This window comes from Nonomuraea sp. JJY05 (genome assembly GCF_043496855.1).
In the GTDB taxonomy this organism is placed as follows: Bacteria; Actinomycetota; Actinomycetes; order Streptosporangiales; family Streptosporangiaceae; genus Nonomuraea.
The window spans coordinates 1-114,190 of sequence record NZ_JBIEIS010000035.1 but is presented as its reverse complement, the minus strand read 5'-3'; the positions used below and the strand labels follow the sequence as shown (position 1 = coordinate 114,190).

Here is a 114,190-nt window from a genome sequence, read left to right as displayed (position 1 = left end):
CCGCCCGATCGTCGAGATCATGTGGGCCGACTTCTCCCTGGTGGCGCTGGACCAGATCGTCAACCAGGCGGCCAACGTCCGCTACGTGTCGGGCGGGCGGCTGCGGGCCCCGCTGACGATCCGCACCCAGCAGGGCAACGCGCCCGGCGCGTGCGCGCAGCACTCGCAGTGCCTGGAGGCGCTGTTCCTGCACGTGCCCGGGCTGCGGGTGTGCATGCCGAGCACGCCGCAGGACGCCCACGACCTGCTGGTGACGGCCGTGCACGGCGACGACCCGGTCCTGGTGATCGAGAACCGCACGCTGTACTTCGGCCCGAAGGAGCCGGTCAGGACGGACGGGCCGGTCCAGCCGATGGGCGGGGCGCGCACCCGCCGCGCGGGCTCCGACGTCACGCTCGTCACCTGGGGCGCGATGACGCACCGGGTGCTGGAGGCGGCCGAGGCCCTGGCCCGCGAGGGGGTCGAGGCAGAGGTGCTGGAGACGCCGTGGCTCAACCCGTTCGACACCGGGGCCGTGGTCGAGAGCGCGCGCCGCACCCGCCGGCTGGCGGTCGTCCACGAGGCGAACGTCACCGGCGGTTTCGGCACCGAGGTCGTCGCCCGCGTCGCGGGCGCCGGGGTGGCGCTGGCCGCGCCGCCGATCCGGATCGGCGCGCCCGACGTGCGGATGCCCGCCGCGCCGGTCCTCGCGCAGGCGCTGGTCCCCGACGCCGCGCGGATCACGCGCGAAGTCAGGCGTTTGGCCGCAGGCGGGGAGGCGCCATGATGAGAGGCGTCTGGCACTTCTCCTTCACGGTCTCCGACCTCGACAGGTCCGTGGAGTTCTACCGCGACCTGCTCGGGTTCGCGCTGGTGCACCGGCAGCAGCAGGACAACGACTACACCCGCAGGCTCGTCGGCTACCCCGACGCCGTACTGCGCGTGGCCCAGCTCGCCGTGCCCGGCCAGCCGCGCGGCGTCTCCACGCACGATCTGGAGCTGGTGGAGTACGTACGGCCGAAGGGCGCCCCGCGCGACCCGGCCCGCCACCTGCCGGGCGCCGCGCACCTGGCGCTCACCGTCGAGGACGCCCCGGCCGAGCACGCCCGGCTGGCGGCGGCCGGCGTGCGCTTCGTCAACCCGCCCGAGGCGATCACCGCGGGGGTGAACCGGGGCGGTTACGCCTGCTACTTCCTCGACCCCGACGACATCACCTTGGAGCTCGTGCAACCGCCGGACAACCCCTAATATGTGCACGCTCAAACGATTGATCACGTGAGGAGGCTGGATGACCGTCGTCGACGCCCACCAGCACTTCTGGAACCTGGAGACGGGCTCGTACCCGTGGCTGACGCCGGAGCACGGGCCGATCCACCGCACGTTCGAGCCGGCGGAGCTCATCCCCCAGCTCGCGGCGGCGGGGGTCGGCCGCACGGTGCTGGTGCAGTCGATGGACTCCTACGCCGACACCGACGCCATGCTCGCGCAGGCCGACGCGCACGACTTCATCGGCGCGGTGGTGGGGTGGGTGCCGCTGCACCGGCCCGATGAGGCGGCCGGGGCGCTGGAGCGGTACCGGCGGCATCCCAGGTTCGCCGGGGTGCGGCACCTCATCCACGACGAACCCGACCCCGACTGGGTGCTCCGGGACCCGGTGATCGAGGGGCTGGGGCTGCTGGCCGCGGCCGGGCTGCCGTTCGACGTGGTGGCGGTGCTGCCGCGGCACCTGGAGCACGTGCCCGTGCTGGCCGAGCGGGTGCCCGGGCTGCGGATGGTGATCGACCACCTGGCCAAGCCGCCGATCGAGAAGAAGGGCTGGGAGCCGTGGGCGTCCCTGCTCGCCCGCGCGGCCGAGTGCCCGGACGTGTACGCCAAGGTCTCCGGCCTCAACACGGCGGCCGACGCCGCGACGTGGACGGCCGCGGACCTGCGCCCCTACGTGGAGCACGCGCTGGATGTGTTCGGCCCCGAACGGCTGATGTTCGGCAGCGACTGGCCGGTGGCGCTGCTCGCCGGCGACTACGCGAAGGTGTGGCGCGAGACGAACGCCCTGCTGTCGGGCATGCCGGGACTGTCGGCCGCCGATCGCGCGGCCGTCCTCGGCGGCACCGCGACCCGGTTCTACGGCCTCCAGGAGGCGCCATGACCCGCACCCGCCACGCCCGGGAGGCCGCCGCGTGATCGACGTGTTCGCGCCCATCGCCGCCGCGGCCGACCTGTCCGTCCCGGCCGCGCACCGGCTGCCCGTCGCCGTCGTCGGCGCCGGGGCCATCGTGGACGTGGCCCACCTGCCCGCCTACCGGCAGGCCGGGCTGGAGGTGACCGGCCTGTACGACCTCGACGCCGATCGCGCCGCCGAGGTGGCCCGGCGCCACGGGATCCCCAGGACGTACGGCTCGCTCGACGAGCTGCTGGCCGACGAGCGCGTGGCCGTGGTGGACATCGCCGTCGCGCCCGCGGCTCAGCCCGGCATCGCGCGGGCGGCGCTGGCGGCGGGCAAGCACCTGCTGTGCCAGAAGCCGTTCGCGCCCGACGTGGCGACCGGCCGGGGCATCGTCGACCTGGCGGCGGCCAGCGGCCTGAAGGTCGCGGTCAACCAGCAGCTCCGCTTCGACGAGGGCATCGCCGCCGCCCGGGCCATGGTGCGCGCGGGCTGGATCGGCGAGCCGACGGCGATGACGTTCACCGTGAACATCCTCACCGACTGGAGCGCCTGGGACTGGCTCGTCACCACCGACCGGCTGGAGATCGTCTACCACTCCATCCACTATCTGGACGCCATCCGCTCGATCCTGGGCGATCCCGAGCTGGTCTTCTGCACCGGCAGCCGGACGCCGGGCCAGCTCGCCCGGGGCGAGACGCGCACGATGAGCACGCTGGTCTACCCGGGCGACCTGCGGGCGCTCGTGCACGTCACGCACGAGAACCGGACGGGCGACCAGGAGGCGTCCTTCCGCGTCGACGGCACGGAGGGCGCGATCAAGGGCACCCTCGGCCTGCTGTACAACTATCCGCACGGCCGCCCCGACACCCTGGCGGTCAACAGCCGGGCGCTGCCGACGGACGGCTGGCTGCCGTACCCGGTGACCAGGCGGTGGCTGCCGGACGCGGTGGCCGGGCCGATGGGCTCGCTGCTGCGGGCCGTCGCGGAGGGCGGCGAGCCTGAGACGTCCGGCGCGGACAACCTCGGCACGCTGCGCCTGCTCGACGCGCTCTACCGCTCGATGGACACCGGCGAGAGCGTGCGCTGCCGCCCGGCGGACAGGGGAGGATCGTCGTCATGAAGCGTTCCCGGGTCACGCTGGCCGACGTCGCCGCCGTCGCCAAGGTCGACCGGGCGGTCGTCTCCCGCGTCGTCAACAAGGACCCCACGCTCAACATCCGGCCGGAGACGCGCGAGCGGGTGCTGGCGGCGGTCGAGGAGCTCGGCTACCGGCCCAACGTGGCCGCGCGGAGCCTGCGCACGTCACGGGCGCACATGTTCGGGCTGTTCATCCCCGACTTCGCCAACCCGGTCTACGCGGAGATCATCAAGGGCGCGGAGGCGGAGGCGGCCTCGCAGGGTTACGTGCTGGTCACCGGCAGCGCGTCCGGCGCGGCGCTGGGCGACTACATGGACCGGATCGGGCAGGGCCGCATCGACGGCCTGCTGCTGGCCGGCACCGGCGACGAGTCGGGGCTCATCGCGCAGCTCGACCGGGCCGCCATCCCGTGGCTCATGCTCAACAACCGCAGCAGGAGCGTCAAGCGCTACGTCATCCTCGACGACGCGCGGGCCGCCGCGCTGGCGGTGGAGCACCTCGTACGCCTGGGCCACCGCCGCATCGCGCACCTCGCGGGCCCGTCGCGCTCCGACACGGCCACACGCAGGTCGGCGGGGTACTCGGCGGCGATGCGCGAGGCCGGGCTGCCGGAGGGGCCGATCGTGGCCGCCGGCTACACGCCGGCGGGCGGGGCGGCGGCGATGGCCCGGCTGCTGACGGCCCCCGAGCGGCCGACGGCGGTGTTCGTCGCCAACGTGGCCTCGGCCATCGGGGCGATGGAGGGCGTGCGCGCGGCCGGGCTGGAGATCCCGCGGGACGTCTCGATCGTCGCCGTGCACGACCTGGAGCTGGCCGGTTACCTCAATCCGGCGCTCACGACGGTGCGCATGCCGCTGGGCGAGCTGGGCCGGCGCGGCGTGAGCCTGCTGGCCGGGCTGGAGCCGGACGCCACGGTGGCGGAAGTGCTGGCCGGGCCGATCGAGCTGATCCAGCGCCGGTCCACCGCTCCCCCGCCGTGATCCGCCAGGCGTGAGCCGTCAGGCGTCAGGCGACACGAGGGTCCGGCCGGTCGTGCTGCGTGAGGTGCTCGGCCGGGAGGTAGGTCGCCAGGCCGAGCAGGCGCAGGCCACGCGACAGATACCGCAGGATCGCCACTTCAAGCCCCATACCGGCCGACGGTAGGGCGGCGCGCTCGAGTCCGGCTATAGTCGCAGCCCCTGGGTTCGCAGTCGTGGAGATCATCGAGATCGTTTCCCCCGAGGCGCTCGTCGCGCCGCGGCGGCTGCGTCCGTCCGCGAGCAAGCTGGAGCCGCCGGCTCCCGGACAGGTCCGGATCGGCGTGGAGGCCGCCAGGGTGTCGTTCGACGACATGCTCATGCGCCGCGGCGCCTTCCCCGGGCAGCCCCTTTTCCCCTTCGTGCCAGGGCGCGACGTCGCCGGGACCGTCGTCAGGCAGGGCCCGGGCGTGACGGGCTGGGCCGGCCGGCGCGTGGCGGCGATCGTCGGACAGGGGGGCTGGGCCACGGGCGTGAACGTGCCCGCCGCCGCCGTGCCCGTCCCTGGACCGAGGACGTGCTCTCCAGGGTGGCCGCGTACGCGCCGGAACTCGACGTGTCGATCCAGGCGCGGGTGCTCGACCTGCTGCTGAGGCTGCGGGACGAGCTCGGCCTGGCGATGCTGTGCATCTCCCACGACCTGGCCGTCATCCGGCAGGTCAGCGATCGGGTCGCGGTCATGCGCGCGGGCCGGGTGGTGGAGAGCGGCCACGCGGCCGACGTCTTCGCCGCGCCCCGGCACGCGTACACGCGCGAGCTGCTCCGCGCGGTCCCCGCCGTGACGTCCACCGCCCCGGGCGGCGGCGATGCCCTCCGCGCGGGCACGTGATTTAGGACGCCCGATTCCACCCCATTGACAGCCCCGCAAACCGCGTCCTACGTTGTGCGAAACGTTTCGACCCGAGCGGATCGGCAGGGGATGTCTTCGATACGTGACGTGGCCGAGCGGGCGCGGGTCGCGGTGAGCACCGTGTCCGCCGCGCTCAACGGCACCCGCCCGGTGGCGGCGGCCACCCGGCAGCGGATCGAGCAGGCGGCGGCCGAGCTGGGATACCGCCCGAGCCTGCTGGCCCGGGGCCTGCAGAGCAAGCGCACCCGCATCCTGGCGCTGCTGTATCCCACCCCGAGCAGCGGTTTCGGGCTGACCGAGATGCAGTTCGCCACCGGCGCCGCCGAGGCTGCCCGCGAGCTGGGCTACCACCTGCTGCTCTCCCCCGAGCACGCCGACCCGGTCGAGGAGCTGCGCCACATCACCGGGCTGGGGCTGGTGGACGGCGTGCTGCTGATGGAGGTCGGGCTGGACGACGAGCGCACGGAGTTCCTCCTGGAGGCGGGCGTCCCGTTCAGCATGATCGGGCGGACCCGCGACCCGGGCTCCATCGACTACGCCGACATCGACTTCGCGGCCACGGCCACGGCCGCCGTGGCGCACGTGGCCGGGCTCGGGCACCGCAAGCTGGCCTTCTTCAACCTCTCGGCCGACCGGCACGCGGCGCGCTACGGCCCCGCGATCCGCGCCGGGGCGGAGTTCGCCGAGGCCGCCCGCGCGGCCGGGATCGGCTACGTCGACGACTTCCGGCCCGGCTCGGCCGACGAGGGCGGGCAGGCGTTCGAGCGGCTGGTCGCCGCGCATCCCGACGTGACGGCGCTGGCGGTGATGGACGACCACGCGGCGGTCGGGGTGATCGCGGCCCTGGCGGCACGCGGCTGGCGGATCCCCGAGGACCTGACGCTGCTGCTGGTGCTGTCGTCGGCGCGGGTCGCCGAGATGTTCCACCCCAGGCTCACCACGATGGCGCCGCCGAGCGCCGAGCTGGGCGGCCTGGGCGCCCGCATGCTCATCGACCGGCTGGAGGGCGACGGCCCGCCCGCGCAGCGGCTGCTGCCCTGCCGCCTCGTGGTCGGCGACAGCTCCGCACCACCCCCCGAAGGAGTCAGATCATGACGCTCGGCATGCACACCCTCACCGCCGGGCGCGGGCTGCTGTTCGGCGGCGACTACAACCCCGAGCAGTGGCCGGAGCACGTGTGGGCCGAGGACGCCGAGCTGATGCGGGCCGCCGGGGTCAACCTCGTCACGGTCGGCGTCTTCAGCTGGGCGCGCATCGAGCCCGAGCCGGGCAAGCGGGACTTCGCCTGGCTGGACCGGGTGCTCGACCTCATGGGTGAGGCGGGGATCGCGGTGGACCTGGCCACCCCCACCGCCTCGCCGCCCCCGTGGCTGGGGCACCGCTGGCCGGAGACCCTGCCGGTCGACGAGGCCGGGCACCGCCTGTGGTACGGCTCGCGCAACCAGTTCTGCCCGTCGTCCCCCGTCTACCGGGAGCGGGCGCTGGCGATCGTGAACGACCTCGCCGACCGCTACGCGGGGCACCCGGCCCTGGCGCTGTGGCACGTCGGCAACGAGTACGGCCAGGTCTGCCACTGCGACGACTCCGCCGAGGCGTTCCGCGCCTGGCTGCGGGAGCGCTACGGCGACCTGGGCACGCTCAACGAGGCGTGGGGCACCACGTTCTGGAGCCAGCGCTACAGCGACTGGGCCGAGATCCTCACCCCGCGCCGCGCCCCCTACATCATCAATCCCTCGCAGCAGCTCGATTTCTGGCGCTTCTGCTCCGACGCACTGCTCGCCCACTTCCGCGCCGAACGCGACCTCCTCCGCGCCAAGACCCCGGACATCCCGGTCACCACCAACTTCATGGGCCTGTTCAAGCCGGTCGACTCCTGGTCGTGGGCGGAGGAGGAGGACATCGTCTCCAACGACCACTACCCCGACCCGTCGGACCCGCTCGCGCCCGCCCGCACGGCCCTCACGCACGACCTCATGCGCGGCCTGGCCGGGGGCAGGCCGTGGCTGCTGATGGAGCAGGCCACCGGCGCGGTCAACTGGCGCCCGCACAACCCGCCCAAACCACCCGGCCGGCTCAGGCTGGAGTCGCTGCAGGCGGTCGCCCGCGGCGCGGACGGGCTGTGCTACTTCCAGTGGCGGGCCTCCCGGTTCGGCGCCGAGCGCTTCCACTCCGCGATGGTCCCGCACGCGGGACCGGACACCCGCCTGCACGCCGAGGTCCGCGCGCACGGCCGCGAGCTGCGCGAACTGGCCTCCGTGGCGGGCCGGCCGGTGCCCGCGCGCGTGGCGATGGTGTTCGACTGGGCGAGCTGGTGGGCGCTGGAGGAGCGCGGCCGGCCGAGCGACCGCCTCAACGCGACCGACCAGCTCTTCGCCTACTACCTGCCGTTCTGGGAGCGCGGCGTGACCGTCGACCTGGTGCCCCCGTCGGCCGACCTGCGGGGCTACGCCCTGGTCGTGATCCCGAACCTGTTTCTCCTCGGCGACGAGGACGCCGCGGCCGTGACCGCCTACGTGCGCGGCGGCGGGGTCCTGGTCGTGGGCCCGTTCACGGGAATCGTGGACGAGCGGGCGCACGTGCGTACCGGACGGTTCCCCGCGCCGCTGCGCGAGGTGCTCGGCGCGTCCGGCGAGGAGTGGCGGCCCGTGGAGGGCCCGGTGCGCTGCCGCTGGGACACCGGGGCGGAGTTCACCGCGCACGCCTGGACCGAGCTGGTCGCCGCGGAGGGCGCCGAGACGGTGGCCGCGTTCGCCGAGGGGTCCGCCGGCGGGGTCGCCGTCGGGTCCGCCGAGCACGGGCCCGCGGTGCTGCGGCACCGGGCCGGGCAGGGCGTCGCCTGGTACGTGGCGACGATGCCCGAGCCGGACGCGCTCGGCGAGCTGGCCGCGCGGGCGCTGGCCGACGCGGGCGTGACGGGCGTCCTGCCGGACCTGCCGCCCGGGGTCGAGGCGGTACGCCGCGGCGACGTGCTGTTCCTGCTCAACCACGGCACGGGGACGGCGCGCGTGGCGCTCCCCCACCCGGCCACCGACCTGCTGACCGGATCCGCCGCGGACGGCGAGATCACGCTGGCTCCCCAGGCGGTCGCGGCCCTCGTTCAAGGAGCGGCATGAAGTTCAAGGACGGCTACTGGCGGCTGCGTCCCGGCGTGCGGGCCGACTACGCCGCGGCGGCGCACGACGTGACCGCCGAGGCCGGCTCGCTGCGGATCCTGGCCCCGGCCAGGCCCATCACCCACCGGGGATACACGATCGACGGGCCGGTGCTGCGGGTGGACCTGTCGTCCCCGATGCCGGACGTGATCCGCGTCCGTACGGTGCACTTCGCCGGATCCGTCCCCGGCGCCCCGGTCTTCGAGGTGCGCGACGACGCCCCGGACGTGGACCTCGCCGTGGACGCCGAGCAGGCCGTCCTGACCAGCGGCGCGCTCACCGTACGGGTGCGCAGGGACGCCCCGTGGGAGATGACCTTCAGCGCCGGCGGGCGCGAGCTGACCCGCAGCGCCGGCAAGAGCCTGGGCGCCATGCGCGACCCCGGCGACCGGCACTTCATGGTCGAGCAGCTCGGCCTCGCCGCCGGGGAGCTCGTGTACGGGCTGGGCGAGCGCTTCGGCCCCCTGGTGCGCAACGGTCAGTCCGTCGACATCTGGAACGAGGACGGCGGCACCAGCAGCGACGTGGCCTACAAGAACATCCCCTTCTACCTGACCAACCGCGGCTACGGCGTGTTCGTCAACCATCCCGGCCGGGTGTCGTTCGAGGTCGGCTCGGAGTCGGTGTCGCGGGTCCAGTTCAGCGCCGAGGGCCACGACCTGGAGTACCTCGTCATCCACGGGCCGACGCCCAAGGACATCCTGCGCCGCTACACGGCGCTGACCGGCCGCCCGGCGCTGCCGCCCGCCTGGTCGTTCGGGCTGTGGCTGTCCACGTCGTTCACCACCGACTACGACGAGGCGACGGTGGCCTCGTTCGTGGACGGGATGGCCGAGCGGGACGTGCCGCTCAGCGTGTTCCACTTCGACTGCTTCTGGATGCGGCGCTACCGGTGGTGCGACTTCGAGTGGGACCCGGAGGTCTTCCCCGACCCCGAGGGCATGATCCGGCGGCTCAAGGAGCGCGGGCTGCGCGTCTGCCTGTGGATCAACCCGTACATCGGGCAGGCGTCGGCGCTGTTCGACGAGGGGGCCACCGCCGGTCACCTGCTGCGGCGGCCGGACGGGACCGTCTGGCAGGACGACCACTGGCAGGCGGGCCGGGCGCTGGTGGACTTCACCTCCCCGGCGGCCAGGGAGTGGTACGCGGGCAAGCTGCGCGGGCTGCTCGACATGGGGGTGGACGCGTTCAAGACCGACTTCGGCGAGCGCATCCCGACCGACGTCGCCTACGCCGACGGCGCCGACCCCGAGCGCATGCACAACTACTACACCCTGCTCTACAACGAGACCGTGCACCGGGTGCTGGCCGAGCGGGGCGCGCCCGTGCTGTTCGCCCGCTCGGCCACGGTGGGCGGGCAGCGGCTGCCGGTGCACTGGGGCGGCGACTGCGAGTCGACGTTCGAGGCGATGGCCGAGTCGCTGCGCGGCGGGCTGTCCCTGGGGCTGGCCGGGTTCGGGTTCTGGAGCCACGACATCGGCGGGTTCGAGGGGCGGCCCGATCCGGCCGTGTTCAAGCGGTGGGTGGCGTTCGGGCTGCTGTCGTCGCACAGCCGGCTGCACGGCAGCAGCTCGTACCGGGTGCCGTGGCTGTTCGACGAGGAGTCGGTCGACGTGCTGCGCTCGTTCACGCGGCTGAAGGCGCGGCTGATGCCCTACCTGTACGGCGCCGCCGTCGAGGCCGCGGCCGAGGGGCTGCCGATGATGCGGGCCATGCAGCTGGAGTTCCCCGGGGACCGGGGCTGCGACCATCTGGACGCCCAGTACATGCTCGGGCCCGACCTGCTGGTGGCGCCGGTCATGTCCGCCGATGGCGACATTTCGTACTACGTCCCGGGGGGAACCTGGACCCGGCTGCTGGACGGCGAGACCGTCAGCGGCCCGGGGTGGCGGACCGAACGGCACGGGTTCGGCAGCCTGCCGCTGCTCGTGCGGCCCGGCGCGGTGCTGGCGACGGGCGCCCGCGAGGACCGGCCCGACTACGACTACGCCGACGGCGTCACCCTGAACGCCTACCACCTGGCCGACGGCGCCCGCCGTACCGTCACCGTGCCCTCCCCCGACGGCGGCGCCGGCGCCGTGTTCGAGGTCTCCCGCACCGGTGACCGCGTCAGCGCCCGGCGCGTGGCGGGCGCGCCCGTCCGCTGGAGCCTGCGGCTCCACGGCGGACCCCAGACTTCGGACGGCCCGCGGGTCACCGCGGAGCCCGGCACCGACGACATCGAGATCACCCTGTGAGGAGCAGCATGACCGCCTTCCCCGAGAACTTCCTGTGGGGCACCGCCACCGCCGCCTACCAGGTCGAGGGCGCCTGGAACGAGGACGGCCGCGGCCCGTCGATCTGGGACACCTTCTCCCACACCCCCGGGCTGGTGGCGAACGGCGACACCGGTGACGTGGCCTGCGACCACTACCACCGGCTGGAGGAGGACCTGGACATCCTCTCCGGCCTGGGCGTGGGCGCCTACCGGTTCTCGATCTCCTGGCCGCGCGTGCAGCCGGGCGGCCGGGCCAACCAGCCGGGCCTGGACTTCTACTCGCGGCTGGTGGACGGGCTGCTCGCCCGCGGCATCGCCCCCGTCGCCACCCTCTACCACTGGGACCTGCCGCAGGAGCTGGAGGACGCGGGCGGCTGGCCCAACCGTGACACCGCCTACCGCTTCGCCGAGTACGCCGACCTCATGGGCCGCACGCTCGGCGACCGCGTCCGCGCCTGGATCACCCTGAACGAGCCGTGGTGCTCGGCCTACCTCGGCTACGCCTCCGGCGTGCACGCCCCCGCCCGGACCGAGCCCGCCGCCGCCCTGGCCGCCGTCCACCATCTGAACCTGGGCCACGGCCTGGCCGTCCAGGCGCTGCGCGCGGTCGCCGACCCGGCCGCCCAGATGTCGGTCACGCTCAACCTGCACCACGTGCGCGGCGTGTCCGAGCGGGACGCCGACGCCGTACGCCGCGTGGACGCGCTGGCCAACCGGGCCTTCCTCGGCCCCATGCTGGAGGGCGCCTACCCGCGCGACCTCCTCGCGGACACCGCCGCCGTGACCGACTGGTCGTTCGTGCGCGACGGCGACGAGGCCACCGCGTGCCAGCCGCTGGACGTGCTCGGGGTCAACTACTACAACCCGACGCTGGTCCGCCAGTGGGACGGATCCTCCGAGCGGGCGACCGCCGACGGGCACCAGGACGGGGCCGCGTCTCCGTGGATCGCCTGCGACGACGTCGAGTTCGTGCCCCAGCCCGGCCCGTACACCGAGATGGGCTGGAACATCGACGAGACCGGCCTGACCGAGCTGCTGCTGCGGCTGCACCGCGACTACCCGTCCCTGCCCATGATGATCACCGAGAACGGCGCGGCCTTCGCCGACGTCGTCGACCCCGACGGCCGGATCCGGGACGAGCAGCGCGTCGACTACCTGCACCGTCACCTGTCCGCGGTGGCCGAGGCGATCTCGGCGGGGGCCGACGTACGCGGCTACTTCGTGTGGTCGCTGATGGACAACTTCGAGTGGGCGCACGGGTACGCCAAGCGGTTCGGCATCGTGCGCGTGGACCCGGACACGCGCGAGCGCACCTGGAAGGACAGCGCCCACTGGTACCGCGACGTGGTCGCCACCGGCAAGCTGCCCGCCTAAGGTTTGCGGGCCGCTAGGGCTTGCGGGCCACGCCTCCGACGAAGGTGTGGTACGTGATGCCCGGCGTGGCGCGGTCGTCGGGGCCCGGGCGCCACTCGGGCAGCGGCACCAGGCCGGGCTCCAGCAGGTCGAGACCGTCGAAGTAGGCGAGGATCTCCTCGCGGGTGCGCCACCGGCCGGTGCCGAGGTGCTCGTTGAAGATCCGCTCCGCCTCGTACGCCTGCTTCGACACCTCGGGGCGTGCCTCGCCCGGGTTGTGGAAGTGCGAGATCACCACGTGGCTGCCCGGGGCGAGCGGCCCGATGAGCGCGGCCGCGACGCCGGCCGGGTCCTCGTGGTCGCCCAGGTGGTGCAGAATCCCGAACATCAGCAGCCCCACCGGCTCGCTGAAGTCGATCAGCGAGCGCGTCTTCTGGTCGTCGAGGATCTTCCCCGGCTCGCGGGCGTCGGCCTCGACGATCGTGGTGCTGGCGTCCACGGCGAGCAGGGCGCGGCCGTGGACGAGCACGATCGGGTCGTGGTCCACGTAGACGACCCGCGACTGCGGCGCCACCGCCTGGGCGATCTCGTGGACGTTGCCCTGCGTCGGCAGGCCCGAGCCGATGTCCAGGAACTGGCGGATGCCCGCCTCGGCCGCCAGGAAGTGGACCGTGCGCCGCAGGAACTCCCGGTTGGCCTTGGCCGCCTCGGGCGCGTCGGGCGCGACCTTGAGAGCGGCCGCCGCCACCTGGCGGTCGATCTCGTAATTGTCCTTGCCGCCGAGCATGTAGTCATAGACACGGGAGACACTGGGCTTGCTGGTGTCGATCCCGCGAGGCGCGCGCTCCTGCTCGCTCTCGGGCACTGTCGGCTCCTTGGTCGGATGGGTGGAGCCATGATCCTAATTGGCAAGCCCTGATTTATGCCGATATTTCGTGACGCAACAGGCGAGCGGCTTCGGCCATCGCCCGCATCGATGCCCTCCAGGGCGGTGGCCTGCTGTGCGCCTACCAGCGATCGACGTGAAGCACTTCGTCGAGCGGCTGCCGCTTGGCGGGGGCGAACGTCTCGCCGAGATGGTGGGCGGTCGGGATGAGCACGCCCTGGCGGACGTCGCCGGGGATGCCGAGCAGCTCGGCGATCTCGCTCTCGTACGCCAGGTGCAGCGTCGTCCACGCCGTGCCCAGCCCGCGGGCGCGGGCGGCCAGCATGTAGCTCCAGGCGGCGGGCAGGAGTGACCCCCACAGCCCCGCCTGGTTCCCCGGGGGCAGCCCGCCGCCCGGCAGCGTGATGCACCCGATGACCAGCACCGGCACGTCCCCCATGTGCTCGGCCAGGTACATCGAGCTCTCGCCCACCCGCCGCTGCTGCGCCGCCCGGACCGGGTCGTCCTGGAACAGCGCCCGCGCGGAGGAGCCGGACTCGAAGTACGCCTGGTGCGAGCGCTCGTAGTAGCTCCCGATCGCCCTGCGCAGCTCGGGATCGGTCACCACCAGCCAGTGCCACCCCTGCCGGTTGCCGCCGCTGGGCGCCTGGAGCGCGACCTCGAGGCACTCGCGCACGAGCTCCAGCGGAACGGGGCGGGTGAGGTCGAGACGCTTGCGCACGCTGCGCGTGGTGGTGAGCAGCTCGTCCGGGCTCAGTTCGATCGTCATACGGCCATCATGTCCCCCACGATCACGGTTTCCTCAAGGCTCGCAGCGAGAAGGACTATCGCATGTCCCAAATCACACCCCCCAGTCCGACCGAGGAGAGCAGCGGCGGCGGCGAGCCGAGTCTGAAGCAGGTGATGGGCCCGGGCCTGTTGCTGCTGTTCATCGTCGGCGACATTCTCGGCACCGGGATCTACGCGCTGACCGGCGAGATCGCCGGCGAGGTGGGTGGCGCCGCCTGGCTGCCGTTCGCCGTCGCCTTCGCGGTCGCGTTGATCACAGCGTGCTCGTACCTGGAGCTGGTGACGAAATACCCGCAGGCCGCGGGAGCCGCGCTGTACGTGCACAAGGCCTTCGGCAAACACCTCCTGACCTTCCTGGTGTGCTTCGCGGTGATGTGCTCCGGCATCACCTCCGCCTCGGCCGCGTCTCGCGCCTTCGCCGCCAACCTCGCCACCGGCTTCGGCCTCGACGTCGGCAACGGCGTCATCCTGCTGATCGCGCTGGCGTTCATGCTCCTGGTCCTGGCCGTCAACCTCCGCGGCGTCGGCGAGAGCGTCAAGATCAACGTGCTGCTCACCGCGGTCGAGCTCTCGGGTCTCCTGATCGTCATCCTGGTCAGCCTGTACTTCATCCTCGGCGGGAACGCCGACTTCTCCCGCGTCGTCACCTTCGAGACCGCCTCCGACAAGAGCGTGTTCCTGGCTGTCAGCACGGCCACGTCGCTGGCCTTCTTCGCCATGGTCGGGTTCGAGGACTCGGTCAACATGGCGGAAGAGACCAAGAATCCGGCCCGGATCTTCCCTCGCATGATGTTCACCGGGCTCGGGATCACCGGGTTGATCTACGTGCTCGTGTCCATCTGCGCCGTCGCCGTGGTCCCCGTCGGACAGCTCTCCGACAGCGAGACCCCGCTCGCGACGGTGGTACAGACGGCGGCTCCCGGCTTCCCGATCTCCGATCTGCTGCCGTTCATCTCGATGTTCGCGGTGGCGAACTCCGCGTTGATCAACATGCTGATGGCCAGCCGGCTGCTTTACGGCATGGGCAAGCAGGGCGTGCTGCCGTCCTTCCTGGCCAAGGTGCACCCGGGGCGGCGCACCCCGCAGGCGGCGATCGTGTTCACCACCGTGATCGCCCTCGGGCTGATCACGTTCGTCTCGCTGAGTCCCGACAGCCCGGTCGTGTCGTTGCTGGGCGGGACGACCTCGCTGCTCCTGCTGGCGGTCTTCGCGCTGGTCAACGTGTCCGTTCTCGTCCTGCGCAGGGAAAGCGCGGCGACCGAGCACTTCAGCGCGGGGCGCGTCCTGCCGGTGGTGGGCGTGGTCACGTGCGTGTACCTGGTCCTGCCGTGGTCCTCCGGGCGTCCCTCCGGCCAGTACGAGATCGCGGGCGTGCTGCTCGCGCTGGGCCTGATCCTCTGGGTGCTCACCTGGTACGCCCGCAGGAAGGAGAACGCGGACGCCGGCTGACCGGACTGATCCGGCGAGCGCCCGCCCGCCGGGTCAGGCCGACTCGCGGATCACCAGCTCCGTGGGCAGTATCACCGGGTCCACGTGCTCGGCGCCGTCGATCAGCGCGAGCAGCAGGCGTACCGTCTCCTGCGCCACCTCCGCCAGCGGCTGGCGGATCGTGGTCAGCGGCGGGTGCGTCGAGAGGGCCACCGACGAGTCGTCGAAGCCGCCCACCGCCACGTCGTCCGGCACCCGGCGGCCCGCCGCCCGCAGGGCGGCCAGGGCGCCGGCGGCCATCAGGTCGGAGGCCACGAAGACGGCGTCGATGTCGGGCGTGCGGGCCAGCAGCTCGGTCATCGCCCGCTCGCCGCTCGCCTGCGTCCAGTCGCCGTGCGCGATCAGCTTCTTCGTCGCCTTGCGGCCCAGCACGTCGGCGAAGCCCTCCAGGCGCTGGATGCCGCCGGGGGTGTCCATCGGGCCGGTGATCATGGCGATGCGCCTGCGGCCCTGGTTCACGAAGTATTCGGTCATCTGGCGGCCGCCCAGGCGCTCGTTGGCGGCCGCGTACGGGATGACGCCCTCGCTGCCGATGACGGCGCCGCAGGAGACCGCGGGCGGCCCCGGCCGCAGCGCGTCGATGAACGGGTCGCCGGCGTGCGTGGAGAGCAGCAGCACCCCGTCGGCGTGGCCGCCGCGGACGTAGCGGACCACCCGCTCGCGGTCGCCCTCGTCGCCCGCCAGCATCATCACCAGCGACAGGTCCCGCTCGGCGAGCATCCTGATGGCGACCCGGATGGTCGTGCTGTAGTTGGGATCCTCGAACAGCTTCTCGTGCGGCTCCGACAGCACCATCACGATCGACCCGGTGCGCTGGGTGACGAGGCTGCGCGCGGCCCGGTTGACGACGTAGCCGGTCTCGGAGATGGCGCGCTCGATCGCCACGCGTGCCGCCGGGCTGACGTACTTGTCCCCGTTGAGCAACCGGGACACCGTGCCGCGGGACACGCCCGCGGCGGCGGCGACGTCATGGATCGTAGGGCGCTTCATTTCACGGCTCCGGAGGACAGATCGGTCTTCCAGTATCGCTGCATCGTGAGGAAGAGCGCGATCAAGGGAACGAGTGACAGGAAGGCCCCGGTGAGGATCAGGTTGTAGAGCGAGGGCTGGTTCGCCCCCGACTGCAGCAGCGTGAACAGGCCCACCGTGAGCGGGAACTTGCCGTCGTCGCCGAGCATGATGAACGGCAGCAGGAAGTTGTTCCAGATGGCCACGAACTGGAACAGGAAGATCGTCACCATGCCCGGCACCATCAGCGGCAGGGCCACCCGGTGCATCAGCCGCCACTCGGTGGCCCCGTCGATCCGTCCCGCCTCCAGCAGCGAGTCGGGGATGGCCGCCGCGGCGTAGATGCGGGCCAGGTAGATGCTGTACGGGTGCAGGATCTGCGGCAGCAGGACGGCCCAGTAGGTGTCGGCCAGCCCGACCTTGGAGAACAGCAGGTACTGCGGGATAGCCAGCACCACCGCCGGCACGAGGATGCCGCCGATGAGCAGGTTGAAGATGAGGTTGCGGCCGGGGAAGCGGAACTTCGCCAGCGCGTACCCCGAGATCGCCGAGACCGCGGTCGACAGCAGCGCGCCGCCGCCCGCGTACAGCAGCGTGTTGGCCGCCCACAGCCAGAACACCCCGTCCCGGTAGGCGAACAGCTGGGTCACGTTGTCGGCGAAGCCCGTACCGAAGGCCAGCGTCGAGGTGGTGAACAGCTCGCCCGGCGACTTGGTCGCCGCGATCAGCACCCAGAGCACCGGGAACAGGCAGTAGATCGCGCCGAGCAGGAGCAGCCCCGTCGGGGCCACCCCCCACGGCCTGCGCGCGAGCGTCGCGCGGTGTGTCGTGGCCATCAGCCCTCCCCGAAGGCGCGGTTGCGGACCACGCGCAGGAACCCGAACGACAGGACGAGCGAGATCGCCGCGATGACGATCGAGGTGGCGGCGGCCGAGTACAGGTCGCCGGTGACGAACGCGTCGCGGTAGACCTTCATGAGCGGGCTCCACGTGGAGCTGATCGTGTTGGTCAGCGGCCGCAGCGTGGTGGGCTCGGTGAACACCTGGATGGTCGCGATGATCGAGAAGACCGTGGTCAGGATGATCGCCGGGGCGAGGATCGGGATCTTCACCCGCAGGGCGATCTGGAGCTCGGACGCGCCGTCCAGCCGCGCGGCCTCGTACAGGTCGCGCGGGATCGCCCGCAGCGTGGTGTAGAGCACGAGCATGTTGAAGCCGGTCCCGCCCCACACCGCCACGTTCGCCATGGAGTACGTGACGGTGCTCGCGCCGAGGAAGTCGATGTCCAGGACGTCCCTGATGGGGCTGAGCGAGGGCAGGTAGAGGAAGCCCCACAGCAGCGTGGCGGCCACGCCCGGCACCGCGTACGGCAGGAAGATCGCGATCCGCGAGAACCGGGCCAGCCGCACCCGCGCCGAGTCCAGCAGCAGCGCGAACAGCAGGGCCAGCCCCAGCATCACGACCAGCACCAGCGCGCCGTAGCCGAGCACGCGCAGCCAGCCGTGCCACAGCTCGGGGTCGGACAGGGCCGCGGAGAAGTTGTCGAACCCGACGAAGATCTCCTTCCGCGCGCCCTTGCCCAGCCCGAGCCCGGACACCTTGGTACGGCGCGTCGCCAGCCAGACGGTGTACCCGATGGGCACCGCGAGGAAGAGCGTGAACAGCACGATCGCGGGCGTCAGGAAGAGGTACGGCCACGCCCCCCTCTCGGACTTCTTCATGAGGCGATCTGGAATCCGGACTTGCGCATGTCGGCGACGGTGGCGTCCTGCATGCCCTGGATCGCGGCGGAGAACGATGACTTGTTCTGCACGGCCTTGTCGAAGTTGTCCTTGAAGGCGTTGTACGTCACGCCGACGTTCGGGCCGAAGGTGAAGCCGCGGGCGACGGCGGAGACGGCGGCGGCCTGCTGCCAGAAGTCGGGCTGGTTGGAGAAGTAGTCGGGGGCCTGGCCGAGCGAGGACTGGGCCTTGGTGGCGGCCGGGTAGATGGCGGCCTCCTTGACCAGCAGGTCCAGGGCGGCGGGGTCGGTGTTCATCCAGGTGGCGAACTGGGCGGCGGCGGCCTTGTTCGGCGTCTTGGCGGACACGGCCGTGGACGAGCCGCCCCAGAAGCCGCTGAAGTTCTCGCCCGCGCTCCACTGCGGCAGCGGCGCGGCGGCCCACTTGCCCTTGGCCTTGGGCGCGTTGCTCGCCAGCACGCCCGGCGCCCACACCGCCGACGGCCAGGTCAGCAGCTTGCCGTCGTTGAGCGCCTTGTTCCACTCGGGGGTGAAGTACGGCATGCCGTCGATGACGCCCTCCTTGACCAGGCCGCCCCAGTAGTCGGCGACCTTCTTGGTGGGCTCGTCGGCGATGTTGACCTTCCAGGACTCGCCGCTGATCGACCACCACTGGGCCCCGGCCTGCTGGGCCAGGCCCGTGAACGCTCCCGGATCCTTGCTGGAGAACGTGCCGAGGTAGGCCTTCGGATCCTTCTCGTGCACGGTGCGCGCGGCGTCGGCGTACTCCTGCCAGGTCTTCGGGACCGCGATGCCGTACTTGTCGAACAGGTCCTTGCGGTAGAAGAGCATCATCGGCCCGCTGTCCTGCGGGATCCCGTACACGCCCTCCGTGCCGAGCGTGACCAGGCCCCACAGGCCCTCGGCGAACTCGCCCTTGATCGAGGCGGTCTCGGCCTTGAGGTCGGCCACCGCGTCGGCGGCGACGAACGAGGGAAGGTGCTGGTACTCGGCCTGGACCAGGTCCGGCGGGTTGCCGGCCTTGGCCGCGGTGAGGAACTTGGCCGCCGCGTCGTCACCGCCCGCCTGCTTGCTGACCGTGACCTGGACGTCCGGGTGGGCCTGGTTCCAGACGGCGACGATCTTGTCCATGTTGGGGGCCCAGGTCCAGTACGTCAGCTTGACCGGTCCCTTGGCGGCGGCCGTGGGGCTCTGCGCCGCCTCGGTGCTTTGGGCGGGTTCGCTGGACCCGCAGCTCGCGAGAGTGGCCGTGAGCACGACGGCCAGGGCGGCTCCGAGGCGGTTGGCGCGCATGCGTACCTCCAGAAGGTTCTGTGAACGTGCACAGAGTGAAACAGCCGCGAAACGCGCGTCAAGGGGTCGTTATGTTCTCGTTAATCAGCCATTATCGGGATAAGTCGGGGCGGCTTCCCTGGAAGACCGGGTTGGCGCTACTGTGCACGTTCACAGAAGAGCTTCTCTAGGGGGATGGATGTATCCGGAGCGTCCTGCCGGCATCGCCTTTGGCGGCGACTACAACCCGGAGCAGTGGCCACGCGAGATCCTGGAGGAGGACGTGGCCCTGATGCGCGAGGCCGGGGTCAACCTGGTCAGCCTGGGCCTGTTCTCGTGGGCGCTGATGGAGCCCGCGGAGGGGCGCTACGAGTTCGGCTGGCTGGACGAGATCGTCGACCGGCTGCACGAGGCGGGGGTCGCGGTCGACCTGGCCACGCCGACCGCCGCCCCGCCCGCCTGGTTCATCCGGAAATATTCTGATGTGCTGCCGGTGACCAGGGAGGGGACGCGGATCGGGTTCGGCGGCCGGCAGAGCGCCTGCTCCAGCGCCCCGGCCTTCCGCGAGGCGACCGCGCGGCTGGTGCGCGCGCTGGGCGAGCACTACCGCGGGCATCCGGCCGTGGTCATGTGGCACGTGCACAACGAGTACGGGGCGCCGCTCGGCGAGTGCTACTGCGAGCACAGCGTGGCGGCCTGGCGCGTCTGGCTGAAAGCCACGTATCGCGATATTTCCGCATTGAACGACGCCTGGGGTGCCACGTTCTGGGGCCAGACGTACACCGACTGGGCGGAGATCGACGCCCCCCGGTTCAACCACACGGTCGTCAACCCGGCCCAGCGCCTCGACTACGCCCGTTTCAGCGACGGCCAGCACCGCGAGCACTACGCGCTCCAGCGCGACATCCTGCGCGAGCTCACCCCGGGCATCCCCGTGACCACGAACTTCGCCGGCACCGTCAACTGCAAGTCCACCGACCTGTGGCAGTGGGCCCGCGAGCTGGACGTGGTCGCCAACGACCACTACCTCCAGGCCGAACGGCCGGACAACCACATCGACCTGGCCATGTCGGCCGACCTCGCCCGCTCGGTGGCGGGCGGCGCGCCGTGGATGCTCATGGAGCACTCGGCGGGGGCGGTCAACTGGCAGCCGCGCAACATCGCCAAGCGCCCTGGCGAGATGCGCCGCAACAGCCTGGCGCACGTGGCCCGCGGCTCGGACAGCGTGCTGTTCTTCCAGTTCAGGGCGTCGCGGTTCGGGGCCGAGAAGTTCCACTCGGGGATGGTGCCGCACGCGGGGACCGGCTCCGAGCAGTGGCGCGAGGTGGTGCGGCTGGGCGCCGACCTGCGCCGGCTGGCCGATCTGCGGGGCAGCCGGGTGCGGGCCGAGGTGGCGATCGTCTGGGACTGGGAGTCGTACTGGGCGCTGGAGCTGGACTGGCGGCCGTCGGTGGACCTGACGTTCAGGGAGCGGATGGACGCCTTCTACGAGGCGCTGTGGCGGGAGCACGTCACGGTGGACTTCGTCCACCCTTCAGCCGATATTTCGGGATATCGGGTGGTGGTGGCGCCCAGCTCGTACCTGCTGACGGAGGCGTCCGCCAAGAACCTCCACCGGTACGTCGAAGGGGGCGGCAACCTGCTCGTCTCCTACTTCTCCGGCATCGTGGACGAGCACGACACCATCCACCCGGGCGCCCACCCCGGCGCGCTGCGCGAGCTCCTTGGCCTGTCGATCGAGGAGTTCCACCCGCTGCGCGAGCACGAGACGGTGACGCTGGCGGGCGGCGACACCGCCCGGATCTGGTCCGAGCGGGTCCACCCGGCGGGCGCGGTCGCCGTACGGGAGTTCGCCACCGGGCCCGACGCGGGGCACCCCGCCGTCACCCGCCACGACCTGGGCGCGGGCTGCGCCTGGTACCTCGCCACCGCACCCGTGACGGGCCTGCGCGGGCTGCTCGCGCAGGTGCTCGACCACGCGGACGTGTCCCGGCCGCGCGGCCTCCCCGACACCCTCGAACTCGTACGCCGGGGCGGCCACGTCTTCCTGATCAACCACGGCGACCAGAGCGTGACGGTCGAGGGGGTGACCGGGACCAGCGTGTTCGACGGCGTACGGCACGAAGGATCGGTCACCGTCGCGCCCGGCGCGGTCACGGTCATCGCCCCCACCCCCTAGGGAGATCTCGATGAAACGCATCCTGACCACGCTCCTGTTAGTGCTCGCGTCCCTGACCGTCGCGCACCCGGCCCAGGCGGGGGTGCTGCGGATCAGGGGCGCGGACGTCTCCAGCCTCGCCAAGTCGGAGGCGTACGGCGGCGTCTACCGCGACGCCCGCGGCCGCAGGGGCGACGCGCTGCGCATCCTGTCGGACGCCGGGCTCAACTACATCCGGCTCAAGGTCTGGGTGAACCCGGCCGACGGCTACAACACCAAGGCGCAGATCCTCACGGTCGCCAAGCGGGCCAAGGCGCAGGGCATGAAGCTGCTGGTGGACTTCCACTACTCCGACACCTGGGCGGACCCGGGCAAGCAGTTCAAGCCCGCCGCGTGGGAGTCGCTCACGCTCGACCAGCTCGCGCAGGCCGTGTACGACCACACGTACGACGTGCTCGCCGCCCTGCGCCGCCAGGGCACCACGGCGGACATGGTGCAGGTGGGCAACGAGATCAACGGCGGCCTGCTCTGGCCGGACGGCTCCAACTCCGGCTGGCCGAACACCGCCCGCCTGCTGAACGCCGGGTACGACGCGGTCAAGCGGGTCTCGCGCTCGACCGAGGTCGTGCTGCACCTGGCGAACGGGGGCGACAACGGGCTGTACCGGTGGTGGTTCGACAACGCCGCCACCTACGGCATCCGCTACGACGTGATCGGGCTGTCGTACTACCCGTACTGGCACGGGACCCTGGAGACGTTCCAGGCCAACCTCAACGACGTGGCCACCCGTTACGGGCGGCCGGTGGTCGTGGTGGAGACGGCGTACCCGTTCACGACGGAGGACGACGACGGCTGGCCGAACATCATCGTCTCGGCGGAGCCGTACCCCGGTTACCGGGCGACCCCGCAGGGCCAGGCCGCGATGCTGGCCAAGGTCGCCGACATCGTCCGCCAGGTCCCCGACGGGCTCGGCCTCGGCCTGTTCACCTGGGAGGCGACCTGGACCGGCGTCAAGGGCAACGGCTGGGACCCGGCGGACCCGTCGTCGGGCAACGGCTGGGAGAACCAGGCCCTGTTCGACTACTCCGACCGCGCCCTGCCCGCCATGCGCGTCCTCGGCCACTCCTGATCTCCCGCACGCGCCCCTCTCTCGTCCCCGGAGCCACCGGGCCGGGCCTGACACGGAATCCTGACCGCCATTTACCGAAATTGCGGAATCTGACTCCCCGCGACACTATGATCGCTTTACGCCATCTCCGCACCACGGCGCGTACGCGAAGGAGCCGCCCATGGCCGACCGCTGGCCGGAGCGCGCGCCGCGGAGAATCGACACCTCCAGGCCCAGCGTCTCCCGCGTCTACGACTTCATGCTCGGCGGCAAGGACAACTACGAGGCGGACCGCGAGATGGCGCTGCGGGCGCTGGAGATCGTCCCGGACGCGCGGGAGGCGGCGCGGGCCAACCGGGAGTTCCTCGGGCGGGTGGTCAGGTTCCTGGCGGCGCAGGCCGGCCTGCGCCAGTTCCTGGACCTCGGCTCCGGGCTGCCCACGCAGGGCAACGTCCACGAGATCGCCCAGTCGGCCGCCCCCGGCAGCCGGGTCGTCTACGTCGACCACGACCCGATCGTGCTCGTCCACGGCCGCGCGCTGCTGGCCGTGAACGAGGCGACCACGGTCGTCGAGGCCGACGTCAGGGACCCGGACGCGGTCCTCGACGACCCGGAGACCAGGGGCCTCATCGACTTCGGCCGCCCGGTCGGGCTGCTGATGTTCGGCATCCTGCACCACCTGGCCGACCACGAGGACCCGGCCGGGATCGCCGCCCGCCTGATGGCCCGCCTCCCGGCCGGCAGCCACCTGGCCGTCTCCCACTTCTGCGACCCGGGCATGGCGCACCCCGAGGCGTCCGCCCAGGCGTGCGCGGCCGAGAAGCTGTTCAACGAGACCCTGGGCACCGGCCGGTGGCGCACCCGCGAGGAGATCCTCGCCTGCTTCGACGGCCTGGAGCTGCTGGAGCCCGGGCTCGTGCCGCTGCCGGAATGGCGGCCGGACTCCGGCGACCTCGCCCGGCCCGGCCTGTCCCGCCACACCCTGGCCGGAGCCGTCGCGCGCAAGCCCCGGTGAGGGGTCACAGCGCGCCCGCGTAGACCCAGCGGCCCTCGAAACGGACGAACCTGCTGTTCTCCTCCAGCTCCCCCGGATTGCCGCGTTCGACGTAGTGGGCGCGGAAGCGCACCGTGCCCTCGGTGTGGACGACGCTGCCGCCGGTCGTCTCCAGCACCTCCAGCCGCACCCAGCGCGTCTTGCTGTCGAGGCCGAGCCGGGCGGGGCGGCCGGACGGGTGCCAGGTGCGCAGCAGGTAGGCCGCGTCGCCCACGCCGAAGGCGCTGTATCGGGACCGCATGAGCTGCTCGGCGGTGGCGGCCACCGCCTCGCCCCGGTGGAACCTGCCGCAGCAGTCCTGGTAGGAGGCGGGCAGACCGCACGGACATGTACGAGGCATGACCCCTATTGTGCCGGGACCGGCAGCCGCGTCGTGAGCTCGGTCAGCGTGGGCCCGAGCGGGGCGTCCAGGGTGAGGGAGGCGTCGGCGTCGCCGCCGGTCGCCCCCTGGTTGACGATGGCGATGGGGATGCCGAGCGAGGCGGCCTTGGTGACGAACCGCAGCCCCGACCTGACGGTCAACGACGACCCCAGCACCAGCAGCAGGCGCGCGCCAGCCACCAGGGCGAAGCACTCGTCCACGCGGGGCCGGGGGACGTTCTCGCCGAAGAACACCACGTCGGGCTTGAGCACCCCGCCGCACGCCGCGCAGTCGACCACCTGGAAGCCGGCCACCTGCGCGTCGGTGAGCACGGCGTCGCCGTCGGGGTTGATCCGGGCGCCGGCGGCCTCCCATTCGGGGTTGGCGGCCCGCAGCCGCCGCTCCAGCTCGGCGCGGGGCGTGCGCTCGCGGCACGACAGGCACACCACCCGGTCGAGCCCGCCGTGCAGCTCGATCACCCGCCGCGCCCCGGCGGCCTGGTGCAGGCCGTCGACGTTCTGGGTGACGATGCCGGCGAGCAGCCCGCGCCGCTCCAGCTCGGCCACGGCCCGGTGGCCGGCGTTGGGCCGGGCCTGGCCGATCTGCCGCCAGCCGACGTGGCTGCGCGCCCAGTATCGCTGCCGCGCCTGCGCGCTGCCGGTGAAGCGCTGGTACGTCATCGGCTCCGCGCGCCGGGCCCGGCCGGTCGGCCCCCGGTAGTCGGGGATGCCGGACTCGGTCGACAGGCCCGCTCCGCTGAGCACAGCCACGCCTCCCCCGGCGACCAGCTCGGCCAGTCGTGTCACTGTCACAACCTCCATGGTGCCCGATCTCCGCGACCGCCCGTCCCCCGGCCCCGCACCGGGGGACGGGCGCCTCCCGGTGGCTACTCGCCCGCGTGTTCCCCGGCCTCGGCGATCCGCTCGGCGCTCCACAGCCGCCGCATCTCCGGGCAGCTCGCCAGCAGCTCGCCGAGCCGCCCGCGCCCCGCGACCCGGCCGCGGTCGAGCACCACGACCTGGTCGGCGCGTTCGAGCGCGGCCTGCCGGTGGGAGACGACCAGCAGGGTGCCGTGGCCGGCGATCCGCTCCCACAGGAGGCGCTCGGTCTCGACGTCGAGCGCGGACGACAGGTCGTCCACGACCAGCAGGTCCGGGTCGCGTACGAGGGCGCGGGCGGCGGTGGCCCGCTGCACCTGCCCGCCGGACAGCCGCACCCCGCGCGGACCCACCACCGTGTCGAGCCCGTCGGGCATGGCGGCCAGGTCCGGCTCGAACGCGGCCAGCTCCAGCGCCCGCCGGAGCTCGGCGTCGGTCGCGGGCCGGCCGAGGAGCAGGTTCTCGCGCAGGGTCTCGGAGAACAGCCTCGGGACCTGGCTCGCGTACGCCGCCCGGCCGGGGACGAGGAACGTGCCCGGGTCGTCGACGGGCACGCCGTTCCACGAGATCGTGCCCTCGTCCGGCGGCAGCAGGCCGAGCAGGGCGCGTACCAGGGTGGTCTTGCCCGAGCCGACCGCGCCCGTCACGACCGTGAACGAGCCGCGCTCGACGCGCAGGTCGATCCCCCGCACCCCGCCCGCGCTCAGCCCGCGGGCCTCCAGCACCCGCAGCGGGCCCGGGTGCGGGGGCACGGCCGGAGCGGCCGGCGGGTCCCGGCGCAGCCAGACGTCGGCGCCGCGCGACAGGTCGTCGGCGCTCTCGTGCGGTGCCATCAGCCGGGTGAGCCGCTCGGTGGCGACCGCGGCCTGCGGCAGGCGGTAGAGGATGGTGCCGATCGACCGGGGCAGGGCCGTCAGCCAGCCGATGTAGCTGGTGAACAGCGCGAGGTCGCCCACCGTGAACTCGCCGCCGCGCATCGCGGGGGCGGCCAGGAGCAGGACGAGCCCGATGCTGAGCTCGACGGTCGCGCCGGTCGTGGCGTCCAGCAGGTCGGTGGCCAGGCGGTCCTTGACGGCCGCCGCGCGCCGTCGCCGGTTGTGCTCGCGCAGCCGCTCCAGCGCGGCCGCCTCGGCTCCCGCGGTCTTGATCGCGAGCACTCCGGCGAAGAGCTCGCCCACGTACCCCGTGACGGCCGCGCCGAGCGTCCTGGACCGCTGGTGCAGCCGCTCGACGGTCTGCCGCATGAGCCTGCCCAGCACTCCGATCGCGATCATCGGCAGCACCAGCGCCAGCGTGATGACCGGATCGACGGACGCCATGATCGCCAGCGCGGCGGCGGCGAAGAGCGTCGTCCCGGCCAGGCTGACGCTCTCGTCGGTGAAGTCGACCGCGTCGGCCACGTCGTCCCGCAGGCGGGCGACGGACTCGCCGGGCGAGTGCGGCAGCCGCGCCGCGGCGGGGCCGCGGGCGGTCAGGACGGAGCGCAGGGTGTTGGCCCGCAGCAGGGTGGCCGCCGCCGCCCACCAGTAGACCCCGTACGTCCACGCGATGACGATCATCAGGCCCCGCGCCACCTCCACGCCCACGAACGCCGCGCACAACCACAGCGCCCAGCCCGGGTCGCCGCCGAGCCCGTCGAAGATCCGCTGCAGGACGAGCCCGCTCGCCAGCGGGATCACGTGGACGGGCAGCCAGAGCAGCGCGCCGATGAGGTAGCGGCGGAAGTCGAACGTGGCCAGCCTGGTGGCCACCAGCATGACCGGTTTCACCGGCTCACCCCCGCCAGGTCGAGCAGGCGCCCGAACCTGCTGCCGGGGTCGGCGGCGAGGTCGGCGCGGCGGCCGTACTCGATGATCTTGCCGTGGTCGAGCACGGCGATCTTGTCCACGCGCGACAGCGAGGACAGGCGGTGCGCGATGATCACGCCGGTCCGGCCGTCGAGCAGGCGGTCGACGCTCTGCTCGATGCGGCGTTCGGTGGCGGGGTCGAGCCTGCTGGAGGCCTCGTCGAGCACGACGAGGCCAGGGTCGGCGAGGAACGCGCGGGCGAACGCGATGAGCTGCGCCTCGCCCGCCGACACCGCGCGCAGCTCGGTGTCGAGCCCGTCGGGCAGCCCGGCCAGCCAGTCGCCCAGTCCGACGCCGTGCAGGACCTCCCGCAACCGCCCGTCCCCCGGTGACGGCCGGAAGAGCGTGAGGTTGTCGCGCAGGCTCGCCGCGAAGAGCTGCACGTCCTGCGTGACCACGCCGATCCGCGTTCGCAGGGACGCCTGGTCCGCCTCGCGCAGGTCCAGCCCGCCGACCCGTACGGCGCCCTCGGTCGGGTCGTACAGGCGCAGCGCCAGGCGGGCGAGCGTGGTCTTGCCGCTGCCGGTGCGCCCCACCAGGCCCAGCGTCTCGCCTGGGGCCAGCGTGAGGCTGACGCCCGACAGCACCTGCTCGTCGTCGCCGGGGTAGGCGAAGCCGACGCCGTCCAGGCGCAGGCCGAGCGGGCCGGTCGGGGGCAGGGACCGGGTGCCCTCGGGCAGCGTGCGCCGTTCTGCCAGCAGGTCCGCGATGCGGGCCAGGCCGGCCAGCGCCGCCTGGTACTGCCTGATCTGGTCGATGAGCCGCTCGAACGGCGCCCGTACCATCAGCGTGTACTGGAAGATCAGCACGGCGGTGCCGACCGTGAGCGCCCCCGACCGCAGCGCCCAGGCGGCGAGCCCGAGCATGATCGCGGTGCCCGCGGCGAAGGCCACCGACGTGCCCGCCAGCAGCGTGGTGCCGATGCGGGCGTCCTTGACCTCGGCGCGGAAGAGGGCGGCGCTGACCTGGTGGAAGCGGCGTACGGTGTGCTCGCCGGCCCCGTTGGCGCGAAGGTCCTCGGCTCCGGCCAGCCGCTCCTCCAGCATGCCGAACAGCCGCGCGCTCGCCGCGCGTGACCGGGCGGCGGCCGGGACGGCCAGCCGCTGGGCGCGGGCCATCCCCCACCCGATGAGCAGGCAGTAGACCAGCAGCGCGCAGCCGATGCGCCAGTCGGCGCCGAACACGAGGACGACCACCCCGGCCAGGAGCAGCACGCCGGCCACGACGTCCATGAGGAACGCGACGACGAAGTCGGCCACGGCCACGACGTCGCCGTCCACGCGCTCGATCATCTCGCCGGGCGTGTGCCGGCCGTGGAAGGCCAGGTCCAGGCCGAGCGCGTGCCGGGCGAGGCGCTCGCGCAGGCGGTTGGTGCCGTCCCAGGCCAGGCGGCCGGCCAGCCACGCGGTGATCAGCCGGGCGGCCTGCCCGGCGACAGCCAGCGCCAGATAGCCGGCGGCGATCACGGTCAGGTGCCTGATGCTCGCGCCGCCGATCGCGTCGTCCACGAAGCGGCGGGTGATCTGCGGCGCCGCCAGCGGGAGCGCGGTGGCGGCGGCGATCGCCGCGACGAGCGCGGCGCTCTGGCGGGGTCCTGGGCGCAGCAGGCGCAGGACGGAGGTGCTATGCGGTGGAATCCCTTGGTCGAATGATCTCGACGACAAACGTCATGCCCTTTGGATAGGAGGTCTCATTGCTCTGGCGGGACATGAACGTCGTCCTCATCGCCGGCCTCCTTGATCCGATGGGCTCGCTCCAGGGAGTACAGCAGCCCGGCGCGGGCCGGGCAACCGATTTATCCGCTCCTCCTCGGCACCGCGTGCCGACCGCGCGGGCGGCACGCCCCGGTCACCCGGCGCACCTGCTTCCCCGGCCGGGTGTCCGAGGCGTCCCGCGACCGTGCCCTTCGACGGGCCCGGCGTCCTTGTCCTCCCTCAGCGGCACTCCCCCTGCCACGGGTACGGATGCGCCGCCCGCGCGCGCGGGGTGACCGGATCCGCCGCCCGTGAGCAGGAATCCGCGCGCACGTCCGCCGGCCCCGGATAGCGGGCGACCGCCCGCGAGCGCGTCGCCGGGGCGGGAGAGCAGGTGTCGGGAGCCTCCGGTTTCGGCCGGGGCACCGGGTGGCCACCGGCCGGGCGCAGGTAGACGCAGCGGAGCTCGGCGGCGAACCGGAGCCCGCCGTCGCGCAGCCAGCACTCCTCCGGTCCCGGCAGCGTCTCCGTCAGCGTGAGCCGCTCGGCCGTGGCCGCCAGCCGGCCCAGCCCCTCGACGAGCGCGGGCGAGCGGGTGTCGACGTGGATCGGCCTGCGCTCGCGGGGGGACGCGGCGAAGAACGTCACGGGCAGGTCGTGCGTCTCCCGCAGCCGCGCCATCGCGACCAGCAGCTCGCGATCCCCGAGCGCCTGCCCGAGCGCCTCGAAGGAGGCCCGGCCCACGCGCCACGCGCGCCGCGAGATGACCACGTTGTCCCAGGTCAGCCGGGGCACCCTGGACAGGTGCCGCAGGTCCGGCCGCCGCACCCTGGGCAGGGCGAGCGCCGTGTGCAGCGCGGTGTCGTCGTGCTCGCCGTTGTGCAGCAGCAGCGGCCCGTCCACCCCCTTGGCCCGCAGGACGGCGCTGCGCCCGTCGCTGTGCACGTACAGCTCGTCGAGCCCGATCCGGCGCCGCCCGCCGTCGGCCGTCACGCCGCCCAGCTCCAGCACCGGCCCGGGGAACTCCAGCGGCGGCCGGCCGGTGGCGCGCCGCGAGATGACGTTGAGGGCAGTGTGGTTGCCGAGCGCCCGCACGATCGCCGCGTCGCGCTCGGCGACGAGCTCGGCGCCGTCGGGGTGGAACTGCAGGGCCCACGGCGTGAGCAGCGCGACGTCATGGAGGTCGCCGAGGACCAGCGGGGTCAGGCCCTGCTCGTACGCCTCCAGCGACGGCGCGGCCACCATGACGTCGGCCGAGCAGAGCACGGGCGCGGCCGGCGGATCGGGGTCCTCCAGCAGGCCCGCGAGGTCGACGGTGGCGGCGCCGGGCGGCGCGGCCCGCACGATCGCGGCGATCCGCTCGGCGAGGCGGTCGCCGTAGCGGATCTCCAGGTCGTCGCTCGCCCCCAGCACCTCGGCCAGCCCGAACGTGCCCGCGCCGAGCCGGCCGGCGAGCAGCCGGTTGGTGTGCTGCCTGGTCAGCTCGGCGTCGGCGGCGAGCAGGTCGAGGACCTGGGGCACGCGGCCTTCCAGGTCGGCCGCCAGCCCTTCGCCGACGGTCACCCGGAGCGTGCCGGCGGCGGCCTCGTGCACGACGACGCCCTTGTCGCCGGGCCGGTCACGGGGCTGGTCACCGGGCCGGTCCTCGTGCGCCCGCCCGCTGCCGGCCAGCGTCTCGATCCGCCGCTGGAGGGCCAGCTTCACGTCGGGAGAGGCGGCGGGATACTGCGCGAGCAGCTCGGTGATCTCCCGTACGCGCCGCCCCACCGGCAGGTCGCCGCCGGGGCCGCAGGCGTCCGGGCAGGGGGTTTCGGCAGGCAGGCGTTCGCGGAGCCAGGACAGCGGGTCGGCGACGGTGGCCGGCGGGCACAGGTCGTGGGTGAGCAGCCCGCGGCGCACCGCCACCGCCAGGGCCGCGGCGGCCTGCTCCAGCTCCACCCCCGATTCGGCGGCGATCTCGGCCAGCGTCCGGCTCCCGTCGCACAGCGCCACGAACGGCGCCGCGTCGGGCACGGCGTCCGGCACGTCGCCCGTCCACGTCCGGCGGCGCGGCACCAGCCCCGCCACGAGCGCGGGATCGGCCAGGACGCGCTGCTGGAGCGACTCGCCCACCCAGTCGGCCGGGTACGCGACCCGCCGCGGGCGCGTCAGGTGACCTGACCACGTGTGGCCGCCGGCCGCCGCGGGCTCCACGCGGCCGTGGTCGAGCGGGCCGAAGCAGCACGTGGCGCAGAGCCCCTGCAGGACCGAGCCGACCAGGCGCCGCAGCCGGCCGCCCTTGGCGAGGCCGCGCCGCACGTCGCGGTAGAGGCCGGGCGCGCAGCGCACGAGGGCGTCGAGGAAGCGCTCGTCGGCCGCGATCCCGGCCACGGCCGAGCGGGCGAGCGCCGCCTCGGCGGCCGTCGTGCCCGCCAGGGCGAGCCGGGCGTCCTCCAGCGACCCGGTCGCCTCGTTCCAGGCGGCGAGCCAGCCGGCGGGCGCGGGGGTGTCGCCCGGGAGCGGGCGCAGGTCGCGCAGGCGGCTGCGCAGGCCACGCGGCAGCCGCCCGCTGCCCGTCCCGCGTGCGGGACGGGTGTCCCCGCCTGCGGCGCTGCGGGCCGGGCGGGGGTCCTCGGGCCGGGGGCCGCGGGCCGGGGCCTCGGCGAGCAGGTCGAGCGCCCGCCGCTCCAGCCGAACGACCTCGGCGGCGGCCGCCGCGGCCCGCGGGTAGGCCAGGGATCGGACGAGCTCCCAGGGAAAGCCCGCGCTCCGGACGGTCACGGCCGGCAGCAAAGTCCAGTCCTGCTCACTCACACGGCCCACCCCTTCTCGCGCGAATTGCACCCGGCACGCCTTAACTCAAAATGCTTACAAGATCGTCTTTGCTTGTCAATGACATTGTCGATGAGAAATCAATGAGCAGACCATAATGAATCCGCCGCCGAAACCAGCAAATCCCGCCATAAGGTGCAGAGTCGTTTGCTTCTGGCTTTCATCCCCTTATCTTCCCTGTACAGGGGCCTGATCCGGGCTCGACGGCCCGAATTCGGCCACTCATCTCACGATTTCTTCCGGACGTTCGAAAAAATCACCGTTACGCCGTTCGACCGATGGGGGATGAACGACTCGTGACGGATGGCGGGCGGCGCGAAGGGCCGAATCTCTCGACACCGGCGTTCGTCGCCGGACTCGTCGTCATCACCGCGGTGGTGGCCGCGCTCGACATCTTCACGGGCACGGCGGTGCGGCTGTTCCCGCTGCTGATCTTCCTCCCGGCGATCGTGGCCGGGCTGGGCACCGTGCGGCAGACGCTCGTCGCGTCGGTGTGGGTGATCCTGGCGGCGGCGGGGATCACCACGTATCTGGGCGGCGAGCTGGACGACAACCTGCTGGCTGCCGGGTTCACCGCCGTGTTCGGCGCCCTGAGCGTGCTCGGCTGCGCCTACCGGGTGCGGCGCGAGGAGGAGGTGCGCCGGCTGCGCTCGGCGGCGGCCGCCCTCCAGCGGCTGATCGTGCGCCCGCTGCCGCTGCGCACCGCCGACGTCGTCATCGACGGCCTCTACCAGCCGGTGGAGGAGGACACGATGGTGGGCGGCGACATGTACGAGGTCGCCGTCTCCCATCACGGCACCCGGGTGCTCATCGCCGACGTGCAGGGCAAGGGCCTGCCCGCCATCGGGACCGCGCTGGCCGTGCTGGGCTCGTTCCGGGAGGCGGCCTACCGGGAGGAGACGCTGGCCGGGGTCGTCGAGGCGATGGAGAACGCCGTGGTCAGGCAGAACACCTTCGCCGCCACCACCGGCGAGCCCGAGCGCCTGGTCACCGCCCTGGTGCTGGACATCAGCCGGCGGCTGGACGTCGAGGCGGTCAACTGCGGGCACATCGCCCCGTACATGATCCACCGCGGCGACGCGCGGCAGGTGAACCTCGGGGAGCCGTCCGTGCCGCTCGGCGTGGGCACGCTCGCCCCCTGGCCGCGCGGGGGCGCGCGGTTCGCGTTCCCGCCCGGCGCGGCGCTGGTGCTGTGCACCGACGGCGTCACCGAGGCCCGCGATCCCCGAGGCGTCTTCTACCCGCTGGAGGACCGCCTGGAGGGCTGGGCCCCCGACCCTCCCGAACGGCTCGCCCAGGCGCTCGGCGAGGACCTCCGCGCGTTCACCAGGACCGCGCCGCGCGACGACATCGCGATCCTCACGCTGCGCCGGACCGAACCCTGACCTGCCGGGAGCCGCTCGCGCGAACATCATGAACCGGTCGCTCCACCCACGCGTACCTACACACATCGGACATGTCCATGGAGGTGTCGTGGAGCTCAGCCTCTTGCGGGCACAGGCTCACAGCCCGTCGTACTTCTCGTTGATGCGTGCCTCGTCAGGAGAGCGCGCGCCGGTTGACTTCTGCATCCCGTGCAATCCATATTTCCCGACCCCGGAGATCTTCGAGCATCTCGGGAGAAACCTGGAGACGATTCTCAAGTTCTATCCGAGCGACGCGGGCACGATCACCGCCGAGCTCTGCGCCACCCTCGGGCTCCACCCGAAGACGGTCGCCATGGGCAACGGGTCGACCGAGCTGATCACCTGGATCGACCACCTGCTGGTGCGCGAGAGCCTCGCGGTGCCCATCCCGACCTTCGGGCGCTGGACCGACCAGCCGCTGGAGACCGGCAAGCGGGTGGACATGTACCCGCTGCTGGAGAGCCGCAACTTCGCCCTCGACGTGCATGACTACGTCTCGTTCATCCGCATGCGCGGCTCCCGGGTGGCGGTGATCTGCAACCCGAACAACCCCGACGGCGGCTACCTGCCCAAGCACGACGTCCTGCAGCTGCTCGACGAGCTCATCGACCTCGACCTGGTGATCGTCGACGAGTCGTTCGGCGACTTCGTGGACTGCGAGCCGGACGCGGGGCTGGCGACGGAGGCGGCGGTCCGGCCGAACGTGATCGTGCTGCGCAGCCTGGGCAAGAACTTCGGCCTGCACGGCATCCGGTTCGGCTACATGGTCGCCAATCCGGCGCTGGCCGGGCGGGTGCGCGACGCGCTGCCCAAGTGGAACCTCAACTCGTTCGCCGAGGTCATCGTGTTCATGATGCGGCAGTTCATGGGCGAGTACCACAACAGCCTCAGGCTGGTGGGCCAGGACAGGCGGGCCATGTTCCAGCAGCTCAGCACCATGCCGGGGCTGTCGGTGTTCGCCTCGCAGGGCAACTTCCTGCTGATCAAGCTGCCGCCCGGCTACGACGGGGTGGGCCTGCGCGACCACCTGCTCTCCGAGCACGGCGTGTACGTGCGCGAGTGCGGCAACAAGCTGGGCACGACGAGCCAGTTCATCCGCCTGGTCGTGCGGCCCCAGGACGACGTGCGGCGGCTGCTCATCGGCATGACGCAGTTCCTGTACTCCGGCAGCTTGCACGAGATCCCCGTCATCGGGGTGCACCACCGGCACGTCAACCCGCTGTCGGCCTGAGATTCCACCCGGGCCCCCGGCGGCGCTCCACGGGGGTCCGGGCGGGCCGTGATGACGCCGCCCGGCCAGGGCGAGGCGCCCGGCTGCCCGGTCTGCAGGAAGTCGCGGTCGCGGCACTTCCTGTCGCTGATCCGCCTGTCGTGCGTCACGACGGCCTGGCCGTCCTCGGTGATCTGCCCGTCGAGCTCCACCCGTTCAGGCGCCCAGGCCCACGACGGGGCCAAGCTGCCGACACGTGGGTCCGAACAGCCTACACTGATCCGTATGCATACTCCCGATTGATCTGGCGTCGCACGCCCAATCCTCCGTTTCCTACCTCGGGAGTGTTCCGCCAACATGATCATCGCCAGTGACATAGAGCTGCGCGCGGGCGCGCGGCTGCTTATTGAAAAAGCTACGTTCCGGGTCAACCCGGGCGACAAGATCGGGCTCGTCGGGCGCAACGGCGCGGGCAAGACGACCCTCACCAAGGTGCTGGCGGGCGAGGGCCTGCCCGCCGCCGGCACCGTCACCACCAGCGGCAGCGTCGGCTACCTCCCCCAGGACCCGCGCACCGGCGACCTGGAGGTGCTCGCCCGCGACCGCATCCTGTCGGCGCGGGGTCTCGACGAGGTCCTGCGCAAGCTGCGCGAGGCCGAGCTCGGCATGTCCTCCGCCGACGACCGCACCCGCGAGAAGGCCGTCAGGAAGTACGGCAGGCTCGAGGACCAGATGCACGTGCTGGGCGGATACGCGGCCGAGTCGGAGGCCGCGTCCATCGCCTCCAGCCTCGGGCTGCCCGATCGCGTGCTGTCGCAGCCGTTGCAAACGCTTTCCGGCGGTCAGCGCAGACGCGTGGAATTGGCACGAATTCTTTTCAGCGGAGCGGAAACTCTCCTTCTCGACGAGCCGACAAACCACCTAGATGCCGACTCAATCGGGTGGCTTCGTGATTTTTTGCGTTCGCATCAAGGCGGCTTGGTGATCATCAGCCACGACGTCGGTCTTCTTGAAGCGACGGTCAACAAGGTCCTGCACCTGGACGCCAACCGCTCGGTGATCGATCACTACAACGTCGGCTGGAAGGCGTACCTCGCCCAGCGCGAGACCGACGAGAAGCGCAGGAAGCGCGAGCGCGCCAACGCCGAGAAACAAGCAGGTGCGCTGCTCGCGCAGGCCGACAAGATGCGCGCCAAGGCCACCAAGGCCAAGGCCGCGCAGGACATGATGCGGCGTGCGCACCGGTTGCTGTCGGGCACCGAGGAAGAGCGTAAAAGCGACAAAGTGGCGCGGTTGCGCTTCCCCGAGCCGCAGCCGTGCGGGCGCACCCCGCTCACGGCCGAGGGGCTGTCCAAGTCGTACGGCTCGCTGGAGGTCTTCACCGACGTCAGCGTGGCCATCGACCGAGGTCACAGGGTCGTCATCCTCGGCCTGAACGGCGCCGGCAAGACCACGCTGCTGCGCCTGCTCGGCGGCATCGAGGTTCCCGACACGGGCGCGATCCGGCCCGGCCACGGCCTCAAGATCGGCTACTACGCCCAGGAGCACGAGACCCTCGACGCCGGCCGCACCCTGCTGGAGAACATGCGGTCGGCCGGGGGCCAGTTCACCGACACCGAGTTGCGAAAGGTGCTCGGCTCGTTCCTGTTCACGGGCGACGACGTCGACAAGCCCGCCGGGGTGCTGTCCGGCGGCGAGAAGACCCGGCTGGCGCTGGCGATCCTGGTGCTGTCGAGCGCCAATGTCCTCCTTCTCGACGAGCCCACGAACAACCTCGATCCGGTCAGCCGCGAGCAGGTTCTCAATGCTCTGAGGTCCTATTCAGGAGCAATCGTCCTAGTCACACATGACGAGGGTGCCGTTGACGCCCTGTCACCGGATAGGGTGATCTTGCTACCGGACGGAACTGAAGACGCATGGAGCGACGAATTTTCCGATCTTGTGGCACTTGCCTGATCTTAATTTGAGTGGGTACGGATCTTTTCCCGTGGAGTAGGTAGCCGATCCCGCTGAAATGACTGATCATGGCGGAGTAACGCTGCGGAAGTCCGGCACTACAGGAGGTACTCGTGGCCGAGACACTGAAGAAGGGCACCCGGGTCACCGGGGCCGACCGGGAAAAACTGGCCGGCGATCTCAAGAAGCGCTACGCCGCGGGCGAGAGCATCCGCGCCCTGGCCGCTTCGACCGGTCGGTCTTACGGGTTCATCCACCGCATCCTGAGCGAGTCCGGCGTGACTCTGCGCGGGCGCGGCGGGGCGACCCGAGGCAAGTCCAAGCGCTGACGGCCGCCTCGGAACGTGCGACCGCAGCCGCCCGTCCCTAGTCAGCCATACCGTCGCGCCCGGGCCAGAATCATATTCTGTAAGCTCGGGCGCGACGGTCAGCACACTGGGCGCGCACTCCTTGCGCGACCAGGACTGGAGGGAGCGGGCGATGGCGGAAGCGCAGGCGCGACAGCGCGGGGGGAATGCGGACGAGGTCTCCGTTGCGGCGGAGGGCGGAGTTCGCTTCGAGGTGGACGGTGAGATAGCGACGATCACGCTGGACCGGCCGGAAAAGCGGAACGCGCAGACGTTCGCGACATGGTCGGCGCTGGCTCGGATCGGCGAGAGCCTGCCCGAGCAGGTGCGCGTAGTCGTCGTGAAAGGTGAGGGACCGTCCTTCTCGGCAGGGATCGACCTGCGAATGTTCACATCTGAGGGGGTGCCCGGACAGGGCTCGTTCAGCTCGGCGGCCAAGAGCGACGACGCAAGCTTCGAGCAGCGCATAAGCCACGCACAGGCGGGGTTCCTGTGGCTGCGCCGCCCGGAGATCGTTTCCATCGCCGCAGTGCAGGGGCACGCGATCGGTGCGGGGTTCCAGCTCGCGCTCTCCTGTGACCTGCGGATCGTGGCCGATGATGTTTCCTTCTGCATGAAAGAGCCCGCACTGGGTCTGGTGCCCGACCTGACGGGGACCAAGCCCCTGGTCGAGCTGGTGGGCCTGGCCAAGGCGATCGACCTCTGCCTGAGCGCCAGGACCGTGCACGCGGACGAGGCCATGCGCATCGGCCTCGCGGAGAAAGTGGTCGCTCGGGGCGACCTGGATCAAGCCGTACGAGACAAGGTCGCGGAGCTGCTGGCCGTCAACCGGGACGCGGCGATCGCGACGAAGCGACTCCTCCAGGGGGCGCAGGGCCGCTCCCTGGAGGAGCAGTGTGCGGCCGAGCGGCTCGAGCAGGCGGCCCGCATCAGGGCCCTCTTCTCCTGACCCCTCCGACCGACCACCCACCGCCTTCGGGGGTTACGACTCGCCTCGGACGGCCGCCCCCCACCGCCGCGCGCTCGGGCTCATGGGCGAAGGGCAGGGCTGCGGGCCTTCCGCGCGAGGGACGACTCCGGGCGCGGGGCGTGGCGCGCAGCCGGGCGCGGGGCCGTCGTGAGCGCGTCTCGGACGGCCGCCCGCCACCGCTGTCGCATCCGTCCTTCGGGGAGAAAGGCGCGAGGCGGGACGCTCGCCGGTCGCGGCCCCGGGCGGCGGACCTGGCGGGGTGCGAGCCGTCGCCGCCTCGGGGCGCGGGGTGGGCAGTAGGTTGGGGAGGGGGCGGCGCCGGTCGGGTTTCGCGGTGAGCGGACGGGGGAATCGCCGGGCGCGCCGGCGGTGCTCTCTCCCGTGAAGGAGGAGGGATCCCCCGCATGGCGATGATGGGAGGGGGCTTCGGCCCCAATGTGATGGCGTCCCTGCGGCGCGACGGCTCGGTGACCAAGCAGCGGCTGAGGCCCGGCACCGTGCGGCGCATCGCGCGCTACGCCAAGCCGTACAGGACGCACATTGCCGCGTTCCTGCTGCTGGTCGTGGCGGGCGCGGTCATCGTGATCGCCAACCCGCTGCTGATGAAGGCGATCATCGACGACGGCATCCTGGCCAGGCGGCCGGGCGTCGTGGTCGGGCTGGCGGTGACGATCGGCGCGCTGGCGCTGGTGGACGCCGGGCTGACGCTGGTGCAGCGGTGGTTCTCGGCGCGCATCGGCGAAGGGCTGATCTACGACCTGCGCACCGAGGTGTTCGACCACGTGCAGCGCATGCCGGTGGCGTTCTTCATGCGGGCCCAGACCGGCGCGCTGGTCAGCCGGCTCAACACCGACGTGATCGGCGCGCAGCGGGCGCTGACGAGCACGCTGTCGTCGGTGGTCTCCAACGTGGTCAGCCTGGTCCTGGTGCTGGGCGCCATGCTGGCGCTGTCGTGGCAGGTGACGCTGGTCGCGATGGTGCTGCTGCCGATCTTCATCGTGCCCGCCAAGTTCGTCGGGCGGCGCATGTCGGCGCTGACCCGCGAGCAGATGCAGCTCGACGCCGAGATGAGCTCCGTGACGACCGAGCGGTTCAACGTGGCGGGCGCCATGGTGGCCAAGCTCTACGGCCGTCCGGAGGACGACGCGGAGGTGTTCGGCCGCAGGGCGGCCCGGGTGCGCGACGTGGGCGTGACGGTCGGCATGTACGGCACCGTCTTCAGGGTCGCGCTCGGGCTCGTCGCCGCGCTGGCCACCGCCCTGGTGTACGGCATCGGCGGCGTACTGTCCGTCTCCGGCGTCTTCGAGCTGGGCACGCTGGTGGCCCTGGCCGCCCTCCTGATGCGCCTGTACGGCCCTCTCACGTCCCTGTCGAACGTGCACGTCGACGTGATGACCGCGCTCGTGAGCTTCGACCGCGTCTTCGAGATCCTCGACCTCAAGCCCATGGTGGCCGAGCGGCCCGGCGCCGAGCCGATCCCCGGCGGGCCGGTCACGATCGAGTTCGACGACGTGCGCTTCCGCTACCCGGCCGCCGAGGAGGTCTCGCTGGCCTCGCTGGAGTCGGTCGCCCGGCAGGACAGCGGCCCGTCGTACCCCGTGCTCAAGGGCATCTCGTTCACGGCCGCGCCGGGCCGGCTGGTCGCCCTGGTCGGCCACTCGGGCGCGGGCAAGACGACCATCACGTCACTGGTGTCCCGCCTGTACGACGTCAACGAGGGCGCGGTCCGCATCAACGGGCTCGACGTGCGCGAGGCCACCCTCGACTCCCTGCGCGACACCGTCGGAGTGGTCATGCAGGACGCTCATCTCTTCCATGACACGATCGGGGCCAACCTCCGCTATGCCAGGCCGGAGGCGAGCGACGAGGAGATCTGGGAGGCTCTCAGGGCCGCGCAGATCGGCGATCTCGTGGAGGGCCTGCCCGAGCAGCTCGACACGGTCGTGGGCGACCGCGGCTACCGGCTGTCGGGCGGCGAGAAGCAGCGCCTCGCGCTGGCCCGGCTGCTGCTCAAGGCGCCGCGCGTGGTCGTGCTCGACGAGGCCACCGCCCACCTCGACTCGGAGTCCGAGGCGGCCGTGCAGGTGGCGCTGAAGACCGCGCTGCAGGGCCGCACCTCGCTGGTGATCGCGCACCGGCTCTCGACGATCAGGGAGGCCGACGAGATCCTGGTGATCCACGAGGGCCGCATCGCCGAGCGGGGCCGCCACGAGGAGCTGCTGGAGCGCGGCGGGCTCTACGCCGAGCTCTACCGCACCCAGTTCACCTCTTCAGGTAGCCCAGGCGCTTGAGCTCCTCCCTGGCCACCTTCTCCACCAGCTCCAGATCGGGTCCCCTGAGCTTGGCGCGCCAGGCGCCGACCCTGGGGACACCGGTGTCGTACAGGACGACCTTGGACACCCGCGTCTCCAGGAACTCCGCGAGCGTGGCGACCGACGGCGCGGGCTTGAGCACCAGGTCCTCGTAGCGCAGCGTCAGGAGCTGCTCCTCGGGCAGCGTCCTGCGCAGCTCGGCGCTCATGCGCACGGCGCTGCGCCAGCGCAGGGCGCTCTTGCCCGCCGCCGGCATGCCCTTCCAGCGCTCCAGGTGCTCGTCCTTGTTGACGCCGAGGAACGGGTTGGGGAACTCGGTCTGCTCCGTCAGCATGACCGGCTTGAACCAGGCCAGGCACGCGGGGTCGTCGAGCATGCCGGCCACCACGTCCCTGCCGTCGCGGATGAGCTGCACGAACCGCGCGTCGGGGAAGGCCTGGAGCAGCACGGGGGCGCTGTAGAGCAGGTCGGGGCTGCCGTCGCCGAACCTGGTGATGTCGCCGGCCGAGACACAGGGACCGGTGCCTGTGACGCCGCCCGCCTCGCGGCACGACTCGGCGCACTGGCCGCACGATCGGGGCAGCACCTGCCACGACTCGGCGAGCGCGTCGCGCATGACGCGCACGGCGCCGGAGGTCTGGCCGATGGACGGCTTGCGGGCGAAGGCGTACACCACGTGCGCCACACTCGCGCGGCCCATGGTCACATGGAAGCCGGGGGATCGTTTCAGGGCGCGGGCCAGCAGGTCCGTACCGGAATGCGGCGCTCCGATCAGGAAGACCGGCCGGCGGACCTTGATGCCGTTGACCACGAGTATGTGGGGCGGAAGTCGCATACGAGAGGTAAGTGTGACACCGTTTGCCACGTGTACGAGCCAAACGAGGAGTTGATCCATGCGACCTGGTGACACCGTCGCGGTCGTCTCGCCGTCGGGGCCGCCCAACGCGGTGCTGCTCGGGCGCGGCGTGGAACGACTGGAGGGCCTCGGGCTGAAGGTGCTGGTGGGCGCGCACGCGCTCGACCGACAGCCGCTCGACTACCTCGCCGGCGACGACGCCGCCCGGGCCGCCGACCTGCAGTCCGCCTGGTGTGACCCGGCCGTCTCCGCGGTGTTCTGCTGCCGGGGCGGGTACGGCGCAGGCCGGCTCCTCGACCTGCTCGACTGGGACGCCATGCGGGCGGCCGGCCCCAAGGTCCTGCTGGGGTCGAGCGACATCACGGCGCTGCACAACGCGTTCGCCATCGAGCTGGGCGTGCCCACGCTGCACGGGCCGATGGCGGCCTGCGACCTGCTGGCCGGCGAGGACGGGCCCGAGCCGCGCACGTGGGAGAGCCTGCGGGCGGCGCTGTTCGGGACGCCGCAGACCGTGCGGGGCGAGCGGGCGCTGGTGCCCGGGCGGGCCGAGGGCGTGCTGGCCGGGGGCAACCTGTCGCTGCTGGCCTCGATGTGCGGGACCCGGTGGCAGCCGTCGTTCGCGGGCAGGCTCGCCTTCCTGGAGGACATCGGGGAGGAGCCGTACCGGATCGACCGCATGCTGACCCAGCTCCTGCAGGCGGGGACGTTCGACGGGGTGCGCGGGATCGCGCTCGGCTCGTGGGTCGACTGCGGTGATCCGTACCCGGTGCTCGAGGACCGGCTCGGGAGGCTCGGGGTGCCTGTCCTGGCGGGGCTCGCGGTGGGGCACGGGTCGCCTCAGATGAGCGTGTGGCTGGGGAGACTTGGGGTTATCGATACCGAATCGTGCTCGCTAGCGGGCATGGTCAGTGATGAGGGGCAGGCAAGGTAGGAGGGACGAATCCGACAGAAAGGGACACGGCGCGTGAGCTTGTTCAAGCGTGACCGCCGGCCCTCGCGCCGGCCGGTCGAGGACGTCGACCTGGACTCGCTGCTCTCGCTCGTCGCGGAATCCCTCGGATACTCCTTCGAGTTCGCCAAGGACGGCGGCTCCGTCACGCTCAAGGGCGACATGGAGCTGGTCGTCAGGCTCACCGGGCTGCGCCGCGAGGCGGGCCGCCGGGCCAGGGAGGACTGGCCCATGCTGGTCTCCGAGCACCTCGCGCACGCCGTGGCCACCGCGGGCGAGCGGCTGGACGTGTGCGACCTGAAGCAGGCCCGCCCGCTGCTGCGCACCCGCGTGGACGCCGTGGACGCGGTGCCCGACCTGACCCGCGTGGTGGGCCGCCACCTCAACGCCGACCTGGTGGAGCTGCTCTTCGCGGGCTCGCGCCCCGTTCGGCCGGAGCAGGCCGGATGCTGGCCCGTGGCCGCCGCGAAGGCGCTGGACCTGGCCGTCGCCAACGTCCGCCGCGAGGAGCGGCTGGAGGTGGAGACGATCCTGCTGTCCGGCACGCCGATAACGCGGCTGACCGCCATGACCCCGGCGGCGGCCACGCACCTGCGGTGGCTGGACGACTACCTCCCCGTGCCCTCCGACGGGGTGCTCGTGGTGCTGCCCGACCCGTACACGCTGCTCGTGCACCCGGTGGACGGGATCGGCGTCGTACGCGCCATCGAGCGGCTGCGGGTGCACGCGGCGCGCACGGACGGGCTGAGCTCGCAGGTGTACTGGTGGCACGAGGGGCGGCTGACGCACATCAGGGCCGACATCGTCACCCAGGAGGGGCAGACCAGGCTCGTGGTGGCGCCGCCGCCGGAGTTCGCCCGCGTCCTGGCCCGCCTGGCCGTCTGAGTCCGCGCAGCCGGCCTCGGCGGGCTCCAGGAGCGGGGAGCGGTCAGGACCTGGTCACGTAGTCCCGCAGGTGGATGGCGGTGAGCGAGGTGCCGTCGGCGACCAGCTCGCCGGGGGTGCCGGAGAAGACGACCTGACCGCCGTCGTGACCGGCCCCGGGGCCGAGGTCGATGATCCAGTCGGCGTGCGCCATGACGGCCTGGTGGTGCTCGATCACGATGACCGTGTTGCCGTCGTCCACCAGGCGGTCGAGCAGGGCCAGGAGCTGGTCCACGTCCGCCAGGTGCAGGCCCGTGGTGGGCTCGTCCAGCACGTACGTGTTGCCGTTCTTGGCCATGTTGATGGCCAGCTTGAGCCGCTGCCGCTCGCCGCCCGACAGCGTGGTGAGCGGCTGGCCCAGGCCCACGTAGCCGAGGCCGACGGCCACCAGGCGGTCGAGGATCGTGCGGGCCTGCCGCTCGGTCAGGAAGTCGCGGGCCTCGGCCACCGGCATGTCGAGCACCTCGCCGATGTTCTTGCCGCGCAGCGTGTACGTCAGCACCTGCGGCGTGAAGCGCCTGCCCTCGCACTCCTCGCACACCGACGCCACGCCGGCCATCATGGCCAGGTCGGTGTAGATCAGGCCGATGCCCTTGCAGGCCGGGCAGGCGCCCTCGGAGTTGGCGCTGAACAGGCCGGGCTTGACGCCGTTGGCCTTGGCGAACGCGGTGCGGATCGGGTCGAGCAGCCCCGTGTAGGTGGCCGGGTTGCTGCGGCGCGAGCCGCGGATCGGCGACTGGTCGGCCACCACCACGCCCTCGCGCCCGGCGATGTATCCGTGGATGAGGGAGCTCTTGCCCGAGCCGGCCACGCCGGTGACCACGGTCAGCACGCCGAGCGGGACCTCCACGCTCACGTCCTTGAGGTTGTGCAGCGTGGCGCCCGTGATCGGCAGGTGGCCGGCCGGCTTGCGGACGTCGTCGCGCAGGCGCACCCGGTGGTCGAGGTAGCGGCCGGTCAGCGTGCCGGAGGCGCGCAGCCCGGCCAGGTCGCCGTCGTAGCACAGGCTCCCGCCCGCCGTGCCGGCGCCGGGACCGAGGTCCACCACGTGGTCGGCGATGTCGATCGTCTCCGGCTTGTGCTCGACGACGAGCACCGTGTTGCCCTTGTCGCGCAGCTGCAGCAGCAGGTTGTTCATGCGCTGGATGTCGTGCGGGTGCAGCCCGGCCGTGGGCTCGTCGAAGACGTAGGTGACGTCGGTCAGGCTCGAGTTGAGGTGGCGCACCATCTTGACCCGCTGCGCCTCGCCGCCGGACAGGGTGGACGACTCGCGGTCGAGGCTCAGGTAGCCCAGGCCGATCTCGACGAGGGACTCCAGCGTCGAGCGCAGCCCGTCCAGCACCGGGCCGACGGCGGGGTTGCCGATGCCGCGGACGAAGTCGGCCAGGTCGTTGATCTGCATGGCCGCGCACTCGGCGATGTTGCGGCCGGCGATCCGGGCGGATCGGGCGGCCTCGTTCAGCCGGGAGCCGCCGCAGGACTCGCAGAGCGTGAGCTTGAGCGCCCGGTCGGCGAACGCCCGCGCCGAGGGCTGCATCGACTCCCGGTCCTTGCCCAGCAGGGTCCGCCTGACCTTGCTGGCCAGGCCCTCGTAGGTGAAGTTGTTGGAGCCGTACTTGAGCTTGGTGGGGGGCTTGTGCAGGAAGTCCTCCCACTGCTCGGGCGTGAAGTCCTTCAGCTTGACGGCCGGGTCGAACAGCCCGGACCCCGCGATGACCTGCCACTGCCAGCTGTCCACCGGGAACCCGGGGACCTTGATCGCCCCGTCGTTGAGCGACAGCTCGCGGTCGACCAGGGCGTCGACGTCGATGGTGGACGCCTTGCCCAGCCCCTCGCACTCGGGGCACATGCCCTCGGCCAGGTTGAAGCTGAAGGCGCCGGCCCCGCCGACGTGGGGCTCGCCGATGCGGCTGAACATGATCCGCAGCATCGTGTGCGCGTCGGTGGCCGTGCCCACGGTGGAGCGGGCGTTGGCGCCCATGCGCTCCTGGTCCACGATGATGGCCGCGCTCAGGTTGTGCAGCGCGTCCACGTCGGGGCGGGCCAGGCTCGGCATGAACGACTGGATGAACGAGGTGTAGGTCTCGTCGATCAGCCGTCGCGACTCCGCGGCGATCGTGTCGAAGACGAGCGACGACTTGCCGGAGCCGGACACCCCGGTGAAGACGGTGAGGCGGCGCTTGGGGATGTCGAGGGAGACGCCCTTGAGGTTGTTCTCACGCGCGCCGCGGACCTGGATGAGGTCGTGACTGTCGGCGGCGGTGTGGTCGCGGTGAACGGCGCTGGCCTGGCTGGAAACCACGGAACCCTTCCATCGTCTGGATCTGTTGCCATAAGGGGAAAGCCGGGACAGCGTACAGCGCCGTCCCGACATTTCCGGGGTTCCGTACAGCGTACCGTACGCCATACGATACGGTTACGACTCCTTCAGATGCGCTCCGATCAGGGCGAGGTTGTGGATGGCGGCCAGCCCGTACTGGGCGGCGCCGTTGGTGCTGACGAAGGGCGCCTCGCGCACCGGGGACAGCACGTCCGGCCCGTCCACCAGAGTCAGGCGCCAGTCCTTCTCCCGCTGCATCGGGTTGCTGTTGAGCTGGTCCCCCTCGTCCAGGGCGAACTTGCGCCATGCCCAGGCGGCCAGGCCGGCGTCGCCCGTGCGGGCGGCCGCGTACGCGGTGAGCCTGCTGTGCGCCTGGATCAGCGAGATCCCGCTCAGCCGCTCCCCCACCTCCGCCTCCTGCTGCTCGGGCGGCGCGAGGTAGAGGCGGCAGTACTGCAGCCACGCCTGCTCGAACCCGGGCACGTCCAGGTCGAGCGCGATCAGCTCCGCGCACATCTCCGGCAGCCCGAACAGCGACGACAGGTGCGAGACGGAGATCTTGTCCCGGGAGACGTCGAAGCGCCCGGTCGCCAGGTCCAGCCGGGCCTCGCCGGTGAGGAAGCCGTTCGGCAGCGCGCCGATGTCGGCCATCGTGCCCAGCAACCGGTCTCTGGCCCGCTCGTCGCCGTAGCGCTCCCACCGGGTCAGCCACGCGGCAGCGAGCGATCCCCAGTCGGTGCCGAGGCCCACCGACAGCGCCGACGGGTCCGGCGTGTAGACGTCCTCGCGCACCTTGCGCTGGGGGTCGATGACGGTGAACGTCTCCTCGGGGACGCTCAGCTCGTCCATCAGGTCGCCCGTGCGCTCGTCGGCGGTCAGGTAGTAGTAGAAGCGGCGGTAGGCGGCGTTGGAGATGCGCAGCTGCTTGCAGCTGCACCCCCAGTGCTGCACGTTGTGCCTGCTGCCCAGGCCCTTCCAGCGGCCGGCGTGGTAGACGTCGACCTCGCCGGTGTGGCGGGTCATCGACTCGGCGAAGCGGAAGACGTCCGGCCGGCCCGTGCGCAGATACTGCAGCCACAGCCACAGGTCGGGCGAGAGCTCGGAGTTGTCCCAGGCGTAGCCGCCCACGTCGTAGCGCCAGGTGTGGCGGTCCGGGTCGTAGGTGTGCATCACGTCGCCGTAGTCCCAGAACCCGTACCACCTGCGCTGCTCGCGCTCGCGCACGTACAGGTCGAACAGGAAGTCCAGCCGGTCCTCGATCTCGGCGTGGGCGGGCGTCGAGCGGTCGGGCAGCTCCCAGACGCCGAAGACGCCCGCCTCGCGCATCCGCTCGGGCGCCACGGCCAGCAGCCCCGGCTGGTTCATCGCGGTCGCGTGCCGGGACAGGTCCTGCGCGGACGGCGTGGTCTCGTAGGCGCGCAGGGTCAGCTCGTGCGTGCGCGCCACGCCGTGCGCGTCGCCGAAGCCGGGCTCGTAGTCCTCGTAGGTGATCTCCAGGCCCTCCAGCTGCTCGGCGAAGGTGTCCTGGCCCATGCCGTCGTGGTAGAAGCGCAGGTCCATGGCGGGCGCGGAGGGCGACCACAGCCAGACGGTCACGGTGGCCAGGTCGGTGGCCGCGTTCCTGACGTCGAGGCGGGTGGGGTGCAGGCGCCAGAAGTCGCGCAGCCCGAAGCCGAGGCCGCCGCCCACGCCGCCGACGTAGCCGTAGCCGGCCGAGCGGGTGCCGGAGGGGATCGTCACCCAGGAATGGCCCTCGGCCGTGCGCTTGCGCAGCGTGAAGCCATCGGCCGAGCCCTGGTCGAGGGTGTAGTCGTTCCAGGTGGGGATGAGGTGCAACCGGCCCGCGACCTCGGGGGCGATCTCCCCGGCCGGGCGCCCTTCGACCTGCGCCCGCCGTACGGACTCGCCGGGGTCGCGGCGCAGGCCGGTCAGCCCGCGCACGGCCTCGGTGAGGAAGCCGCCGCTGCCGGCCAGGCGTACGTGCCGGTCGTGCGGCTCGTCCCGCATGACCACGTCGGCGCGCAGCCCCAGACCGGCCAGGAAGTCGCGCTCGGGGTCGCCGTCCCAGACGAACGTGTGCATGATCCGCACCTGCTCGGCGCCCGCGTGGAAGTACAGGCGCACCGTGAACGGCAGCCAGTCGCCGTGCCGGCCCTCCAGCCGGACGACCGCGCGCACGGGCCCGTCCTGCTCGACCGTGACCGTCTCGACCTGCCCGGTGGCCTGCGTACGGGCCACCGGGCCGCCCTCGTCGGGGGTGGGCTCGCCCTGGCGGAGGCTGACCAGGCGCACGTCCCTGGCGATCTCGCGGCTCCCGCGCGAGATCGAGCGGGCCAGCGTGCCGCCGGACTCCTCGATCGTCCAGGTGACCACGCCGGTGCTCACGCTCAGCACGCCGTCCCGGCGGGCGACGGTGACGGGGGTGGCCGCCGCGGCGGGCTCGCGGCCGGCCTCGATCCGGTACGACAGCGCCGCGGGCCGCGCGCCGATCGCGTGGGCCGACCACTTGACCGAGCCGTCGGGCCAGGTGGCGCTCACCCAGCTCTGCACGGGCACCTCGCGGCCCTCCGGGTCGGCCAGCGCGAACGGCGCGTCCCGCTCGACCGCGCCGCGCGGCCACGGGACCCCCCAGGTCACCCCCTGCTCCCCCGGTCGGTCCAGCCAGCGCAGTGCGGTCATCGAATGATCTCCTTCAGTCGCGTCGCGACGATCGCGGCCACCTCGTCGGCGCCGCGGAAGCTGAAGTGGGTGTCGTCGGCCACCCCGTCGGGGTGGAGCGGGTGCTCCCCCGGCGGGAAGTGCGTCAACAGGGCCTTGGAGCCGTCGGGGCCGAGCCGCTCGTACAGCTCGGTCGTGGCGGCGGTCAGGTCGATCAGCGGCACGCCCTCGGCGGCGGCCAGCGCCCGCACCCGGTCGGGGTAGTCGCCGTGCGTGGGCACCAGCCGGTCGCCGTCGAACCTGCGCCGCTGCACCGGCGTGCACAGCACCGCCGACGCCCCCGCCCCGCGCGCCTCCTCGACGAAGGCGCGCAGGTTGTCCTGGTACGGGATCGCCGGATCCTTCTGGTCGTTGTGCCCGAACTGGATCACGACCACGTCTCCGGGCGCGACCTCGCGCAGCAGCGCCGCCCACAGCCCCTCGGCCCGGTGGCTGGCCGTGGTGGCGCCGCCCTTGGCGAAGTTGCGCACGGGCTCGCCCGCGTACGCGCCGAGCTGCGCCCCCCACCCGGACATGGGCGCCTCCCAGGCCGGGCACGAGGCGACCGTCGAGTCACCGGCCAGGAGGATGGCGCGGCTCACTCCTTGACGCCCCCGATCAGGACGCCCTTGGTGAAGTGCTTCTGCAGGAACGGGTAGAAGAACAGGATCGGCAGCGTCGCGATCACCACGACCGCGAACTTCAGGCCCTGCTCCGGCGGCACGAACGTCCTGTCCATGTTCGCCAGCGCGTCGGCCTGGTCGGCGCTGGTCAGCTGGCGCACCAGGATCTGCAGCGTCCACTTGCTGGGGTCGCTGATGTACAGCAGCGGCGACATGTAGTCGTTCCAGATGGCCACCGCGTAGAACAGCGCGAAGGTCGCGATGATCGGCCTCGACAGCGGCAGAACGATCTTGAAGAAGACGCCCATCTCGTTGCAGCCGTCGATGCGCGCCGCCTCCTCCAGCGCCTGCGGCAGCTCCTGGAAGAAGCTCTTCACGATGATCAGATAGAACGGATTGATCGCCAGCGGCAGGATCAGCGCCCAGTAGCTGTCCAGCAGCCCCATGTCGCGCACCACCAGGTAGGTGGGGATCATGCCGCCGGAGAAGACCAGCGTGAAGATCACCAGGTTGAGCACCAGCGTCCGGCCCGGCAGGTACCGCTTGGCCAGCGGATACGCCATGGAGAACGTCAGCACCAGTTGCACCACCGTGCCCACCGCCGTCACGACGATGGTCGTGAGCAGGGCGCGGACGAAGGTGGGGGTGGAGAAGATGAACCTGTACGTGTCCGTGACGAACTTCTCCGGCCACAGGAAGAACGGCCGCGCGGCGATCTCCGCCTCGCTCGCGAAGGACCCCGCCAGCACGTACAGCAGCGGCAGCACCGTGATCAGCGCCAGGCCGACGAGCACGGCGACGTTGATCATGTCGAACACCCGGCTGCCCACGGTGCTGTACTCGGTGCTCAGCTTCTTGTGCTTCATGCTGTTCATATCAAGGGCCCCTTAGAGCAGTCCACGCTGGCCGAGGCGCTTGGCCAGCCAGTTGGAGCCGAAGATCAGGATGCAGCCGACGACACCCTTGAACACGCCGACGGCGGTGGAGTAGCTGATGGCACCCTGGGTGATGCCGGTGTAGTAGACGTAGGTGTCGAACACGTCGGCCACGGAGCGGTTCAGCGAGGTGGTCATGAGCCAGATCTGCTCGAAGCCCGTGTCGAGCAGGTTGCCCGAGGTGAGGATGGCCATGACGACGATCGTGGGGCGGATCGCGGGCAGCGTGACGTGCCAGAGCTGGCGGAAGCGGCCGGCGCCGTCCATGCGTGCCGCCTCGTACAGCTGCGGGTCCACCCCGGCCAGCGCGGCCAGGTAGATGATCGTGCCCCAGCCGGTCAGCTTCCACAGCTGCTGCAGGATGATCAGCGGCCGGAACCACTCCTCCTGCGCTATGTAGTCGATCTTCGCGGTGTCGCCGAGTATGTCGCGGATCCATCCGGCGAGCACCCCGTAATCCGCGGAGAACAGCAGATACGTCAGCGACGCGACGATCGTCCAGGACAGGAAGTGCGGGATGTACATCACCGACTGGACCGAACGCTTGAGCACGTTGATCCGCAGCTCGTTCAGCAGCAGCGCGACGACGATCGGCGCGGGGAAGATGAAGACCACGGTCAGGAGCGCCAGGAACAGCGTGTTGAACATCAGCCGGCCGAAGTCCGGCCCGGTGAACAGGTCCTGGAAGTGCTGGAAGCCCACCCAGGGGCTGCCGGAGTAGCCGAGGAACGGCAGGAAGTCCTGGAAGGCGATGGTGATGCCGTACATCGGCAGGTACTTGAAGAGCGCGAAGTACACGACGCCCGGAAGGAGCATCAGGTAGAGCCAGCGATAGCGCGCGAGGGACGCGCCCAATCCCGGCCTCCGGCGTCGGCCGGGCTTGCTCGCCGCCCTCGCGGGAGGCGGCGCCAGGTCGGTGGCCACAGCGGCCTCCTTTCATGTGAGGGGCCCGGGCGCGCGGCCCGGGCCCCTCAGGCGGATCAGTTGGTGCCGAGCTTGGAGACCAGGTCGTTGATCTCGGCGGCGACCTGCGTGCCGCCGGCGTCGTACCAGCGCTTGATCTCGCCCTTCAGCTGCTCTTCGGTCATCTCACCCGACAGGTACTTGATCCGGGCGTCGGGGATGATGTCGTCGAGCTGCGCGCCCTTGGCGACCTTCGTGGGTGAGACCACGGGCAGTGCCGGGTTGAACACGGCCGTCTTGAGGTCCTCGTTCATCAGGTCGTAGCCCAGCTTGATGATGTCCTTGTACGGCTGGCCGGACGGCGTGCGCGCGTAGGCGAGGCCGCCGTACGTCGTGTCGCCCTTGAAGCCGAGCTGGGTGAAGGCCTGGTCGACGTTGTCCTGGACGACCCTGACCGCCGGGTCGGTCTCGTTGATCAGCGCGGCGGTGTCACCCTCGGCCTTGAAGTTGCGCCCCTCGATGCCGTTCTGGACCAGGACCTGGCCCTCCTTGGTCCCCAGCTTGTCCAGGACCTTCAGGACGTTGTCGAGGTCCTGCTCGGTCCGCACGCTCTGCTTGGAGATCGCGATGGCGTCGTTGTAGCCGGTGAACGGCAGGGAGAACTTCTTGCCGTCGGCGCGCTTGAGGTTGCCGACCATGGCGACCTTGTCGCCGTAGTCCTTGTCGCCGTCGTCCCTGAACTTGTCGAGCAGCGCCCTGGCGCGGACGTTCACGTCGATGATGATGCCGCCCTTGCCCTGGAAGAACGGATCGTCCCACTTGGCCGTGTCGTAGCTGGCGAAGTCCGGGTTGACCAGACCCTCGTCGATCATCTTCTTCAGGAACTTGTTGGCCTCGAGGAACTCGGGGGTGTCGAAGCCGGGGACCAGCTTGCCGTTGCGCTCGCCCCACTCGTTCGGGGCGCCGAACCAGGTCTCGAGCGTGTCGTAGGGGCTGGCGCTGGCGTACTTGCCCGGCCACTTCGGGATGATCAGGCCGTAGGTGTCCTTCTTGCCGTTGCCGTCGGGGTCCTTCTCGGTGAACGCCTTGGCGATGGTGTAGAGATCGTCGACCGTCTCGGGCAGCTTCAGGTCGAGCTTCTCCAGCCAGTCCTTGCGGAGCATGACCGCCGAACGCAGCATGGGCCGCCACCGGGGGATGGCGAAGGACTTGCCGTTGACGGAGGCATTCAGCTGGCGGCGCTCGTCCGTCGGCTTCAGGTTCGGGTACTTGGCCAGCTTGTCGGTCAAATCCCAGAACGCCCCGGCCTGTGCGGCCTTGACGAACGCCGGACCGTGCGGGTCCACGACGATGAGCTGCGGCATGTTGCCCGAAGCCAGCGTGACGTTGACCTTGTCGGCGTACTCGGCGTTGGGGACCCAGGTGATCTTGAGCTTCTTGCCGAGGAACTTCTCGACCGCCTGCTGCATCTCGCCCTTCGGGTCGGGCGCGGCGCCGAACAGCTTGGTCATGATGGTCAGCGTGTTGGGATCGCTGGCGGGCGCGTCACCGCCGGAGCAGGCCGAGGCGGTGAGTGCAGCCGTGAGCGTTAACACACCGGCGAGAAGCCGGCGACGACGGGATGCGCTCATGAGTTCCCTTTCGAATGCAGACGCGCCTCGTTCTCCGCGAAGAAGCGCTGGCAGAGCCACGTGTTGAGATAGATCCACGCGCCGAAGCTGATCACCGGCGCGAGGATGGGCGCCGCCGAGGTCGCGTAGGCGATGGCTGAGAGCGCTAGCAGCAACAGCACGGACGAGGCCGGGCGCAGGAGCGCTAGCTGCACCGCCTTGGGCCAGTAGGCCCGCAGCGGCAGATCGTAGTGCGCGTACAGCGGTCCCACGTACGCCCCCACACCGGCGAGTGCGATGAGCGCCACAAAGGTCGCGATCCGCAACGCTCCCATGCTGGGCCCGAGAGCGGAGAGGTACAGATAGTTGCCGACCAGGACGGTCGCCAGCGCCGCCACAGGCAGGACCAGCAGCGAGGCCCGGGCGAACTCCCGTCGGTAGACGGTCCAGAATTCGGCCCAGGCGTGAAACGATTCATTACGAGTCCGCCGCCGAGCCAGCGTGTACGCGGCGACAGTGGCGGGCCCGAGCCCGCCGATGACGCCTCCAGCGAGCGTGAAGACGATCCACATCAGGTTCAGCTGGACCACCCAGATGAGCTCTGAGCAGGCAGCTTGAAGCCTGATAGACATGGCGGGATGGTTCATCCGGCACCACCTCTCGTGGCATGTGCACGGATACGGGGGTGGGGTTGTTGCACCGCGATTCCTGCCCCGTTACAAGCCAGTGAACGGCGGTGTGGTGCGAAATTAGTGTTGAATCGACTCAAAGTCAATGACGAGACACCCGGAGATTTGCGTACTCTCCGATCAGCGGGGCCATCTGCCGGAACCCGACCTTGCCTCCTGCCAGGGCGGGACCGCCGATCGAGCCGTCGTCCGCCCACCGGAACGAGACCAAATCGTTGACCGAGAACGTGATCGTCCCGGCCTCGACCTCGAGGCGCATCGCGTACGGCCCCTCGGCGTCCAGCACCGCGGGCAGCGGGTCGGGACCCTGCGCGACCAGGTGGAAGCCGTGGCTCTTGCGCAGGTTGCAGGTGTGCAGGGCGCGCTCCGAGGCCCACATCCGGCGGAAATAGGAGACGTGGTAGGCGTCGATGTCGCCATGGTGGTACTGGTCATAGGGCCCGGTGCGGGTGGCCAGGCCCGGGTCGAACAGGTCCTCGCCGCTCCTGCCGCGGGCGTGGAAGAACATGATGGCCAGGCCGGGTTCGCGGATGGGCCAGAAGTCCCACTCGATCCGCACGTCGGCGGGGAACTCCTCGGGACACCAGAGCACCAGATTGGCCGCCTGGCCGTCCGAGGGCGGTCTGAGGCTCTCCAGGCGCAGGCGGCCCTGGGGGAACGAGGTGGCGCCGTCCCCCTCCAGGCGGAATCCTGCCAGGTCATCGGGGGTGGCCAGGGGATTGCTGTAGAGCTCGGTCAAGAGACCTCCTTCGAGGGGTCGCTCGGCTCGCCGGGAACGCGCGCAGCCGAACGGGGCCGGCGGGCGCGCGGCCTCCGGCGATGAATCGGTTCATGGACGCGCGGGGTCAGGCGCGCCGATCGAACGCGCTCGACTCCCGGATCACCAGGTCGGGCTGGAAGATGACCTGCCGGTGCCGATGCTGCTCAGGGTCGGCGACCTCTTCGAGCAGCAGGTCGATCGCCGTACGTCCGAGCAGCTCACGCGGCTGCCGGATCGACGACAGCGGCACCGCGGCGGCCGCGGCGAAGTCGATGTCGTCGTACCCGATGATGGCCAGATCCTCGGGCACGCGTAGTCCGTGCGTGGCCATCGCTTGTAAGAAGCCCAGCGCCATCATGTCGTTCGCGCAGAACGCCGCCGTCGGCCGCTCGTCGGCGGGCAGCGCCGCGACGCGCTCCCCGACGGCCCGGCCCTCCGCGACGGTCAGCGTGGGGGCGGTGGAGGTGAGCAGCTCGACCGCGCCGTCGGCCGCGGCGACGGCGCTGCTGACGCCCGCGTGCCGGTCGGCCACCTGTCTTATGGACGTCGGCCCGCCGACGAACATGATCCGCCGGTGCCCCCGCTCGATCAGATGGGCGCCGGCGATCTGGCCGCCGAGCCGGTCGTCGACCGCCACCGAGCACTGCAGGCCGGTCGCGGGGCTGTCGACCAGCACCACGGGCGTGCCGCGGGCGGCCAGCTCCTCCAGCCAGGGGCTCTCCATCTCCACCGGGGTGATCAGTATGCCCATGACGCGCTGCTGTTCGAGCTGGTCGAGGTGGCGACGCTCGCGACCGGGGTCGCCGGCGCTGTTGCAGAGCACCACCATCGAGTCGTGGTCGTCGGCCACCGACTCGGCGCCCTGGGCCACGTCCACGAAGAACGGGTTGGAGACGTCGAGCACGACGAGGCCGACCGTGCGGCTACGGCCCACCCGCAGGTGGCGGGCCACCTCATTGCGGACGAAGCCCAGTTTCTTGATCGCTTCGAAGACGCGTTCGCGTGTGGCGGGGGACACGATCTCCGGGCGGTTGAGCACATTGCTCACCGTGCCCACCGAGACGCGCGCCAGCTGCGCGACCTCCTTGATGTTCCTGGTCGCCATCGATCCTCACGAGGCCGTGCTGCTTGAAATGCATAATCCGCTACTTGGCGGTGGTCCGCTGGACGCGGCCCACCGAGGTGCTGCGGCGGGCCGCCGTGACGGGTCCACCGTGGATGCGCCCTACCGCCACCTGCGGCGATCCGCTGGACGCGGTACGCCGTGGGCGCAGGGACAACGGACGAACCGCCGATGACGGTCCTCCGCGAACTCTCGCATCATAGCGGCATTCAAGATTCTTTTGAATCGTCTCAAACTCTCAAACCGGTCACGGGGCCGCGTGAAGGGAGCCCCCACGCAACTCGGCGTGCGGACGCGGGGCGCGGGGGCGCGGGGTCAGGGTGGGTCGATGACGCGGACGCGGGTGGCGCGGAAGGAGGCCGGGGTGTCCCGGAGCACCGCCAGCCGCGGATCCGGCACCACCAGGAACGGCTCGGTCTCCAGAGCCAGCAGGGGCGCGAGCCGCCGATCGGTGCGCAGGGCGTCCATGGCCCGGCGGTCCCCGCCCAGCACCACCCCGTCCAACTCCCCCAGGTACGGCGTCAGCACCCGTACCGCCGTCTCCACCGCGTCGTCGTACGCCTGCGCCGCCTGGTTGCTCCGCCGCCGGGCGAAGCGCTGCTGCGACCACCCGCCCGCCGCCGTGCGCCCCTGCACCAGCCGCGACCCCACCTTGGAGGCCACCAGCGACGCCCCGGAGAAGACCCCCGCCGCATAGCCCCCGAGCCGCACCAGGAACACCCCCACCCGCCGCGCGGCCTGGGCGTGGGAGACGAGCCGGGTGACGTGCGGCGGCCCCGGCGGCGTCATGGGTGGGAACGGCACGTGCAGCTCGGCCACGGCCCCGTCGTCGGCGAGCAGCCGCACGGTCCGCTCGTCGCCGGTCGCCGTGAAGGGCCCGTGCCGCCCCGCGAACCCGTCGATCCACGGATGCAGGCGCTCCGGCGGCACGGTGACCCACCGGCCGCCACCCCTCGCCGGACGCGCGCTCATGCCCGAAGGCTAACCGAATGAGGTTCCCCGCGGCCAAGCCGCCGCTCACCGGAGAGAAAACGAAATGTCGGTTAATTCTGCTGATTGGGCCTTCAGCGGCGCCCGTGACTCCACCACGATCTGTACGTGTCCTCCCTGCTCACCAGCCCAATGGTGGATCTCGACACCGGGGCAGTAATCGCCCACCCGGCCGTCGTCGACTCCGCGGGCACGCTGAGGGCGGCTCCCCTGCCCATGGTGCTGGAGCTGCCCGTCAGGGTCGTCCTGGCGGGCGCGGGTGCCCTGGCGCCCCTGCACGAGGCGCTGCGAAGGGCGGGCAGGCATCCCCGCGAGGCGATCCTGCTGCTCACTGGACCGTGCCAGGAACAGGACCGGCCGCTGCTCAAGGTCGGGATCGACGGCCTGCGCACGATCGGCTACCTGCTCGGCTTCGCCGACGTCGGCACCGGCGGCGCGGCCCTGGGCCTGGTCGCCGACGCGAGCCCGTACCTGCTGGCCCTCGACCCCGAGACGGTCACGCGGATCCCGGGCGACCATCGCGCGGCCGCGGTGGCGCGGTCGGTGGTGACGCTGGCCCGCGGCATCGGCGCCCACGTGCTCGCCCCCGGCGTCGAACGCGAGCCGCAGGTCGCGGTGGCCCGCGGCCTCGGCGTACGGCTGGCGCACGGCCCCCTGCTGGCCCCCGGCCCCGACGGCAAGATCCGGGTGCCGCTCCCCGTCACCGACGAGCCCGCCTCGGTCATGCTCGGGCCGCGCGTCCAGGAGCTGCTGATCCCGGCGGTGACGCTGCCCGCGGAGGCCAAGGCGGAGGAGGCGGTGAAGGCGTTCGGGCACGAGCCGACGATCACCAGCGTGATCCTGGTGGACGAGTTCCAGCGGCCCAAGGGCAGTCTTGACCGCAGCCGGTTCCTGCTGTCGTTCGCGGCCCGGTACGGGCACGCGCTGCACGGCGCCAAGCCGGCGCAGCGGCTGGCCGACCCGCCCCGCACCGTGCCGCGGACGACCCCGGCGATCGCGGCCATGCAGGCGGCGGGCCGGGACGCGGCCCGCGTCTATGACGACCTGGTGGTCACCGACGAGATGAACCGCTGCCTCGGCATCGTCCGCGTCTCCGACCTGATCAGGCAGGTCACCGCAATCAAGAGCTGAAAGAGGTCCGCGTGGGTCCTGGGCGCGGGAGCGTGGCCGGGATAGGAAGTAGCCATGCGGGTGGACAGGAGAACCCTGCTCGGGGCGGGGATGCTGGCCGGGATGTCGGCCGCGTGCACGACGGGCACACCTCCGGTGAAGCCGGAGTTCGACCCCGGCGACTGGGCGTCCGTGCGGGCCCAGTTCGCATTGGACCCGGCCTACGGGCAGTTCGCGGCGTTCGTGCTGGCGCCCGCCCCGGCCCCGGTCCGCGAGACGATCGCCAAGCACCGCGACGCCCTGGACGCCGACCCCGAGTACACGCCGCCCGGCGCGGGGTCGCCCGACCAGACGGTACGCGAGGCCGCGGCCCGCTATCTGGGCGCCAGGGCGGAGGAGGTCGCGCTGACCGACAGCACCACCATGGGCCTGGCCCTGCTCTACTCCGGCCTCAGGCTGCGCCCCGGCCAGGACGTGCTGACCACCGAGCACGACTTCCTCGCCACCCACGAGGGGCTGCGGCTGCTGGCCGAGCGCACGGGCGCGAAGGTGCGCAAGGTCAGGCTGTACGACGACCCGGCCCGCGCCGACGCCGGCCGGATGGTGGAGGCGGTCAAGGCCGCTCTCGGCCCGCGTACCAGGGTGGTCGCGGTCACCTGGGTGCATTCGAGCACCGGCGTGCGCGTGCCAGTCCGCGCCATCGCCGACATGCTCGCCGAGGCGAACAAGGGCCGCGACGAGCACGACAGGGCGCTGCTGTGCGTGGACGGCGTGCACGGGTTCGGCGCGATGGCCGACGGCCCCGGCGACCTGGGCTGCGACTTCCTGGCCAGCGGCACGCACAAGTGGCTGTTCGGGCCGCGCGGCACCGGCATCGTGTGGGGCAAGGCCTGGGACGCGCTCTCCCCCATCATCGCCAGCTTCAGCGGAGCGTCGTTCCAGGCGTGGCAGGGCGGCGCCTCCCCGGGGGCGAGCACGGCGGAGCTGGTCACGCCGGGCGGTTACAAGGCGTTCGAGCACCGGTGGGCGATGCCGCAGGCGTTCGGGTTCATGACGGCGATCGGCAAGGACCGGGTGCGGCGGCGCACGCAGGAGCTGGCCACCAGGCTCAAGGACGGCCTGGCCGGCATCCCGCACGTCACACTCGCCACGCCGCGGGCGCCCGAGCTGTCGGCGGGCCTCGTGTGCTGCTCGATCGAGGGCATGGCGCCGCTGGAGGCCGTCGACCGGCTGCACGCGAGCAAGGTGATCGCGAGCGTGACGCCGTACGACCCGCCGCTGCTGCGGTTCGGCACCAGCATCGTGACCACCCCCGAGCAGGTGGACCAGGCGGTCAAGGCGGTGGCCCGGCTCCGCTGATCAGAGCCACCCCTGGACCTTGGCGCGCTGCACCGCCTCGATGCGGTTGCGGGCGTGCGTCTTCTGGATGGCCGAGGACAGGTAGTTGCGCACGGTCCCCTCCGACAGGTGCAGCTTGCCGGCGATGTCGCCGATCGTGGAGCCGTCCACCGCCGCCTCCAGCACGTCGCGCTCCCGCGCCGACAGCGGGTTGGGCCCGGCGCTGAGCGCCGCCGCGGCGAGCCCGGGGTCGATCACCCGCTCCCCCGCGTGCACCCGCCGGATGGCCGCCGCCAGTTCCCTGGCCGGGCTGTCCTTGACCAGGAACGCCGAGGCGCCCGCCTCCATGGCGGTGCGCAGGTAGCCGGGCCGCCCGAACGTGGTCAGGATCATCACCCGGCATCCGGGCACCTGCCGGGTGATGCCGGCGCACGCCGCGAGCCCGTCCATGCCGGGCATCTCGATGTCCAGCAGCGCGATGTCGGGCCGGACCTCGGCGGCGACCGCGACCGCCTCCTCCCCGTTGGCGGCCTCGCCGGCCACCTCGATGTCGGGCTCCAGGCCCAGCAGGGACGCCAGCGCGCCGCGGATCATGCCCTGGTCCTCCGCCAGCATCACGCGGATCACGCGCACGCCTCCTTGCCGGCCGGCACCAGCACCCGCAGCCGGTGGCCGCCGCCCCGCGCGGGGCCCGCCTCCACCGCGCCGCCCGCGCCCGCCACCCGCTCGTTGAGCCCGCTCAGCCCGCTGCCCATCTCGTACGGCCCGTCGCCGCCCGTTCCGTTGTCCATGATCTCCAGGGTGGCGTGTCCGCCGTCGAACGTCACCTTGATCTCGCACCGGGTGGCCCGCGCGTGGCGCACGACATTGGTGACGCCCTCGCGTACGGACCAGCCGAACAGCCCGTCGAGCAGCTCGGGCAGCGGCGTGCCGGAGACCCGCACCTCGGCCGCCACGCCCGCCGCCCGTAACACGGTCCTGGCGTTGTCGAGCTCCTCGGGCAGGCTGCGCTGGCGGTAGCCGGTGACGGCCTCCCGCACCTCCGTCAGGGCCTTCCTGGCGACGGTCTCGATGTCGGCGATCTCCCTGTGCGCCTGCGGCGAGTCCTCGGACAGCCGTCCGGCCAGCTCGCTCTTGAGCACGATCAGCGACAGGCTGTGCCCGAGCAGGTCGTGCAGGTCGCGGGCGATGCGCAACCGCTCCTCCGTGGCCGCCAGCCGCGCCACCTCGTCCTGGGCCAGGCGCAGCTTGACGGCCAGCGCCCTGGTGTTGCGCACGCTGATGAACAGCACGCCGAGTGTCACCACCTGCAGGCCCAGCACGATGATCGTGCCGGCGTCGTCGTGGTTGACCAGACCCGCGCCGACGACAACGGCCAGCTGGGCGAGCACGGCCACGATGGCCCAGGCGGGCGGCAGCGTGAACCCGTACAGCACGACGGTGTAGACCGGCAGGCTCAGCCAGGAGCCGCCGAAGGCGGTGGCGCCCACCACGCCGAGCACGCTGGTCACCAGGAGCAGCGGATAGGTCAGGCGGCTGTGATCGAACATGCCCTTGTTGATCAGCACCGTCGTGAGGAAGAAGGCGATGAAGGTGACGAGCAGCACCCCCGCCCACACGGCCCGGGCCCCCGTCAGGGTGCCTCCCACGATCTCGCTGATGGGGAAGACCAGGTAGACCAGGCCCACGGAGATGCCGAGGAGCCGCCGCTTGCGCGACGGCTTGGCATCCGCGTCCCCGAAGGTGATCCTCTCGGCGAAGCTCATGACCGTACGGTAGCCCGGCGGTAGAGGAAGACGGCAGCGCCCCCGAGCACGATCCCCCATCCGGCGACGACCAGCACGTCCGTCAGGGGCAGTCCCTGGCCGGCGACGAGGCTCTGGCCCAGCCTGGCGTAGTGGAACGACGGGGTGACGTCCGCGACCGTGCGCATGGTGTCGCCGAGCGCCTCGGGCGGGAACCACAGCCCGCCGGCGATCGCCAGCGCGAACATGCAGATCATCGCGGCCGGCTGGGCGGCGTCGGCCGAGAGCACGGACCCGATGGCCAGGCCCAGCGCGACGAACGGCAGCACGCCGAGCCAGAGTGCGAGCAGCAGCTCCGCCCACGTGCCGAGCGACAGCGACACGTGCTGCTGCACCACGGCGGCCAGGCTCACCAGCACCAGCGAGGGCAGTACCAGCACCATGGTGGCGGCGAGCTTGGTCACGATGATGGCCCAGCTCGGCAGCGGGGTGATCTGGAGCTGGCGCAGCCAGCCGGACTGCCGCTCGGTGGCCCACGGGACGGCCGAGCTCATCATGGACGAGGCCAGCGCCCCGTAGGCGGCCATCGACACCATCAGGATGACGCTGTATCTCACGCCGCCGGCGTCGGTCTGGTTGCCGTAGATGTTGGCGTTGATGAGGTAGAGCAGGACGGGGAAGGCGACCACGAAGATCAGGTAGCGCCGGTTGCGCAGCATCCTCAGGGCCTCGGTCTTGGCGTAGTAGAGCATCAGGACTCCCTGGTGAGGGCGAGGAAGGCGGATTCGAGGTCGGCGCTGGAGAGCTTCAGCTCGCGCACCTCGAGGGTGGTGCCCCGGTAGAGCGCGGCGAGGGTGGCGTCGGTGTCGGCGGTGTGGAGGGTGGCGACGCCGCCGGCGACGTCCACGGCGGTCACCCCGGGCAGCCGGTCGAGCCCGGCGGCGGGCTGCTCGCCGAGGGCGAAGCTGACGCTGTGGCCGCCGGCCCCGGCCTTGATCTCGGCGGCGGTGCCGTCGGCGGCCAGCCGGCCCCTGGCGATGACGATCACCCGGTCGGAGTGCTCGTCGGCCTCCTCCAGGTAGTGGGTGGCGAACAGCACGGTCCTGCCGCCGGAGGCGTAGTCGTGCATGCTGGCCCAGAAGCGCAGTCTCGATTCCACGTCCATGGCCGCGGTCGGCTCGTCGAGCAGCAGGATCCTGGGCGCCCCCGCGATGGCCAGGGCGAACCTGACGCGCTGTGACTGGCCGCCGGACAGCTTGTTCGCCCGCCGGCCCGCGAGCTCGGTCAGGTCGGCCAGCTTGAGGATCTCGTCCAGGGCGAGGGGGTTCGGGTAGAGGCGGCGTACCAGGTCGATGAGCTCTTTGACGGACAGCTCGGGGATGAGCGCGCCGTTCTGCAGCATGGCGCCCATCTGGCCGGCCCGGACGGCCTCGTCGGGGGTGCGGCCGTGCACGGCGACCGTGCCCGCGGTGGGCTTGAGCAGGCCGAGCAGGAGGTTGATGGAGGTGGACTTGCCGGCGCCGTTGGGGCCGAGCAGGGCCACCGTCTTCCCGGGCTCGATGGCCAGGGAGAGGTCGTCGACGGCGAGCACGTCCCCGTAGTGCTTGCTGACGTGGTCGAACACGATGGCGTTCATGGAAGGAACGCTATGGCCGGGCCCTCCGGGCGGTTAGTGCGTTACCTCCGGCGTTGGCCGTGACATTTGTCAGGCCAACGCCGGGGCCGGACGTCACACGCGGCAGGCGTAGATGTCGGTGACGAGGATCGCCCGCGCGCCGATGTCCCAGAGCTGGTCCATCACCCGCTGGTGGCCCTGGCGGCGGACCATGACGCGCACGGCCACCCAGCCCTCGCGGTGCAGCGGGGAGACCGTGGGGCCCTCCATGCCGGGCGTGAGCGCGATGGCCTCCTCGATGCGCTCGACCCGGATGTCGTAGTCCATCATCACGAAGTCGCGGGCGTGCACGACGCCCTGGAAACGGCGGACGAGCTGCTCGACGGCGGGCGTGTCGGGCACGCTCTGCTGCTTGATCAGCACCGCCTCCGAGCGCATGATCGGCTCGCCGAACACCTCCAGGCCGACGTTGCGCAGCGTGGTGCCGGTCTCGACGACGTCGGCCACGGCGTCGGCCACGCCGAGCCGGATGGCGGTCTCGACGGTGCCGTCGAGCTTGATCACGCGGGCGTCGACGCCCTGGTCGGAGAGGTACTTGTCGAGCAGGCCCGCGTAGGAGGTGGCGATGCGGCGGCCGTTGAGGTCCGCGGCCGAGGTCATCGTGCCGGCCGCGGCGGCCAGGCGGAAGGTGGAGCCGCCGAAGCCGAGCGACATGATCTCCTCGACCGGCGCGCCGGAGTCGACCAGCATGTCACGGCCGGTGATGCCGACGTCGAGCGTGCCTTCGCCGACGTAGACGGCGATGTCGCGGGGTCGCAGGAAGAACAGCTCGCAGCCGTTGGCCTCGTCGACGACGACGAGCTCCTTGCTGTCCCTGCGGGGCCGGTAGCCGGCCTCCTTGAGCATGTTCTGGGCCGCCTCGCTGAGCGAGCCCTTGTTGGGTACTGCCAGACGCAGCATGTCAGGGTCCTCGATCTGTCTCGCTGTTGCTTCTCCAGGGGCTTGGTGGCGGGCGCCGGGCGCCCTAGAGATGCTTGTAGACCTGGTCGAGGCCGATGCCCTTGGCGATCATGAGCACCTGCACGTGGTAGAGGAGCTGGGAGATCTCCTCGGCGGCCCTGTCGTCTGACTCGTGCTCGGCGGCCATCCAGCTCTCGGCGGCCTCCTCGACGACCTTCTTGCCGATGGCATGGACGCCGGCGTCGAGGGCGGCCACGGTGCCCGAGCCCTCGGGCCGGGTCCTGGCCTTCTCGGACAGCTCGGCGAACAGCTCTTCGAAGGTCTTCATGGTCTCTCTCGTCGGTCGGCTGACGTGCTTGTCAAGACTAGTCTGCGCGAGAGGGTGACGCCGCCCCGCGTCCGCCACGCGAGACGGCCTCACCAAAGGGCCACTGGGGGCGTTTCAGCCGAACTCCCTCCGGGCCATCGCGATCCGCTCCATGGCGTGGGCGGACTCGCCGCCCTCGTGCCCGTTGTACGGGTAGACCTTGATGTCCTTGTCTCCGGCGTAGTGGTTGTAGGCGGCGAACACCGTGGACGGCGGCGTGATCCCGTCCTGCAGCCCGACCGAGAAGAGCGCGGGCGTGGCGGCGCGGGCGGCGAAGTTGACGCCGTCGAAGTAGGCCAGGGTCTCGAAGACGGGCTCCACCCTCTCCTTGAAGGCCCGGCAGTAGGCGGCGATCTCGGCGTACGGGTACTCGCCGGTGATCTGCGTGGCGTGCCGGATGTGGCACATGAACGGCACGTCCAGGAAGGCGCAGGCGAGGCCGGGCGCCAGCGCCGAGACGGCCAGCGCGATCGCCCCGCCCTGGCTGGCGCCGCCGACCGCGACCGTGCCCACCCTCGGGTGTGCCGTGGCGGCCTCGACCGCGCGCACCGCGTCGGTGTAGAGCCGCCGGTAGTAATAGGCGTCCGGGTCGTGGATGCCGCTGGTCATGACGCCGGGCGTGGTGGGGCCGGAGCCGGGAAAGGGGTCGGCGGTGTCGCCGCGCCGCCATCCGCCGGCGCCCTGGCCCCGGCTGTCCATGGCGAAGACGGCGTAGCCGAGGCTGGGCCAGAGCAGCCAGTCGATCGGCAGCCCGCGTCCGCCGCCGTAGCCCTGGTACTCGACCACGCACGGCACCGGCCCGGCGGCCTGGCGCGGGACGAGCAGCCAGCCCTTGATCGGGTGGCCGCCGAACCCGGCGAAGGTGACGTCGAACACCTCGGTGGTGGTCAGCGGGGAGGCCACGGGCGTGAACTCGGCGGCGAGGTCGTGGGTGCGGGCCTCGGCGAGCGTGCGCTCCCAGAAGGCGTCGAAGTCGGCGGGCTCGGCGCGTTCGGGGAGATACTCGCGTAGCTGGGCGAGTGGCATGTCTACGAACATCGGCACTCCTGGAGGACACATCGGGGTGCCCTCACCGTAACGGTGATCGCGCCGGCGCGATCATCCGGTCGCGGGACGGCGAGCGTTCAGCGCCAGGAGAGCCGCGTTGTCGCTGATACGGTTCAGTGAAAGTTTCAGGGAGAGGAGCACGGGGTGAAGAGGCCAACGATCGCCGACATCGCCAGACGGGCCGGCGTGTCCAAAGGGGCCGTCTCCTACGCGCTGAACGGCCAGCCCGGTGTCTCCGCGGAGACCAGGGCGCGCATCCAGGCGATCGCCCAGGAGATCGGCTGGCGACCCAACCTGGCCGCGCGCTCGCTCAGCGGCGCCAGGGCCGACGCCATCGGCCTGGTCCTGTGCCGCCCCGCTCGTTTCCTCGGCGTCGAGCCGTTCTTCATGGAGCTGATCAGCGGCATCGAGGGCGAGCTGGCGGCCAGCTCGTGCGCGCTGATGCTGCAGGTGGTGGCCGACCACGAGACCGAGATCGCGGTCTACCGGCGCTGGTGGGGCGAGGGCCGGGTGGACGGCGCGATCCTGGTCGACCTGCACGCCGACGACCCCCGGGTGCCGGTGGTCGAGCGGCTGGGCATGCCGGCGGTGGTGACCGGGCACCCGTCGGGCGCCGGCTCGCTGCCGGCGGTGTGGTCGGACGAGGTGGCCGTGCTGCGCGAGGTGATCGAGTATCTCGCGGCGCTCGGCCACCGGCACATCGCCAGGGTGGCCGGGCTGCCGGCGCTGCTGCACACCAGGATCAGGGACGAGGCGTTCGCCGAGATCTGCGCCGAGTCGGGCGTCGGCGAGCACGCGGTCGTCCACACCGACTACACGGGCGAGCAGGGCGCCCGCGCGACCAGGCGGCTGCTCAGCTCCCGGGCCAGGCCCACCGCGATCGTCTACGACAACGACATCATGGCGGTGGCCGGGCTGTCGGTCGCCCAGGAGATGCGCCTGGACGTCCCCGCCGAGCTGTCGATCGTGGGCTGGGACGACTCGCCGCTCTCCCAGGTGGTGCGGCCGTCGCTGACAGCGGTGACGCGCGACATCCCCGCCTGCGGCGCGCACGCCGCCCAGACCCTGCTCCGGCTGATCAGGAGCGGGGAGACGGGGAGTCTGGAGGGGCCGCCGGCGCGCCTGCTGCCCCGGGGCAGCACCGCCCCCGCGGGCCGTGACCGAACCGTTTCACGGGCGATGTAGCCACAGGTCAACGGCCCCATATGGGGAAACATTTCAGCAATCTCCAAGGCTGGCTATTGTAACTTACCCGTTTAAGTGGTGAGATCCCTACACCATTGAATTTGGGCGCCAGTCGTGGGGATGCCCTCGCACATCCGCACGCCCCTTCGCAGGGGAGTCCCGGCACCCATCCGACCGATAGATCGGATAGCCCCATGCGACGAACGATGGCAGCGTGCACCGCGGTCGTGCTGACGGTCCTGAGCGCGGCCTGCGCCACGAGTGGCCAGACGGAGACCAAGCAGGCAGACCAGAACGCCCCCGCGACCCTGTCCTTCTGGTCCACGGGCGGAGATGACGAGACCGCGACCTTCCAGAAGGCGGCCGACCTCTACCACCAGAAGCACCCCAACGTGACGGTCAAGGTGCAGACCCTGTCGTGGAGCGACGCGTACGCCAAGTTGCTGGCGGCGGCCACCAGCCGCAACGGACCCGACATCATCTCCGGCGGCATGACCTGGACCATCCAGTTCGGCACCAGGGGCGCGATGGTGGACCTGCGCAAGTACGGCGCCGACTCGCTCAAGGCGCAGGCGCTGCCCGCCCAGTGGGAGTCGGCCATCTCCCCCGACGGCTCGGTGTACGGCGTGCCGCTGGACATGTCCACCCTCGCCCTCTACTACCGCACCGACCTGCTGGAGAAGGCCAAGGTCGAGCCGCCCAAGACCTGGGAGGAGCTGACCGCGGCCATCGACAAGCTCAAGGCGGCCGGCGTGAAGAAGCCCTACAGCCAGGACTGGGGCAACCTGGACTGGATCGGCTACTTCAACTACCTCTACCAGGCGGGCGGCTCGTTCTACACCGCCGACTGCAAGCCCTCGCTCAACACCCCGCAGGCCGAGCAGGCGCTGACGTACTGGGCCGACCTCTACAAGAAGCACGGTGCGCCCACCGCCACCGTGGAGGGCTCCGACGCGCTGGACACCGGCACCGCGATGGTGGTGGCGGGCAACTGGATCGCCAAGGGCATCGACATCAACAAGCCGAAGCTGAAGGGCAAGTGGGCGATGGCCACGATCCCCGCCGGGCCCGCCGGGCCGACCGCGTTCATCGGCGGCCGGGCGATCGGCGTGACCTCCTTCAGCAAGTACGTCGAGACGGGCGCGGACTTCGTCAAGTTCATGTACAGCGACGAGGCCATCGCCGCGATCTCGGACGAGGCCAGGAAGCGGAACATCTCCTACATCTCGCCGCGCGCCGACAAGATCGTGAACGGCTCGGTGTTCACGCCTGAGCAGGCGCAGGTGTTCGAGGCGTCGATCAAGACGGGCAAGGCCGCGCCGGGCTGCCCGGGCTGGGACGAGAGCGCGCCGGACGTGACCAAGCAGCTCCAGTCGGTCATCCTGGGCAAGTCGGACGCCAAGACCGCGCTGGCTGAGGCCGCCAAGGTCATGGAGCGCAACGCCGGTTAGCCGCTCGCCGGGACCGGCGCGGGCCCGGTCCCGGCCCCGATGATCCAGGAGTCTGACATGGCCTCCCCCATCCCCCTGCGCAGCAGGCTGCGCCGCTACGGCACCTCGTACGCGATGCTGCTGCCCTTCCTCGCGCTGTTCGCGGGCTTTCTGATCTGGCCGCTGGCCAACTCTCTCTATCTGAGCTTCACGAAGTTCGACGGGATCAACCCCGCCGCGTTCGTCGGCCTGGAGAACTTCCAGCAACTGGCCTCGGACGCCAGGTTCGGCCACGCGCTGGGCAACACGGCCCTGTACGTGGTGGCGTCGGTCGTGTTCGGCACGCTGCTGTCACTGGGCCTCGCCCTGGCCTTCAACGGCACCAGCTGGCTGCACCGGATCATGCGCACGGTGTTCTTCCTGCCGTCGGTGACCTCCTCCATCGCGCTCATGCTGATGTGGAAGTGGGTCCTCTACCCCAGCGAAGTGGGCCTGGCCAACACCATCGTGAGCTGGTTCGGCGGCAACGCCGTCGCCTGGCTGGCCACGCCGGGGCTGACGATCCCCATCCTGGTGGTGATGTCCGTGTGGGGCGGCATGGGCTACGGCATGGTGCTGTACGTGGCCGGCCTCGGCTCGATCCCCGAGGAGTACTACGAGGCGGCCAAGATCGACGGCGCCTCGACCTGGCATCGCTTCCGCCACATCACGCTGCCGCTGCTACGCCCCGTCACCACGTACGTGGTGGTGACCGGCCTGATCGGCGCCTTCCAGGTGTTCGAGGCCGTCTACATCGTCTTCTCGACGGGCGCCAACACCATCGGCGGCGTGCTCGACTCGGGCCTGATGATCGTCCCCTACCTCTACGACCAGGGATTCACCCACTTCAGGCTGGGCTACGCCTCGGCGATCGCCTGGGTGCTCTTCCTGATCATCTTCGTGCTGAGCCTCGTCAACCTGCGCGTGGGCCGCGCCATGAAGGAGCTGTGATGGCCGTCGCCCCGATGGACACGATCGCCCCCGCGCCGCAGCCGCCCCGGCACGCGGCCCCGGCAGGCGCCAGCCGGCGCGCGAAGATCAACGGACATCTGCTGCGCCTGCCGTTCTACCTGCTGGCGCTGACGATGATCGCGCCGTTCTACTGGCTGCTCATCACGGTGTTCAAGCCGCCGAGGGAGCTGGCCAGGACGCCGCCGTCGTTCGTGCCGCAGTCCCCCACGGTCGCCAACTTCTACGACACGGAATGGACCCCCAAGGGGATCAACCCCGGCCACCTGGCGGGCATCTTCCAGCGCTACCAGGTGGATCTCGGGTTCTGGCGGTTCATGATCAACAGCCTCGTCATCACCACCGCCATCACCGTCGGGTCGCTGCTGATCTGCTCGCTGGCCGCGTACGTGATCTCCAAGCACGACATCAAGGGCCGCCGGACGATCTTCCTGCTGATCATCGCCTCGATGATGGTGCCCTGGCAGACGACGCTGATCCCCAACTACGTGATCATGCGGAACCTGGGCTGGCTGGACAACTACGCCGCCTACATCGTCCCGGCGCTGGCCAAGGCGTTCGTGCTGTTCTTCCTGGTGCAGTTCCTGCAGTCGCTGCCGAACGAGCTGATCCAGGCGGCCAGGGTGGACGGCGCCGGGGAGTGGCGGATCTGGTGGAAGATCGTGCTGCCGCTGCTGCGGCCGGCGCTCGCCGCGATGTCGATCTTCATCGTGCTCGCGGAGTGGAACAACTTCCTCTGGCCGCTCATCATCGTCCAGAGCGACGAGATGGCGAACATACCCGTCGCGCTGGCCAGGCTCAACTCCTACTACGTGGGCCCCGATCACCAGGGCGCGATCATGGCGGGCGGGCTGCTCGCGTCGGTCCCGACGATCGTCTTCTTCGTGATCTTCCAGAAGTACTTCACCCGCGGCATCGCCCTCAGCGGCCTCAAGGGCTGACCCGGTGCGCCTGGAGCAGCTCCAGGAGATCCCTGTCGACCAGGAATCCGTCGAGCTGCTCGAAGCGCGCACCGGGCCGCCGGTGCCCGATCACCCCGAAGGGCCCCTGGAACTGCCACAACGCGTACCCCCAGCCGAACGAGGCGAACACGCCGAGCACGTCGGACAGCCAGCGCAGCGCGACGTCGTTCGGCGTGTGGTCGTAGCAGCCGAACTCGCCCACGTGGACGGGCACGCCCTGCGCCGCCACCTCGCGCCACGGGGCGTAGAAGTCGCGCAGCGCGGCCCGGTCCCAGTGCCGTCCCTCGTAGTCGCAGGGGTAGGTGGGCTCGGCCAGGCCCTGTGAGCCGGGCCACCACTCGGCCCGGTAGTGGCTGACGCTCATCGGCGCGTAGCCGCGGGTGCTGTGAACGACGCCGAGGTCGGCCAGCTCCGGCATGGCCAGGTGGCCGCCGCCCAGCCCGTCGATCACGATCGGCCGGTCCGGGTCGGCCCGCCGGAGCTCCGCCACCACGCGGCGGATCACCGCCTCGTGCGCCGCCCTGGTGAACCCCCGCTCCCCCACCGAGGGCGGCTCGTTGACGAGGTCGAAGGAGAGCTCGTCGCCGGGCACGCCCCGGTAGCGGCGGGCGAAACCGGTCCAGATGGCGGCGAAGCCATCCTGCGCCTCACGGTCGGCCCAGAGGTTGTGGTGCTCGCTCTCCCAGCCGGTGATGACGTAGCCGGGGGCGCGGTGGAGGTTGAGCGACAGGTGCAGGCCGCGCTCGCGGCAGGCGTCGAGGTAGGTGTCCAGGACCTCGAGCACGCGCTCGTCGGGGTGGGCGTAGTCGAGCCCGTCGGTCCAGAAGCGGTAGTCGCACGGCACGCGCACGAAGTCGAAGCCCCACGCGGCGATCGCGTCCAGCACCCGCTCATCGACCGCGGCGGGCTTCGCCCCGGGCTCCTTCCAGAACATCCACTGCAGGTTGAACCCGTGACGCCTCATGCTCATTGCCTCCACTCCGTGGAGGCGGCTCGGTCGCCCTGGAGCCGCCGCCTTCCCCCGTCGCTCTGGTCGCTCCGCTCCCGCCGCTCCTCAGTCCAGGCGGCGGCGCTCCCTCGCACCACCACATCGTTGACACAGCGCAATACCGGCGCGCGGACGAGGGCCTGCTCGTCCAGGCCCGCCGTGCTGATCAGGAACTCGGCCCGCTCGCCCGGCAGCAGCGTGACGAGCTGGTCGTCGGCCTGGGCCGCCGGGTCCAGCCGGTCGGGGAAGACGGCCAGGTCGCGCAGGAGCGTGCGCGCGGTGACCGTCAGCCGGAGCCCGTCGGGGGTGGCCTCGGCCGCGGTGTCGTAGCGCGGCTCGGGCAGGCGCAGGTCCCGGTCGGGCGCGAAGAACCACAGCGCCCGGCCCACCACCGGGTCGCCCCCGCCCGGCCCGGCGATCCCGTCGGCGATCGGCCCGCCCACCCGGTCGCCCGGCCCGGTCGGCCCGCTCGCCCGGTCGCCAGGCCCGATGATCGCGGCGGTGATCAGCTCGCTCGCCGGGTCGCCCGGCTCGGCGACGGGGGCGGCCAGCGGCAGAGTGACGACCGCCCGGGGCGGCACGTCCAGCGCGAGGTCCTGCGCCGCGAGCGCGGTGCCGTCGAAGCCCTGTCGTACGGCCCGCGCCGACGCCCGCCACGGCAGCCCGGTGTCGTTGACGGCGACCAGCGCCAGGCCGCCGTCGCGCGGCTGCACGGTCAGCAGCCGATCGGCGTACGCCCTGCGCAGCGCGTGGAACAGCGGCTTCCTGCGCCCGTCCCCGTCCACGGCCGACCACGACGTGACCGGCCAGCAGTCGTTGAGCTGCCACACCACGCTGCCCGCGCAGTGCGGCCACAGGGCCCTGAAGTGCTCCACCCCGAGCTGGATGGCACGCGCCTGGTTGACCTGGGTGAGGTAGTGCCAGTCGTCGAAGGTCCCGGGGACCGGGAAGTGCGGCTTGAGCCCGGCGGCCAGCTTGAGGTTGCCGTCGACGGCCTTCTGGTGGTGCAGCAGGCCCCGGGAGTCGGGCAGCAGCGGCTCGTCGCTGATCGCCCGGCGGATCGTGGCGTACGCGGCGGGCCCCTGGAAGCCGAACTCGGCGGCCATGCGGGGCCGGTAGTCGCGGTAGACGGTGTAGTCGCGCTCGTTCCACACGTCCCAGATGTGCATGGTGCCGCGGGCCGGGTCGTTGGGCGGCAGGTCCATGGAGCCCGAGTAGGGGCTGCCCGGCCAGTACGGGCGGGTCGGGTCCAGCTCGGCCACGACGCGCGGCAGCGTCTCCAGGTAGAAGCCGCCTCCCCAGCTGCGCCCCTGGAGCGGCTCCTGCCAGCCCCAGTCGGCGTAGCCCTCGATGTTCTCGTTGTTGCCGCACCACAGGACCAGGCTCGGGTGCGCGCTCAACCTGGCCACCTGCTCGCGCGCCTCCGCCTCCACCTCGGCCCCGATCGGGTCCTCCTCGGGGTAGGCGGCGCAGGCGAACGGGAAGTCCTGCCAGACCATCAGCCCGAGCCGGTCGCACAGGTCGTAGAAGTCCTCGCTCTCGTACAGGCCGCCGCCCCACACGCGGACGAGGTTGACGTTCGTCTCGCAGGCCTGGGCGAGCCGGGCGGCGTAGCGGTCGCGGCCCACCCGGGTGGGGAAGCAGTCGTCGGGGATCCAGTTCACCCCTCTGACGAACACCTCAACCCCGTTGACGGCCAGCGTGAACGCGCCGTCCTCGGTACGCAGGCGCACCTCGCGCAGCCCGATCTCGCGGCGCCACACGTCCTCGCCGGCCGTCACCTCGAGCTCGTAGAGCGGCTGCTCGCCGTACCCCCTCGGCCACCACAGCTCCGGATCGGGCACCTCCAGCGTGAGCACGGCCGCGTCGCCATCCTCGGGGATCACGGCGCTGACCGTCACGCCCTTGATCGCCGCGCTCACCTCGGCGGCGCCCGCCTTCTCCACCCGGACGTGGACGTCCACCCTGGCCGTCCCGTCCTCGACGGTCACCAGCGGCCGGACCTCGGCGATCCTCGCCCCGCTCCACTCGTGCAGCCCGATCGGCCGCCAGATGCCCGCCGTGATCAGCGTCGGGCCCCAGTCCCAACCGAAGTTGCAGGCCATCTTCCTGATGAAGTTGTAGGGCTGGGTGTAGGCGCCCGGCCGGTGGCCGAGCTCCTCCCGCAGCCGCTCGGCGTATTCGAGCGCCGATGCGAACGTGACCGTCAGCCGGTTGGTCCCGCTCCGCAGCGCGTGGCGGACGTCGAAGCGGTACGAACGGTGCATGTTCGCGGACCCGCCCACCCGGACGCCGTTGAGCTCGACGGCGGCCACGGTGTCGAGCCCCTGGCAGACGAGGTCGACGTGCTCGTGCCCGGTGCCGTCCCACGAGAACTCCGTCTCGTAACGCCACTCGGTGCGCCCGATCCAGGCCAGGCGGGTCTCGTTGTCGTCGAGGTAGGGATCGGGGATCAGCCCCGCGGCGAGCAGGTCGGTGTGCACGCAACCCGGCACGGTGGCCGGGGCCCGCACGTCGCCGCTCGCGGAGCGGACGGTCCAGGCTTCATGAAGGGGGCGGAACGGGCTCATCAACCCTCCGGGCTCGAGCAGCGGGAATTGTCATCGCATCACTAAACCCGTTTAGTTTCAATGTTTCCGGGCGCTCGCTGAACGGGTTCATGAAAGGGGGCGGTGCTGCCCCTGCTGACCAGGCGCGGATTGGCCTGGCGGGCGTCGGCCACCGCACGGCCCTGGACCAGGTCGAGCAGGGCGCGGGCGGCGTGGGCGCCGCAGGCGGCGATGTCCCGGCTCACCGCCGTCAGGTGCGGCCGGGCCAGCAGGCACAGGGCGGAGTCGTCCCAGGCCACGACGGACAGCTCGCCGGGCACGGAGATCCCCGCCTCGCGGGCGGCGGCGGTGCCCGCGACCGCCATCACGTCGTTGTCGTACACGATGGCCGTGGGCCGGTCGGGCCCGCGCAGGAGGTCGAGCGTGGCGCGCTCGGCGCTCTCACCGCTGTAGTCGGCGTACACGGTGACGCTCGCGACACCCAGCCTGGCGGCGGTCTCCCGCATGGCGGCCGTCCTGACGCCGGTGTGCATGAGCTCCTCGGGGCCCGCGATCCTGGCGATCCTGCGGTGCCCCAGCCCGGCCAGGTGCTCGATCACGGTGGCGAGCGCGCCGCCGTCGTCGATCCACACGGCGGGCAGCCGCCCGGTCCCGCCGGGGCCGCCGATGACCACGGCGGGCAGCCGCAGCTCCTCCAGCACGGCGATCCTGGCGTCCGCGACCCGCAGGTCCACGACGAACACCCCGGCGACCCGATGCTGGGCCCACCACTTCCGGTAGATCGAAATCTCGGCCTCGTGGTCCTCGGTCATCTGCAGCAGCAGCCCGACCGACGCGTCCGACAGCGTGGCCTCGATGCCGGAGATCAGCTGCATGAAGAACGGCTCCAGCCCCAGCGTGCGCGCCGGGCGGTCCACGACCAGGCCCAGCACGTCGGGCCTGCCGTCGAACAGGGCCCGCGCCAGGCTGTTGGGCTGCCAGCCCAGCTCGGCGGCGATGGCCTGGATGCGGCGGCGCGTCTCGCTGGAGACGCCGGGACGGCCGTTCAGGGCGAACGACACGGCCCCCTTCGAGACGCCGGCCCTGCGTGCGATGTCGTCGATCGTGGGTCGCTTCATCGGCCGCCCCTTGGATTTACCGGTTCATATACGCCGCCATCCGCGACTCTACGCAAATGACACCGCCCGCCGCACCCCTTGCGGGGTCCGGCGGGCGGATGGGAGATGAAGCGGCGGGTCAGCGCTCGAAGCGGCTGCCCGAGTTGCGGCGGTAGCCGCCGCCGTTGCCACGCTCGTCGGAACGACCGCCGCCGGAGCGGTAGCCGTCACGCGGGCCACGCTCGTCCGAGCGGCCGCCGCCGGAGCGGTAGCCGTCGCGCGGGCCGCGCTCGTCGGAGCGGTAGCCGCCGCGCTCGCGGTCGGCCGAGAACGGGCGGCTGCGGTCGGAGGCGTAGCGTCCGCCCCGGTCGTCCGAACGGTAGCCGCCACCACCGCGCTGGCCGCCGCGGTCGTCCTGGCGCAACGGCCGGTCGTCCGAGCGGTAGCCGCCGCGCGGCCGGCTGTCCCGGCGCCGGTCGTCCCCGAAGGTACGCGGCTCCTGCGAGCGCCCGAACGGCCGCTCACCCTCGCCGTGCGGCCGGGAACGACGGTCCTCGCCGGAGCTGAAGGGCCGCTCGCCGTCCTCGTGACGGCGAGGACGACGGTCCTCGCCCGGCCCGAAGGAACGCTCGCCGTCCGTGTGACGGCGCGGACGACGGTCCTCGCCCGACCCGAACGAACGCTCGCCGTCCTCGTGACGCCGGGGGCGGCGGTCGCCGTCGAAGTCGCGGCGGGGGCGGCGGCCGTTGCGGCGCTCGCCCTGGCCGCCGCCGCCCTCACGGCGGGGGCGGAGGGGCTTGCGCACGTCCGGCTCCCAGACCGGGATGGCCTCGCCGCTCGGAATGCGGGCGCCGGTCACCTCGGCCACCCGCGGGTGACCGGGCGCGGCCTTCAGGCGGAACGGGTGGATGCCGGCCCGCCGGGTGAGCGCGTCGGTGGAACGGCGCTCGCTGGGCAGCACCAGCGTGACCACGGTGCCCTTCTCACCGGCGCGGGCGGTGCGGCCGCCCCGGTGCAGGTAGCTCTTGTGGTCCTGGGGCGGGTCCACGTGCAGCACCAGGCTGATGTTGTCGACGTGGATGCCGCGCGCGGCGACGTCGGTGCAGACGAGCACGTTGATGGCGCCCTCGCGGAACTCGGCGAGGATGCGGGTGCGCTGGTTCTGGCGCTTGCCGCCGTGCAGACCGCCCGACTTGACGCCGACCCTGGCCAGCTGCTTGCAGAGCCGGTCGACGCCGTGCTGAGTGCGGACGAAGATGATCGTACGGCCCTCGCGGTTGGCGATCTCGGCGACGACGTCGAACTTCTCGTCGCGCGTGACCTGCATCACGTGGTGCTCCATGGTGTCGACCGGCGAGGTCGCGGGGGCCACGGAGTGGGTGATCGGGTCCTTGAGGAAGCGCTGCACCAGCTTGTCGACGTCGCCGTCGAGCGTGGCGGAGAACAGCAGCCGCTGCCCGTCGGCCGGGGTCTGCGCGAGCAGGTCGGTGACGACGGGGAAGAAGCCGAGGTCGCACATGTGGTCGGCCTCGTCCAGGACGCTGACCTCGACGTCGGCGAGCGAGCACTCGCCCTGCCGGATGAGGTCGCCGAGCCGGCCGGGCGTGGCGATGACGATGTCGACGCCGCGCCGCAGCGCCTCGATCTGCTTGCCCATGGACATGCCGCCCACGACGACCTTCATGCGCAGCCCCAGGCCGCGGCCGAGCGGCTCGAGGGCGTCGTGCACCTGGAGGGCGAGCTCACGGGTGGGCACGAGGATCATCGCGCGAGGGTGGCCGGGGGCCGGCCGCACGCCCGCGAGGCGGGCCATGGTGGGCAGACCGAAGGCGAGCGTCTTGCCGGAGCCGGTCTGGCCACGGCCGAGCACGTCGTTGCCGGCGAGCACGTCGGGAATCGTCGCGCTCTGGATGGGGAACGGGCTGTCGATGCCCTGCTTGGCCAGCCCGTTGATGAGCGGCTTGGGCAGGCCCAGCAGCTCGAACTCCGACGGCCTCGGGTCGGCGTCTCTACCAGAGGCCGAGGCCGTGGGGCCGGAAGGGGCCGGCGAGTCGGAGGCCGCACCGGCGGTCTCGTCGAACGCGGGCATGACAGCGTCAAGCATGGTCACGAAAGTCGTGCCTTTCCGTCGAAGTGGCACGTCACTTCTGCGAAAGGACGAGCCGGGACGTGCGGCGCACGCCGCACAGGGGTTCTGGTCACCCGCCGTACGGGCGGGTCAAATCATTTAAGGGGGGAACACACCGGGCACCGGCCGCAGGCGATGCAGACGCGCGATGAGACGTCAGGTGCGTTTGGTACCAACGCCGGGATGCTATCTGAAATTCCCCGGACGGGCCCGGACCTTCCGCAACCCTCTATGGCACGCTGAAACGGCCGACGAGTCAACGTCAGCCGTTTCAACAGAAAAGATCAGACATTGAATCCTAGCATACGGAGCTGCTCGCGCCCCTCATCGGTGATCTTGTCCGGGCCCCATGGCGGCAGCCAGACCCAGTTGATCTTGACGTCGGAGACCATGCCGTCGAGCGCCGAGTGGGCCTGGTCCTCGATGACGTCGGTCAGCGGGCAGGCCGCGCTGGTCAGCGTCATGTCGATGGTGGCGACAGGCCGCGCGCCGTCGGCGGGGTCGAGGTTGAGCCCGTAGATGAGGCCCAGGTCGACCACGTTGATGCCGAGCTCGGGGTCCACGACGTCCTTGAGCGCCTCCATGACCTCTTCGGCGGTGGTCTCGCCGTCGAAATCGGTCGGAGTCTCCACCGGCTTACTCATCGGGCACTCCTCACTACCGCATCCTTGTAGGCCATCCACGAAAGCAACGCGCATTTGACGCGCGCCGGGAACTTGGCCACGCCCGCGAACGCGACCGCGTCGCCGAGCACCTCTTCGTCGGCCTCCACCTGTCCCCTGCCCTGCATGAGCCTGGTGAATTCGTCGACCACGGAGAGCGTCTCCTCGACCGTCGAGCCGGTGGTGAGCTCGTGCAGCACCGAGGCGGCGGCCTGGCTGATCGAACAGCCCTGTCCGTCGTAGGAGACGTCCAGGACCTTGCCGCCGTCGCCCACCTTCACCCTGAGCGTGATCTCGTCGCCGCACGTGGGGTTCACGTGGTGAACCTCGGCGTCGTACGGCTCACGCAGCCCCCGCCCCTGCGGGTGTTTGTAGTGCTCCAGGATCAGCTCCTGGTACATCGACTCGCCGATCATGGCTATGCGAACACCTTCTGAACGTGATGGAGGCCGCGGACCAGGGCGTCGATCTCGCCCGTGGTGTTGTACAGGTAGAAAGACGCCCGCGTGGTCGCCGGTATTCCAAAGCGTAGGTGCAGGGGACGCGCGCAGTGGTGACCGACGCGTACGGCGACGCCGAACTGGTCGTCAAGGATCTGACCGACGTCGTGCGGGTGGATGCCCTCCAGCGTGAACGACACCGTGCCGCCCCGCTGCTCCAGCGAGTCGGGGCCGATGAAGCGCAGGGTGGGCACCTCGCGCAGGGCGTCGAGCGCGTAGGCCGTCAGCTCGCGCTCGTGCGCCTCGATGGCCTCCATGCCGACCTCGGTGAGGTAGTCGACGGCCGCGCCCAGCCCGATGGCCTCGACGATCGGCGGCGTGCCGGCCTCGAACTTGTGCGGCACCGGCGCGTACGTCGAGTGGTCCATCCAGACCGCCTCGATCATCTCGCCGCCGCCCAGGAACGGGGGCATGGCGTCGAGCAGCTCGGCCTTGCCCCACAGGACGCCGATGCCCGACGGGCCGACCATCTTGTGGCCGGTGAAGGCCACGAAGTCGGCGCCCAGCTCGGTGACGTTCACCGGGTGGTGCGGCACGGACTGCGACGCGTCCAGCATGATCAGCGCGCCGACCTCGTGCGCCCGCCTGGCCACCTCGGCGACCGGGTTGACGGTGCCGAGCACGTTGGACTGGTGGGCGATCGAGACGATCTTCGTCCGCTCGGTGATCACGGACGGGTCGTAGTCGAGCCGTCCGTCGTCGGTGACGCCGAACCACTTCAGCGTCGCGCCGGTGCGCTGCGCGAGCAGCTGCCACGGCACGATGTTGGAGTGGTGCTCCATCTCGGAGATGACGATCTCGTCGCCGGCCCCGAGCGTGAAGCGCGGATCGGTGTTGATGGGGTTGCCGAAGGCGTACGCGACGAGGTTGAGCGCCTCGGAGGCGTTCTTGGTGAAGATCACCTCATCGCGCGACGGCGCCCCGACGAACGCGGCGACTCTGTCGCGGGCGCTCTCGTAGGCGTCGGTCGATTCGGCGCCGAGCACGTGCATGGCCCGTCCGACGTTGCTGTAGTGCAGCGCGAAGTGGTCACGCATGGTCTCGATGACCTGGGTGGGCTTCTGTGAGGAGTTGCCCGAGTCGAGATAGACGAGCGGGCGCCCGTCGGGCAGCTCGCGGGAGAAGACCGGGAAGTCCTTCCTGATCTTCTCCACGTCAAAGCTGATCTGAGTCATGCAGACGCCTTCGTGTACTGCTCGTAGCCCTCGGCCTCGAGCTTGTCGGCCAGCTCCGGGCCGCCCTCCTCGACGATCCGGCCGCCCGCGAAGACGTGGACGAAGTCCGGCTTCACGTAGCGCAGGATGCGGGTGTAGTGCGTGATCAGCAGCACGCCGGTCTCGCCGGAGGCGCGGAAGCGGTTGATGCCCTCCGACACCACGCGCAGCGCGTCGACGTCGAGGCCGGAGTCGGTCTCGTCGAGCACCGCGATCTTCGGCTTGAGCAGCTCGAGCTGGAGGATCTCGTGGCGCTTCTTCTCACCGCCGGAGAAGCCCTCGTTGAGGTTGCGCTGGGCGAAGGCGGCGTCGATGGACAGCTCGTCCATGCCCTTCTTGAGGTCCTTGGCGAACTCGCGCAGCTTCGGCGCCTCGCCGCGGACCGCGGTGACGGCCGAGCGCAGGAAGTTCGAGACCGACACGCCGGGGACCTCGACCGGGTACTGCATGGCCAGGAACAGGCCCGCGCGGGCCCGCTCGTCGACCGACAGCTCCAGCAGGTCCACGCCGTCGAGCAGCACCTGGCCGCCGGTGATCGTGTATTTCGGGTGGCCGGCGATCGCGTAGGCGAGCGTCGACTTGCCCGAGCCGTTGGGGCCCATGATGGCGTGGGTCTCGCCGGAGTTGACGGTCAGGTTGACGCCGCGCAGGATTTCCTTGTCCTCGACGGCGACGTGGAGGTCGCGGATCTCAAGGGTGGACATTGTTGTTATGACTCCTTCGAGAGCGAGACGAGGACGTCGTCGCCGTCGATCTTGACTGTGTAGACGTTCACGGGCTGGGTCGCGGGCGGGCCGGTGGGCTTACCGGAGCGCACGTCGAAGCACGAGCCGTGCAGCCAGCACTCCAGGGTGCCGTCGTAGACCTCGCCCTCGCTGAGCTTCACCTCGGCGTGGGAGCAGACGTCGTGCAGGGCGTACACCTCGCCGCCCTTGCGCACGAGCGCCACCGGCGTCTCGTCGACCTCCACGCCGATGACACCCCCGTCGGGGATGTCGTCGAGCTTGCACACCTTCTCGAACGAACTCATCGCGCGAGCTCCGCCTCCACCGCGCTCAGCACGCGCTCGCGGATCTCCTCGACCTGGATCTTCTCAATGAGCTGGCCGAGGAAGCCCCTGATGACCAGGCGGCGGGCCTCGTCGTAGGGGATGCCGCGGGCCTGGAGGTAGAAGATGTGCTCGTCGTCGAGCCGGCCGGAGGCGGAGGCGTGCCCCGCCCCGGCGACCTCGCCGGTGAGGATCTCCAGGTTGGGCACCGAGTCGGCGCGGGCGCCGTCGGTCAGGATGAGGTTGCGGTTGAGCTCGTAGGTGTCGGTGCCCTCGGCCTCGACCCTGATGATCACGTCGCCGATCCAGACGGCGTGCGCGTCCTCGCCCTGCAGGGCGCCGCGGTAGTCGACGTTGCTCTTGCAGTTGGGCTGCGAGTGGTCGACCAGCAGGCGGTGCTCCAGGTGCTGCCCGGCGTCCACGAAGTAGACGCCCGACATGTCGGCGTCGCCGCCGGGAGCGGTGTAGGTCACGTTGGGCGACAGGCGGACGAGGTCGCCGCCGAGCGTCACCACGAAGCTGCGGAAGGTCGCGTCCTTGGCCAGCTGGGCGTAGTGGTGGGAGACGTGGACCGCGTCGTCGTCCCAGTCCTGCAGGCTGACGACCCTGAGCGAGGCGCCGTCGCCGACGACGAACTCGATGTTGTCGGCGTAGACCGCGCTGCCCTTGTGGTCGAGCACGACCACGGCCTCGGCCAGCGGCTCCACCTTGACCACGATGTGGCCGTACGCGGCGCCGTCGCCGGAGCCGGTGAGCGTGAGCACGGTCGGCTTGGAGGTGACGGCCTCGCGCGGCACCGTGATGACGGTCGCCTTCTCGAAGCTGTTCCACGCCTGGGCGCTGACCCGGTCGGTGGGCATGAAGGCCTTGCCGACGCGGGCGTCGTCGCGGCCGACCGTCTCGACGGTGACCTCGGGCGCCGCGTCGACGTCGACTTTGATGTGGCCGCCAGAACCCGATGCTGCCTCGGCCTTGCCGTTGTGCAGGCCCTTGAGGCGGGAGAGCGGCGTGAAGCGCCACGCCTCCTCGCGCCCGGTCGGGACCTCGAAGTCGCCCAGCTCGTAGGACGCCTTCTCGTGCAAGGTCGACAGGGGCTTCTCGTTCAGGCCCATCAGCCGACGGCTCCTTCCATCTGCAGCTCGATCAGCCGGTTGAGCTCGAGCGCGTATTCCATGGGCAGCTCACGCGCGATCGGCTCCACGAAGCCGCGCACGATCATCGCCATCGCCTCGTCCTCGTCGAGCCCGCGGCTCATGAGGTAGAACAGCTGGTCCTCGCTGACCTTGGAGACCGTGGCCTCGTGGCCCATCTTGACGTCGTCCTCGCGGACGTCGACGTAGGGGTAGGTGTCGGAGCGGCTGATCTGGTCGACCAGCAGGGCGTCGCACTTGACGGTGCTGGCGCTGCCGTGGGCGCCCTCCTCGATCTGCACGAGACCGCGGTAGGAGGTGCGGCCGCCGCCGCGCGCCACCGACTTGGAGATGACGCTGGAGCTGGTGTTGGGCGCCAGGTGCACCATCTTGGAGCCGGCGTCCTGGTGCTGGCCCTCGCCCGCGAACGCGACGCTCAGCGTCTCGCCCTTGGCGTGCTCGCCCATCAGGTAGACGGCCGGGTACTTCATCGTGACCTTGGAGCCGATGTTGCCGTCGATCCACTCCATGGTCGCGCCCTCGTAGGCGACGGCGCGCTTGGTGACCAGGTTGTAGACGTTGTTCGACCAGTTCTGGATGGTCGTGTAACGGCAGCGGGCGTTCTTCTTCACGATGATCTCGACGACCGCGCTGTGCAGCGAGTCGGAGGAGTAGATCGGCGCGGTGCAGCCCTCGACGTAATGGACGTAGCTGTTCTCGTCCACGATGATCAGGGTCCGCTCGAACTGGCCCATGTTCTCGGTGTTGATCCGGAAGTAGGCCTGCAGCGGGATCTCGACCTCGACGTTCGGCGGCACGTAGATGAACGAGCCACCGGACCACACGGCAGTGTTGAGGGCGGCGAACTTGTTGTCGCCCACCGGGATGACCGAGCCGAAGTACTCCTGGAAGATCTCCGGGTGCTCCTTCAGGCCCGTGTCGGTGTCGAGGAAGATGACGCCCTTCTCCTCGAGGTCCTCACGGATCTTGTGGTAGACGACCTCGGACTCGTACTGGGCGGCGACACCGGCGATGAGGCGCTGCTTCTCCGCCTCGGGGATGCCGAGCTTGTCGTAGGTGTTCTTGATGTCGGCGGGCAGCTCGTCCCAGGAAGCGGCCTGCTTCTCGGTGGAGCGCACGAAGTACTTGATGTTGTCGAAGTCGATGCCGGTGAGGTCAGAGCCCCAGGTGGGCAGCGGCTTGCGGTCGAACAGGCGGAGGCCCTTCAGGCGAAGGTCGAGCATCCACTCCGGCTCGTTCTTCAGAGCGGAGATGTTGCGGACGACCTCCTCGGACAGGCCGCGCTTGGCCGCCGCCCCGGCGGCATCCGGGTCGGCCCAGCCGAACTTGTAATTCCCGAGGCCTTCCAGCTCCGGGCGGTCGGTGACAGTCACCTTCCGGTCTCCTTGCTCTTGTCTCTATGTGCGGATTCACCCAGCGACTGTGGGCTCACATGTGTCGTGCAGACCCCGTCGCCGTGGGCGATCGTGGCCAGGCGCTGCACCGGGGTGCCGAGCAGCTGCGCGAACGCCTCCGTCTCGGCCTCGCAGAGCTGCGGGAACTCCGCAGCCGCGTGGGCCACCGGGCAGTGGTGCTGGCAGAGCTGGTCGCCGCCCGACTTGGCCTTGCTGGCCGAGGCGGCATACCCCTCCGCCGACAGCGCCTGCGCCAGCACCTGCACGCGCTGGTCCGCCGGCACCGTCCGCATGACCGGCTCCAACCGCTTGAGCAGGCTCGAGACCTGCAGGCGGGCGAAGTCGGCCACCGCTTCCTCTCCCATGCGCTCGGCCAGGAAGCGCAGCGCGCTCCCGGCCAGGTCGTCATAGGCGTGCTCGAAAGCACTGCGCCCCGCGTCGGTGATCGCGAACAGCTTGGCGGGGCGTCCGCGCCCGCGCTGCCCGCGCGGCCCGACCGTGCGAGGCTCTATCATCCCGTCAGCCAGCAGCGCGTCCAGGTGGCGGCGGACGGCGGCGGGGGTCAGCCCCAGCCGCTCGCCCAGCGCGGCGGCCGCGACGGGACCGTGCTCAAGGATCAGCCGGGCGACGCGGGCACGCGTGCTCCGCTCGCTTCCTGGCTCGATCCCTGGCACGTTTTTCACAACATCAGTGTGCCGTAATTCCTTCCCGGTTCACAAACGGATCTGAGCAGCCCGGGAATGGAATTTCTCACGCAGGGTAGCCTTACCTAACCCTTTCGCAGGAAGGCGAAGGTCAAGCTGGAGCAAAGGATGAGGCCCAGCATCACGCAGGCCATCGGCACGGCGCTGGCGGCGCCCGCGAGGCCGACCAGCGGGGCGGCGGCGGCGCCCAGCGCGAACTGCAGCACCCCGAGCAGGGCCGAGGCGCTGCCGGCGATCTGCGCGGGCTGGCTGGCCAGGGCCAGCGCGCCGGTGGCCGGCATGACCAGGCCCTGGCCGAGCATGATGACGAACAGCCCGCCCACGATGCCCCACAGGCCGAGCCCGGTGAGCGCGGCGGTCAGCAGCAGCGAGGCGCCGGTCAGCGCGACGGCGAGCCCGGTGACCACCAGGGTCACCGGCGGCACCCGTCCGGACAGCCGGCCGCCGAGCTGGGCCATGGCGGTCAGGCCGAAGGCGTTGAGGCCGAAGATGAGCGAGTACTGCTGGGGCGTGGCGCCGTACACCTCCTGGAGCACGAACGGCGAGCCGGAGATGTAGCCGAACATGGCCGCGAACGCCAGGCTCGCGGTCAGCGCGGTGCCCATGAACGTCCGGTCGCGCAGGAGCCTGCCGAACGTGCCGACGGTGTGCTTGAGACCGCCGCTCTCGCGCTCGGCCGCGGGCAGCGTCTCGCGCACGCCCGAAAGGACGGCCAGCAGCAGCACCACCCCGGCGACGCTGAGCGCCACGAAAACGCCGCGCCACGAGGTGAACGCCAGCAGCTGCGCGCCGGCGATGGGCGCCAGGATCGGCGCCAGGCCGCTGACGAGCATGAGCGTGGCGAAGATGCGGGCGATGGCGGCGCCGTCGTACAGGTCGCGGACGACCGCCCGCACGATCACCAGGGCCGCGCCGCCCAGCACGCCCTGCAGCAGGCGGAAGGCGATGAGCATGGGGACCGACGGCGCGAACGCGCACAGCAGCGAGGCGACCATGAAGCCGGCCACGCCCACGATCAGCGGAGTCCTCCGGCCGCGCACGTCGCTGACCGGCCCGGCGATCACCTGGCCGATGGACACGCCGATGAGGCAGGCGGTGAGGGTGAGCTGGACCTGCGCCGGCGCGCTGAGCATCTCGGAGGTGATGGCGGGCAGCGCCGGGAGGTACATGTCGATGGACAGGGGCCCGATCGCCGACAAGGCGCCCAGGATCACCAGCAACAGTCCGCGGCTGCCCCTCCTCGACTCGACGACGATGGTGGGCGTGGACGTGGCTTCGGCCGCCACGGACATGCGCGATCCCCTCTCCCTCGCAGGCCATTGGCCCACGAGGGCCGAGGGATCAAACCAGGTTCCGGTCCTCCTAATTCCCGGTTATCAGATATTTCATCCGATTTCGTGAAGCTGGATGATGGAGAACGTCGCGCCCTGGGGGTCGGCGAGCATCGAGAACCGGCCGGGCGGCGCCTCCATGCCCCGCACCAGCACGTTCGCGCCGGCTGCCTCGGCCGCGGCCGTCGTGGCCTCGAGGTCGGCGACCGCGAAGTACGTCATCCAGAACGACGGCGTCGCGGCGGGGTAGTCGGAGAACATCTCGACCATGCCCGCGACCGCCCGCTCCCCCAGATGCCACTCGGTGTACTTGACCCCCTCCATCTCCTGCAGCCGCGGCGTCCAGCCGAAGACGGTCGCGTAGAAGCTCTCGGCGGCCAGCGGGTCGCGCGTGACCAGCTCGTTCCAGCAGAAGGAGACGGGCTCGTTGACCAGCTGCGCGCCGTGGTGGTTGCCCGCCTGCCAGGCGGCCGCGTACGAGCCGTCGGGGGCCTGGAGGACCGTCATGACGCCTTCGTCGAAGACCGCCATCGGCTCCATGGTGACGGTGCCGCCGGCGTTCCTGACCCGCTCGGCGAGCGCGGCGGCGTCGTCGGTGGCGACGAACATGTTCCAGAACGAGGGCGGCTCCCCGCCCATGACCGGCCCCAGCCCGGCGACCTGCTTGCCCTGGTGGACGAACATGCCGTAGCCACCGGCCTCGGGATCGTCGATCATGTCGGCCTGCCAGCCGAAGACCTCGCCGTAGAACCGGGCGGAGGCTTCGACGTCGGTGCTGGAAAGGTCCACCCAGCACGGGACCCCCGGGTCGTACCCACTGCGTTGCGACATTGCGCCCTCCTGCAACATGGAGCTCGTCGTCAGACTTTCACCTCTGCCGGCCCCTTTCTGGGAAACGGCCGGGTCAAGACATGTCCAAATCCGGCCAACCCCACCTGCGGCTCGAACTGCCTGCCCCAGTCCCTAAACTCGTGGCCATGGAGTCCCCAGCCGTCGAGATCATCGGCCTGGTCAAACGCTACGGCGGCATCACGGCCGTGGACGGCCTCACGCTGCGCGCCGAGCGGGGCGCGGTGACCGCCGTGCTCGGGCCCAACGGCGCGGGCAAGACGTCCACGGTGGAGATCTGCGAGGGGTTCCGCAGGGCCGACGCGGGCACCGTCCGCGTGCTCGGCCTGATACCCACGCTGCCCGAGCTGCGACCGCGGGTGGGGGTCATGCTGCAGTCGGGCGGCGTGCCGCCCGCCATGCGCTGCGCCGAGTGGCTGCGCCTGGTCTCGCGCTTCTACGCCCGTCCCCTCGACGCCGGGGCCCTGCTGACGCGGCTGGGGCTGATCGATCACGTACGCACCCCCTACCGGCGCTTGTCGGGCGGGCAGCAGCAGCGGCTGTCGCTGGCCGCGGCCGTCATCGGGCGGCCCGAGCTGGTCTTCCTCGACGAGCCGACGGCCGGGCTCGACCCGCAGGCCCGGCACGCCTGCTGGGAGCTGGTGGGCGAGCTGCGCGGGGCGGGCGTGTCGGTGGTGCTGACCACGCACCACATGGACGAGGCCGAGCGGCTGGCGGACCAGGTCGTGATCATCGACAAGGGCCGGGTGGTGGCCGAGGGCAGCCCGGCCTCGCTGACGGGGGCCGAGCGGCAGCTGCGCTTCCGGGCCCGGCCGGGGCTGGCGCTGGAGGAGCTGCTCAACGCGCTCCCCACGGGCAGCGCGGCCAAGGAGTCGCCCGCCGGGCACTACATCATCGAGGGTCAGGTGGGTCCCGAGCTGCTGGCCACGGTGACCGCCTGGTGTGCGGCCGAGGGCGTCACGGCCGACGACCTGCGCATCGAGCGCCGCACGCTGGAGGACGTCTTCCTGGAGCTGACGGGCAGGGAGCTGCGATGACCGGACCGGAGCGCGCGCCCGCCGGGCAGATCGCGCTGGACTTCACGCCCGCGCCCGGGGCGGCGCCGTTCCCGCGCATGGTCCTCGCCCAGACGGGCGCCGAGATCCGGGCGATGCTGCGCAACGGCGAGCAGCTGCTGCTCACCCTGATCATCCCGGTGCTGCTGCTGACCGGGTTCTCGCTGGCGCCGCTGATCGACGTCGGCGGCGGCAGGCGCATCGACTTCCTGGCGCCCGGCGTGCTGGCGCTGGCCGTCATGTCCACGGCCTTCACCGGCCAGGCCATCGCGACCGGCTTCGAGCGCCGCTACGGCGTGCTGAAGCGGCTGGGCGCGACCCCGCTGTCCAGGGCCGGGCTCATGCTCGCCAAGACCTCCGCCGTGGTGGCCGTGGAGGTCATCCAGGCCGTGGTGATCGTGTGCGTCGGCCTGGCGCTGGGGTGGCGGCCGCACGGGTCGTTCCTGAGCGCGGCGCTGCTCATCGTGCTGGGCACGGCGGCGTTCAGCGGGCTGGGGCTGCTCATGGCCGGCACGCTGCGCGCGGAGGCCACCCTGGCCGGCGCCAACCTCGTCTACCTGGTGCTGCTGGGGGCCGGCGGGGTGATCTTCCCGCTGTCGAAGTTCCCCGAGGGCATGCGCCAGGTCCTGGAGCTGCTGCCCATCTCGGCCCTGACCGGCGGCCTGCGCTCGGTCCTCACCCAGGGCGCCGCGCTGCCTCTGGGCTCGCTGGCCGTGCTGGCCGCGTGGGCGGTGCTGTCGCTGGGGCTGGTCTCGCGGACGTTCCGCTGGGAGTAGTTCACCGGCCGGCTCACCCGATCCTGGGCCGCTCGGCGTGCACGGCGCCATACCGGTGCCTGGTGAGGGCGGCCGTGACCGTCAGCGGGATCGCGGCGGCGGCCGCCAGGCCGAACAGCAGGGCGTAGCGGCCGTGCTCGGCCAGCGGGCCCGCCGCCCACGACGAGACCGCGCTGCCCACGAAGAGCGCGCAGGCGAAGAAGGCGATCGTCGTCCCCCTGGCCTCGGGCACCACCGAGGTGGCCCACGTCTGCAGCGAGGAGTGCAGGAAGGACCAGCCACCGCCGAGCAGCAGGGCCGTGACCGCCACGGTGGCCAGGTCCACGTGCACGGCGACGATCGCGAACCCGGCGCAGAGCTGCGTCCCGCCCACCGTCATCAGCACGGGAGTGGGCCAGCGCCCCGACAGCCGCCTGACGAGCTTCGTGAACGACCACAGGCCCAGCCCGTACGCGGTGATGGCGAGCCCGGCCACGGCGGCGGCGTGGCCCGCGTGCTCCAGCGCGGTGGCCAGGAACGGCATGGCGCCGAGCATGATCGCGCCCTCGACGAACGCGAGCCCGAACACCAGCAGCGCCCAGCCGTGCCCGAGCACCGCGCCCAGGTACCGGCCGACCCCGGCTCCCCGGCCGCTGCCCGGGCCGTGCGGAAGGGCGCGGGACGGCTCCGGCAGCGAGCGCAGCGCGAGCGCGCAGGCCAGCGCGCAGGCGGCGGGCACGGTGAACGCCACCCGCCAGTCCACCAGGCCCGCGAGCACCCCGCTCAGCCCGGTGGCCAGGGCGGTGCCGAGGGCGGCGGCGCCCATGAGATCGGTCAGCGCGCGCTGCCGGGTCGACGGCTCCACGGTGTCGCCCACGTACGTCAGCCCGGTCGGGATCACCGCGCCGAAGCAGGCGCCCGTCACGATCCTGGCCACCACCAGCGCCCCCAGGACCGGCATCAACGCCGAGGCCAGTCCCGCCAGCGCCGCGCCGAACAGCGTCCCGCGCATGACCCGCACGCGGCCGAACCGGTCGGACAGCAGCCCCCACAGCGGCTGGGTGAGCCCGTAGGCGAGGTAGTAGCCGCTGGCGGCCGCGACGGCGGCGGACAGCGGGACCTTCAGGTCCACCGCGATCAGCACGAGCATGGGGCTCACGGCGAAACGGTCGAAGCTGCTGACGAACGAGGCCGCGGACAGGGCCAGCGGCGGCCGGGCGAGAGTCGCGGGGGGCTTCATACGATCAATGATCCAAGAGCCATCCAGAACACCCTATGTCGGGCCATGTCGCAGGCCCCAAGTACGCTCTGACCGTCATCCGCTGATAGTCCATGAGGAGTCCCGTGACCGCGTTCGCCCTCGACGATCCCTTCGATCGCGGTTCCGGCCTGCCCCGGCCGGGGAACCTGCTGCGCACGGCCGCGGACTCCATCCCGCCGTCCGGGCTCGTCCTGCTGGCCATCGTCTCGGTGCAGCTGGGCGCCGGGTTCGCGAAGGAGCTGTTCGCGGCGCTGCCGCCGAGCGCGGTGGTGTTCCTGCGGATCACGGCCGGGGCGCTGATCATGGGGGCGCTCGTCCGCCCCCGGTTGAAGGGCCTGTCCTGGCGCGACTGGGCGGTGGGGATCGGGTTCGGGGTGACGCTCGCCCTCATGAACCTGACGTTCTACGAGGCCCTGTCGCGGCTGCCGATGGGGATCGCGGTGGCCATCGAGTTCCTGGGGCCGCTGGGGGTGGCCGTGGCGGCCTCGCGGCGCAGGATCGACCTGCTGTGGATCGGCCTGGCGGGTGCGGGCGTGGCGCTGTTCGCGCCATGGGGGCAGTCGGCGTCGGTGAGCTGGATCGGCATCGGGTTCGCGATGCTGGCGGCCGTCGGCTGGGCCGGCTACATCCTGCTGTCGGCGGCGGCCGGGCGGTGTTTCCCCGGCACGAGCGGGCTGTCGTTCGCGATGATCGTGTCGGCCCTGGTGGTCGCCCCCGTCGGGGTCACGACGGGCGGGGCGGAGCTGCTGCAGCCGGAGCTGCTGCTGATCGGGCTCGGCGTGGGCCTGCTGTCGTCGGTGATCCCGTACTCGCTCGAGCTCCAGGCGCTGCGGCGGATGCCCAAGCACGTGTTCGGGATCCTCATGAGCCTGGAGCCGGCCGTGGCGGCGCTGATCGGCGTGGTGCTGCTGAACGAGGTCCTGCACATCCAGCAGTGGGTGGCGATCGTCTGCATCGTGGCCGCCAGCCTGGGCTCGACCCGGCGGCGCAAGGTCTGACGCGGGGGCTGTGGCGGGCCGCCGCGCGCCCGTGGGATGGGGTCTCGGGCGCGCGGCGGGGGGCTCGGCTTTCGGTGGGCGGGGTAGGCCGAGCCCATGGAAGGTCAGCGGAGTGCGGGTGTCCGCTTGACCAGGCATGCGCCACCCACCGGAATCGGTGGTGGCCGGTCCGCTGGGGACCTGGACGACGGGGCCGCCGGCGGACGCTCTGGGCGTCGCTCTTTCGACCCGAGACGAGAGTACCTCTATCCCGGTCCGCGCGATCCCTAAATGTCGGAACTTAGTGTGCCGAAAGCGGACGAGTCCCCCAGGGGCTGCTCAGTGCTCGGCCCAGATCCCCCGCACGTGGCCGATGTGCTCCTTCATGAGGTGTTCGACGGCCTGGCGGTCGCCGCTCTTGAGCGCGTCCAGCAGCGCCAGGTGCTCCCTGGCCGACTCGCCCAGCACGTCGCGCTCCCGCAGCTGGGACAGGCCGTAGAGCCGGGCCCGGTTGCGCAGGTCGCGCACCACCTCGACCAGGTGGGCGTTGCCCGCCAGGGTCAGCAGCTCCACGTGGAAGCGCAGGTCGGCGTCCACGTACGCGAGCAGGTCACCGCGTTCGGCGGCCGAGACGATCTCCTCGGCGACGGGCCTGAGCCGCTCGAACTCCTCCTCCCGCGCGCCGCCGGCCAGCCTGGCCACGGTGGGCACCTCGATCAGCTGGCGGATCTCGGTGAGCTCGTCGAGGTCGCGGTCGGACAGCTCGGTCACCCGGAAGCCCTTGTTGCGCACCGCCTCGACCAGGCCCTCCTTGGCGAGGTCGAGCATGGCCTCGCGCACCGGCGTGGCCGAGACGCCGAACTGGGCGGCCAGCACCGGCGCGGAGTAGACCACTCCCGGCCGCATCTCGCCGGTGATCAGCGCGGCACGCAGCGCGTGCGCGACCTGCTCGCGCAGGCTCTGCCGCTCCCCCACCATCGGCAGGTCGAGCCGGTCCTCGGCAGCCATCCGCCCATCCCTTCCTAATTCCACGCCTCGTACGCGGCGGCCGCGACCACGAGGTCCTCCCAGGCCATGCCCGTGCTCTTGAACACGCGCGGCCCCGTGCCGGCGACCACCCGACCGGCGACGAGGTCGGCGAGGTTGCCCGCGAGATGCCCAGCGGTGATCGTGCCCTCGCGGATCGGGATGAGCAGATCGCCCGCCTCCTCCAGGGCGGCCGCCCGCGCCTCGACGACCACGGTGGCGCGGGCGACGAGGTCGCCGTCGAGCTCGCGGGCGCCGGGCTCGTGCGACCCGACCGCGACGACGGTGACGCCGTCGCGGGCGAGCTTACCGGGGAACAGCGGTTCTCTCGCTGTCGTGCAGCATGCGATGACATCGGCCCCGGCCAGTGCTTGCGCCGAATCGGACGGCCGCAGGGCGCGGGCGGTCAGGCCGAGCGCGCGGCAGCGGCCGGCGAGCCCCTCCGCGCGCTCCCGGTCGCGCCCGATCACGGTCACGTCCTCGACGGGCCGCACCTCCCGTAGCGCGAGCACGTGCCCCCACGCCTGCGGGCCGCTCCCGAACACCACCAGCCGCCGGGCGTCCCCGTCCGCCAGGTGGCTGACGGCCAGCGCCGAGACGGCGGGGGTGCGCAGGGAGGTGAGCGCGATCCCGTCCAGGGCCGCGAGCGGGGTCAGGGTGTCGCCGTCGAACAGCAGGTACGTCCCCTGGATCCGCGGCAGCTCGCGATCGGGGTTGCCGGGCGCGATGGTGACGGCCTTGACCCCCGCGTAGCGTCCGGCCGCGGCGGGCATGAGCAGGAGCTGCCCGGCCGGCAGGTCCACGATCGGCCGCTGCGGCGTGGCCTCGGGGTCGAGCCCGGCGCCCAGGGCGTCCTCCAGGATCCGTACGGCGCGCCCCATCGGCACCAGCCGCTCCATCGTGGCGGCGTCGAGATATGGCAGTCCGGTCATCGCAGCGTGAACCCCACACCCATCGGATCGTCGGGATCTAGTTCGAAGACGTGTCGCCCGGTCCGGTAGGCCATGCCCTCGATCTCCGGGACGACTCCCTCGTCGCGCACCTCGGCCACCCGCGCCCGGAAGGTGCTCCCGACGACGCTGTCGTGGATCAGGGGCGCGCGCAGCCCCTCGTCGTGCAGCAGCGCCATCCGCGCCGCCGTGCCCGATCCGCAGGGCGAGCGGTCCACCTCCCCGTCGGCGAAGACCGTCACGTTCCGCTGGTGCGCCGCCCCGTCCTGGTCCGGCAGCTCGTCGTAGAAGATCACGCCGTAGACGCCGGACAGCCGGTCGTCGGACGGATGCCGGGCGGCCGGATGGTCCGCCAGGTCGGCCTTGATGCGGCGGGCGTGGCCGATGAGCGCCGTCAGGTTCGCGGGCTCCACGGACAGGCCCACCGCCGCGGCGGGCAGCGACGCGTAGATCGCGCCGCCGTACGAGACGTCGACCTTGGTCCTGCCGGCGGCCACGTCCCGCGCCACCACGAACGACGGCACGCTGACGAACGTCACCCCGGTCACCTTGCCCCCGGAGCGGCGCACCCGCGCCGTGACGCGGCCCGACGGCACGTCGATGACCACGTCCGTCTCCCCGTCGGGGCCGGCGGCCACCAGCCCCTCGTGCACGGCGTAGGCGCCGAGCGCGATGGTGCCGTGGCCGCAGGCGGTGGAGAACCCGTCCTTGTGCCAGAACAGCGCACCGAACGCGGCCCCCGGGTCGTCCGGCGGGACGAGGAAGCAGCCGTACATGTCGGCGTGGCCACGCGGCTCCTGGCACAGCAGCCGCCGCACGTCGTCGAACCGGGGGTCGGCGATGGCGGTGGAGCGGCGCGACAGCACGTCCGCCCCGGGGATCTCGGGCACGCCGCCGGTCACGATCCGGAACGGCTCCCCGCCCGTGTGGTAGTCGGTCGTCGTGATCGCGGTCCCGGCCAGGCCGGAACCACGGTCGTCACGCTCGCTCACAGCTCGAATCCGGCGGGGAACGGGTCGCGCGGGTCCAGGAAGTACTGGGCGGTGCCGGTGACCCAGGCGCGGCCGGTGATCGAGGGCACGACGGCCGGCCCGCCGCCCACAGTGGTCTCCTCCAGCAGCCGCCCGATGAACCGGGTCCCGATGAACGACTCGTTCACGAAGTCCCGGCCGAGCGGCAGCTCGCCCCTGGCGTGCAGCTGCGCCATCCGGGCACTGGTGCCGGTGCCGCACGGCGAGCGGTCGAACCAGCCCGGGTGGATGGCCATGGCGTGCCGCGAGTGCTGGGCGTCCGAGCCGGGGGCGGCGAAGTAGACGTGGTGGCAGCCGCGGATGCGGTCGTCCTCGCGGTGGACGGGCTCGTCGGCCGCGTTGATCGCCTCCATGGTGGCCAGGCCGGCGGCGATGATCTCGTTCTTGGCCCTGCGGTCGAAGGGCAGGCCGTAGGAGTCGAGGTCGACGATGGCGTAGAAGTTGCCGCCGTACGCGAGGTCGTACGGGATCTCCCCGAACCCGGGCACCTTCACGACGGCGTCGAGCCGGTCGGAGTAGGAGGGCACGTTGCGCAGCGTCACCGACATGGCCTGGCCGTCCTCGACGGCCACGTCCACCTCGACGAGCCCGGCGGGCACCTCCAGGCGCACGGTGGTGACCGGCTCCACGACCTCGACCATGCCGGTCTCGACGAGCACGGTGGCCACGCCGATGGTGCCGTGGCCGCACATCGGCAGCAGCCCCGACACCTCGATGAACAGCACGCCGTAGTCCGCGTCCGGCCTGGTGGGCGGCTGCAGGATGGCGCCGCTCATGGCGGAGTGGCCGCGCGGCTCGGTCATCAGCAGGGTGCGGATGTGGTCGAGGTTGTCACGGAAGTAGACGCGCCGCTCCGCCATGCTCGCGCCCGGGATCACGCCTATCCCGCCGGTGATGACGCGGGTGGGCATGCCCTCGGTGTGGGAGTCGACGGCATGGAAAACGCGTTTTGTCCTCATCGCAGCCCTTCTGCCAGTGCCTTCTCGGTCGCCGCACGCACGATAGCGGCCTGCCCGTCCGTCAGCGGCTGCCTGGGCTGCCTGCACGGCCCGCCGTGGCGGCCCGCGAGGTCCATGGACAGCTTGATGGCCTGGACGAACTCCGTCTTGGAGTCCCAGCGCAGCAGGGGGTGCAGGGTCCTGTAAAGAGGCAGCGCGCTCTCCAGGTCGCCGGCGACGGCGGCGCGGTAGAGCGCGGCGTTGGAGACCGGCAGCGCGTTGGGGTAGCCGGCGATCCAGCCCACCGCCCCGGCCACGGCGAGTTCGAGCAGCACGTCGTCGGAGCCGATCAGCAGGTCCAGCTCGGGGGCCAGCTCGGCCAGCTCGTACGCGCGCCGCACGTCCCCGCTGAACTCCTTGACCGCCACGATCAGCCCCTCCTCGTGCAGCTTGGCCAGCAGCGCGGGGGTCAGGTCCACCTTGGTGTCGTACGGGTTGTTGTAGGCCACGACGGGCAGGCCCGCCTTGGCGACCTCGCGGTAGTGCGCGAGGACCGCCCGGTCGTCGGCGCGGTAGGAGTTGGGGGGCAGCAGGAGCACCGAGCCGCAGCCGGCCTCGGCCGCCTGCTCGGCCCACCGGCGCGACTCCGCGGCGCCGTACGCGCCCACCCCGGCCATCACCCTGCGCCCGCCCACGGCCTCGACGGCGGTCTCGACCACCTTGGCCCGCTCCTCCGAGGTGAGCGTCTGGTACTCGCCCAGCGAACCGTTGACCGCGACGCCGTCACAGTCGTTCTCGACCAGCCAGCGGCAGTGGTCGGCGTAGCCGTCGTAGTCGACGGAAAGGTCGTCTCGCAGGGGCAGGGCGGTGGCCACCATGATGCCGTGCCAGGCTTTGGTGCGGTTGTCCATCGGAAAGTCCTCCATGTCAGGGTCAGTGGGTGGGGGGAACGTCGGAAACGTCTGGAAGCTCGGCCAGGGCGCCGAGGGTGACGGGCTGGGCTATGGGGCGGCGGGGCGGCCGCTGCGGCTCCCCGGCCAGGCAGGAGACGGCGTAGCCGCAGATGCGGCCCTGGCACCAGCCCATGCCGGGCCTGGCCAGCAGCTTGATGGAGCGCGCGTCGGTGGCGCCGAGGTCCTGCGCCTCGCGTACGCGGGCCAGCGGCACCTCCTCGCAGCGGCACACCAGCGTGTCGTCGCGCAGCCAGCCCTGCCAGCCGGGTTTGACGGGGTAGGCCCGCTGCAGCGCCTCGCCGAAGGCCCGCCCGCGCTGCCGGCGCCGCAGCAGCAGCCCCGACTCCGCCCGCGAGCCGCGCGAGTCGGCCACCACGGCGCGGCCGGCGATGCGGCCCTCCGTCTCGGACAGGAGCCAGCCGCCCACGCCCGTGGGCTCCCCGGCGGCCCAGACCCCGGGGACGGAGGTGCGCTGGGCGGCGTCCACGTCGAGCACGGGGCTGCCGTCCACGTCGTCGCGGGTGGCGCAGCCGAGCTGGGTGCCCAGTTCGATCTGCGGCACGAACCCGTACCCGACGGCCACCGTGTCGCACTCGACGACGCGGGTGGCGAGAACGTTCCACTCCTGGTCGAGGCGGGCCACGGTGACGGCCTCCACCTCGCGCTCCCCGTGCGCCGCCACCACCGTCTGGCGCGTCCGGTACGGCACGCGGTGCCTGGCCAGGCTCGCGGCGTACCCGGCGGCCTCCCCGGCCTTGCCCAGGGCCAGCAGCGGATGCCTGGCCAGCCCGAGCCCGCCGTTCGCCTCGAGCACGCCGAGCACCCGCGCCCCCGCCCCGGCCAGCCCGGTGGCCACGGGCAGCAGGAACGGGCCGGTGCCGGAGACGACGATCCGCCTGCCCGCCACGACGCCGTTGCCCTTGAGCAGCGCCTGCGCGCCGCCGGCGGTCAGGACGCCGGGCAGGTCCCATCCGGGGAACGGCAGCGGCCGGTCGTGCGCGCCGGTCGCGATCAGCAGCCGCCGCGCCCGCAGGACGACCTGCTGCTCGGCGGAACCCCCGGAACCCACGCCGCGGGTGACGCAGTGCACGACCAGGTCCCCGTCCGGCTCGCGGGCGACGCTCCACACCTGGTGCCGCAGCAGCACGTCGGCGCGGCCGTCCAGGGCCCGCGCCTGCCGCAGGAACCGCTCCAGGCCGGGCGCGGGCTTCGGGTCGGCGGCGTGGCGGAAGTACTGGCCGCCGAGCCGTACGGAAGAGTCCAGGAGCGCCACCCGCAGTCCGGCCAGCGCCGCCGTGAGCGCGCCGGCCACCCCCGCGGGCCCGCCGCCGATCACCACCAGGTCGTACGTCATGACGTCGTCACCTCGTCACCGGGCTCGGCCTCCAGCAGGCAGGCCCGCTCGGGCGCCCGCCCGTTGACCGAGATCAGGCAGTCGAAGCAGACCCCGATCCCGCAGAACAGCCCGCGGGGCCGCCCGCCGAAGCGGGTGCTGCGCCACGACCGCACCCCGGCCGCGTGCAGCGCCGCCCCGATCGTCTGCCCGGGCACGACGGGTACCGGACGCCCGTCGATCGTGATGTGGAACGTCAAGAGGACTCCTCCGCGAAGCGATCCGGCCGGAAGGGCCGCAGGTCCAGGTCGGTCGGGGAGCCGGTGAGCACCTGCGCGAGCAGGTGACCGGTGGCCGGGGCGAGCCCGATGCCCGCCCCCTCGTGCCCGCAGGCGTGATAGAGCCCGGGGGCGCGCGGGTCGGCGCCGATGACGGGCAGGTGGTCGGGGCAGTACGGCCGGAAGCCGCAGTACGACCTGATCGCCCGCACCTCGCGCAGCGCGGGGAACAGCGCCACGGCCTGCTCGGCCAGGCGGGCGAGCACCGGCACCGACATCGTCCGGTCGAACCCGACCCGCTCCCTGCTGGCGCCGATGAGCACCGTGCCGGCGGGCGTGCCCTCCACGACCGCCGACGTCTCCAGGCCCTCCGAGTCGCTGGCCACGTTCGTGACGTAGGCGGCGGTGTAGACCTTGTGCCTGATCAGGGGCTGCGGCAGCGGCTCGGTGACGAGGATGAACCCGCGCCTGGGCAGGATGGGCAGATCGACCCCCGCCAGCGCGGCCACCTCGCCGCCCCAGGTGCCCGCCGCGTTGATCACCGCGTCGCCGAGCACGTCACCCTGGGAGGTGCGCACGCCCGCGATCCGATCCCCTTTGCGCACGAACCCGGTCACCGCCGCCCCGAGGCGCAGCCGGAGCGTTCCGTGGCCGAAGCTCTCCGCGCCGTGCCTGAGCAGGCGCGCGGCGGCCAGCATGGGCTGCACCTGGGCGTCCTCGGGGTAGTACACCCCACCGGCCAGGCCCTCGGCCAGGTGCGGCTCGTAGTCGCGCAGCGACTCGCCGGGGACCAGGGTGTGCTCCACGTCCTGCTTGGCGGCCAGCTCGGCGAGCTGGCGCCGGACCTCAGCGGTCTCGGCGACCACCAGGCCGCCCTTGGGCTCGAACTCGAACCCGCCGAGGTCCGCCAGCGAGCGCCAGAGCCGGTTCGACAGCAGGGCCAGCTCCAGCTCGGGGCCCGGCTCCTTGTCGGACACCAGCACGTTGCCCTCGCCCGAGCCGGTCGTGCCGCCCGCCACGGGGCCGCGGTCGACCACGGTCACGTCGAGACCCGCGCGCGCGGCGTAGTAGGCGCATGCGGCGCCCACGACTCCGGCGCCGACCACGATGACGTCGGACATCCATCACCTCCCAGGTCTGTAATATGTCACATACCTCGCTCTCTTGAGAAGGCCCTTTCCACTGGACGGACGACCCGCCGCCCCCCGCCGCGCCCCCTGCCACCGCCGCTACCCACCGACGGCATATCACCACCTCACCGCACGGCACACTCCGGCCGAGGTCCCTTGGAGGAGGAGCGGCCGAAGAGCCGCCGCCACCCGCTCGGCGCCACCCGCCTTTCGGCGCCCGGCCCGCGCCTTGGGTGAGGCCCGTGGGAGGACGGTGGCAGGGGCGCCGCCGTGGGGCGTCATCGCCGTCGCGGCGCGCGGTAGTTCCGTGGTCCGGGCCGGTCACGGGCGGGGTGACCGGTGGTGGGACCGGGTGGGTGGGCCCGTACCATCGATGGCGTGAAGCTACCCACGGACCACCCCAACCGCCACGTGCTCCGCCTGCTCTCCTTCTGGGCGCCCACGACGCAGTCGATGCGGGCCTGGGCGATGGCGTCCGTGGTGGTCAACGCGGGCATCGCGGTGACGGGCGCGGGCGTTCGCGTCACCGGTTCCGGGCTGGGCTGCCCGACCTGGCCCAAGTGCACGCCCGACAGCTTCATCCCGGTCGCGCACCCCGAGGTGTCGATGCTCAACATGCTCGTCGAGTTCGGCAACCGGCTGCTGACGTTCCTGGTGCTGGCGGTCGGCGTGGCGTGCGTGGTGGCGGCGTTCCGGCTGGCCCCGCGCAGGCGCTCGCTCATGAGGCTGGCGCTGCTGCAGCCGGCGGGCGTCATGGCCCAGGCGCTGTGGGGCGGCCTGGTGGTCAACACGATGCTCAACCCGTTCACGGTGGGCATGCACTTCCTCATCTCCACCGGCCTGATCGCCGCCTGCTGGATGCTGTACGCCCGCGCGGGCGAGGGCGACGGCCCGGCCCGGCGGGTGACCCACCGCGACATCCGCCGGCTCGGCCACGCGCTGCTCGCTGCGGTGTTCGCGCTGCTGGTGGTCGGGGTCGGGGTGAGCGGCACGGGCCCGCACTCGGGCGACGAGATGGCCTCCCGCTTCGACCTCGACATCGAGGCGGTGGCCCGGCTGCACGCCGACGTCGCCTACCTCGTGGTGGGGCTGACGTTCGCGCTGCTGTTCGCCCTGCACGTGAGCAATGCGCCGCGGCCCGCCCGGCGGGCGGCGCTGGCGCTGCTGGCCGTGGAGCTGGGCCAGGGCGTGATCGGCTACACGCAGTACTTCCTGGCCGTGCCCGCCGCGCTGGTGCTGCTGCACGTGCTCGGCTCCACGCTGGTCTGGATCGCCGCGCTCAGGGTGGTCACCTCGCTGCGCACCCGCACCCCGCAGACCGCCCCCGCCGGCCACTCCCCCGCCGAAGCCGCCGGAGCACCCGCCGTCGTCTGAGTGGATATGCCAGGGTATGAGGGGATCGGTCCGCCACTCCCCCGCCCCCTGGAGGGTGTGATTTGTCACTGAAAGTCCGCCCCACTCGGAAGGCCCTGCGGCGCGCGTACCAGGCTCTGGTGCTGGTCAGCGTGCTCTGCCTGGCGCCCATGACGTGGGCCTGGCTCGGCAGCTCGGCGCACCGGGTGACGGCCGTGGGCGACGACTGGCTCGGGCGCGTGCCCACGGCGCAGGCCGCGCTGGTGCTGGGCGCCGGCCTGTACGGCACGCAGCCCACCCCGATGCTGGCCCACCGGCTCGACATCGCCGCCGAGCTCTACCGGGCGGGCAGGGTGCGGGCGCTGCTGCTGTCGGGCGACAACAGCCGCAAGGAGTACGACGAGCCGACGGCCATGCGCGACTACCTGCTCCGCAGGGGCGTGCCGGACCGGGTGATGGTCCTGGACTACGCGGGCTTCGACACGTGGGACTCGTGCGTGCGGGCGCGCAAGGTCTTCGGGGCGCGGCAGGTGACGGTCGTGACGCAGGAGTTCCACCTGCCCAGGGCCGTGACGCTGTGCCGGACGGCCGGTCTCGAGGCGTTCGGGGTGGGTGACGACTCCACCAGGGACTTCGCCGCGCCCACGTACGCCTACGCCACCCGCGAGCTGCTCGCCACCGCCAAGGCCTTCGCCGACGCGATGGTGCTCCACTCCGACCCGGTCTATCCGGGCCCGCGCGAGGTCTCCCTGACGAACCTCCTGGCTCAGCCCGGCGCGCCGGGGGCATAGCCGGGCGGCGGGGGGTCCCCCGCCACCGACCTGGCGTGCGCCGTCGGCACCGGGAAGTCCGCCCGGGCCGTGCTCATGCACTCCAGCAGCGCCCGCTGCTCCTCGTGGAAGCCCTGCTCGTCGATCATGTGGCGGGCCGCCCGCTCGTGCAGCAGGCCCAGCTCGGTGGCGGCCAGCTGGTAGTCGCGCATGGCGCGCAGCCCGCGCTTGCCGCCGTGGGCCCGGGCCCACTGCCTGGCCTGGCGCCTCCTGGGGAAGGTCGACAGCATGTAGATGTCGGCCTGGGTGACCAGCTTGGTCGGCTCGTACGGCGGCAGGTAGCGCTGGATGAGGGCCACGATGCGCCGCCGGTCCTTGAACACCACGCCGATGAGCACGATCAGCACGGCCAGCAGCGCCAGGTAGGCCACCACGAGCCCGGGGAAGCCGCCGTAGGAGGCCAGGCCGTTCCACAGGCCGTGCAGGATCATCGCGCCCGACCAGCCCGCCAGGATGTAGAAGACCCGCTCGGGGCCGCCGCGCTGGGCGGCGTAGGCGACGGCGACGCCGATCATCGAGCTGAACAGCGGGTGGGCCAGCGGCGACAGGATGCCGCGCAGCACCACGGTGACCGCCAGCCCCTTGACGCCGGAGTTGGACAGGGCGGCCAGGTAGTAGCTGACGTTCTCGCTCATGGCGAAGCCGAGCCCGACCATGCTGGCGTAGATGATGCCGTCGGTGGGTCCGTCGAGCTCGGCCCTGCGGAACCTGAGCAGCCCGAGCAGCACCAGCCCCTTCATCGTCTCCTCCACCACGGGCGCGCCGAAGGTGGCCGCGACGTTGCGGGCGCTGGCCTCCGACAGCTTGGCGGTGTCGATGATGTAGTGCAGGTTGAGGTAGTTGATCAGACCGGCGACCAGCACCGCGACGCCCGCCCCCCACGCGAAGGCGAAGATCAGGTTGCTGCGCGGCTCCGGCTCCATCCGGTCGAGCGCCAGCACGGCCGCCAGCAGCAGCGGCACCGGCGCGAGCGCCAGCATGAGCGCGATGAAGAACTGCACCGGAGCGCCGTTGATCACGTCGAAGGAGAACGAGACCAGGGCGCAGACTCCGGTGAGGACGAGCCCGATGATCAACGCGAATGACGGGCGGTCCTTCAACACCCAGCGTGGATCACGGGTCGCCATACGGTGACTTTAACGGATCAGAGGGCCGGGGTCCGTGCCGGTCAAGACAGCGTCACCGTCCGGACACGCGGCCGCATGGCGGTCAGGCCAGCAGCGGGTCGATGGCCACGGCCAGGAACAGCAGCGCCAGGTAGGCGTTGGACCAGTGGAAGAAGCGCATGGGGCGCAGGTCGACGCCGCTCTTGCCGGCGTTGAGCCGGGCCAGCAGGCGGTGGACCTCCCACAGGCACATGGCGCCGAGGGCGGCGGCCACGATCGGGTAGAACAGCGTGGTGCCGGCCACCGGCCACAGCGCCAGCGAGCACAGCACGGTCGCCCACGTGTAGGCGATCGACTCCAGGATCACCCGCCGCTCGGTGGCCACGACCGGCAGCATGGGCACCTTGGCCGCCGCGTAGTCCTCCTTGTAGCGCATGGCCAGCGTCCAGGTGTGCGGCGGGGTCCAGAAGAACACCACGCCGAACAGCACCAGCGGCGCCCAGTCGAGCCGCTCGGTGATGCCCGCCCAGCCGATCATCACCGGCATGCAGCCCGCGATGCCGCCCCACACGATGTTCTGGGCCGTACGGCGCTTCAGGATCATCGAGTAGACCAGCACGTAGAACAGGATCGCCCCGGTGGACAGCATCGCGGCCAGCCAGTTGGTGGTCACCCAGAGGCCCACCAGGGACAGCACGCCGAGCACGATGCCGAAGATCAGCGCGCCCCGCGGCGACACCTGGTGCCTGGCCAGCGGCCTGCGGCGGGTGCGGCGCATCTTCTGGTCGATGTCGCGATCCACGTAGCAGTTGAGCGCGTTGGCGCTGCCCGCCGATAGGGTGCCGAACACCATGACCGAGATCGACGTCCACAGCGGCGGCAGGCCGCCCGCCGCCAGGAACATCACCGGCAGCGTCGTGATCAGCAGCAGCTCGATGATCCGCGGCTTGGTGAGCGCGATGTAGGCCTTGACGATCATACCGATCGAGCGCGGCCCCTCCACCTGCGGAGATCGGGCCGTCGCCTGCCTGTTGGTCAGCACCGTCAAGGCGCTTCCAGCCTGTGCGGAGTCAACGCGTAACCTCTGATTAGAGCGGATCCATGGGTGGGCGCCGTGACGCCCCTGCGAACAAACAAACTGTAGTCGCAGGGGCGGCCGGTCCGGCCAATGGGGGGCTTGCGCCGCACATGGACACGTGCGGGTGGGATGGGAATCGTTCGCCAGCTCCACTCGGTTAGGGTCCCGTGTGGGCGGGATAGCCAATCAATGACAACTAGATTCCGGAGATCGAGCACTTGAGCACCGAACTCGTGCCAGCCCTCGAATGGACCGACCTGGACAAGCAGGCGGTCGACGTCGTTCGAGCCCTGGCGATGGACGCAGTGGAGAAGGCGGGCTCGGGTCATCCCGGCACCGCCATGAGCCTGGCTCCCGCCGCATACCTGCTGTTCCAGCGTGTGATGCGTCACGACCCGACCGATCCCAAGTGGGCCGGGCGCGACCGTTTCGTGCTGTCGTGCGGGCACTCGAGCCTGACGCTCTACATCCAGCTTTACCTGTCCGGCTACGGCCTCACGCTCGACGACCTTCGCCGGCTGCGCCAGTGGGACAGCCTGACGCCGGGCCACCCCGAGTACGGCCACACGGCGGGCGTGGAGACGACCACGGGCCCGCTCGGCCAGGGCCTGGGCAACGCGGTCGGCATGGCGATGGCGGCCCGCCGCGAGCGGGGCCTGTTCGACCCCGACACCGAGGCCGGCGGCTCGCCGTTCGACCACCACATCTGGTGCATGGTCAGCGACGGTGACATCGAGGAGGGCATCAGCCACGAGGCCAGCTCCCTCGCCGGCCACCAGAAGCTGGGCAACCTCATCGTCGTGTGGGACGACAACCAGATCTCCATCGAGGACGACACGCTGATCGCCAAGTCCGAGGACGTGGTCAAGCGTTACGAGGCCTACGGCTGGCACACCCAGAGCGTCGACTGGACCGAGACCGGCGAGTACGCCGAGGACGTCCAGGCGCTCTACGACGCGCTGCAGGCCGCCAAGGCGGAGACCGACCGGCCGTCGTTCATCCGGCTGCGCACGATCATCGGCTGGCCGGCCCCGAACAAGAAGAACACCGGCAAGATCCACGGCTCGGCCCTGGGCGAGGCGGAGGTCGCCGCCACCAAGGAAGTCCTCGGCATGGACCCGGCCAAGACGTTCGACGTCCCGGCCGCGGTGCTCGAGCACGCCCGCGGCGTCGCCCAGCGAGGCCGCTCCGAGCACGCCGAGTGGGACAAGGGCTACTCCGAGTGGCGGCTGGCCAACCCCGAGCGGGCCGAGGAGTTCGACCGCATCTCCCAGCGCGAGCTGCCCAACGGCTGGGCCAGGGCGCTGCCGTCGTTCGAGGCGGGCGCGTCGATCTCGACCCGCAAGGCCTCCGGCGACGTGCTCAGCGCGCTGGCGCCGGTGCTGCCGGAGCTGTGGGGTGGCTCGGCCGACCTGGCCGAGTCGAACAACACCACGATGAAGGGCGAGCCGTCCTTCATCCCCGAGGAGTTCCAGACCAAGGAGTTCCCCGGCAACCGCTACGGCCGCACGCTGCACTTCGGCATCCGCGAGCACGCCATGGGCGCCATCCTCAACGGCATCGCCCTGCACGGCGGCACCCGCCCGTACGGCGGCACCTTCCTGGTCTTCTCCGACTACATGCGCCCCTCGGTGCGCCTGGCCGCGCTGATGAAGCTGCCGGTCACGTACGTGTGGACGCACGACTCCATCGGCCTCGGCGAGGACGGCCCCACCCACCAGCCGATCGAGCACCTTTGGGCGCTGCGCGCGATCCCCGGCCTCGACGTGGTGCGCCCGGCCGACGCCAACGAGACCGCCTACGCCTGGAAGGCCGTGCTCAAGCACACCGACCGGCCCGCGGCCCTCGCGCTGACCAGGCAGAACCTGCCGGTCGTCGAGGGCACCAACGCCGAGGGCGTGGCCCGCGGCGGCTACATCCTGCGCGAGGCCTCCGACGGCCAGCCCAAGGTCATCCTCATCGCCACCGGCAGCGAGGTGGAGATCGCGCTGGCGGGCCGCGAGCTGCTGGAGGGCAAGGGCATCCCGACGCGGGTCGTGTCGATGCCGTGTGTCGAATGGTTCAAGGGGCAGGACATCGCATATAGGCAGACGGTTCTGCCTTCGTCGATCCGGGCTCGGGTCGCGGTCGAGGCCGGCATCGCGCTCGGCTGGCACGAGTTCGTCGGAGAATGCGGCGAAGTGGTCGGTCTCGAACACTTCGGCGCCTCCGCCCCGTACAAGACTTTGTACGAGCTGTTCGGGCTGACGGCGGAGCGCGTGGCGGCGGCGGCACATGCGAGCCTGGCCAAGCTTGGTCAGGAAAAGGGCGAGACGACGGGAAACTGAAGAGAAGATGAGCGAGATCCTCAAGAACCTGTCCGGCCAGGGCGTTGCCATCTGGCTCGACGACATCAGCCGTGAGCGGCTGCGCACCGGCAACCTGGAGCAGCTGATCCGCGAGAAGAACGTCGTCGGGGTGACCTCCAACCCGACGATCTTCGCCAACGCGCTCAGCAAGGGTGACGCCTACTCCTCCCAGCTCCACGACCTCGCCGTACGCGGCGTGGACGTGGGCGAGGCCGTGCGCGCCATCACCACCTACGACATCCGCTGGGCCGCCGACGTGCTGCGCCCCGTCTTCGACGCCACGGGCGGCGTGGACGGCCGCGTGTCGCTGGAGGTGGACCCGCGCCTGGCCCGCGAGACCGAGAAGACGGTCGCCGAGGCCCGGGCGCTGTGGTGGATGGTCGACAGGCCCAACCTGTTCATCAAGATCCCGGCCACGGTCGAGGGTCTGCCCGCGATCACGCAGGCGCTCTCGGAGGGCATCAGCGTCAACGTCACGCTGATCTTCTCCCTCGAGCGCTACCGCGCGGTCATGGACGCCTGGCTCGCCGGCCTCGAGGCGGCGCAGGCCAAGGGCCTCAACCTGGCCTCGATCGAGTCGGTGGCCTCGTTCTTCGTCAGCCGCGTCGACACCGAGATCGACAAGCGGCTCGACAAGGTGGGCAAGCCGGAGCTGAAGGGCAAGGCGGGCATCGCCAACGCGCGCCTGGCGTACGCGGCCTACGAGGACGTGATGAACTCCGAGCGCTGGCAGCGCCTGCGCTCGGCGGGCGCCCGTCCGCAGCGGCCGCTGTGGGCCTCGACCGGCGTCAAGAACCCCGACTACTCCGACACCATGTACGTCGACCAGCTCGTCGCCCCCGGCACCGTCAACACGATGCCGGAGAAGACGCTCGACGCCACGGCCGACCACGCCAAGGTCACCGGCGACACGGTCCGCCCCTTCTACGAGCAGGCCTGGAACACCATGGCCGCGCTCAAGGAGGCCGGCATCGACTACGACGACGTGGTGAAGGCGCTGGAGGACGAGGGCGTCGAGAAGTTCGAGGCGTCCTGGAACGAGCTGCTCGAGAGCGTCACCAAGAACCTGGTTCCGTGATGGAAGTGTCCTACCGCGAGGAGGGAGTGGCCTCGGCCGCTTCCTCCGTCGCGGGGCGCCTCGTCGCCGACGGCGTGCCCGCGCGGCTCGCCGCCGGCGACCCCCCACTGTGGGGTGAGGACGCCGAGCGGGAGGCGGCGGTCAGGCTCGGCTGGCTGACCCTGCCCCGCTACTCTCGCGAGCTGCTGCCCGTGCTGGGCGGGCTCGTCGAGCGGGCCCGCGCCGCGGGCCTGACGAACGTGGTGCTGGCCGGGATGGGCGGCTCGTCGCTGGCGGCGGAGGTCATCTGCGCGACCGCCGACGTGCCGCTCACCGTGCTGGACACGACCGACCCGGGGCAGGTGCGGCGCGCGCTGGCCGAGCAGTTCGACGCCACGGTGGTGGTCGTGTCCGGCAAGAGCGGCTCGACCGTGGAGACCGACTCCCTGCTGCGGATCTACGAGCAGCTGTTCACGGACGCGGGCCTGGACCCCGCCGGCCGCGTCGTGGTCGTCACCGACCCGGGCTCGCCGCTGGACAAGCGGGCCGTGGAGGCCGGTTACGACCTGGTGCTCGCCCAGCCGGACGTCGGCGGCCGGTTCTCGGCGCTGTCGGCGTTCGGGCTGGTGCCCAGCGCGCTGGCGGGCGCCGACGTGGCGCGGCTGCTGGACGAGGCCGGCGAGGTGCTGCCGCTGCTGTCGCGCGACACCGGCAACCCGGGGCTCGACCTGGGTGCCGCGCTCGGCGGCGCGGCGCTGGCCGGGCGCGACAAGCTGCTGCTGGAGGACCAGCTCTCGGCCATCACCGGCCTGCCCGACTGGATCGAGCAGCTCGTGGCCGAGTCCACCGGCAAGCAGGGCAGGGGGATCCTGCCCGTCGTGGGCGCCGACCCCAACGAGAGCGGCGACGAGCTGGTCGTCGCCATCGAGACCGACGTCGGGGACGTGCGCGTGGACGGGCCGCTGGGCGCGCAGTTCCTGGTCTGGGAGTACGCCACCGCCCTCGCGGGGCTGCTCCTGGAGATCAACCCGTTCGACCAGCCGAACGTGGCCGAGTCGAAGGAGAACACCGCGGCGCTGCTGGCCCTGCCCGACCTGCCGGTCGGCGCGCCGTCGTTCGTGGACGGGCCCGTCGAGGTGTACGGCGCGGCCACGGCCAGGGACCTGCCCGGGCTGTTCGCCGAGGTGCTCAACGCGATACCGGCGGACGGCTATCTGTCGATCACGGCCTTTCTGGACCGGCTGGCGGCCTTCGACGCCCCGGTGCCCGACGGGGCCGACTTCGAGCAGATGACCGACGCCTGGATGATGGCCGATCCGGCGACGCTGCGGGCGCTGCTCGCGCTGCGCACGAACCGGCCGGTGACGTTCGGGTGGGGGCCACGCTTCCTGCACTCGACGGGGCAATACCACAAGGGCGGGCCGCAGAACGGGGTGTTCCTGCAGATCACCGGGGCGGTGGCCGAGGACGTGGCGGTCCCCGGCCGGCCGTACACGCTGGGGCGGCTGCAGCTGGCCCAGGCGCTCGGCGATCTGGGGGCGCTGGAGACCCGCGGACGGCCCGCCGTACGACTGCATTTGACCGATCGCGCGGCGGGTGTCGCGCGTTTGCTCGCAGCAGCACAGGAGGCTTGACATGACTGACCCGGCAGCACCCGTGGAGGAGGCCCACACCGCTGCGGCCGCCGTCGCGGGCACCGCCACCACCGAGGAGGTGGCCGCCGCCAACCCGCTGCGCGATCCGCGCGACAAGCGGCTGCCGCGGGTTGCGGGACCGTGCGTGATGGTGTTGTTCGGCGTGACGGGTGACCTGGCCAAGCGCAAGCTGTTGCCGGCGATTTACGACCTGGGCAACCGGGGGCTGCTGCCGCCCGGCTTCTCGCTGGTCGGCTTCGCCCGGCGCGATTGGAAAGACCAGGATTTCGCCCAGCTGACGCACGACGCCGTCAAGGCGCACGCCCGGACGCCCTTCCGTGAGGAGGTCTGGAAGCAGATCCGCGAGGGCATCCACTTCGTGCCCGGCGAGTTCTCCGACGACGGGGCGTTCGACGCGCTGGCCATGGCGCTGGCGGAGATCGACGAGACCCGGGGCACGGGCGGAAACTACGCGTTCTACCTGTCGGTGCCGCCGAAGTTCTTCCCCGTGGTGGTGGAGCAGCTCAAGCGGACCGGGCTGGCCGACGCGCCCGACGGGTCGTGGCGCCGCGTGGTCATCGAGAAGCCTTTCGGGCACGACCTCAAGTCGGCCCACGAGCTGAACGAGATCACCAACTCGGCCTTCCCGGAGAGCTCGATCTTCCGGATCGACCACTACCTGGGCAAGGAGACCGTCCAGAACATCATGGCGCTGCGGTTCGCCAACAACCTCTACGAGCCCATCTGGAACCGCGGCTTCGTCGACCACGTGCAGATCACGATGGCCGAGGACATCGGCATCGGCGGGCGCGCGGGCTACTACGACGGCATCGGCGCGGCCCGCGACGTCATCCAGAACCACCTGCTCCAGCTCCTCGCGCTGGTCGCCATGGAGGACCCGACCTCGTTCGACGCCTCGGCGCTGCGCCGGGAGAAGGAGAAGGTGCTCAAGGCCGTGCGGCTGCCGGGCAACCTGGCGCTGAACACCGCGCGGGGCCAGTACTCCGCCGGCTGGCAGGGCGGCGAGAAGGTGGTCGGCTACCTGCAGGAGGACGGCATCTCGGCCGAGTCCACGACCGAGACGTACGCGGCCGTCAAGCTGGAGATCGCCAACCGCCGCTGGGCGGGCGTGCCCTTCTACCTGCGCACCGGCAAGCGGCTGGGCCGCCGGGTGACGGAGGTGGCCGTGGTCTTCCAGCGGGCGCCGCACCTGCCCTTCAGCAAGGACGACACCGAGATCCTGGGCCAGAACGCGCTGGTGGTGCGCGTCCAGCCGGACGAGGGCATCACCGTGCGGTTCGGCTCGAAGGTGCCGGGGACCGCCATGGAGGTCCGGGACGTCTCCATGGACTTCGCCTACGGCGAGTCGTTCCTGGAGTCGTCTCCCGAGGCGTACGAGCGGCTGCTGCTCGACGTGATGATCGGCGACCCGCCGCTCTTCCCGCACCAGCGGGAGGTCGAGCTGTCGTGGAAGATCCTCGACCCGATCGAGGAGTTCTGGGCCACGCAGGGGCAGCCCGAGCCTTACGAGTCCGGTTCGTGGGGGCCGCCGTCGGCCGACGCGATGATGGCCCGCGACGGCCGCGTCTGGAGGAGACTCTAGTGATCGAGCGCAGCGAGAGAACAATCGGACACAGCACGACAGTCGTCGCCGGTCCGACGAAGGAGGACTCGTGACGACCTTCATGCTGTCGGACACGACGGCGGGGAAGATCTCGGCGCAGTTCATGCATCTGCGCCACCAGATGGGCGCGCCCGCCATCGGCATGGTGCTGACGCTCGTGGTGGTCTGCGAGGAGCGCCACCAGTACGACGCGCTGCGCGCGGCCACCGACGCGGCCCGCGAGCACCCGTCGCGCATCATCGTCGTGATCAACCGCGAGGTCGACGAGCCGATCAGGCTGGACGCGGAGCTGCGCATCGGCGAGTCCACGCCGGGCGAGGTCGTGGTCCTGCGCCTGTACGGCGAGCTGACCCAGCACGCCGACTCCGTGGTCAGCCCGCTCCTGCTGCCCGACACGCCGGTCGTGGTGTGGTGGCCGGGCGCGGCGCCCGACGTCCCGGCCAAGGACGCGGTCGGCGCCCTCGCGCAGCGCCGGATCACCGACGCCAGGGGATTCGACGACGGCGGCGTCAAGTCGCTGGTGACCAGGGCCAAGGGATACTCCCGCGGCGACACCGACCTGTCCTGGGCCCGGCTGACGCCGTGGCGCAGCCTGCTGGCGGCCGCGTTCGACCAGCCGGTGGGCAAGGTCCGCAAGGGCGTGGTGGAGGCCTCTCCGGGCAACCCGAGCGCGCCGCTGCTGGCCTCCTGGCTGTCGGACCGGCTCGGCGCCCCGGTCAAGGTCGTCGACTCCTCCGGTCCCGGGCTGACGGCCGTGCGCCTGCAGCTCAACGACGGCGAGCTGACCGTGGTGCGGCACGACGCCCGCCTGGCCACGCTGTCCCGCCCGGGCCAGCCCGACAGGAACGTGGCCCTGACCCGGCGCCAGACCGCCGAGCTGATGGCGGAGGAGCTGCGCAGGCTCGACCCCGATGAGATCTACGAGGCCGCGGTCAAGCGGTTCGCACGCACGTACAAGGGATGACTTGGGACCGCAGTGGCTGAGAAAGTAGTACCTGTGAGCGTTCCCAGCGTGGTCGTCCATCGCGATGCCGACGTCCTGGCCAAGGCGGTGGCGGCCCGGATCATCACCCGCCTGGTCGACGTGCAGTCGGCCAAGGGCTCGGCCTCTCTCGTGCTCACGGGCGGCACGGTCGGCATCGCCACGCTGGCGGCGATCGCCGCGACCCCCGCCCGTGACGCCGTCGACTGGCGCCGGCTGGACATCTGGTGGGGCGACGAGCGCTTCGTGCCCTCCGGCGACAAGGAACGCAACGAGACCGGCGCCCGCGAGGCCCTGCTCGACCACGTCGACGTCAACCCGGAGCGGGTCCACGTCATGCTCGGCCCCGACTCGGGCCTGACGGCCGAGGAGTCGGCCGAGTCCTACGCGGCCGAGCTGCGCAGGGCGGCCCGGCCGGAGGACCACGGTCCCGTGCCCGGCTTCGACGTGATGCTGCTCGGCATGGGGCCCGACTCGCACGTGGCGTCGCTGTTTCCGGGCATGCCCGCGCTGTACGACACGCGCGCGGTGGTGGCCGTCCACGGCGCGCCGAAACCGCCGCCGACCCGCATCTCGCTGACGCTGCCCGCCATCCAGGCCTCGCGCGAGGTCTGGGTGGTGGCGGCCGGTGAGGAGAAGTCGGGAGCCGTCCGGCTGGCTCTGTCGGAGTCCGGGCACGTCCAGGTGCCCGCGTCGGGTGCCAGAGGGCGGGCGCGGACCCTGTTCCTGCTGGACCGGGCGGCGGCGAGCAAGATCCCGCCGGAGCTCGGGCGCATCTCGTCCCCCTGAGGCCGGTCCTGATTTCTGGGCCCTGATTTCTGGGCCCTGGTTCTGGGCCCTGATGCCGGACAGGGCGGGGGCCGCGTGGTTCCCGCCCTGTGGCGTCCCTATCCGGCCAGGGCGTCGATCTCCTCGATCAGCGCCTGCTTGCGCTCCTCGGCCAGGTACGACGCCCGCACGCCGTTCCTGGCCAGCTGGGCCAGCTCCGGCTTGCCGAAGCCGAAGGCCCGGGCCGCGGCCCGGTACTCGTCGGCCAGCGTCGTGGCGAACATGGGCGGGTCGTCGCTGTTCAGCGTCACGTACAGGCCCTCCTCCAGCATCCTCGGCAGCGGGTGCCCGGCGAGGTCGGCGACCTGGCCGGTGCAGACGTTGGAGGTCGGGCAGACGTCCAGCGGGAGCTGGGTGTCGCGCAGGTGGGCGACCAGGCGCGGGTCGGCGAGGCAGCTGATGCCGTGGCCGATGCGCTCGGCGCCGTAGCCCTCGATGACCTCCCAGATCGTCTCGGGGCCGGACATCTCGCCGCCGTGCGGGACGCTGTGGAGGCCGGCGGCGCGGGCGGCCGAGAACGCGGAGCGGTACGCGTCCCGATATTTCGGGCGCTCCTGCTCGATGCCGCCGATCCCGAAACCTACCAGCGCGGCGGGAGGTTCCTGGAGGGCGTGCTCGACGGTCACCTTGGCGGCCTCCTCGCCGTACTCGCCGGGGATGTCGAAGATGTAGGCCATCTCCACCCCGTGCTCGGCCAGCGAGCGGGCGGCGGCCAGGTCGAGGGCCTGCGTCACCTCGCGCATGGGCATGCCGACGATGTGGTGGGCGTACGGGGTCACCTGGAGTTCCGCGTAGCGGGCGCCCTGCGGGGCCAGGTCGCGCGCCAGGCCGAGGACGAGGGTCGCCACGTCCTCCGGCTCCCTGACGAGCGCGTTGACGGCCCGGTACACCTGGGCGAAGTGCGGGAAGTCGCGGAAGGTGTAGAAGCGGCGCAGCTCCTCCTCGGTGGTGGGGACCGTGCTGCCGGGGTGGCGGCGGGCGAGCTCGAGCACGGTGGGGACCGAGGCCGAGCCGATCAGGTGCACGTGGAGCTCGACCTTGGGCAGCGCGTCGATGAAGGCGTCGATGGTCATGGCGACGACCATATGAGCGATATTTCCCGAAAAAATAGCCTTCATGGGGAAATCTCACAGAAGAATGTCAGGTTCGGCGGCTGGGATAGGGTGGAGGTCGTGACCAACGCCGAAGCGTACGATCGCGGCTTCGCCCAGCTGAGCTCCCACACCGTCGGCCCCCTCCTCGAGCGGGCGTGCGCGCCCCGCCTGCTCGACGTCGGCTGCGGCACCGGCGTGGTCACCGCGGCGGCGCTCGCGTTGGGCGCCGAGGTCACGGCCGTGGACGCCGATCCCGGCATGCTGGAGCTGGCCGCCCGCCGCCATCCGTACGCGACGATCCGGCAGGCCGCGCTGCCCGACCTCCCCTTCGACGACGGGGAATTTGACGCCATAGCCGGAAATTTCGTCATCAATCATGTGCCCGACACGGCCGGGGCGCTCAAGGAGCTCCACCGCGTGCTGCGCCCGGGCGGCACCATCGCCCTGACCTGGTGGAAGTCCGACGAGATGACCGCCACCAACGTCTTCACCGACGCCATCGCCGCCGCCGGGGTCCCCTACGAGCCGCCGGCCCGGCCGTTCACCGGCAACGACACGCCGGCCCGCTTCACGGAGCTGCTGGAGGCGGCCGGCTTCGAGGCGGCGGCCGTCGACCCGGTGCGCTGGCGCCATCGGGTCGACCTCGCCACCTGGTGGGACGACATCGTGCAGACGGCCGGCCCGCGCTTCGCGATGATCGCCAGGCAGCCGCCGGAGACCGTCGAGCGGATCAGGGCCTGCTACACCCGGCTGGCGGCCCCGTACGAGCGGGAGGGCTTCCCCGTGTGCGCCTACCTGGCGCACGCCGTCCGGTCAGGTCTTTGACCAGGCGGTCACCAGCGGCATCAGCACCCCGTCGACGGACTCGGCCACGAACTCCGGCCCGAACGGCGGCCCCGCGAAGATCATCCGATGCCAGACCAGCGCCTCGGCGAGCGTGAAGAGCCGTCCGGCGTCGACGGGCCCGGACAGCTCCCCGCGCTGCGCGGCCCGCTCCAGCAGGGCTTGCACGTCGTCGAGGTCCTTCGTGGGCATGTGCGCGCGCAGCGTGCGCGCCAGCTCCTGGTTGGACACCAGCGTCGAGGACAGGCCGATGACGAGCGTGTGCTTGCGCTCCACCGTCTGGCACAGCCCGCGGAAGATGGAGACCAGGTCGCCGCGGAGCGACCCGGTGTCCTCGCCCGCGGGCGCGTCCATGTCGAAGCGCCGGCAGATGACGTCGACCACCAGCTCGGGCTTGCCCGCCCAGCGCCGGTAGATGGTGGCCTTGCTGGCCCGGGCCCGCTTGGCGATCTGGTCGACCGACATCCGGTCGTAGCCGACCTCGGACAGCAGTTCCATCGTGGCGTCGAGAATGGCCCTGTCGCGATCAGGGTCTAGTGGAGCCACGCACACGTCCTTCAGCTGTAGGCGATCTCATCGAATCGTACGCCCGTCAGTTCCGTGGACACGTCCCAGAGCCGTATGGCGTCGGCTTCCGACCGCGCCCTCTCCGACGGGGTGAGGCGCTTGAGCGTGGGGCCGATGAACTCGCCGCCGCGGACGTCCGGCGAGGTCGCGGCGTAGAGCGAGGACACCGCCCCGGCCGCCGCCGACTTGAAGAAAAGGCCCATGAGGGGCTGTAGCGGCCCGAGCTTGACGATGTTCGTGGCGGTGGTGCCCGGGTGGGTGGCGACGCTGATGAGGGCCTTACCGGCCTTCTCGGCGCGCCGCTGGAGCTCCAGGGTGAAGAGCAGGTTGGCGAGCTTGGAGCGTCCGTACGCGCCGAAGCGGCTGTAGCCGCGCTCCAGGCCGAGATTGTCGAAGTCGATCCGGCCCATGGCGTGCGCGTCGCTGGAGACGTTCACCACGCGGGCGGCGGGGGCGGCCAGCAGGAGCGGCAGCAGCAGGCCCGTGAGCGCGAAGTGGCCCAGGTGGTTGGTGCCGAACTGCATCTCGAAGCCGTCCTTGGTCTCCTGGCGGGAGATCATTCCGATGGCCGCGTTGTTGACCAGCAGGTCGAGCCTGTCGACTCCCTCGGCGAACCGCCTGACCGAGGCCAGGTCCGCGAGGTCGAGCCGGCCGTACTCGACCTGGCCGCCGGGCACCGCCCGCAGGATCTCCTCGACGGTCGCCTCCCCCTTCTCGGGCGAGCGCGCGGCGACGATGACGCGGGCGCCGTGCCTGGCCAGCTCCAGCGCGGTGGGACGGCCGATGCCGCTGTTGGCGCCGGTCACGATGGCGGTCTTGCCGGTCAGGTCGGGGATGGAGTCGGGGGTCCAGCCAGTCATCGCCACTCCTCGGGTCTAGGTGCACGAATCGCCAACTGCCACGAGCCGCTGAGCTCGTTAGTGTACGAAACCGTTTCGTACACCGCCACCCTAGCCCAATCTCCGGCGCGCGTGCCGCTCCTCGCGCCGGGCGACTCCCAGCCGCTGCTCGCTCTCGGTGAGCCTCTTGCGGGCCTTGGCCAGCTTCCGCTCCAGCACCGCCACCCGCTCGGCGCGCTCGTCGCGCTCCCGCTGGGCGGATTCCAGCGCCGCCTGCCACTCCCGGTGCGCGGCCTCGGCCTCCTCGCGCTCCTTGGCCCTCCTGGCCTCGGCCTCCTCGCGCTTCCTGGCCTCGTCCTCGCGCTTCCTGGCCTCGTCCTCAGGTTTCCTGGTCCCGCCCTCAGGTTTCCTGGCCTCGTCCCCGGGCGACGGTCGCTTGGCGGGCCGCTCGCGCGGGACGGGGGCCGGGGCGAAGCCGCTGTAGCTGAGCGGCCTGACCAGGCAGCCGCGGCGCACCTGCCCGGCCGCGTCGGCATCCACGATGGCGGACTCCAGCGTCTGGTCCACCTCGGCCGCCGCCGCGGGCGACAGGCCGCTCTCCTGCCTGACGAGCCTGCCCAGCTTGCCCATGACGCCGGCGCGGCGCCGGGTCAGCTCGGCCAGCGCGTCGGCGTCCTGCTCCTGCCAGGCCGCGCGCAGCCGTTCCCCCACGTCGAGCAGCTCGGCCAGCTCGTCGGGGTGCTCGCGGACGACCCGGTTCACGGCCCAGGCCGACACCGTGGGCTTGCGGAGCTTCGCTATCTCGCGGGCGAGCCCCGCCTCACCCGCGTCCTTGGCCGCGCGGGCCTCGGCCTCGCGCGCGGCGGTGAACTCGGACGGCGGCAGCGCGTAGAGCCGGCCGGCGACCTCGTCAAGATCCACACTGGACAAATACCCCACATCCGCTGGTTTGTAGCGCATAGTGGAGGCAGTGGCAGTCGAACGGAGGCCCCCCGTGTTCGAACGCTTCACCGACCGTGCGCGACGGGTCGTCGTCCTCGCCCAGGAGGAGGCGCGGATGATGAGCCACAACTACATCGGCACGGAGCACATCCTGCTCGGCCTGATCCACGAGGGCGAGGGGCTGGCCTCACTGGTGCTCGACGGCTGTGGCGTGGAGCTCGACCACGTACGCGCCTTCGTCGAACGGGAGGTGGGCCACGGCGCCAAGTCGCCCAGCGGGCACATCCCCTTCACGCCGCGCGCCAAGAAGGTCCTGGAGCTGTCACTGCGCGAGGCCCTGCAGCTGCGCCACAACTACATCGGCACCGAGCACATCCTGCTCGGCCTGATCAGGGAGGGTGAGGGGCTGGCGGCCCAGGCGCTCGTGGACGCGGGCGCGGACCTGGCGGACGTACGGCAGCGCCTGCTCGACCGCGTGGGCCGCGGCTCCAAGGAGCGGCCGAGCGAGATGTTCTTCGCCGGCGGCTCCGTGCTGGGCGAGCGGCTCACCCGCATCGAGGAGAGCCTGGAGCGCATCGAACGTCACCTGGGCATCCAGCCGCAGGCCGGCAAGCCGTCGGAAGAGCCGCCGCGCGAAGAGGGCCTAGGCTGAGACCATCGTGCCGACCGGCAGCCTGCCCTCCATCACCCCGGGGTCCTCGGTGTAGCCGAGCGTGGCGCCCAACGAGAGCAGCAACCTGCGCATCCTGGCGTTGTCGGACAGCAGGGTGGCCTTGACCTCGGCGTACCCCAGGTCGCGGGCGCTCCTCACGAGCATCCTGGCCATCGCCGTGCCCAGACCGAGCCCCTGCCAGCGGTCCTCGACCAGGAAGGCCATCTCCGCGATGCCCGGGTCGGGGGTGAACATGAGGTTGGCCATCGCCACGACCTGCCCGTCGTGCCCGGCGACCAGCGAAAATCCCCTGCTCCTGTCGCACAGCCGGTCGAACGTGCGCGCCGGCAGCGCGGGCATCGAGGTGAAGTAGCGGAACCGGCGCGACTCGGGCGAGCACCTGTCGTGCAGGTCGCGCACGGCCTCGCGGTAGATCGAGGTGAGCGGCCGGACCGTGACCTCGACGCCGTCGGAGAGCTTGATCGCGCGCTCGGCGGCGCCCGCCTCCGCGGGCTGGGCAAGCCGGGCGAAGGAGGCCGCCCTGGCCGCCTCGGTCAGCGTGAACGGCAGCTCCGCGCGGCGAAGCCGGACCGCCCGCCTGGGGGCCACGGGGACGACGAGCTGGGTCGGGTCGGGAAGATCACTCACCGCTTCACCATAGATCCACCTGGCGTCGTCCGCGCGCAGCAGCTCGGCCAGGAGCTCGGGCAGCCGCCACGGCATGGAACGCAGCCTGGAGGCCAGCAGCAGCGCCCTGGTGGGCTCGTCGGTCAGCTCGTGGGCGGTGGCGGGGACCACCTGGACGCGGCGGCCGCCGGCCGCCTCCAGCGCCTCGCGCACCGTCTCGGGGCCGGCGGGGATGTCGGCGACGAACTCGTCCACGGTGCCGTCCGCGTCGGACTGCACGCTCAGGCCGAGGATGTTGCCGCCCCTGGCCGCCAGGGCCGCGGCGAGTGAGGCCAGCCGGCCGGGTCGCTCGTCCACCGTGGTGCGGATGCGCAAGAATGCCATGGCTTGAGCATGCCTGGCAGCTGTTACACAACCGCTAACGATGTGTTTCATCGCGCGTTTCATCGCGATTTATGCCTATATATCCCTCCGCCCCCCGGGCACATTCACCCGTCATGGCCACCCGCCCGACACGGGACCGAGGCCGCGCGCCCGCGATCCGCGCCGCCGCCCGAGCGGCCCGCAGGCTCTCGACCCCGTCAAGGCCGGACGCCCAGGTACGAGCGCCTCTCGGCCCCATCAAGGCCGCGAGCCAGGTACGAGCGCCCCTCGGCCCCATCAAGGCCGCGAGCCAGGTACGAGCGCCCCTCGGCCCCGAACCCCGTCAAGACCGGGAACCGGCCACAAGCGCCCCTCGACCCCGTCAAGGCCGCGAGCCGGGCACGAGCGGCCCCCGCCCGGACCGCCTCAAGACCGAAGCCAGGCATAACCGCCCGTCCGACCCGAACCCCCAGGCCAAAGGCCAGACACAACCGCCCCTCCGGCCCGAACCCCGCAAGGCCGGGAGTCGAAGGCCGTGTGGTCGGCGGCGAACGTCGGGACGGCCGCAGCCAGTCGCTCCACGGGCAGGGCCTGGCCGCGCGCCGGCGCCGCTTCCGCGTACGCGGGCCGACCCGGCCCCTGAGCGCGGGCGAAGACCCCGGAGGGCCCACGGCGGACCGGTCTCCACCGCCGAGCACGACCTCCATGGCCGCCGATCGCGCGGCGACGGTGCCGGACTTCGACAAGCCGCACGAGGCGCCGGCGCCGGCG

At 71.6% G+C, this 114,190-nt stretch carries 102 protein-coding genes and 1 pseudogene (1 of these 103 cut by a window edge); 43 read left to right on the top strand and 60 right to left on the bottom strand.

The features are described from left to right. The 5 genes in view from ACFKCF_RS42305 to ACFKCF_RS42285 are tightly spaced (at most 40 nt apart) and all read left to right on the top strand, a layout consistent with a single transcriptional unit that may run on beyond the window. Positions 1–766, top strand: the 3' portion of a protein-coding gene (locus tag ACFKCF_RS42305; RefSeq protein ID WP_394500987.1) for an alpha-ketoacid dehydrogenase subunit beta. 221 nt of this gene lie to the left of the window's left edge; 766 of the gene's 987 nt are visible here — the last part of the coding sequence; its start codon lies off the left edge, out of view; the stop codon is at positions 764–766. Then, positions 763–1,227, top strand: coding sequence for a VOC family protein (locus tag ACFKCF_RS42300; RefSeq protein WP_394500986.1), 465 nt, complete (start codon positions 763–765; stop codon positions 1,225–1,227). The genes ACFKCF_RS42305 and ACFKCF_RS42300 overlap by 4 nt, the downstream gene beginning before the upstream one ends. 40 nt (positions 1,228–1,267) lie before the next feature. Next, positions 1,268–2,125, top strand: coding sequence for an amidohydrolase family protein (locus tag ACFKCF_RS42295; RefSeq protein WP_394500985.1), 858 nt, complete (start codon positions 1,268–1,270; stop codon positions 2,123–2,125). A 31-nt stretch (positions 2,126–2,156) separates the two neighbouring features. After that, complete coding sequence (locus tag ACFKCF_RS42290; RefSeq protein ID WP_394500984.1) at positions 2,157–3,263, top strand: Gfo/Idh/MocA family protein; 1,107 nt, start codon at positions 2,157–2,159, stop codon at positions 3,261–3,263. Further along, entirely contained in the window at positions 3,260–4,261 is a 1,002-nt protein-coding gene (locus ACFKCF_RS42285; protein ID WP_394500983.1) for a LacI family DNA-binding transcriptional regulator, read from the top strand. The genes ACFKCF_RS42290 and ACFKCF_RS42285 overlap by 4 nt, the downstream gene beginning before the upstream one ends. 25 nt (positions 4,262–4,286) lie before the next feature. On the opposite strand, the gene ACFKCF_RS42280 is transcribed toward ACFKCF_RS42285, so the two are convergent. Further along, on the bottom strand, positions 4,287–4,409 hold the full coding sequence (locus ACFKCF_RS42280) for a hypothetical protein (RefSeq protein WP_394500982.1): 123 nt from the start codon (positions 4,407–4,409) through the stop codon (positions 4,287–4,289). 64 nt (positions 4,410–4,473) lie between these two features. Between ACFKCF_RS42280 and ACFKCF_RS42275 the strand changes: the two genes are divergently transcribed. The 6 genes from ACFKCF_RS42275 to ACFKCF_RS42250 all read left to right on the top strand — a co-directional run bounded on the left by ACFKCF_RS42275 (position 4,474) and on the right by ACFKCF_RS42250 (position 11,930). Then, positions 4,474–4,890 (top strand): alcohol dehydrogenase catalytic domain-containing protein, encoded by a 417-nt coding sequence (locus ACFKCF_RS42275; protein WP_394500981.1) that lies wholly within the window; start codon positions 4,474–4,476, stop codon positions 4,888–4,890. Then, the gene (locus ACFKCF_RS42270) at positions 4,815–5,126 is read left to right on the top strand and encodes a hypothetical protein (RefSeq protein ID WP_394501017.1); all 312 of its coding nucleotides are present in this window, start codon (positions 4,815–4,817) and stop codon (positions 5,124–5,126) included. Before ACFKCF_RS42275 ends, ACFKCF_RS42270 begins: the two co-directional genes overlap by 76 nt. Positions 5,127–5,216: 90 nt before the next feature. Next, a complete protein-coding gene (locus ACFKCF_RS42265; protein ID WP_394500980.1) occupies positions 5,217–6,242 on the top strand; it encodes a LacI family DNA-binding transcriptional regulator in 1,026 nt (341 codons plus the stop codon). After that, positions 6,239–8,260, top strand: coding sequence for a beta-galactosidase (locus tag ACFKCF_RS42260; RefSeq protein WP_394500979.1), 2,022 nt, complete (start codon positions 6,239–6,241; stop codon positions 8,258–8,260). The genes ACFKCF_RS42265 and ACFKCF_RS42260 overlap by 4 nt, the downstream gene beginning before the upstream one ends. Next, positions 8,257–10,536 (top strand): alpha-xylosidase, encoded by a 2,280-nt coding sequence (yicI, locus tag ACFKCF_RS42255; RefSeq protein WP_394500978.1) that lies wholly within the window; start codon positions 8,257–8,259, stop codon positions 10,534–10,536. Before ACFKCF_RS42260 ends, yicI begins: the two co-directional genes overlap by 4 nt. 8 nt (positions 10,537–10,544) lie before the next feature. Further along, positions 10,545–11,930, top strand: coding sequence for a GH1 family beta-glucosidase (locus ACFKCF_RS42250; protein ID WP_394500977.1), 1,386 nt, complete (start codon positions 10,545–10,547; stop codon positions 11,928–11,930). A 13-nt stretch (positions 11,931–11,943) separates the two neighbouring features. On the opposite strand, the gene ACFKCF_RS42245 is transcribed toward ACFKCF_RS42250, so the two are convergent. Further along, positions 11,944–12,774, bottom strand: a complete 831-nt coding sequence (locus ACFKCF_RS42245; RefSeq protein WP_394500976.1) for an SAM-dependent methyltransferase — start codon at positions 12,772–12,774, stop codon at positions 11,944–11,946. A 142-nt stretch (positions 12,775–12,916) separates the two neighbouring features. Next, positions 12,917–13,564: a nitroreductase family protein gene (locus tag ACFKCF_RS42240; protein WP_394500975.1), complete on the bottom strand. Its 648-nt coding sequence runs from the start codon at positions 13,562–13,564 to the stop codon at positions 12,917–12,919. A 62-nt stretch (positions 13,565–13,626) separates the two neighbouring features. Here ACFKCF_RS42240 and ACFKCF_RS42235 point away from each other — a divergent pair, with 62 nt between their 5' ends. Further along, positions 13,627–15,033, top strand: coding sequence for an APC family permease (locus tag ACFKCF_RS42235; RefSeq protein WP_394500974.1), 1,407 nt, complete (start codon positions 13,627–13,629; stop codon positions 15,031–15,033). Between the two features lie 33 nt (positions 15,034–15,066). Here the strand turns inward: ACFKCF_RS42235 and ACFKCF_RS42230 are convergent, their stop codons facing one another. Genes ACFKCF_RS42230 through ACFKCF_RS42215 form a run of 4 tightly spaced genes read right to left on the bottom strand, consistent with a single transcriptional unit; the run spans position 15,067 to position 19,113 of the window. Then, positions 15,067–16,062: a LacI family DNA-binding transcriptional regulator gene (locus tag ACFKCF_RS42230; protein ID WP_394500973.1), complete on the bottom strand. Its 996-nt coding sequence runs from the start codon at positions 16,060–16,062 to the stop codon at positions 15,067–15,069. Next, positions 16,059–16,916: a carbohydrate ABC transporter permease gene (locus ACFKCF_RS42225; protein WP_394500972.1), complete on the bottom strand. Its 858-nt coding sequence runs from the start codon at positions 16,914–16,916 to the stop codon at positions 16,059–16,061. The genes ACFKCF_RS42230 and ACFKCF_RS42225 overlap by 4 nt, the downstream gene beginning before the upstream one ends. Continuing rightward, positions 16,916–17,800, bottom strand: coding sequence for a carbohydrate ABC transporter permease (locus tag ACFKCF_RS42220; protein WP_394500971.1), 885 nt, complete (start codon positions 17,798–17,800; stop codon positions 16,916–16,918). The genes ACFKCF_RS42225 and ACFKCF_RS42220 overlap by 1 nt, the downstream gene beginning before the upstream one ends. Continuing rightward, complete coding sequence (locus ACFKCF_RS42215; protein ID WP_394500970.1) at positions 17,797–19,113, bottom strand: ABC transporter substrate-binding protein; 1,317 nt, start codon at positions 19,111–19,113, stop codon at positions 17,797–17,799. The genes ACFKCF_RS42220 and ACFKCF_RS42215 overlap by 4 nt, the downstream gene beginning before the upstream one ends. A gap of 178 nt (positions 19,114–19,291) precedes the next feature. Between ACFKCF_RS42215 and ACFKCF_RS42210 the strand changes: the two genes are divergently transcribed. The 3 genes from ACFKCF_RS42210 to ACFKCF_RS42200 all read left to right on the top strand — a co-directional run bounded on the left by ACFKCF_RS42210 (position 19,292) and on the right by ACFKCF_RS42200 (position 23,373). Continuing rightward, positions 19,292–21,271 (top strand): beta-galactosidase, encoded by a 1,980-nt coding sequence (locus tag ACFKCF_RS42210; protein WP_394500969.1) that lies wholly within the window; start codon positions 19,292–19,294, stop codon positions 21,269–21,271. Positions 21,272–21,281: 10 nt separating this feature from the next. Continuing rightward, positions 21,282–22,379, top strand: a complete 1,098-nt coding sequence (locus ACFKCF_RS42205; protein WP_394500968.1) for an arabinogalactan endo-beta-1,4-galactanase — start codon at positions 21,282–21,284, stop codon at positions 22,377–22,379. 160 nt (positions 22,380–22,539) lie between these two features. After that, the gene (locus tag ACFKCF_RS42200) at positions 22,540–23,373 is read left to right on the top strand and encodes an SAM-dependent methyltransferase (RefSeq protein WP_394500967.1); all 834 of its coding nucleotides are present in this window, start codon (positions 22,540–22,542) and stop codon (positions 23,371–23,373) included. Positions 23,374–23,377: 4 nt separating this feature from the next. Here ACFKCF_RS42200 and ACFKCF_RS42195 read toward each other — a convergent pair whose 3' ends face one another. The 5 genes from ACFKCF_RS42195 to ACFKCF_RS42175 all read right to left on the bottom strand — a co-directional run bounded on the left by ACFKCF_RS42195 (position 23,378) and on the right by ACFKCF_RS42175 (position 30,985). Further along, positions 23,378–23,752: a YchJ family protein gene (locus ACFKCF_RS42195; RefSeq protein WP_394500966.1), complete on the bottom strand. Its 375-nt coding sequence runs from the start codon at positions 23,750–23,752 to the stop codon at positions 23,378–23,380. A 5-nt stretch (positions 23,753–23,757) separates the two neighbouring features. After that, positions 23,758–24,594: an NAD-dependent protein deacetylase gene (locus ACFKCF_RS42190; RefSeq protein WP_394500965.1), complete on the bottom strand. Its 837-nt coding sequence runs from the start codon at positions 24,592–24,594 to the stop codon at positions 23,758–23,760. Between the two features lie 65 nt (positions 24,595–24,659). Continuing rightward, positions 24,660–26,420: an ABC transporter ATP-binding protein gene (locus ACFKCF_RS42185; protein WP_394500964.1), complete on the bottom strand. Its 1,761-nt coding sequence runs from the start codon at positions 26,418–26,420 to the stop codon at positions 24,660–24,662. Then, the gene (locus ACFKCF_RS42180; RefSeq protein WP_394500963.1) at positions 26,417–28,162 is read right to left on the bottom strand and encodes an ABC transporter ATP-binding protein; all 1,746 of its coding nucleotides are present in this window, start codon (positions 28,160–28,162) and stop codon (positions 26,417–26,419) included. Before ACFKCF_RS42180 ends, ACFKCF_RS42185 begins: the two co-directional genes overlap by 4 nt. A gap of 270 nt (positions 28,163–28,432) precedes the next feature. Beyond that, positions 28,433–30,985 (bottom strand): hypothetical protein, encoded by a 2,553-nt coding sequence (locus tag ACFKCF_RS42175; protein ID WP_394500962.1) that lies wholly within the window; start codon positions 30,983–30,985, stop codon positions 28,433–28,435. A 296-nt stretch (positions 30,986–31,281) separates the two neighbouring features. On the opposite strand from ACFKCF_RS42175, the gene ACFKCF_RS42170 reads away from it, so the two are divergent. The 6 genes from ACFKCF_RS42170 (at position 31,282) to ACFKCF_RS42145 (ending at position 39,183) form a co-directional block, all read left to right on the top strand. Then, positions 31,282–32,388 (top strand): PP2C family protein-serine/threonine phosphatase, encoded by a 1,107-nt coding sequence (locus ACFKCF_RS42170; protein WP_394500961.1) that lies wholly within the window; start codon positions 31,282–31,284, stop codon positions 32,386–32,388. Positions 32,389–32,476: 88 nt separating this feature from the next. Then, on the top strand, positions 32,477–33,640 hold the full coding sequence (locus ACFKCF_RS42165) for a pyridoxal phosphate-dependent aminotransferase (protein WP_394500960.1): 1,164 nt from the start codon (positions 32,477–32,479) through the stop codon (positions 33,638–33,640). A 336-nt stretch (positions 33,641–33,976) separates the two neighbouring features. Next, on the top strand, positions 33,977–35,575 hold the full coding sequence (locus ACFKCF_RS42160) for an ABC-F family ATP-binding cassette domain-containing protein (protein ID WP_394500959.1): 1,599 nt from the start codon (positions 33,977–33,979) through the stop codon (positions 35,573–35,575). Positions 35,576–35,688: 113 nt separating this feature from the next. Further along, on the top strand, positions 35,689–35,904 hold the full coding sequence (locus tag ACFKCF_RS42155; RefSeq protein ID WP_020547488.1) for a helix-turn-helix domain-containing protein: 216 nt from the start codon (positions 35,689–35,691) through the stop codon (positions 35,902–35,904). A 151-nt stretch (positions 35,905–36,055) separates the two neighbouring features. After that, the gene (locus ACFKCF_RS42150; RefSeq protein WP_394500958.1) at positions 36,056–36,871 is read left to right on the top strand and encodes an enoyl-CoA hydratase/isomerase family protein; all 816 of its coding nucleotides are present in this window, start codon (positions 36,056–36,058) and stop codon (positions 36,869–36,871) included. A 425-nt stretch (positions 36,872–37,296) separates the two neighbouring features. Next, positions 37,297–39,183 (top strand): ABC transporter ATP-binding protein, encoded by a 1,887-nt coding sequence (locus tag ACFKCF_RS42145; RefSeq protein WP_394500957.1) that lies wholly within the window; start codon positions 37,297–37,299, stop codon positions 39,181–39,183. Here ACFKCF_RS42145 and ACFKCF_RS42140 read toward each other — a convergent pair. Further along, the gene (locus ACFKCF_RS42140; RefSeq protein ID WP_394500956.1) at positions 39,155–40,039 is read right to left on the bottom strand and encodes a sulfotransferase family protein; all 885 of its coding nucleotides are present in this window, start codon (positions 40,037–40,039) and stop codon (positions 39,155–39,157) included. The two genes, ACFKCF_RS42145 and ACFKCF_RS42140, sit on opposite strands and share 29 nt — an antisense overlap. Positions 40,040–40,097: 58 nt before the next feature. Here ACFKCF_RS42140 and ACFKCF_RS42135 point away from each other — a divergent pair, with 58 nt between their 5' ends. Both ACFKCF_RS42135 and ACFKCF_RS42130 read left to right on the top strand, forming a co-directional pair. Further along, positions 40,098–40,991, top strand: coding sequence for an LD-carboxypeptidase (locus tag ACFKCF_RS42135; RefSeq protein WP_394500955.1), 894 nt, complete (start codon positions 40,098–40,100; stop codon positions 40,989–40,991). 33 nt (positions 40,992–41,024) lie between these two features. Continuing rightward, positions 41,025–41,894 carry a hypothetical protein gene (locus tag ACFKCF_RS42130; RefSeq protein WP_394500954.1) on the top strand — a complete coding sequence of 290 codons (870 nt, stop codon included), beginning with the start codon at positions 41,025–41,027 and terminating at the stop codon, positions 41,892–41,894. 43 nt (positions 41,895–41,937) lie between these two features. On the opposite strand, the gene ACFKCF_RS42125 is transcribed toward ACFKCF_RS42130, so the two are convergent. The 10 genes from ACFKCF_RS42125 to ACFKCF_RS42080 all read right to left on the bottom strand — a co-directional run bounded on the left by ACFKCF_RS42125 (position 41,938) and on the right by ACFKCF_RS42080 (position 54,565). After that, complete coding sequence (locus ACFKCF_RS42125) at positions 41,938–44,235, bottom strand: ATP-binding cassette domain-containing protein (protein ID WP_394500953.1); 2,298 nt, start codon at positions 44,233–44,235, stop codon at positions 41,938–41,940. 114 nt (positions 44,236–44,349) lie between these two features. Beyond that, positions 44,350–46,932, bottom strand: coding sequence for a Tat pathway signal sequence domain protein (locus tag ACFKCF_RS42120; RefSeq protein WP_394500952.1), 2,583 nt, complete (start codon positions 46,930–46,932; stop codon positions 44,350–44,352). After that, complete coding sequence (locus ACFKCF_RS42115) at positions 46,929–47,552, bottom strand: rhamnogalacturonan acetylesterase (protein ID WP_394500951.1); 624 nt, start codon at positions 47,550–47,552, stop codon at positions 46,929–46,931. Before ACFKCF_RS42115 ends, ACFKCF_RS42120 begins: the two co-directional genes overlap by 4 nt. After that, positions 47,549–48,448: a carbohydrate ABC transporter permease gene (locus tag ACFKCF_RS42110; RefSeq protein WP_394500950.1), complete on the bottom strand. Its 900-nt coding sequence runs from the start codon at positions 48,446–48,448 to the stop codon at positions 47,549–47,551. Before ACFKCF_RS42110 ends, ACFKCF_RS42115 begins: the two co-directional genes overlap by 4 nt. Positions 48,449–48,460: 12 nt before the next feature. After that, positions 48,461–49,432: an ABC transporter permease gene (locus ACFKCF_RS42105; RefSeq protein WP_394500949.1), complete on the bottom strand. Its 972-nt coding sequence runs from the start codon at positions 49,430–49,432 to the stop codon at positions 48,461–48,463. A 56-nt stretch (positions 49,433–49,488) separates the two neighbouring features. Then, on the bottom strand, positions 49,489–50,922 hold the full coding sequence (locus ACFKCF_RS42100) for an extracellular solute-binding protein (RefSeq protein ID WP_394500948.1): 1,434 nt from the start codon (positions 50,920–50,922) through the stop codon (positions 49,489–49,491). 116 nt (positions 50,923–51,038) lie between these two features. Next, positions 51,039–51,668: a YesL family protein gene (locus tag ACFKCF_RS42095; RefSeq protein ID WP_394500947.1), complete on the bottom strand. Its 630-nt coding sequence runs from the start codon at positions 51,666–51,668 to the stop codon at positions 51,039–51,041. Between the two features lie 124 nt (positions 51,669–51,792). Then, entirely contained in the window at positions 51,793–52,449 is a 657-nt protein-coding gene (locus ACFKCF_RS42090) for a DUF1961 family protein (protein WP_394500946.1), read from the bottom strand. Positions 52,450–52,555: 106 nt separating this feature from the next. Further along, complete coding sequence (locus tag ACFKCF_RS42085; RefSeq protein WP_394500945.1) at positions 52,556–53,575, bottom strand: LacI family DNA-binding transcriptional regulator; 1,020 nt, start codon at positions 53,573–53,575, stop codon at positions 52,556–52,558. Positions 53,576–53,908: 333 nt separating this feature from the next. Next, a complete protein-coding gene (locus ACFKCF_RS42080) occupies positions 53,909–54,565 on the bottom strand; it encodes an acVLRF1 family peptidyl-tRNA hydrolase (protein WP_394500944.1) in 657 nt (218 codons plus the stop codon). Positions 54,566–54,691: 126 nt separating this feature from the next. Here ACFKCF_RS42080 and ACFKCF_RS42075 point away from each other — a divergent pair, with 126 nt between their 5' ends. Continuing rightward, positions 54,692–55,714, top strand: coding sequence for an EAL domain-containing protein (locus ACFKCF_RS42075; RefSeq protein WP_394500943.1), 1,023 nt, complete (start codon positions 54,692–54,694; stop codon positions 55,712–55,714). Between the two features lie 60 nt (positions 55,715–55,774). Continuing rightward, entirely contained in the window at positions 55,775–57,052 is a 1,278-nt protein-coding gene (locus ACFKCF_RS42070; RefSeq protein WP_394500942.1) for an aminotransferase class V-fold PLP-dependent enzyme, read from the top strand. On the opposite strand, the gene ACFKCF_RS42065 is transcribed toward ACFKCF_RS42070, so the two are convergent. The 7 genes from ACFKCF_RS42065 to ACFKCF_RS42035 form a co-directional block, all read right to left on the bottom strand. Continuing rightward, positions 57,053–57,658, bottom strand: a complete 606-nt coding sequence (locus ACFKCF_RS42065; protein ID WP_394500941.1) for a response regulator transcription factor — start codon at positions 57,656–57,658, stop codon at positions 57,053–57,055. After that, positions 57,655–58,797 carry a sensor histidine kinase gene (locus ACFKCF_RS42060; RefSeq protein WP_394500940.1) on the bottom strand — a complete coding sequence of 381 codons (1,143 nt, stop codon included), beginning with the start codon at positions 58,795–58,797 and terminating at the stop codon, positions 57,655–57,657. Before ACFKCF_RS42060 ends, ACFKCF_RS42065 begins: the two co-directional genes overlap by 4 nt. Continuing rightward, positions 58,794–59,528 carry an ABC transporter permease gene (locus ACFKCF_RS42055; RefSeq protein WP_394500939.1) on the bottom strand — a complete coding sequence of 245 codons (735 nt, stop codon included), beginning with the start codon at positions 59,526–59,528 and terminating at the stop codon, positions 58,794–58,796. The genes ACFKCF_RS42060 and ACFKCF_RS42055 overlap by 4 nt, the downstream gene beginning before the upstream one ends. Then, positions 59,528–60,412 (bottom strand): ABC transporter ATP-binding protein, encoded by an 885-nt coding sequence (locus ACFKCF_RS42050; protein ID WP_394500938.1) that lies wholly within the window; start codon positions 60,410–60,412, stop codon positions 59,528–59,530. The genes ACFKCF_RS42055 and ACFKCF_RS42050 overlap by 1 nt, the downstream gene beginning before the upstream one ends. Positions 60,413–60,505: 93 nt before the next feature. Beyond that, on the bottom strand, positions 60,506–61,351 hold the full coding sequence (gene hisG, locus ACFKCF_RS42045; RefSeq protein WP_394500937.1) for an ATP phosphoribosyltransferase: 846 nt from the start codon (positions 61,349–61,351) through the stop codon (positions 60,506–60,508). A gap of 64 nt (positions 61,352–61,415) precedes the next feature. Next, positions 61,416–61,679, bottom strand: a complete 264-nt coding sequence (locus tag ACFKCF_RS42040) for a phosphoribosyl-ATP diphosphatase (RefSeq protein ID WP_192785690.1) — start codon at positions 61,677–61,679, stop codon at positions 61,416–61,418. Positions 61,680–61,793: 114 nt separating this feature from the next. Beyond that, positions 61,794–62,756, bottom strand: coding sequence for an acetylxylan esterase (locus tag ACFKCF_RS42035; RefSeq protein WP_394500936.1), 963 nt, complete (start codon positions 62,754–62,756; stop codon positions 61,794–61,796). A 153-nt stretch (positions 62,757–62,909) separates the two neighbouring features. On the opposite strand from ACFKCF_RS42035, the gene ACFKCF_RS42030 reads away from it, so the two are divergent. The 4 genes from ACFKCF_RS42030 to ACFKCF_RS42015 all read left to right on the top strand — a co-directional run bounded on the left by ACFKCF_RS42030 (position 62,910) and on the right by ACFKCF_RS42015 (position 67,329). Further along, entirely contained in the window at positions 62,910–63,950 is a 1,041-nt protein-coding gene (locus tag ACFKCF_RS42030; protein ID WP_394500935.1) for a LacI family DNA-binding transcriptional regulator, read from the top strand. A 194-nt stretch (positions 63,951–64,144) separates the two neighbouring features. Continuing rightward, a complete protein-coding gene (locus ACFKCF_RS42025; protein ID WP_394500934.1) occupies positions 64,145–65,401 on the top strand; it encodes an extracellular solute-binding protein in 1,257 nt (418 codons plus the stop codon). A 57-nt stretch (positions 65,402–65,458) separates the two neighbouring features. Then, entirely contained in the window at positions 65,459–66,370 is a 912-nt protein-coding gene (locus ACFKCF_RS42020) for a carbohydrate ABC transporter permease (RefSeq protein ID WP_394500933.1), read from the top strand. Further along, on the top strand, positions 66,370–67,329 hold the full coding sequence (locus ACFKCF_RS42015; RefSeq protein ID WP_394500932.1) for a carbohydrate ABC transporter permease: 960 nt from the start codon (positions 66,370–66,372) through the stop codon (positions 67,327–67,329). The genes ACFKCF_RS42020 and ACFKCF_RS42015 overlap by 1 nt, the downstream gene beginning before the upstream one ends. On the opposite strand, the gene ACFKCF_RS42010 is transcribed toward ACFKCF_RS42015, so the two are convergent. The 14 genes from ACFKCF_RS42010 to ACFKCF_RS41945 form a co-directional block, all read right to left on the bottom strand. Continuing rightward, complete coding sequence (locus ACFKCF_RS42010; RefSeq protein WP_394500931.1) at positions 67,319–68,320, bottom strand: glycoside hydrolase family 5 protein; 1,002 nt, start codon at positions 68,318–68,320, stop codon at positions 67,319–67,321. The genes ACFKCF_RS42015 and ACFKCF_RS42010 overlap by 11 nt on opposite strands. Further along, positions 68,317–70,908 carry a glycoside hydrolase family 2 protein gene (locus tag ACFKCF_RS42005; protein WP_394500930.1) on the bottom strand — a complete coding sequence of 864 codons (2,592 nt, stop codon included), beginning with the start codon at positions 70,906–70,908 and terminating at the stop codon, positions 68,317–68,319. Before ACFKCF_RS42005 ends, ACFKCF_RS42010 begins: the two co-directional genes overlap by 4 nt. A 41-nt stretch (positions 70,909–70,949) precedes the next feature. Next, positions 70,950–72,005: a LacI family DNA-binding transcriptional regulator gene (locus ACFKCF_RS42000; protein WP_394500929.1), complete on the bottom strand. Its 1,056-nt coding sequence runs from the start codon at positions 72,003–72,005 to the stop codon at positions 70,950–70,952. Positions 72,006–72,123: 118 nt separating this feature from the next. Further along, positions 72,124–74,088 (bottom strand): DEAD/DEAH box helicase, encoded by a 1,965-nt coding sequence (locus tag ACFKCF_RS41995; RefSeq protein ID WP_394500928.1) that lies wholly within the window; start codon positions 74,086–74,088, stop codon positions 72,124–72,126. Positions 74,089–74,396: 308 nt separating this feature from the next. Continuing rightward, positions 74,397–74,756, bottom strand: a complete 360-nt coding sequence (locus ACFKCF_RS41990) for a metal-sulfur cluster assembly factor (protein ID WP_355384445.1) — start codon at positions 74,754–74,756, stop codon at positions 74,397–74,399. After that, positions 74,753–75,190 carry a Fe-S cluster assembly sulfur transfer protein SufU gene (gene sufU / locus ACFKCF_RS41985; RefSeq protein WP_363970008.1) on the bottom strand — a complete coding sequence of 146 codons (438 nt, stop codon included), beginning with the start codon at positions 75,188–75,190 and terminating at the stop codon, positions 74,753–74,755. The genes ACFKCF_RS41990 and sufU overlap by 4 nt, the downstream gene beginning before the upstream one ends. A 2-nt stretch (positions 75,191–75,192) precedes the next feature. Further along, positions 75,193–76,449, bottom strand: a complete 1,257-nt coding sequence (locus ACFKCF_RS41980) for a cysteine desulfurase (RefSeq protein ID WP_394500927.1) — start codon at positions 76,447–76,449, stop codon at positions 75,193–75,195. Then, complete coding sequence (gene sufC / locus ACFKCF_RS41975) at positions 76,446–77,192, bottom strand: Fe-S cluster assembly ATPase SufC (protein ID WP_394500926.1); 747 nt, start codon at positions 77,190–77,192, stop codon at positions 76,446–76,448. Before sufC ends, ACFKCF_RS41980 begins: the two co-directional genes overlap by 4 nt. 5 nt (positions 77,193–77,197) lie before the next feature. Beyond that, positions 77,198–77,518: a non-heme iron oxygenase ferredoxin subunit gene (locus ACFKCF_RS41970; protein ID WP_394500925.1), complete on the bottom strand. Its 321-nt coding sequence runs from the start codon at positions 77,516–77,518 to the stop codon at positions 77,198–77,200. Next, on the bottom strand, positions 77,515–78,648 hold the full coding sequence (sufD, locus tag ACFKCF_RS41965; RefSeq protein ID WP_394500924.1) for a Fe-S cluster assembly protein SufD: 1,134 nt from the start codon (positions 78,646–78,648) through the stop codon (positions 77,515–77,517). Before sufD ends, ACFKCF_RS41970 begins: the two co-directional genes overlap by 4 nt. Then, entirely contained in the window at positions 78,648–80,060 is a 1,413-nt protein-coding gene (gene sufB / locus ACFKCF_RS41960) for a Fe-S cluster assembly protein SufB (protein WP_394500923.1), read from the bottom strand. The genes sufD and sufB overlap by 1 nt, the downstream gene beginning before the upstream one ends. Beyond that, positions 80,057–80,755: a metalloregulator ArsR/SmtB family transcription factor gene (locus ACFKCF_RS41955; protein WP_185079281.1), complete on the bottom strand. Its 699-nt coding sequence runs from the start codon at positions 80,753–80,755 to the stop codon at positions 80,057–80,059. The genes sufB and ACFKCF_RS41955 overlap by 4 nt, the downstream gene beginning before the upstream one ends. Before the next feature lie 95 nt (positions 80,756–80,850). Continuing rightward, on the bottom strand, positions 80,851–82,077 hold the full coding sequence (locus tag ACFKCF_RS41950) for a multidrug effflux MFS transporter (protein ID WP_394500922.1): 1,227 nt from the start codon (positions 82,075–82,077) through the stop codon (positions 80,851–80,853). Between the two features lie 93 nt (positions 82,078–82,170). Then, on the bottom strand, positions 82,171–82,947 hold the full coding sequence (locus tag ACFKCF_RS41945) for a VOC family protein (protein ID WP_394500921.1): 777 nt from the start codon (positions 82,945–82,947) through the stop codon (positions 82,171–82,173). Positions 82,948–83,093: 146 nt separating this feature from the next. Here ACFKCF_RS41945 and ACFKCF_RS41940 point away from each other — a divergent pair, with 146 nt between their 5' ends. Together ACFKCF_RS41940 and ACFKCF_RS41935 are read left to right on the top strand one after the other, a co-directional pair. Continuing rightward, a complete protein-coding gene (locus ACFKCF_RS41940; protein ID WP_394500920.1) occupies positions 83,094–84,002 on the top strand; it encodes an ABC transporter ATP-binding protein in 909 nt (302 codons plus the stop codon). Beyond that, complete coding sequence (locus ACFKCF_RS41935; protein ID WP_394500919.1) at positions 83,999–84,796, top strand: ABC transporter permease; 798 nt, start codon at positions 83,999–84,001, stop codon at positions 84,794–84,796. The genes ACFKCF_RS41940 and ACFKCF_RS41935 overlap by 4 nt, the downstream gene beginning before the upstream one ends. A gap of 13 nt (positions 84,797–84,809) precedes the next feature. Here the strand turns inward: ACFKCF_RS41935 and ACFKCF_RS41930 are convergent, their stop codons facing one another. Beyond that, a complete protein-coding gene (locus ACFKCF_RS41930; protein WP_394500918.1) occupies positions 84,810–86,015 on the bottom strand; it encodes an MFS transporter in 1,206 nt (401 codons plus the stop codon). 104 nt (positions 86,016–86,119) lie between these two features. Here ACFKCF_RS41930 and ACFKCF_RS41925 point away from each other — a divergent pair, with 104 nt between their 5' ends. Next, positions 86,120–87,034: an EamA family transporter gene (locus ACFKCF_RS41925; protein WP_394500917.1), complete on the top strand. Its 915-nt coding sequence runs from the start codon at positions 86,120–86,122 to the stop codon at positions 87,032–87,034. A gap of 318 nt (positions 87,035–87,352) precedes the next feature. Here the strand turns inward: ACFKCF_RS41925 and ACFKCF_RS41920 are convergent, their stop codons facing one another. From ACFKCF_RS41920 to ACFKCF_RS41885, 8 genes are read right to left on the bottom strand one after another with little or no spacing between them, the layout of a single operon-like run. Further along, complete coding sequence (locus ACFKCF_RS41920; RefSeq protein WP_394500916.1) at positions 87,353–88,021, bottom strand: GntR family transcriptional regulator; 669 nt, start codon at positions 88,019–88,021, stop codon at positions 87,353–87,355. 14 nt (positions 88,022–88,035) lie between these two features. After that, a complete protein-coding gene (locus ACFKCF_RS41915) occupies positions 88,036–88,971 on the bottom strand; it encodes an ornithine cyclodeaminase family protein (protein WP_394500915.1) in 936 nt (311 codons plus the stop codon). Further along, a complete protein-coding gene (locus tag ACFKCF_RS41910) occupies positions 88,968–89,981 on the bottom strand; it encodes a proline racemase family protein (RefSeq protein ID WP_394500914.1) in 1,014 nt (337 codons plus the stop codon). The genes ACFKCF_RS41915 and ACFKCF_RS41910 overlap by 4 nt, the downstream gene beginning before the upstream one ends. Further along, the gene (locus ACFKCF_RS41905) at positions 89,978–90,979 is read right to left on the bottom strand and encodes a proline racemase family protein (RefSeq protein WP_394500913.1); all 1,002 of its coding nucleotides are present in this window, start codon (positions 90,977–90,979) and stop codon (positions 89,978–89,980) included. Before ACFKCF_RS41905 ends, ACFKCF_RS41910 begins: the two co-directional genes overlap by 4 nt. Further along, positions 90,976–91,869 (bottom strand): dihydrodipicolinate synthase family protein, encoded by an 894-nt coding sequence (locus ACFKCF_RS41900; RefSeq protein WP_394500912.1) that lies wholly within the window; start codon positions 91,867–91,869, stop codon positions 90,976–90,978. Before ACFKCF_RS41900 ends, ACFKCF_RS41905 begins: the two co-directional genes overlap by 4 nt. A gap of 22 nt (positions 91,870–91,891) precedes the next feature. After that, entirely contained in the window at positions 91,892–93,265 is a 1,374-nt protein-coding gene (locus tag ACFKCF_RS41895) for an NAD(P)/FAD-dependent oxidoreductase (RefSeq protein ID WP_394500911.1), read from the bottom strand. Continuing rightward, positions 93,262–93,504 (bottom strand): (2Fe-2S)-binding protein, encoded by a 243-nt coding sequence (locus ACFKCF_RS41890; protein WP_394500910.1) that lies wholly within the window; start codon positions 93,502–93,504, stop codon positions 93,262–93,264. The genes ACFKCF_RS41895 and ACFKCF_RS41890 overlap by 4 nt, the downstream gene beginning before the upstream one ends. Next, positions 93,501–94,643, bottom strand: a complete 1,143-nt coding sequence (locus tag ACFKCF_RS41885) for an NAD(P)/FAD-dependent oxidoreductase (RefSeq protein WP_394500909.1) — start codon at positions 94,641–94,643, stop codon at positions 93,501–93,503. Before ACFKCF_RS41885 ends, ACFKCF_RS41890 begins: the two co-directional genes overlap by 4 nt. Positions 94,644–95,030: 387 nt before the next feature. Between ACFKCF_RS41885 and ACFKCF_RS41880 the strand changes: the two genes are divergently transcribed. Beyond that, a complete protein-coding gene (locus tag ACFKCF_RS41880) occupies positions 95,031–96,026 on the top strand; it encodes a heme A synthase (protein WP_394500908.1) in 996 nt (331 codons plus the stop codon). Positions 96,027–96,088: 62 nt separating this feature from the next. Beyond that, the gene (locus ACFKCF_RS41875) at positions 96,089–96,796 is read left to right on the top strand and encodes a vancomycin high temperature exclusion protein (RefSeq protein WP_394500907.1); all 708 of its coding nucleotides are present in this window, start codon (positions 96,089–96,091) and stop codon (positions 96,794–96,796) included. Here ACFKCF_RS41875 and ACFKCF_RS41870 read toward each other — a convergent pair. Further along, complete coding sequence (locus tag ACFKCF_RS41870; RefSeq protein WP_394500906.1) at positions 96,772–97,962, bottom strand: PrsW family intramembrane metalloprotease; 1,191 nt, start codon at positions 97,960–97,962, stop codon at positions 96,772–96,774. The two genes, ACFKCF_RS41875 and ACFKCF_RS41870, sit on opposite strands and share 25 nt — an antisense overlap. Positions 97,963–98,044: 82 nt before the next feature. Next, complete coding sequence (locus tag ACFKCF_RS41865; protein WP_394500905.1) at positions 98,045–98,989, bottom strand: heme o synthase; 945 nt, start codon at positions 98,987–98,989, stop codon at positions 98,045–98,047. Positions 98,990–99,315: 326 nt separating this feature from the next. Here ACFKCF_RS41865 and tkt point away from each other — a divergent pair, with 326 nt between their 5' ends. The 6 genes from tkt to pgl all read left to right on the top strand — a co-directional run bounded on the left by tkt (position 99,316) and on the right by pgl (position 107,453). Beyond that, the gene (gene tkt, locus ACFKCF_RS41860) at positions 99,316–101,346 is read left to right on the top strand and encodes a transketolase (RefSeq protein ID WP_394501016.1); all 2,031 of its coding nucleotides are present in this window, start codon (positions 99,316–99,318) and stop codon (positions 101,344–101,346) included. 7 nt (positions 101,347–101,353) lie between these two features. Further along, entirely contained in the window at positions 101,354–102,445 is a 1,092-nt protein-coding gene (tal, locus tag ACFKCF_RS41855; RefSeq protein WP_394500904.1) for a transaldolase, read from the top strand. Next, positions 102,445–104,058, top strand: coding sequence for a glucose-6-phosphate isomerase (locus ACFKCF_RS41850; RefSeq protein WP_394501015.1), 1,614 nt, complete (start codon positions 102,445–102,447; stop codon positions 104,056–104,058). Before tal ends, ACFKCF_RS41850 begins: the two co-directional genes overlap by 1 nt. Position 104,059: 1 nt before the next feature. Next, on the top strand, positions 104,060–105,661 hold the full coding sequence (gene zwf / locus ACFKCF_RS41845; RefSeq protein WP_394500903.1) for a glucose-6-phosphate dehydrogenase: 1,602 nt from the start codon (positions 104,060–104,062) through the stop codon (positions 105,659–105,661). Positions 105,662–105,731: 70 nt separating this feature from the next. Continuing rightward, positions 105,732–106,646, top strand: a complete 915-nt coding sequence (locus ACFKCF_RS41840) for a glucose-6-phosphate dehydrogenase assembly protein OpcA (protein WP_394500902.1) — start codon at positions 105,732–105,734, stop codon at positions 106,644–106,646. A gap of 33 nt (positions 106,647–106,679) precedes the next feature. Further along, on the top strand, positions 106,680–107,453 hold the full coding sequence (gene pgl, locus ACFKCF_RS41835) for a 6-phosphogluconolactonase (protein ID WP_394500901.1): 774 nt from the start codon (positions 106,680–106,682) through the stop codon (positions 107,451–107,453). A 98-nt stretch (positions 107,454–107,551) separates the two neighbouring features. Here pgl and add read toward each other — a convergent pair whose 3' ends face one another. Continuing rightward, complete coding sequence (gene add, locus ACFKCF_RS41830; RefSeq protein ID WP_394500900.1) at positions 107,552–108,565, bottom strand: adenosine deaminase; 1,014 nt, start codon at positions 108,563–108,565, stop codon at positions 107,552–107,554. A gap of 99 nt (positions 108,566–108,664) precedes the next feature. Here add and ACFKCF_RS41825 point away from each other — a divergent pair, with 99 nt between their 5' ends. After that, on the top strand, positions 108,665–109,411 hold the full coding sequence (locus ACFKCF_RS41825; RefSeq protein WP_394500899.1) for a class I SAM-dependent methyltransferase: 747 nt from the start codon (positions 108,665–108,667) through the stop codon (positions 109,409–109,411). Here ACFKCF_RS41825 and ACFKCF_RS41820 read toward each other — a convergent pair. The 3 genes from ACFKCF_RS41820 to ACFKCF_RS41810 form a co-directional block, all read right to left on the bottom strand. Then, a complete protein-coding gene (locus ACFKCF_RS41820; protein ID WP_394500898.1) occupies positions 109,400–109,975 on the bottom strand; it encodes a TetR/AcrR family transcriptional regulator in 576 nt (191 codons plus the stop codon). The two genes, ACFKCF_RS41825 and ACFKCF_RS41820, sit on opposite strands and share 12 nt — an antisense overlap. Positions 109,976–109,986: 11 nt before the next feature. Then, positions 109,987–110,856 (bottom strand): oxidoreductase, encoded by an 870-nt coding sequence (locus ACFKCF_RS41815; protein WP_394500897.1) that lies wholly within the window; start codon positions 110,854–110,856, stop codon positions 109,987–109,989. Between the two features lie 90 nt (positions 110,857–110,946). Next, a complete protein-coding gene (locus tag ACFKCF_RS41810; protein WP_394500896.1) occupies positions 110,947–111,756 on the bottom strand; it encodes a hypothetical protein in 810 nt (269 codons plus the stop codon). Positions 111,757–111,829: 73 nt separating this feature from the next. Here ACFKCF_RS41810 and ACFKCF_RS41805 point away from each other — a divergent pair. Further along, positions 111,830–112,241, top strand: a pseudogene (locus ACFKCF_RS41805) (Clp protease N-terminal domain-containing protein); the annotation flags it as partial. 179 nt (positions 112,242–112,420) lie between these two features. Here the strand turns inward: ACFKCF_RS41805 and ACFKCF_RS41800 are convergent. Continuing rightward, on the bottom strand, positions 112,421–113,440 hold the full coding sequence (locus ACFKCF_RS41800; RefSeq protein ID WP_394500895.1) for a GNAT family N-acetyltransferase: 1,020 nt from the start codon (positions 113,438–113,440) through the stop codon (positions 112,421–112,423). Positions 113,441–113,956: 516 nt separating this feature from the next. Between ACFKCF_RS41800 and ACFKCF_RS41795 the strand changes: the two genes are divergently transcribed. Further along, a partial coding sequence (locus tag ACFKCF_RS41795; RefSeq protein ID WP_394500894.1) for a hypothetical protein occupies positions 113,957–114,190 on the top strand: 234 nt, incomplete at its 3' end.

Coding starts and splice junctions, on each gene's coding strand:
- ACFKCF_RS42300 (WP_394500986.1), top strand. CDS start 763: ATGATGAGAGGCGTCTGGCACTTCTCCTTCACGGTCTCCGACCTCGAC.
- ACFKCF_RS42295 (WP_394500985.1), top strand. CDS start 1,268: ATGACCGTCGTCGACGCCCACCAGCACTTCTGGAACCTGGAGACGGGC.
- ACFKCF_RS42285 (WP_394500983.1), top strand. CDS start 3,260: ATGAAGCGTTCCCGGGTCACGCTGGCCGACGTCGCCGCCGTCGCCAAG.
- ACFKCF_RS42280 (WP_394500982.1), bottom strand. CDS start 4,409: ATGGGGCTTGAAGTGGCGATCCTGCGGTATCTGTCGCGTGGCCTGCGC.
- ACFKCF_RS42265 (WP_394500980.1), top strand. CDS start 5,217: ATGTCTTCGATACGTGACGTGGCCGAGCGGGCGCGGGTCGCGGTGAGC.
- ACFKCF_RS42260 (WP_394500979.1), top strand. CDS start 6,239: ATGACGCTCGGCATGCACACCCTCACCGCCGGGCGCGGGCTGCTGTTC.
- yicI (WP_394500978.1), top strand. CDS start 8,257: ATGAAGTTCAAGGACGGCTACTGGCGGCTGCGTCCCGGCGTGCGGGCC.
- ACFKCF_RS42250 (WP_394500977.1), top strand. CDS start 10,545: ATGACCGCCTTCCCCGAGAACTTCCTGTGGGGCACCGCCACCGCCGCC.
- ACFKCF_RS42240 (WP_394500975.1), bottom strand. CDS start 13,564: ATGACGATCGAACTGAGCCCGGACGAGCTGCTCACCACCACGCGCAGC.
- ACFKCF_RS42235 (WP_394500974.1), top strand. CDS start 13,627: ATGTCCCAAATCACACCCCCCAGTCCGACCGAGGAGAGCAGCGGCGGC.
- ACFKCF_RS42230 (WP_394500973.1), bottom strand. CDS start 16,062: ATGAAGCGCCCTACGATCCATGACGTCGCCGCCGCCGCGGGCGTGTCC.
- ACFKCF_RS42225 (WP_394500972.1), bottom strand. CDS start 16,916: ATGGCCACGACACACCGCGCGACGCTCGCGCGCAGGCCGTGGGGGGTG.
- ACFKCF_RS42220 (WP_394500971.1), bottom strand. CDS start 17,800: ATGAAGAAGTCCGAGAGGGGGGCGTGGCCGTACCTCTTCCTGACGCCC.
- ACFKCF_RS42215 (WP_394500970.1), bottom strand. CDS start 19,113: ATGCGCGCCAACCGCCTCGGAGCCGCCCTGGCCGTCGTGCTCACGGCC.
- ACFKCF_RS42210 (WP_394500969.1), top strand. CDS start 19,292: ATGTATCCGGAGCGTCCTGCCGGCATCGCCTTTGGCGGCGACTACAAC.
- ACFKCF_RS42205 (WP_394500968.1), top strand. CDS start 21,282: ATGAAACGCATCCTGACCACGCTCCTGTTAGTGCTCGCGTCCCTGACC.
- ACFKCF_RS42200 (WP_394500967.1), top strand. CDS start 22,540: ATGGCCGACCGCTGGCCGGAGCGCGCGCCGCGGAGAATCGACACCTCC.
- ACFKCF_RS42195 (WP_394500966.1), bottom strand. CDS start 23,752: ATGCCTCGTACATGTCCGTGCGGTCTGCCCGCCTCCTACCAGGACTGC.
- ACFKCF_RS42190 (WP_394500965.1), bottom strand. CDS start 24,594: ATGGAGGTTGTGACAGTGACACGACTGGCCGAGCTGGTCGCCGGGGGA.
- ACFKCF_RS42170 (WP_394500961.1), top strand. CDS start 31,282: ATGGGGGATGAACGACTCGTGACGGATGGCGGGCGGCGCGAAGGGCCG.
- ACFKCF_RS42160 (WP_394500959.1), top strand. CDS start 33,977: ATGATCATCGCCAGTGACATAGAGCTGCGCGCGGGCGCGCGGCTGCTT.
- ACFKCF_RS42150 (WP_394500958.1), top strand. CDS start 36,056: ATGGCGGAAGCGCAGGCGCGACAGCGCGGGGGGAATGCGGACGAGGTC.
- ACFKCF_RS42145 (WP_394500957.1), top strand. CDS start 37,297: ATGGCGATGATGGGAGGGGGCTTCGGCCCCAATGTGATGGCGTCCCTG.
- ACFKCF_RS42140 (WP_394500956.1), bottom strand. CDS start 40,039: ATGCGACTTCCGCCCCACATACTCGTGGTCAACGGCATCAAGGTCCGC.
- ACFKCF_RS42135 (WP_394500955.1), top strand. CDS start 40,098: ATGCGACCTGGTGACACCGTCGCGGTCGTCTCGCCGTCGGGGCCGCCC.
- ACFKCF_RS42120 (WP_394500952.1), bottom strand. CDS start 46,932: ATGACCGCACTGCGCTGGCTGGACCGACCGGGGGAGCAGGGGGTGACC.
- ACFKCF_RS42110 (WP_394500950.1), bottom strand. CDS start 48,448: ATGAACAGCATGAAGCACAAGAAGCTGAGCACCGAGTACAGCACCGTG.
- ACFKCF_RS42100 (WP_394500948.1), bottom strand. CDS start 50,922: ATGACCAAGCTGTTCGGCGCCGCGCCCGACCCGAAGGGCGAGATGCAG.
- ACFKCF_RS42095 (WP_394500947.1), bottom strand. CDS start 51,668: ATGAACCATCCCGCCATGTCTATCAGGCTTCAAGCTGCCTGCTCAGAG.
- ACFKCF_RS42085 (WP_394500945.1), bottom strand. CDS start 53,575: ATGGCGACCAGGAACATCAAGGAGGTCGCGCAGCTGGCGCGCGTCTCG.
- ACFKCF_RS42080 (WP_394500944.1), bottom strand. CDS start 54,565: ATGAGCGCGCGTCCGGCGAGGGGTGGCGGCCGGTGGGTCACCGTGCCG.
- ACFKCF_RS42060 (WP_394500940.1), bottom strand. CDS start 58,797: ATGAGCTTCGCCGAGAGGATCACCTTCGGGGACGCGGATGCCAAGCCG.
- ACFKCF_RS42055 (WP_394500939.1), bottom strand. CDS start 59,528: ATGCTCTACTACGCCAAGACCGAGGCCCTGAGGATGCTGCGCAACCGG.
- ACFKCF_RS42050 (WP_394500938.1), bottom strand. CDS start 60,412: ATGAACGCCATCGTGTTCGACCACGTCAGCAAGCACTACGGGGACGTG.
- hisG (WP_394500937.1), bottom strand. CDS start 61,351: ATGCTGCGTCTGGCAGTACCCAACAAGGGCTCGCTCAGCGAGGCGGCC.
- ACFKCF_RS42040 (WP_192785690.1), bottom strand. CDS start 61,679: ATGAAGACCTTCGAAGAGCTGTTCGCCGAGCTGTCCGAGAAGGCCAGG.
- ACFKCF_RS42035 (WP_394500936.1), bottom strand. CDS start 62,756: ATGTTCGTAGACATGCCACTCGCCCAGCTACGCGAGTATCTCCCCGAA.
- ACFKCF_RS42025 (WP_394500934.1), top strand. CDS start 64,145: ATGCGACGAACGATGGCAGCGTGCACCGCGGTCGTGCTGACGGTCCTG.
- ACFKCF_RS42020 (WP_394500933.1), top strand. CDS start 65,459: ATGGCCTCCCCCATCCCCCTGCGCAGCAGGCTGCGCCGCTACGGCACC.
- ACFKCF_RS42015 (WP_394500932.1), top strand. CDS start 66,370: ATGGCCGTCGCCCCGATGGACACGATCGCCCCCGCGCCGCAGCCGCCC.
- ACFKCF_RS42010 (WP_394500931.1), bottom strand. CDS start 68,320: ATGAGCATGAGGCGTCACGGGTTCAACCTGCAGTGGATGTTCTGGAAG.
- ACFKCF_RS42005 (WP_394500930.1), bottom strand. CDS start 70,908: ATGAGCCCGTTCCGCCCCCTTCATGAAGCCTGGACCGTCCGCTCCGCG.
- ACFKCF_RS42000 (WP_394500929.1), bottom strand. CDS start 72,005: ATGAAGCGACCCACGATCGACGACATCGCACGCAGGGCCGGCGTCTCG.
- ACFKCF_RS41995 (WP_394500928.1), bottom strand. CDS start 74,088: ATGCTTGACGCTGTCATGCCCGCGTTCGACGAGACCGCCGGTGCGGCC.
- ACFKCF_RS41990 (WP_355384445.1), bottom strand. CDS start 74,756: ATGAGTAAGCCGGTGGAGACTCCGACCGATTTCGACGGCGAGACCACC.
- sufU (WP_363970008.1), bottom strand. CDS start 75,190: ATGATCGGCGAGTCGATGTACCAGGAGCTGATCCTGGAGCACTACAAA.
- ACFKCF_RS41980 (WP_394500927.1), bottom strand. CDS start 76,449: ATGACTCAGATCAGCTTTGACGTGGAGAAGATCAGGAAGGACTTCCCG.
- sufC (WP_394500926.1), bottom strand. CDS start 77,192: ATGTCCACCCTTGAGATCCGCGACCTCCACGTCGCCGTCGAGGACAAG.
- ACFKCF_RS41970 (WP_394500925.1), bottom strand. CDS start 77,518: ATGAGTTCGTTCGAGAAGGTGTGCAAGCTCGACGACATCCCCGACGGG.
- sufD (WP_394500924.1), bottom strand. CDS start 78,648: ATGGGCCTGAACGAGAAGCCCCTGTCGACCTTGCACGAGAAGGCGTCC.
- ACFKCF_RS41950 (WP_394500922.1), bottom strand. CDS start 82,077: ATGTCCGTGGCGGCCGAAGCCACGTCCACGCCCACCATCGTCGTCGAG.
- ACFKCF_RS41945 (WP_394500921.1), bottom strand. CDS start 82,947: ATGTCGCAACGCAGTGGGTACGACCCGGGGGTCCCGTGCTGGGTGGAC.
- ACFKCF_RS41940 (WP_394500920.1), top strand. CDS start 83,094: ATGGAGTCCCCAGCCGTCGAGATCATCGGCCTGGTCAAACGCTACGGC.
- ACFKCF_RS41935 (WP_394500919.1), top strand. CDS start 83,999: ATGACCGGACCGGAGCGCGCGCCCGCCGGGCAGATCGCGCTGGACTTC.
- ACFKCF_RS41930 (WP_394500918.1), bottom strand. CDS start 86,015: ATGAAGCCCCCCGCGACTCTCGCCCGGCCGCCGCTGGCCCTGTCCGCG.
- ACFKCF_RS41920 (WP_394500916.1), bottom strand. CDS start 88,021: ATGGCTGCCGAGGACCGGCTCGACCTGCCGATGGTGGGGGAGCGGCAG.
- ACFKCF_RS41915 (WP_394500915.1), bottom strand. CDS start 88,971: ATGACCGGACTGCCATATCTCGACGCCGCCACGATGGAGCGGCTGGTG.
- ACFKCF_RS41905 (WP_394500913.1), bottom strand. CDS start 90,979: ATGAGGACAAAACGCGTTTTCCATGCCGTCGACTCCCACACCGAGGGC.
- ACFKCF_RS41900 (WP_394500912.1), bottom strand. CDS start 91,869: ATGGACAACCGCACCAAAGCCTGGCACGGCATCATGGTGGCCACCGCC.
- ACFKCF_RS41895 (WP_394500911.1), bottom strand. CDS start 93,265: ATGACGTACGACCTGGTGGTGATCGGCGGCGGGCCCGCGGGGGTGGCC.
- ACFKCF_RS41885 (WP_394500909.1), bottom strand. CDS start 94,643: ATGTCCGACGTCATCGTGGTCGGCGCCGGAGTCGTGGGCGCCGCATGC.
- ACFKCF_RS41870 (WP_394500906.1), bottom strand. CDS start 97,962: ATGGCGACCCGTGATCCACGCTGGGTGTTGAAGGACCGCCCGTCATTC.
- tkt (WP_394501016.1), top strand. CDS start 99,316: ATGGACGCAGTGGAGAAGGCGGGCTCGGGTCATCCCGGCACCGCCATG.
- tal (WP_394500904.1), top strand. CDS start 101,354: ATGAGCGAGATCCTCAAGAACCTGTCCGGCCAGGGCGTTGCCATCTGG.
- ACFKCF_RS41850 (WP_394501015.1), top strand. CDS start 102,445: ATGGAAGTGTCCTACCGCGAGGAGGGAGTGGCCTCGGCCGCTTCCTCC.
- zwf (WP_394500903.1), top strand. CDS start 104,060: ATGACTGACCCGGCAGCACCCGTGGAGGAGGCCCACACCGCTGCGGCC.
- add (WP_394500900.1), bottom strand. CDS start 108,565: ATGACCATCGACGCCTTCATCGACGCGCTGCCCAAGGTCGAGCTCCAC.
- ACFKCF_RS41815 (WP_394500897.1), bottom strand. CDS start 110,856: ATGACTGGCTGGACCCCCGACTCCATCCCCGACCTGACCGGCAAGACC.
- ACFKCF_RS41800 (WP_394500895.1), bottom strand. CDS start 113,440: ATGGCATTCTTGCGCATCCGCACCACGGTGGACGAGCGACCCGGCCGG.